Below are 114,932 nucleotides of genomic sequence, written 5' to 3' on the forward strand. Positions count from 1 at the left end.
CCAGGCAAACCGACACAGAATGCTTATGTTGAGCGTTTTAACCGAACAGTGCGTCATGAATGGTTAGATTTAAACATCTTTGACAGCATTGAACAGGCTCAAGAACTTGCTACACAATGGCTTTGGAGTTATAACAACGAACGCCCTCACACTGGCATCGGAGGAGTACCGCCAAGGCAGCTATTACAGGCAGCTTAAATTCTACAGATGAGCACTGTGGAAAATGGGGGATTACATACTTCTATAGACTGCATCCAGTTTTGCATAGATATATCGCAGGTTAGCTATTAATTTAGTGTGTTGTATATCTATAGGTTTAGGTTTTATTCGTTGGTAGTAACGGGGACGACTAATAGCTAGACAACGGCAAACTTGAGCTGTATTAAATCCTGCCTTCTTCAATTTCAGCACCATCATTTGTTTTTGCTCATTTCTTGGGCGAAGAAGGCTGAAGCCTTTTTTAATAATTCATTATCGCTGCGTAATCGTTTATTTTCTGCTTCAAGCTACTGAATTCGCCTGTGCTCTTCTGTAATAGCAGAAGGTTTAGGCGTAATTCCTTGCTGCTCATTCTTATATTGACGTACCCAACGCTGTAAAGTAGATAGTCCAATCTGATAAGGCCTGACTAACCCCGACACTTTTTATGGTAAAAAGATGAACAACCATAAGGGGTTAAACATGAGCAAAGGCTACCGTTATTCAGATGAGTTTAAGCAAGAAGCAGTCAACCAAGTGACCCTCCATGGTTATGCTGTTGTAGACGTTGCTAAGCGCTTAGGCATCAGTGATAAGACACTGTACAACTGGATTAAGATCTTTTCCAAACCGGTTAAAAAACGACTGGAAGATAATGATTTACAGGCTGAGATCGCCCGTTTAAAGCGCGAACTGAAGCGTGTTGAGCAAGAGCGCAACATCTTAAAGGAGGCCGCCGTGTTCTTTGCCAGCGAGTCAAAGAACGGTACGCGTTCATAAAATCTCGTTGCCACCGTTATCCTGTGCGCCTACTTTGCAAGGTGATGCGTGTTCATCACAGCAGCTATTACGCTTGGGGTAAAACGCCAGAGAGCAAGCGTTACAAGGATGATCAACGCTTACTGCCTTTGGTTAAACACTATTGGCTGGCAAGTGGTGGACACTATGGCTATCGCAATATCCATCTTGATCTTGCTGAGGCTGGTGTGGGCGCGATCGAATACTCAGATTAATGCGATTGGCGCAGATTTGTGCGCAACGCGGCTATAAAAGACCTAAAGGCTACTATAGCGGTAAGCCTGATATCACAGCACCAAACACGCTCGACCGTGCTTTTAATGTGTCTGCACCTAACCAGTGATGGGTCAGCGATATCACCTATATTCATACCCAGGAAGGCTTCTTGTTCTTGGCTGTAGTCATGGACTTGTTCGCACGCAGCATTGTTGGCTGGTCGATGTCTGAGCGGATGACTGACACTCTGGTTCAAGATGCTTTAATGGCTGCTTACTGGCGTCGTAAGCCCGGAGGCACTGTGTGGCTGCATTCGGATCAAGGCTCTCAATACAGCAGCCGTGATTTTAGGAAGTTGCTCCGCTCACTTAATATGGAAGCTAGCATGAGCCGCAGAGGCAATTGTTGGGATAATGCAGTTGCTGAAAGTTTCTTTGGCAACCTTAAAAAAGAAACAATACGCCGCCATCAATACAAAACACGGGAAGAAGCAAGGCGGGCTATATTTCATTACATTGAGATGTTTTACAATCCAAAACGCAAGCACACGCACAATCAGCGGGTGTCACCAATGAACTATGAAAAACAGTATTTTATGAATCAAAAAAGTGTCTGAGAAAGTCAGGCCTTATCAGTCAGTACAGTAGTGAAGCATTCCAGTCTTGCCTTCAATATCACTCAATAACAGCCAGTATGAGCCGTAAAGGTAATTGTTTAGATAATGCAGTGGTTGAGCGTTTTTTTAGAAGCTTGAAATCTGAACGAATTAACTATCGAAGATATTTGAATCGACATCAAGCTGTGGCAGATATCATTGATTATATAGAGCCATTTTATAACCAAGTTAGCTCCAGACCAATATGAAGCAAGAACCTTAAAAGCTGCCTAATAATGTGTTCCATTTTAGTGAACCATTACATCCCCTTCAACAACACCGTAGTAGTACACCAGTCTAAGTTGCTGAAGCCCTTTCGAGTTAGGATTACGCTTGTTTACTGATACCTTCATCTCCGCTCCTTTTTGCTCCCATTACTCCAAAATTCTAACCTGGGAGTAAATAGGGATCAATTTTTAGCAAAGCGGAGCAAAAGCATGTGAAATGCAGTAAAACCGCCTCGCAACAAAAAATGAATAATAACCATTAAAAACAATTACTTATTTTGATGTGTTTTGAAGGGTTTTACCACGTTTCTCTGATTGATGAGCTACTTCACTTCCCGATACAAAAACTCGAAAAAATCCGTCCAAGTAAGTCATCAGCACTAAATTCGCCTGTAATTTCGCCTAGAGCTTGCTGTGCCATGCGTAGGTCTTCTGCTAGAAGTTCGCCTGCGCTGGCATTAACTAATTGGTTGTGACCATTATCAAGATGCTTTTGCGCTTGGTGCAGTGCATCTATATGACGGCGGCGAGCGCTGAAGGTGCTTTCGGTAGTTTGTTGAAAGCCCATGCATTGCTTGAGATGTTCACGCAGTAACTCTATGCCTTTAGCTTCGCCTTTTCGTGCGGATAAGGTGATAGTTGCATGGCCATCAGCGCTATGTTCTATACCAATAGTTTCACCTGATAAATCGGCTTTATTGCGAATCAGTGTTACTTTTTCAGGGTTAGGCGCACTGTCTAAAAACTCTGGCCATAAAGCAAAAGGATTGCTGGCTTCTGCTGCGTTACTGTCGACCACTAATAAAATTCGATCGGCATCTGCAATGGCTTTCAGTGCACGTTCTACGCCAATTTGCTCAACTTGATCTTGGGTGTCACGCAAACCTGCAGTATCTGTGATATGCACAGGCATGCCATCAATGTGGATATGTTCGCGCAGCACATCACGGGTTGTGCCTGCAATATCAGTGACAATCGCTGCTTCATAGCCAGCTAAGGTATTTAGCAAGCTAGATTTGCCTGCATTAGGGCGACCTGCAATAACTACATTCATGCCGTCACGTAGTAATGCACCTTGTCCTGCTTCTTTGAGTACATTTACCAGTTCAGTGCGCACGTCGTTTAATAAGCTTAAGATGTGCCCATCGGCTAAGAAATCAATTTCCTCTTCTGGAAAATCAATGGCCGCTTCCACATGAATACGCAAAGCAATAAGTTGTTCTGTAAGTGCATGTACACGTTTAGAAAATACACCTTGTAATGAACGTAAGGCGTTTTGTGCTGCTTGGGTAGAACTGGCTTCAATAAGGTCAGCGATAGCTTCGGCTTGGGCTAGGTCTAGTTTGTCATTTAAAAAAGCACGTTCGCTAAATTCACCAGGTCGAGCTAGGCGTGCACCTAATTCAATGCAACGTTGTAGTAACATATCTAACACAACAGGGCCGCCATGCCCTTGCAGTTCTACAATATCTTCGCCAGTAAATGAATGAGGATTAGGGAAGAATAACGCCAGTCCTTCATCAATGGCTAAATCCGCTTCTGAGAAAAAAGGTCCATAGTGGGCAAAACGTGGTTTTAATTCACGTTGAGTAATTTGTTGGCCAATAGCATAAGCCTTTACCCCTGAAATACGAACAATACCTACACCACCGCGCCCTTGAGCAGTTGCGATAGCAGCAATAGTGTCTTTATGAATAGGCATGGCGTTGCTCCAATATTTCAGATAAATAGAAAAACGCCCCAATAAAGGGGCGTTTTAGTTTAGCGCATCTGTCTACTAATGAGCTTTTTCAGCAGCGGCTTTTTCAATTTTTCGTGTAATAACCCATTGTTGTGCAATAGACAATACGTTATTCACTACCCAGTACAATACTAGACCTGCTGGGAACCACAAGAAGAAGAAGGTAAAGATGATTGGCAGTAGCTTCATCACTTTAGCTTGCATTGGATCTGGTGGTGTTGGGTTTAAGTGCTGCTGTACGAACATACTTAAGCCCATGATGATAGGTAAAATAAAGAATGGATCTTTACTTGAAAGGTCTGTAATCCAGAACATCCAAGGTGCTTGGCGCATTTCCACGCTTTCTAGTAATACCCAATATAAGGCTAGAAATACTGGCATCTGTAGTAAAAGAGGTAAACAACCGCCAAGTGGGTTAATTTTTTCTTTTTTGTACAGTTCCATCATCGCTTGCGACATTTTCTGACGATCATCACCGTACTGTTCTTTCAATGCTTGCATTTTTGGTGCAACTGCACGCATACGTGCCATTGAGCGATAGCTAGCAGCTGATAATGGGAAGAAAATCAGTTTAATTAACACAGTTAAACCAATAATCGACCAACCCCAGTTACCAAAGAGGCTGTGGATAATATTTAACAACCAGAAAATAGGCTGAGCTAAGAACCATAAGAAGCCGTAATCAACAGTTAGCTCTAAACCTGGGGATAACTCTTTTAAGTGGCTCTGAATTTTTGGACCAGAGTATAACGTAGCGCCCATTTCTGCTGTTTGACCTGCAGGAATAGTAACTTGGTTGCTCATTAAGCCAACAATATAATTACCTGCATTGTCTTTGCGTGTGGTAACTGTGTTGTGTTGATCTTTATCGGAAACCCAAGCTGTAACGAAATAATGTTGTAGCCATGCGACCCAACCACCCTGAACTTTCTCAGAGAAGTTTTTATCGTCCATAGTACCCATTTTAATTTTGGTGTAAGGCTCACTTGGTGTCCAAACTGCGGCGCCTAGATAGGTTGCAGTGCTAGCAGCACCTGCACTTGATGGATCACCTGATTTATCGCGTTTAATTTGAGTATAAAAATTACCATTCCATGCTTGGCTTGACGTATTTTGTACGATGAATTTGACATCAACTTCATACGCTTTTTTATTCAAGCAACTGGTTTGTAGTTCAGCTATTTTTTTGGCAGAGCAGCTGCTATCTAAACCACGATAAAAGGTAAAGCGCTTGATATAGTTAACGCCATCTTTACTTAAAGTAAGATCAACCACTAATTGGTCTTGACCATCTACGAGTTGGTAGCTGGATTGCGTTGTACTATAAAGTGGGCGCCCCTTTATCGTTGCATCAGGGCCATTAGTACCTACTAAACCACTTTGTGCGACATATAAACGTGCTGTGTTATTTTCAAGTAGTTTAAACGGGATATCTGGCTGAGATTTATTCATTGCATAAAGCAACAAATCGTTATCAACAATATCACCACCACGTGGATCAATTTTGATCGACATGATGTCAGTTTTTACTGTAATTAAATTATCACTAACAACTGTATTTGCCACCGCTACTGGCGTATCACTGCTATTAATAGCAGTAGGAACATCATCGTTATTACTTGCTGTGTTGCTAGCAGTAGGTATATCTGATGTTGATTGTTGCGTTGCCACAGGGTTCGACTGAACTGCTTGCGGTTTGTCGTAGTCTTCGTTCCATTTTAGAACCATAACGTACGAAACCACAGCCAAGGCGACGATAAGTATCGTTCTTTGGATATCCATGATTATTTAGCCGTAGATGATGAAGATGATGGAGGTACCGGATCATAACCACCGGCATTCCAAGGATGGCAACGCCCTAAACGACGTACAGTGAGCCAACTACCACGTAAAACACCATGTTGTTCAATAGCTTCAACAGCGTAACATGAACAGCTAGGGTAAAAACGACAGTGACTAGCCATCATTGGGCTAATCGCATATTGGTAAAAGCGGATAGGAAGCAAAACCAATTTTTTCATTGGTTATTCACCTTCAACGTTTTTCGATTGCTTTAGCAAACGCTTCCAGATTTTGGCAAATTGCTGCTCTAATTGTGAGTTTTCTAAATCTGCAAGCCCTTTTTTCGCAATTACGACAATATCCCAACCTTGCAGTTGAGCTTGTTGTAAACGAAATGATTGGCGTATCTGGCGTTTTATGCGGTTGCGCTGAACAGCAAGCTTTACGCTTTTTTTACCGATAACCAGCCCAAGACGTGGGTACTCAAGCCGGTTTTCGCGAGCAAGGACCAAAACACTTCGGCCAGGAACCCTGCCATCAGCTGAGTCAAATACAGCTTTAAATTGACCAGCGCTCAGTAGACGCTTATGTCTTTCAAAGCTGAAACTCACTGTATGTTCCGAGTATTAAGCGCTCAGACGTTTACGGCCTTTAGCACGACGACGAGCTAATACTGCACGACCATTTTTAGTAGCCATACGAGCACGGAAGCCGTGGTTACGAGCACGTTTAATTACGCTTGGTTGAAATGTACGTTTCATTTTTTTGTACCTGGTGACTTCTTTGGGCAATGGGTCCCTAAGTGGTCCCCAAACTAAATAGATCGGCGATTCTATTGAAACCTGAGCCTAAGGTCAATTATTACACGCCTTTGACTTGACATTTATCGCATAAAATCGACCAACAGTTTTACAGAAAATAGGCGTAAACAAAAATATAAAAATGAAAATATATTTATCTGTTTAGTTATTTTTATTATGTATTAGCTAAGCTGTTTTCTGTGTATAACATCATAAAATCTATATTTTTCAATTAGTTGTAAGGTATTAAACTCTGTTCTAAAAAGGCCTATTAGTTGTTTGAATGCATTTTTTAAGCTGTGAATAACTCTAGCAGTTATACACAAACTAAGAAAAAGACAAGTTACACACAGAATTAAGCACTTAGCTTAGCTTGAGTTATTCACAGGGTTTATTACCAGCTATATAAAGTGAAAAAAGCCACAACGATGTACCAAAACATAGCGCTACGAACCAGTAGCTGCCAAAGTTGATCAAGAACGTCTATTTGTTGATTGTCATTAATGTCAGCTGCGGCGCGTGAAGACTGACCAATATAAGAAGCAGCACTGATTTCAATGCTTAATATGTTATGCATTATATTTTTACTAACAGCTGAGAAATTACCCATTAGCGCAAAGGTAAGACCTAGTAAGCGTACTGGAATCCAGTCAAGTGAATGTAATAAAAAGCGAGCTTTTTCAGCAAGTTGAGGGTGCCTGCTTTGCTCTGCTGTGAGTACTAATAAGCGGTATGTTAGCGCAACAATTGGGCCAAATAGGCAGTAATAAAAAATAACGCTGAAAAAGCCTTGATAGGCTTTCCATGACATGTACTGCTGAACAGCAATGAATAGGTCTTTGTCGTGCTCAACATAGATTTCTAAATCACGTTGTGCAGATAGCATAGCTCCTGTTTTATCTTGTCTACGCCATGCATCACGAAACGAGCCGAGGTTTTTTTTAATATCTGTTCGACCTATGCTGTAAAGGACTATGACTAAATGCAGAGGTAAGAGCAGCAATCCATAAAAAATAGAGGAAGAAAAGTAAAAAATTATACTTAGCGGAACCAGTGCTACCGCAAGGGATAAAAACAAAGCCAGCCAAGGTGTTTTAGTAAAAAGCACAGTGCAGCGTGTTTGCAAAGCAAACCACCAGCTATCTTTTTGTATTTCACTGCGTATGTGAGAAAGTTTTTCTAAAATGATAGTGAGCATGAGCACTAAAAAACTCATTTATCACTCTCCTTATCAATATTTGTAGTTCTGTATGCCTGTATCATTACTTGGATGTGAGTAACTTGTAAATAACCTGTGATTTAGCTGCGACTAAAATGTGTGCAAGTTATGCATTACGTATTTGAGTAGGCTCGCCAAATTAATGAAAAATTTGGTAACATATTTAATTGTTTAAATTAAGGTGACTGCTGTGCAGTTCAATATTAAGCACTGGAGAGCTTTAGTTCCTGCGTTAGCAGAGCAATTACCCGTTGACCAACGCATAGTAACTGATCCTGCGTTGTGTGCGGATGCGAGCTATCTACCTGCCATGCAACGTCGTCGTTTAAGCCCAATGGCACGTATGGTGTTTGCAGCTGCATGGCATTTATTAGACCTTAAACAAAGTCAGCCATTGGTGTTTGCTTCACAGCATGGCGAAAATCAACGCAATTTAGAGTTGCTAGAGAGTGTGGGGCGGCGGGAAGATTTGTCGCCTATGCAGTTTAGCCTTTCAGTGCACAATGCAATTACAGGTTTGTGGTCAATTCTGCGTGAAGATCCGCAGCCAATGATTGCTATCGCTACGGCAGAAGATGTATTAGAAAGCGCGGTATTAGAAGCTCAATTGTTATTGAATCAAGGCGCTACCAGTGTGCTGGTTGTTATTGCAGAAGATGTGCAGCCTGCGCTCTATCAGCGCTGGGTTAAAGATGCAGAATTTCCCTATGCACTTGCATTGGTTTTAGAGGCAGGTAGTGATTACCAATTAAATTGGAGTGCACCTAGCATACACAAAGGACAAGGGCCTTATTTATTAGCGTTGTTGCAATTTTTATTGGGGCAACAACAACTAACAACATCGACTGAGTTACGGACATGGAATTGGCAAAGGAAGGTGTAGCCCAGCACTATAATCCTCCTTATGTGTGGCGATTATTTGCAACAGCCTTAAGTTTTAGCTTATTTGGTATAGGCGGATTAATTTTACGTATAGTAGTGTTTCCACTGATTCATTTGTGCGTAAAAGACCAACAAAAAAAGCAAGCTTACTGCCGCTTAGCAGTGCATAAAACCTTTAAGTTTTTTGTTGGTTTTATGAATTGTTCTGGTGTGTTGTTTTATGACTTAAAAGGTGCTGAACGTTTAGGTCAGCCGGGGCAAATGATTATTGCTAATCACCCATCATTAATTGATGTGGTACTTATTATTGCGCAAGTAAAAAATGCTAATTGCATTGTAAAACAAAGTATTTGGCATAACCCATTTATGCGAGGACCAGTACGCGCTGCTAATTACATCAGTAATAATGGCAGTATTGAAATGTTTGATGAATCTGTGCAAGTGCTCCAGCAAGGACAAACATTAATTATATTCCCTGAAGGAACACGCACTACACCTGGTAAAGCGCCTGAGTTTCACCGAGGGGCTGCGTCTATTGCATTAAAAGGAGCACGGGTAATTACTCCAGTGTTGATTAATGTGTCACCTACAACACTGACCAAAGCTGAACCTTGGTATAAAATCCCTGCGCGCCGTGTGCATTTTACAATTGAAGTTGGTGAAGATATTAATCCGAATGATTTTTTGCAAAGCAACAACATGCCTAAAGCATCACGCCAATTAAATACCTATTTACATGATTATTTTTTAAAGGAGTTGACCCAGCATGAGTCAATTAGAAATACAGATCAAACAATTGATCATTGATTCGCTAGGTTTAGAAGATATCAGCATTGAAGATATTTCTTCAGAAGAGGCCTTATTCGGTGATGGCTTAGGTCTAGATTCTGTAGATGCTTTGGAATTGGGTTTAGCCATACAAAAACAATTCAATGTAAAAATTGATGCTGAATCAAAAGATGTTCGTAAATACTTTGCGAATGTCACCAGCTTGGCAAACTTTATTCGCCAGCAGCAAAGTATTTAAGGAGCTATAAATGCAAACACGTGAAGAAATTTTTAAAGAATTACAAAGCACCTTAGTTGAACTGTTTGAGCTTCCTGAAGATAAAGTGGCGTTAGAGGCCAATCTATATCAAGATTTAGAAATTGATAGCATTGATGCTATTGATTTAATTGACCACTTAAACCGTAAAGTAGGCAAAAAAATTAAGCCAGAAGAATTTAAAGCTGTGCGTACTGTACAAGATGTAGTTGAAGCAATTTATAAACTTGCTAACAGTGAACACGCTTAAAGGTTTAATTAACCTACTATTAGTAGTAGTAGGGCTAACGTACCCATTTCTGGTTTATTTTGGGATAGAGCACTTTTCAGTGCGTTGGTTTGCCCTACTATTGGCAGGTATTTGGTTAGTTCGTGCGCTTATTCAACCTAACACCAGCAACCAACGCTTTATCGCTTGGGGCGCCTTGTTTTTCTGTGTTGCTTTAGTACTGTTAGATAACCAACAAGCGCTGTATTGGTATCCTGTATTTATTAATAGCCTAATGTGCCTGTTATTTAGTTTAAGTTTATTTTACGGACCACCCATTATTGAGCGCTTAGCACGTTTATCTGAACCGAACTTGCCTGCTTCTGGCGTGCGTTATACGCGCGTTGTTACTAAAGTTTGGATTGGTTTTTTTATTATTAACGGCAGTATTGCCACACTTTTAGCGTTATATGCACCTTTAACATGGTGGACGTTATACAACGGTTTTATTGCATATATCGCTATGGGAATTTTGTTTATCGGGGAATGGACAGCCCGACGTTGGGTTAGAAAACATGCAGTGGATTGATTTAGCCAATTTAGTCAATGTGCCTGAACAGGCCAGCGAACAACAAAAATATCGACAGCAGCAAGCATTAATGATGGCGGCTGGGCTTAGACAAGCAGGCATTAAAAAAGTTGCGCTGTATTTACGTGATGCACAATTATTAGCGATTGCTTTATTGGCAGCATGGCGAGCAGGGGTAAAAGTTTATTTACCCAGTGATGAGCAAGCACAAAGCCAAGCACAATTAAACAATAAGATTGATATGTGGATTAACACTGGTGAGCAGCTACAAAGCCTAATTGTAGAGCCTGCGCTTGCCAGTGTAGCGCTAACGTTAAAACCCAAAAAACTAAATCTTGATGCGCCATTGCTTACTATTTGTACTTCAGGTTCAACAGGCGAGCCTAAATTAATTAACAAATCACTTAATCAATTACAGCAAGAAGTTATTGTTTTAGAAAAAGTTTGGGGCGCTCAGTTAAGTAATGCAGTAGTTTTAGGCAGCGTTATTAGCCAGCATATTTATGGTTTGTTATTTCGTGTAATTTGGCCGATGTGTGCTGGACGCGACTTTTATTCACAGCCATTACCTTTTCCAGAAGATTTGCAACAGCAAACCCAAGCCTTGATTGCGGCAAATCGTCCTGTCGTGTGGGTTACTAGCCCAGCGTTACTGAAAAGAATGAGTGCTAATTTAAATTGGCAATTACTCAAACAAGTCCGCCTTATTTTTTCCTCAGGCGGTCCACTTGTACAAGATTGCGCGACCGCTATTTATCAACAACTAGATTTTTATCCAACGGAAATTTATGGCAGTTCTGAAACAGGTGGTATTGCCTTTAAACAAGGCAATACGAGTTGGGAAGCTTTGCCTAAGGTTAAGTTAAGCCAAGATGAGCGCGGCGCACTCAAAGTGAGTTCGCCTTGGCTGGCGCAAAAGGTTGAACAAACCAATGATGCGGTTGAGTTAAGTGGTAACCAATTTACCTTGCTTGGGCGTTTAGATCGCTTAGTTAAGCTGGAAGAAAAACGAGTTTCTTTGCCTTATTTAGAACAGGCTTTAGCTAAACATCCGTGGATAATCGAAGCCCGTTTAGGTGTGGTGCAAGAGCAACGTGCTTTTTTAGGTGCATTAGTAGCGTTGAATGCACAAGGCATTCACGCTTTACGTAACCAAGGGCGCAAAGCAGTGATTGCGCAATTACGCCAACATTTAACAGATTACTGTGAAGCCTTAGCCTTACCACGGCGCTGGCGTTTATTTGAACATCTACCCAGCAATAGCCAAAGCAAACTGGGCCAAGCACAAATTAATCAACTACTGGCAGCAGAACAAACTAAACAGCCAATGGTATTAACCTGTACTCAAGTTGATGGGCAACAGCAACTCAGTTTAAGTGTGCCGTTAGATCTCGCCTGTTTTACTGGACACTTTGCGCAAGCCCCCGTAGTGCCAGGCGTAGTTCAAATTGCATGGGCACAGCAGCTAGCACAGCAATTGATAAGCGATTTACCACCACTCTTTTTAGGTATGGAAGTTATTAAGTTTCAACAGCTTATGCGTCCTGCCGATGTTGTACAGCTAGATTTACGGTATGACCGAGATAAAGCCAAGCTGTATTTTAGTTACAGTAATAACGACAAAAACTACGCATCTGGTCGTTTGTTGTTAGGGCATGCCAGTGACGTTTAAGTTAACTGTGGTTATTCCTGTGTATAACCATGAAAAGCCATTAGTTAAGGTTGTTGCTGCGCTTGTGGGTAAAAATATTCCTTGCGTTCTAGTGAATGATGGTTCAAACGCGCAATGCACACAGGTTATGCGTAAATTGGCAGAACAACCTTTAATACACTTAACTGAGCTAGCACACAACCAAGGCAAGGGCGGCGCTGTGATGGCTGGGCTGCGTGAAGCGTTACGACTAGGTTACAGCCATGCATTGCAGGTTGATGCTGATGGTCAGCACGATGTGAATGATGTGCAGCGATTTATGACGATAGCCGAACAGCACCAAACTAGCGTTATCTGTGGTTATCCACGCTATGATGAATCTGTGCCAAAGGGTCGCTTATACGCTCGTTATATCACCCATGTTTGGGTATGGATAAATACGCTGTCGCTAAGTATTAAAGATTCTATGTGCGGTTTTCGTGTGTATCCGTTAGCCAGCACTGTAGCTTTGTTAGATAAAGTACAGTTAGGTAAACGCATGGATTTTGATATTGAAATTCTGGTGCGTTTAAGCTGGGATAACCAACCCATGTTATGGCTGCAAACTAAGGTCCATTATCCTGAAGATGGCGTTTCGCATTTTAAAGCAGGTTTAGATAACCTGTTGATTTCTAAAATGCATGCCCGCTTGTTTTTTGGCATGTTATGGCGCAGCCCGCGCTTACTACGGAGAAAAATTAGCCATGGATTCTAAGCACTGGGCAGCTCAACAAGAACGCGGAAGTTTAGTTTTTATGCGATTAACGCTGTGGCTAACTCGAGTTTTTGGCCGCCGTGTTATTAGTCCTGTGCTGTACAGCATAGTGTTGTATTTTTTCCTCACAGGTAAAACCGCTCGCCGTAGCATTACAGAATTTTATCAGAACCTAGCCACTGCCACTGATAACCCCGCATTACAGCCAAGTAAAAAGAAAACTTATAAGCAATTTTTGGCATTTGCAGACTCTATTTTAGATAAGTTCGATGTATGGCATGGACGAATTAACTTATCCACAGTACAGATTGAAGATCAAACCGCCATTCGCCAAGCAACGCGTAATAAACAAGCACGTGGGCAATTATTAGTAGGCTCACATCTAGGCAATTTAGAAATTTGCCGTGCATTAGCTGAAATTAGCCAAGAAGTGCAAATGAATGTGCTAGTACACACCCGTCATGCTGAACACTTTAATAAATTATTAGGTGAAGCAGGTGCGCAACGTATGCGCCTCATTCAGGTCAGCGAATTAGACGCTGCAACTATGCTGCAATTAACCGAACGCCTAGAGCGAGGCGAGTGGTTGGCCATTGCAGGCGATCGTATTCCGCTGAATCAAGGTCGCATGGTTGAGGTTGATTTCTTAGGTAAAAAAGCTGCACTACCGCAAGGTCCTTGGCTATTAGCAGGCATTTTAAAATGCCCAGTGAGCTTAGTGTTTTGTTTGAAAAAACAAGGTCGCTACCACGTCATTATGGAACCTTTTTTAGAACAGCTAAGTTGGACGCGTAAAACCCGAGAACAGTCTATTACTCAAGCTGCACAAGCTTTTGCTGATCGGCTTGCGGTGCATTGTGAACAAGCGCCCGATCAGTGGTTTAACTTTTATCCTTTTTGGAAACGCCATGAATCCGTCAATCAATGAAGTTGTGTTTGGTCGTCAACCATTGACGATTGAACAAGTCATCGCCTTATCAACCAAAAAAACTACTGTACGCTTACAAAATGATGCGTCATATATTGCCTTTATTCGTCAAGGTGCCGCGTATTTAGACAGTTTGTTAGACCATGAAGGCGTGGTGTATGGCGTTACTACAGGTTATGGCGACTCTTGCGTAGTGCCTGTTCCATTAGAGCAAGTAGAAGCGTTGCCTAAGCATCTTTATACCTTCCACGGTTGCGGTATGGGACAAATACTCAGTGCAGAAGAAACGCGTGCCGTTTTAGCGGTACGTTTACAGTCATTGTGTTTTGGTATGTCTGGCGTGCGTTGGGAGTTGTTAGAGCGGTTAACGGCTTTTTTACAGCAGGATATTTTACCGCTAATTCCTGAAGAAGGTTCAGTGGGGGCAAGTGGCGACCTTACGCCTTTATCTTATGTGGCAGCCGCCTTATCAGGCGAGCGTGATGTGTTATATCAAGGAAAGGTTTGCAAAAGTGCAGATGTACATCGTGATTTAGGTTGGCAGCCACTTAAGCTACGTCCAAAAGAAGCGTTAGCCATAATGAATGGCACTGCGGTAATGACGGGGATTGCCTGCCATGTATTTTCCCGTGGTGAGTACTTATTAAAACTGGCAACGCGCATTACGGCGATGAACGCTGTGGCATTGCAAAGCAATAGCGACCATTTTAGTGAAGCATTATTTAATGCCAAACCACATTTAGGGCAGATGCAAGTGGCAGCGTGGATTCGCGAAGACTTGGCTGCTCCAGAATTGAATGTGCAAGACAATGGCTTAGGTCATCTCCATCGTTTGCAAGATCGTTATTCTATTCGCTGCGCCCCGCATGTTCTGGGTGTATTGGCAGATAGTTTAGATTGGCTGCGACGCTTTATTGAAACAGAGCTCAATAGCGCCAATGACAACCCAATTATAGATGCACAACAGCAACGTATTTTGCATGGTGGTCACTTTTATGGCGGGCATATTGCATTTGCAATGGACAGTATGAAAAACCTTATAGGTAATCTGAGTGATCTATTAGATCGACAACTCGCTTTGTTGGTTGACCAGCGCTATAACCATGGTTTGCCAAGCAACTTATCGGGTGCACCTCAAGCGGTTGCTATGTTAAATCATGGTTTTAAAGCGGTGCAGATTGCAGTCAGCGCATGGACTGCTGAAGCCCTGAAAAATACCTTGCCTGCTAGTGTCTTTTCACGCTCTACCGAATGCCATAACCAAGATAAAGTCAGCATGGGCACTATTGCCGCACGCGATGCACGCCGTAGCTTAGAATTAGCCGAACAAGTTGTAGCTGCTACTTTACTGGCTGCTAAGCAAGCTATTTGGCTGCGTAGTCAGCAAGCTCAGTGCCAACTGTCACCAGCGCTACAAAGTATGTATCAACAATTGAATGATGATTTTGCAGTGCTAGAACATGACCGCGTTTTAGAACCAGAGCTACGATTATGCGTGGCTTTAATTCGTCAGCAGAAATGGAGTCTTTATGCGTAAGAAAGGCGTGTTGCAAGCAGAAGTGAGCCTTGAAGTAGCATTCTTTGATGTGGACTCAATGGATGTAGTTTGGCACGGCAATTACGTCAAATATTTCGAAGTCGCCCGTTGTGCGCTATTAAATAAAATTGGCCATAACTACACACAAATGCGCGACTCAGGCTATGCGTGGCCTGTGGTTGACTTGCAAGTGCGCTATGTGCACTGGGCTGTTTTTGGGCAGAAAATTAAAATTATTGCAGACTTAATTGAGTGGGAAAATCGTTTAGTCATCAACTATTTAGTGGTTGATGAAGCCACAGGAACGCGGCTTACGCGTGGTTCATCAACACAGGTTGCAGTGCATATGGAGTCACGCGAAATGCAATTTCAATGCCCTGCTATTTTTGTGCAAGCAGTGGAGCAAGCCCTCACATGAGATATTGGATAGCACTGCTGAGTTTAAGTATTTTTAGCCAGTTAAGTTGTGCATTTAGTTTAGATGAATTAGAAACGCAACTAAGCCAAGCACAAGTGATACGTGGCGATTTTGCTCAAGAAAAATACCTACGCGATTTGCCAATGCCACTTAAAAGCCAAGGCAATTATGTGCTATCTAAACAACAAGGCTTGCTGTGGTTTTTAAGCAAACCTATTAGCAAGCAATACCGTATTAATGGCAAAGGTGTTGCCTTAAATACACCTGATGGCTGGCAAATACAGAATAAACAAGAAACAGTTGCCCGCCAAAGCCGTATTTTTTTAGCAGTGCTGCAAGGTGACCGTAGTGGTTTGCAACAAGATTTTGATTTAACCCTAACAGGCACTACAGATAACTGGAGATTACTCCTTACGCCCCGCTCAGTATTTTTAAAACAGATTTTTCAGCAGATTGAAATTGAAGGTGGGCAACTGGTTTCCAGCATTAAATTACATGAAGTTCAGGGCGATAAAACTGTACTGCGTTTTATCAACAGTCAACCAGATCAACAGTTACTAAGCAATGAACAGCATGACTTCGGCGTGTAAGAAGCGCTTATTGATTGGCTTTATGGTATTTGTTACCACATTGCTTGGGCTAACGGCTTGGCAGTGGCGCAATGGCGCACCTATTAGCGCCAGCTTATTAGATATTTTACCCAAAGGAACACTTGATCCTGTGCAGTTGCAAGCACAGCAACAGATGCAAGCCCCCTTAGATAAAGAACTTATACTCCTTATTCAACAGCCCGATGCTGCTGATGCAACACAGCTTGATTGGGTTAAACAACAATTGGAGCACAGTGGTTTATTTGCCCATGTACAAAGCACAGTAACGCAAAATCTTGATCAATTGCGCCAAGAGTTGCTAACAGACCGTGCAGCGTTATTGCCACTGACAGATCGTCAATTATTAGCCAATAATCCTGAGTTATTTGCTCAGCAACGTATTGAGCAGTTGTTTGATCCTATTCAAGGTTTTAGCTTGGTGCGTCCAGAACAAGATTGGCTTGGCATTAGTTTACGTATTCAGCAGCACTTACAACCTGATTCTAAAGTACAGGTTGATTTGCAAGGGCATTTATACGCATTAGATGAACAAGGCGTTCGTTGGGCGCTGATTCGTGCGAGTACTAAAGATACGGCGTTTAATGGCAATTTATCATTAGCCGTAGCGCAGCAAGTTGAGTTGATTCGTCAACAACTAGCCAGCCAAAATCTCACCTTATTAGCCAGCAGTGGATTACTCTTTGCTGCTTCAGGACAAGCCCAGGCATCTACCGAGATGCAATGGATAGGTGGTATTTCAACCATAGGCGCTTTGTTGTTAATAGTGCTGTTATTTCGCAGTATACGCAGTTTATTAGCCTTTTTACCTGCTATTTTAGGTATGTGGGTGGGTGTTACCTTGTGCGTTTTGCTGTTTGGAAAAATTCATGTAATGACCTTGGTCTTGGGCGCTAGCTTAATTGGTGTCACTATTGATTTTCCGCTGCATTATTTATCTAAAGCATGGCGCGATAATCAGTGGGATAGTTGGGGTGTGCTTCAAGCAACACTGTCAGGTTTAACCTTAGGTGTGATTACCAACGCTATCGGCTATTTAGCTTTAGCCTTTACGCCATTTCCTGCGTTAACCCAAGTGGCAGTGTTTTCTGTGGCAGGTTTATTGGCAGCCTACTTAACTACCGTGTGTTTGTTGCCTTGGTTATTCCAAGCACACCAAATGCACTTGTCTTCTACACCTGTGAAAATAATGCAATGGCTATTAGATATTCGCGCTCATTTACTAAGTAAAGTGAGCAATGTAACGCTGGCGCTGGCATTAATTATTTTTACTTTGGGTGGTTTGTGGCATTTGCAGGTGAAAGATGATTTGCGTGCTTGGGTCAATCCTGAAGCAAATTTATTAACGCAGGCGCAGCAAATCGGACAAATTACAGGTTACCAGCCAACCAGCCAGTTCTTTTTGGTCAGAGCCGACAGCGAAGCTTTGCTGTTTAGTCGGTTACAACAAATCACTGATCAACTAGATCACGCTATTCAACAACAGTATCTAACTAGTTATATGGCACCTAACCAATTACTAGCCGGAAAAGTTGGATCACCTAGCTTGCAACAGGTAACTGCCAATTTGTCAGCTGAGCAATTTGCAGGATTAGTAGATGTAGGGATTGCACCTGAATTATTAACTTATGAATTGCAGCAACTAAGTCAATTGCCTGAACGTGATAGCCAAGCGGTATTACAAAATAGCTTTGCTGAGCCGTGGCGTAATTTATGGCTACAACAAGACGACGGCAGCTTTGCCAGCATGGTTAGCTTGCAAGGTGTTAAGCAATTAGATGACCTTGCCGCTCTTGCTACGGGTATTGATGGTGTTACTTGGGTTGATCGCCCTGCTGAATTGAACCAATTATTTAAGCAAGCACAAACTACTGCCATTGAACTAAAAATCATCTCAAGCGTATTGATACTTATTGTTCTGAGCTTTGCCTTAGGTGTCCGTGGTGCTTTGGTCACTGTGGGTGTTTCTTTATGCGCCGCAGTAGTAGCCGCCGCTTGTTTAGGTTGGATGGGACAAACCCTAACCTTATTTAGTTTGTTTGGTTTATTGCTGGTCACCGCCATTGGGGTGGATTACGCCATCATTATGTATGAAGGCGTTGGCGGTGCTGCTGTGAGCTTATTAGGTACTTTTTTGGCAGCCGTTACAACATGGTTGTCTTTTGGTTTATTAGGTGTTTCATCAACACCTGTGGTGAGTAGTTTTGGTATTGCTGTCACCCTTGGTTTGTTGTTTTGCTTTTTATTTTCCCCTTGGGCTTATAGAGGCAAACCCGTGGCAGCGGTGTAAGTCATTAGCAATGAGTGTTCATTGTTAATTATAAATAACCTGCTGCATTGGCAGCAAAAGCGACTAATGTTCATAAAACATTAAGGAAATAATGTGGAACTAACTCTAGAGCAACGTAAAGTTGTTGTGATTGGTGCAGGTCCTTCAGGATCTATTGCGGCGGCTATTTTAAAACGTAAAGGTTATGACGTTTTAGTAATAGAAAAGCAGCAATTCCCACGTTTTTGTATTGGTGAAAGTTTGCTATCTCATTGCCTTGATTTTATTGAAGAAGCGGGCATGTTAGAGGCTGTGCAACAAGCAGGTTACCAAGTAAAACACGGCGCGGCGTTTGGCTGGGGTGATGATCGTTATGTAGAAATTGATTTTCGTGATCAATTTACGCAAGGTAAAACCTCAACTTTCCAAGTTAAGCGCGGTGAATTTGATAAGTTATTAGCTGACGAAGCAGAAAAACAAGGCGTAGAAATTCGCTACCAAGAAGAAATTATGGATGGCGATTTTAACCAGCAACGCCCAGTATTAACGGTTAAAAAACACAATGGCGAACTGTACCAAGTACAGTCTGATTTTGTGTTAGATGCCAGTGGTTATGGTCGTGTATTACCACGTTTGTTGGATTTAGAAACACCATCATCATTAGCCGTGCGTAAAGCAGTATTCACCCATGTGGTAGATCGTATTGATGATCCACAATTTAACCGCGAGAAAATTCTAATTACTACTCATCCAACGTATCGTGATGTGTGGTTTTGGAGCATTCCATTTAGTGACGGCGTTACTTCCTTAGGCGTGGTTGGCGAGTTAGATCGTTTTAAAAATTACCCTGAAGCTTTAGAAGCTTGCCTAAAACAATTTGTTAATGAAGCGCCTAATTTGCGCCGTATCTTTAAAAATGCGCAGTGGAGTAATCCATTTAGAACCTTGGTAGGTTACTCAGCGAATGTGAAAAAACTCTATGGCAAAAATTTTGCTTTGTTGGGTAATGCTGCTGAGTTTTTAGATCCAGTGTTTTCTTCAGGTGTTACCATTGGTATGCGCTCCTCCAGCATGGCAGCGAATTTGTTAGATCAGCAGTTCAAAGGCCAAGCCGTCAATTGGGAACAAGACTTCTCAGAACAGTTAAAATTGGGCGTAGAAACCTTTAGAACCTATGTTGAAGGTTGGTACGACGGTCGTTTCCAAGATGTGATTTATTACAAAAACACCCAATTTGAAATCCGTCGTATGATTTGTTCGATTCTGGCAGGTTATGCATGGGATACAAAAAATCCTTATGTAGCTGAACACAAACGTCGGTTAAACGTGTTGGCTGAAATTTGTCGTGCAGATTCATGAGTTCATTATTAAAGGCATGCTATTTAGGGCTGATCTGCTTAGTGCTTAGTGCGTGTGCTAAGCAGTTACCCGTATTACAGCAAGCACCGAATCCAGTGTTATCCACAGCGGCAACTAGCTTGCAATTAACATGGGAAAAAGCAGGACAAATAGATGAACAGTACTTGTTGGTGATTCAGCAGCAACAAGATACCAGCCGCTGGTCGCTGTTTGATCCTATTGGTATTCCTGTGTTGCGCCAGCAATTAGTAGGCAAGCAATGGCAGGCTGAAGGCTTATTGCCGCCGAATGCGCAGGCAATGAGTTGGTTACATGCAGTCTTGTTCGCCTTACTCGACACCACAAAGGCCACAAAAGTATACGCTGATCTGTATTTGAACCCGATGCAACGTACCTTAGAGAATTTTTGGTTGGTCAGTTATTTAGAGAAAGGCGCATTCATGATTGAGTTTTCTGATGCCAGTGTATTAACCGTAAGACCAATGGATATGCAATGAGCGCGTATTTATCAGCATTAGGACTTAACTGTGCATTAGGTGCAGACAAGGCTACGGTTGCGCAGGGTTTATGGCAAGGCGCACAGCATGGCATGTTACCTGTAGAAAACTGGGTGCCTGAAAAATGCTTGATCGTAGGGCAAGTGCTCGCCGAGCTGCCTAGCTTAGAGCATTTGCCTCTATTTAATACACGCAATAATCGTTTGTTATTACAAGCGTTGTTGCAAATTGACAGTCAAATACAGCACGCCATTAGTCTTTGGGGGGCCCAACGTATTGCGGTTGTTATGGGCACGAGTACCAGCGGCATCCATGAAGCTGGGTTGCACATTGCAAGCTATCAGCAACAAGGACAACTACCTAAAACCTATGATTACCACCAGCAAATGCTGGTAGATCCTGCGCGTTTTATTAGTCATCACTATGCTTTGCATGGTCCAAGTTTTAGTGTATCGACTGCCTGCACTTCAGGTGCTCGTGCTTTGATTAGCGCAAAAAGTTTATTAGCTGCAGATTTATGTGATGCGGTGATTTGTGGTGGTGTCGATAGCTTATGTCGCTTAACCTTAAATGGCTTTTACAGTTTAGAAGCACTAAGCACTACAGGGATTTGTAATCCATTTTCGGCTAACCGTAATGGTATTAATATTGGTGAAGGTGCGGCTGTATTTTTAATGACTAAAACACCAGTGACAGAGTCTTCTATTAGTTTGCTGGGTGCTGGCGCTAGTTCTGATGCATACCATATTTCCGCACCAGAACCTAATGGCAAAGGTGCAGCTTTAGCGATGCAACATGCCTTGCAGGATGCTCAATTAACGGCGCCAGAGATTTCCTATATTAATTTACATGGGACTGCGACTACACATAACGATGCTATGGAAAGTCGGGCGCTACAGCAGGTATTTGCGCAGCCTATGCTGTGTTCATCCACAAAAGCCTTAACAGGACACACATTAGGTGCGGCGGGTGCATTAGAAGCAGCTTTTTGTTGGCTGAGTTTGGCTGAAAAGTATAATCCGAACCGTGCGTTACCTATGCATAAATGGGACGGGCAAGCCGATAGCAGTATGCCACCAATAGCATTAATAGAAGAGCAAAATAGTTATCAATTGGATTGTTTAATGAGCAACTCTTTTGCCTTTGGCGGAAATAACACCAGCTTAATTTTAGGAGTACGTCCATGAGCGAAGCTATTGCAGCGCTAGTACCACACAGCGGCAATATGATGTTGCTGGATAAAATTATTAGCTGGGATGAAGAGCAAGTCACCACGCAAGTGATAGTTAAAAATAATGGTTTATTTAACCAAGAAGATGGCAGCTACCCTGCGTATTTAGGCATTGAATTGATGGCACAAAGCATTGCCGCTTATGCAGGCATGCGTGCTAAGCAAGCAGGTTTACCAGTGGAGTTAGGCTTTTTATTAGGCACGCGTCGGTTTGAAACCAATGTAGATCGTTTTCCTTTAAATAGCATATTAACCATTACTGCTAAGCGCTCATTAGAAGACGAGAGCGGTATGGGCGTATTTGAATGCTGGCTAACTGCTCAAGCAATTAGCCAAACAGCACGCCTTAACGTATATCGCCCAACTAATGTGCAGCAGTATTTTGCTGAGGAACAACCATGAATAATCGAATATTAGTCACAGGCTCTAGCCGTGGCATTGGTCGCGCTATTGCATTGCGTTTAGCACAAGCAGGATTTGATATCAGCTTACATTGCCGTAGCGGTATGGCTGAAGCGCAAACTGTAGCGCAAGAGATTAGTGCATTAGGCCGTGCGGTGAATATTTTGCAGTTTGATGTGGCTAATCGCGAACAAACACGCACTGTAGTAGAACAAGCAATTGAACAGCATGGTGCGTGGTATGGCGTAGTATGCAATGCAGGATTGACCCGTGATGGTGCTTTTCCTGCATTAACAGATGAAGATTGGGACAGTGTGCTGCGCACTAATCTTGATGGTTTTTATAATGTCTTGCATCCGCTGATGATGCCGATGATTCGCCGCCGTAGCGCAGGGCGTATTGTCTGTATTACGTCGGTATCAGGGCTGATAGGCAATCGTGGTCAAGTCAATTACAGCGCTTCCAAGGCAGGCGTTATTGGTGCTGCCAAAGCCTTAGCTATTGAGCTAGCAAAACGTAAAATAACTGTCAATTGTGTTGCGCCAGGGTTAATTGATACCGCGATGCTAGATGAAAATGTACCTGTGGATGAAATTCTTAAACTGATTCCAGCACAGCGTATGGGAACTCCAGAAGAAGTTGCGGCAGCGGTTAACTTTTTAATGTCCGCTGAAGCTTCGTATATAACACGCCAAGTACTTGCGGTGAATGGTGGGCTTTGCTAATGAATGGATTGAAACGAGTCGTAGTAACAGGCATGGGGGGTGTTTGCTCACTAGGTGATAGCTGGCAAACCATTAGTGAAAACATGTTGGCAGGACGCAGTGGCATTCGCTACATGCATGAGTGGGATCAGTACACTGAACTTAATACACGCTTAGGTGGGCCTATTGATGATTTTGTCGTCCCAAGCCATTGGACGCGTAAGCAGCTGCGCAGCATGGGACCTGTGTCACGTATGTCAGTGTATGCTGCAGAGCGTGCATTAAAAGATGCAGGTATGCAGACCTCTACAGATATCACAACTGGTATAATGGGTGTTGCTTGCGGCTCATCTACAGGTAGTACGCAAGATGTGAAAGCGTTTGGTAGCATGTTAATTAACAATGCTTCTGAGGGATTAAACGCAAATACCTATGTGCGCATGATGCCGCATACCACCGCGGCTAATATCAGTATTTTCTTTGGCTTAAAAGGCCGTTTAATTCCAACGTCTAGTGCCTGTACTAGTGGTAGCCAAGGTATCGGTTATGCTTACGAAGCCATTAAGTTTGGGCGTATTCCTATGATGTTAGCTGGCGGTGCTGAAGAACTTTGTCCAACCGAAGCTATGGTGTTTGACGCGCTTTACGCCACTAGCTTGCGTAATGATGAACCACAAACCAATCCTCGTCCTTATGACGTATCGCGTGATGGTTTAGTGATTGGTGAAGGTGCAGGTATTTTAGTTCTTGAAGAACTTGAACATGCACTAGCCCGCGGTGCACACATTTATGCTGAAATTGTCGGTTTTGGCTGTAATGCTGACGGCGCGCATGTGACCAAACCTGAGCAAGCTACCATGGCAATTGCAATGCAGCTGGCGCTACAGGATGCAGGCCTTGAACCATCTGCCATTGGTTATGTTAATGGGCATGGTACTGCCACTGAACAAGGTGATATTGCTGAAACCTGTGCCACTGAGGCTGTGTTTGGTAGCGGCATGCCAATTAGTTCGCAAAAAAGTTATCTAGGTCACACGTTAGGTGCCTGTGGTGCTTTAGAGTCATGGTTTAGCATTGAAATGATGAATCATGATGTGTACATACCTACGTTGAACTTGAATGAAGTCGATAGCCGTTGTGGCAATTTAGACTATTTTACAAGTGCTAAACGGTTAACCAATCAATACGTCATGAATAATAACTTTGCCTTTGGCGGGGTTAATACGTCCCTTATTTTTAAGCGGTGGTCAGCATGATTAAGAACGTCTTTTTAGTAATCGCTTTAATTACGTTAACAGCTTGTAAGGTTATGGCACCTGTAACCACACCACATGCGCAAATTCCTGCAAGTTATCAACTGACTTCTACACAAGTGAAGAACACTTTATTAGAAGTATTGTCTGAACGACGTTGGGATGTGCAACGTATAACGGATACTCAAATTTTTGCTAAGCACAATAAACAAGATAGGCATGATGCTTCTATTGTTATTGATTACTCAAGCCATGATTTCACTATTCGTTATCAAGATAGTCATAACATGAAGTATGGAAATGGCATGATTCACCGTAACTACAATCGTTGGGTAGAGACTATTCGCATCGACTTTAATCGTAAATTGAACATTAACTAAAGGGTTCAATTTAACCTGTGACGTTCTCGCCGAGGAGGCGACTCTTATGAAAAAAGCTCTTGTTTTAGCACTTAGCGCAGCACTTTTGATTCCTGTAGCCGCGCAGGCACGTGACACTACACATTACCTCACGATTAAAGATGTAATTGCAGAAGCCACAGCCGCAGGTAAATTAGATGGTTCTGTGAAATTTTATTTTGGCACTAAACCTGCAGGCGCAAAAATTGTTCAAGTTGGTGCTTCAACCAGTAAAAAAACCAATGCTTTTGGTAAGTCTGATGAAAAGGCGTGTAGCTGGGCATTACAGTCAGCTTTAATTTATATGCAAAATGCTGCTAAAGCAGCAGGTGCCAATGCGGTGGTGAACTTAAACAGTAACTACAAAAATGTGGTTTACAAAAGCACTAGTAAATATGAATGCCACGCTGGCGCAGTTATGGCAGGAGTAGCGTTGAAAGGTGACTTTGCGCGGGTACGTTAAGTGTTAAGCAAAAATAAAGCCGCTATTGCGGCTTTATTTTTATCTGAATTTTATGCGTGGTATTTAGCAGACAGTTCATGCACCGCATTAATAAAGGCGCCTGCATGCGCTGGGTCTACCTGTGGAGTAATACCATGACCAAGGTTGAATATATGTCCTGTTCCGTGGCCGTAGCTTGCTAGAATACGCGCTACTTCTTCACGAATGGAAGCTGGGCTTGCATAAAGTACGGTTGGATCCATATTGCCTTGAAGGGCTACTTTATCGCCAACGCGAGCGCGCGCTTTGCCAATATTGCATGTCCAGTCTAAGCCAAGTGCTTCTACACCGGTTTCAGCCATGTCTTCTAGCCATAAACCGCCACCTTTGGTGAATAAAATCACTGGAACACGTCGACCTTCATGTTCACGAATCAGGCCTTTTACAATTTTTTGCATGTAGGCTAGTGAGAAATGTTTATAAGCATCATCAGATAAACTTCCGCCCCAGCTATCAAAAATCTGTACTGCTTGCGCCCCAGCAAGAATTTGCGCATTTAGGTAGCTGGTGACTGATTGAGCTAGTTTGTCTAACAACATATGCATAGCTTTTGGGTCGTTATACATTAATGCTTTGCATTTGCGAAAGTCTTTTGAGGAACCGCCTTCCACCATATAGGTTGCCAGTGTCCAAGGGCTACCTGAAAATCCAATTAAGGGAACACGGCCATTTAATTCCCGACGAATTGTACGGACAGCATCCATAACATAGCCTAAATCTTTGTCAGGGTCTGGAATAGGTAAGGCTTCAATGGCTTGTGCTGTATCTGTTACTTTGCGAAATTTAGGGCCTTCGCCTGTTTCAAAATACAGACCTAAACCCATTGCGTCAGGTATAGTTAAGATGTCTGAAAATAAGATGGCAGCATCTAAAGGATAACGCTCTAGTGGTTGTATAGTAACTTCACAAGCCATTTCTGGATTCATGCATAAATTCATGAAATTACCAGCACGTTCACGAGTAGCGCGGTATTCTGGAAGGTAACGTCCAGCTTGACGCATCATCCAAACAGGAGTTACGTCTACTGGTTGTTTCAGTAGGGCGCGAAGAAATCTATCATTTTTCAGAGCAGTCATAACAGCGTCCATTAAATAAAGTAATTTATTGTCGCAAAGCTTAAGCAAAAACGCACGAGTAACCTTAAGTTCTTCCTTGGTCTCTTAACTAATGTTTTTCTCGGTAGGTAATACTATGTCAAATACTCAGTTTAGTGAGCTGCATTTACCCACTTCAGAGCAAGCTTTGCTTGGGCGGAAAGAGCCTATCATACCAAGTTCTCCACATGTTGCGACTGGGCGCAATTTAGTGCCTCCTTTTCCTGAGCAAATGCAGCTTATTTATTTTGGATTGGGTTGTTTTTGGGGAGCTGAGCGATTGTTTTGGCAGCTACCAGGTGTTTGGGTAACGGCTGTGGGGTATGCGGGAGGTTTAACGCCAAATCCTGTCTATGAAGAAGTGTGTTCTGGAGGCACAGGCCATACTGAAGTAGTCATGGTGGTATTTGATCCTGAAGTAATAGAGGTGTATCAGCTATTGGCGTGTTTCTGGCAGTCACATAACCCAACACAGGGCATGCGACAGGGAAATGATGTTGGCACTCAGTATCGTTCGACTATTTATTGTGCTAATACAGAGCAGTTGGCTCTGGCTAAATCAACAGCTAACCAATTTGCTCAAACCTTAGTCAAAATGGGGTATGGAGAGATTACTACTGAAATTACTATGGCACCTAAGTTTTACTATGCGGAAGATTATCATCAGCAATACTTAGCTAAGAATCCAAATGGTTATTGTGGGCTTAAGGGGACTGGGTGTCATTTATAATTATGTATTAAAGTTTAGTCTATCGATAAACTAAATAGATCTATCAGATATTGTGATTATATATAGGATAAAGTTGAAATAAATTCCTAACTCATTGTTAGATATAGATTTTTTATGCTTAATATTATAGATTATTATTTTAATATTGATATTAAAGTGTAGTTTAAGAAAATTGACTTACATCATTTTGTTTATAGATGTCAATCAATTTAGTTTTATTCTGATACATCTATTAAGTTGAAATATTTATGTTTTTTCGATTTAATATAGCTATTGTAAACTTCCGAACAAGAAGGTTGGTAGACTGCTTCCTTACTTGTCCTAAGCCGCCTCAATCTGAGGCGGCTTTTTTTATGCCTACAGATAACTAGACTCAGGATGACTACTGTTATTTTAGGTCTGTGAAGGAGTGTTTTTTATTTTCTAGCCTAAAATAAGAAAACCCCACCGAAGTGGGGTTGGTAGACTGTATCCTTACTTCCTTGTGATCCGTCATCCTGACGTAGCTTGCTTATCCTTGCAAGCTTTGGCTCCTGCCTGATCCTTATTCCTTGTAACATCCTTGCGATTGGTCATCCTGACTAGCTTACTTATCCTTGCAAGCTTCGGCATCCTGCCTCAATCCTTATTCCTTGTAACATCCTTGCGATTAGTCATCCTGACTAGCTTGCTTATCCTTGCAAGCTTCGGCATCCTGCCTCAATCCTTATTCCTTGTAACATCCTTGCGATTGGTCATCCTGACTAGCTTGCTTATCCTTGCAAGCTTCGGCTTCCTGCCTCAATCCCTATGGCTGCCATATTACTAATACGATCTATGTTTCGGTAGTGGCTAATCCCGATACATTTTGTAAGCTAAGACTTACAAAAAACTTTAAAAGTCTTCTTCAGCCAATAAATATAAGGTTTCACTGCCTGCTTTAATGGTTAAAGTGAGTGAATAAATTCTCGGTAATAGTCGGTTAAAATAGAAGCGAGCTGTATTTATCTTGTTTTGGTAGAAGCTGTCCTGCTCTTTGCCTTGTGCCGCTTTTACCATACGCGCCCACATGTAAGCATAGGCGGTATAACCAAATACATGTAGATACTCAACAGAGGCTGCTCCTATTTCGTTAGGGTTTTGTTTTGCTTGAGCTAATAACCATTGTGTTAAATCGGTTAGATTATCCACCGCAGCCTGTAGGGGTTGTGTAAACTCTGCAAGATGGGGCTGGTGGGCTTGAATAAACGATAAGATTCTTTCAATAAAGCTTTGGTAGAAAGTACCTCCATTTGCAACAATTTTTCGTCCAACTAAGTCCAGCGCTTGAATGCCGTTTGTGCCTTCATATATCTGAGTAATACGGCAGTCGCGAACAAGCTGCTCTTGACCCCATTCACGAATAAAACCATGGCCACCGAATATTTGTTGCCCATGAACAGTGGTTTCTAAGCCCATATCAGTTAAAAATGCTTTTGCTACAGGAGTAAGTAGTGCCACCATTTGTTCGGCTTGTTGGCGAGCTGTTTCATCAGGGCTGTATTTGGCAATATCAAGTTGCATTGCAACATAGCTAGAAAAAGCGCGTCCACCTTCGTTTAATGCTTTCATAGTAAGCAGCATGCGACGGACATCTGGGTGAACAATAATCGGATCAGCAGCCTTATCTTTAGCAACTGGGCCTGTAGGTGCTCGGCTTTGAATACGTTCGCGGGCATATTCAATCGCACTTTGATAAGAGCGCTCTCCCACAGCTAATCCCTGGATGCCTACACCTAAACGCTCATAGTTCATCATAGTGAACATGGCGGCCAAGCCTTTATTAGGCGCATCAATTATATAGCCTGTAGCATTATCAAAGTTCATTACACAGGTGGCTGAGGCTTGAATACCCATTTTGTGCTCAAGCGAACCGCAACTAACCTTATTAGCTTCGCCTAGTGAACCGTCACTGTTGACTAGTTTTTTGGGTACTAAAAATAGAGAAATACCTTTGGACCCGGCTGGAGCATCAGGCAGTTTAGCGAGGACAAGGTGGATAATATTTTCGGTTAGATCGTGATCACCACCTGTAATGAAAATTTTAGTTCCTGTAATTTTGTAGCTACCGTCTGCTTGAGGTTCAGCTTTGGTGCGAATTAAACCAAGGTCTGTTCCAGCATGAGGTTCGGTTAAGCACATAGAGCCTGCCCATTGGCCGCTGTACATATTCGGCAGATAACGATTTTTTAATTCTTCGCTGGCATGGGCGTGAATTGCAAGGCAAGCACCCGATGTGAGCATTGGGTAAAGACCGAAAGATAAGCTGGCAGAGTTCATCATTTCTTCAACTTGGGCGCTGATTATTTTAGGCATGCCCATACCACCAAATTGGGGATCGCCGCCTATACCTACCCAACCGCCTTCAGCGTAGGTTTTAAATGCTTGGGGAAAACCTTTTGGTGTAAATACTTGTTGCTCTGTCCAGCGACAGCCTTCTTCATCTCCTGAACGATTTAAAGGTGCAATAGTTCCAGCTGTTACTTTGCCTGCTTCTTCTAAAATAGCACTTGCAGTTTGTGCATCAACGACATCAGCTAATGCAGGAAGCTGTTGCCATAGTTTTGCAATGTCAAAAACTTCATGTAAAAGGAAGTTCATATCTTTTAATGGGGCAATGTAGTCAGCCATATTGTTGTCCTTCTTATCGGTAATGGGGCTTAAAATTTAGAACTAAAACTATACTATAAATCTTTTTTATGACTATTTTTATGACTTTAGTTTTAAATAAAAAGAAACCCGCTAGATAGCGGGTTTCTTTATGTAACGACTTATTAGTAACTTAATGCAAAGTTGTCTACGTCCATTTCCATCAGGTTGTCTGAACCTGAGGTAATGGCCGCTAAATGTGCACGTGTACGAGGTAGAATACGATCGTAATAGAAGCGTGCAGTTTGTAGCTTAGCTTTATAGAAGCTTTCTTCATTGGTGCCAGCAGCGAGTTTTTCTGCAGCAACACGTGCGATATCAGCCCAGAAGTAAGCAAGGCATACATAGCCTGAGTACATTAAGTAGTCAACAGCAGCGGCACCGACTTCATCACGGTTTTTCATTGCGCCCATACCAATTTTCATGGTGGTATCAGCCCATTCTTTGTTCAGCTTAACAAGCTCGTCAACGTAGCCTTTGATAGCATCGTTTTCTTCGTTTGCCTTACAGAATTTATGAATAACCTTAGTGAATGCTTTTAACGATTCGCCTTGAGTCATAAGAATTTTACGACCTAGCAAATCTAAGGCTTGGATACCAGTAGTGCCTTCATATAAGCATGAGATACGGCTGTCGCGCACGTTTTGCTCCATGCCATGCTCAGCAATATAACCATGACCACCAAATACTTGAACACCATGGTTAGCTGCTTCAAAGCCAGTTTCAGTCATAAAGGCTTTAGCAATAGGTGTTAACAGGCCTAGCATTACATCAGCCGCTGCACGCTCTTCTTCGGTTTTACCCGCAATCATGATGTCAGCTTGTTGTGATGCGTAGTAAAGCAGTGCACGGTTGCCTTCTGTAAAGGCTTTGATAGTTAATAGCATGCGGCGTACATCAGGATGCACGATAATTGGGTCTGCTGGTTTTTCTGGTTCTTTAGGTCCTGTTAGCGCACGCATTTGTAAGCGTTCTTTGGCATAAGCAATAGCGCCTTGGAAAGCTACTTCTGAGTGAGCTAAACCTTGTAATGCTGTGCCTAAGCGTGCGGTGTTCATAAATACGAACATGGCATTTAGCCCTTTGTTCGGCTCACCAATTAAATAGCCTGTGGCGCCGTCAAAGTTCATTACGCAGGTTGCGTTGCCATGGATGCCCATTTTATGTTCCAGCGAGCCGCAGTTAACGCCATTGCGCTCACCAACACTGCCATCAGCATTAGGTAAGAATTTAGGAACGATAAAGAGTGAAATACCTTTAGTGCCTTTGGGGGCATCAGGTAGACGGGCTAATACGATATGTACAATGTTACCTGCCATATCGTGCTCGCCTGCTGAAATAAAGATTTTAGTGCCAGTAACTTTATAAGAACCATCTGCTTGTGGTTCAGCTTTGGTACGTAATAAACCTAAGTCTGTACCACAGTGCGGCTCAGTTAAGCACATAGTGCCTGTCCACTCACCTGAGATCAGCTTAGTGAGATAGGTTTGTTTTTGCTGCTCATCACCATGCACATAGATAGTATTCATAGCACCGTGTGATAGACCAGGATACATGCCCCATGACCAGTTAGCTTGGCCAACCATTTCACTAATAGACATACCCAATGAGGAAGGTAGACCCTGACCACCGTATTGTGGTTCGTGAGTCATGCTTGGCCAGCCGCCTTCTACATATTGGTTATAGGCTTCTTTAAAGCCTGTTGGTGTTGTAACACCTTCAGCTGACCACTTACAGCCTTCCATATCGCCAACACGGTTTAGCGGAGCAATGACTTGTTCGCAAAACTTTGCGCCTTCTTCAAGAATGGCATCAACCATATCGGGAGTGGCTTCTTCGTAGCCAAGTTGCTCGTAATGGGCTTGAAAACCTAATAATTCTTCACGAACGAAACGAATATCGCGCAAGGGCGCCTTGTAATCAGGCATAGTAGTAATCCTCTACAGAATGTCTCTAATTGGTGGCGACCTAGAAAGCGCGGCCGCATGCGTTAATGATTTTTAAATTCAAACAAACTTATGAAACGATCGTTTGAAAAGTTACGATCAGTCCTGCGCCTTGTCAAGAGTAATCGCTTTACAGCAGGCTAAAGGATAGTGTGAGTTGCTGTTTTAGTTTTTATTGTCAATGCTTTGCCTTAACCATATTGCGAACTGTATCGATCTTTCATCTTTTGTTTGAGTAGGAGTGAGCAGAACTAGACTATTATCAGTTTTTTGAAAGCCCCAAGGTGCTTGTAGACGACCCCTAGAAATATCGTCGTTGACCAGTAGTTTAGGGGCGATGGCGATACCTAAACCAGCCACAGCAGCCTCTAATAAATAGTATAAATGGGCAAACCCTTGACTGAACTTAAGTTGCTGAAAATCAATACCTGTTACTGCTGCCCATTGCGGCCAAGCCTGTAATCTAGAGTCTGTATAAAGCAGCTTTTCTTCGACTAATTGATAAGGGTTTTGCAGCAAAAAAGGTTGTTTTGCAATATAGCTAGGGCTCACTACTGGCCCTATTTCTTCTGAGCAGATTTCAAAGGCTTGCATTGTTTTAGGATAGTTTTTAGGGCTAAAAACCAAATAAGCATCAATGGCTTGATGGCTGTTATAGAAAGAGTCATCTCCTTCATGTGTCACTAATTGCAATTGTAGGCTAGGCATATCCTTTTGCAGTTGCCCTAAACGTGGGATTAACCAGCGTGCTAGTAAGCTACCTGGGCAGGCGAGCACAAAAGGTGCTTGTTGCTGTTGGTGCTGTAAGTCTTGGCAAGTTTTTGAAATATCAGCAAAAGCACTATGACAGCTGGTGAATAAGCGCTGCCCTTCTTCTGTGAGTTTTATACCACGGCCTAGCTTACGAAATAATTGGATAGATAAGCTTTCTTCTAACTGTTTAATCTGTCGACTAACAGCGCCATGCGTTACATTTAATTCATAAGCTGCAAGGCTTACGCTCTCTAATCTGGCGGCTACTTCAAAAGCTTTTAGAGCATTTAATGGGGGGAGCTGATAAGGATTTTTCATGTGAGTTTTCCTAACATATTTATGCAATCTTATCGCTTTTTTTTATTGCGTAAATGACTTAAGTTGGTTAGCAATCAGTTTTAGCTTTTTAATAGGTAATTTTATGCGCTCCTTTAGTAATGGACCCGATACACGTGGTTTATTTGGTAAGTTCGGTGGCCAGTATGTGGCTGAAACACTTATGCCATTAATTTTAGATTTAGGTCGTGAATACGAAAAAGCTAAAAATGATCCGCAGTTTATTGCTGAGCTGGCTTATTTTCAGCGTGATTATGTTGGCCGCCCAAGCCCTCTTTATTATGCGCAGCGCTTAACTGAGTTTTGCGGTGGGGCAAAAATTTACTTAAAACGTGAGGAGTTAAACCATACAGGCGCGCATAAAATTAATAACTGCATTGGGCAGATATTATTAGCAAAACGCATGGGTAAAAAACGTATTATTGCCGAAACAGGTGCAGGTATGCATGGTGTAGCTACAGCTACAGTGGCCGCTCGTTTTGGCTTGCAATGCGTTATTTATATGGGTAGTACAGATATTGATCGTCAGCAAGCTAACGTTTTTCGTATGAAATTATTGGGTGCTGAGGTTATTCCAGTTACTGCTGGAACAGGTACTTTAAAAGATGCGATGAATGAAGCGCTACGTGATTGGGTAACTAATGTAGATAGCACGTTTTATTTGATTGGCACAGTAGCAGGCCCTCATCCTTACCCGGCTATGGTTCGTGACTTTCAGGCTGTTATTGGTAAGGAAGTGCGTGCTCAATTAGCAGAACAAGAAGGTCGTTTGCCCGATAGTTTAGTTGCCTGTATTGGTGGTGGTTCAAACGCTATGGGCTTATTCCATCCTTTTTTAGACGATCAAGGTGTAAAAATTATTGGCGTTGAAGCAGCTGGTTTAGGTATAGAAACAGGTAAGCATGCAGCTAGTTTAAAAGGTGGAAAACCAGGTGTTTTGCATGGTAATAGAACCTATTTATTGCAAAATGAAGATGGACAAATTATTGACGCACATTCTGTATCTGCTGGGTTAGATTATCCTGGTATTGGACCAGAACATTCATGGTTAAATGACATTGGGCGGGTTGAGTATTGCGCAATTAAAGATGATGAAGCCTTAGCTGCCTTTCATCAATGTTGCCGTTTAGAAGGTATTATTCCAGCACTAGAGTCATCTCATGCGTTGGCTGAAATGTTTAAGCGCGCTCCTCAGTTACCTAAAGACCATATCATGGTGGTTAACTTATCAGGACGTGGTGATAAGGATATGCAAACAGTAATGCATTATGTTGCACAACAGGAGGCGCAAGCATGAGTCGTTTACAAAGCTGTTTTTCAGCACTTAAAGAAACCAATCGTGCAGCCTTGGTGACCTTTGTTACAGCGGGTGATCCTGATTATTCGAGTTCATTAGCTATTTTAAAAGGCTTAGCCAAGTCAGGAGCAGACGTTATTGAGCTAGGTATGCCTTTTACTGACCCTATGGCAGATGGTGCTGCGATTCAGTTGGCTAATATTAGGGCATTAAATAATGGTCAAACCCTGGCTAAGACTTTGCAAATGGTGGCTGAATTTCGTCAAGAAAATCAGCATACCCCAGTTGTTTTAATGGGCTACTTTAATCCCATCGAGTGTTATGGCACCGCTCGTTTTATTCAAGATGCTTTACAGGCTGGTGTAGATGGCATGATTGTGGTGGATCTACCGCCTGAGCATAATGATGACTTCTGCGATCCAGCTCAACAAGCAGGCTTAGATTTTATTCGTTTAACGACGCCGACAACAGATGACAAGCGCTTACCTGTAGTACTTAATAACAGTTCAGGTTTTGTCTATTACGTATCTGTAGCTGGTGTAACAGGCGCTGGCTCGGCGACTATGGCGCAAGTTGAAGAAGCGGTTACGCGCTTACGTCGGCATACAGAGTTACCAGTATGCATAGGTTTTGGTATTCGAACGCCTGAGCATGCAGCAGAAGTTGCAAAACGAGCTGATGGTGTGGTGGTAGGTTCAGCGCTTGTTAATAAGATTGGGCAAGCCGAGTCCAGTAAGCAGGCTGTAACAGAGGTGTTGCAGTTGTGCCAAGAGCTGGCAGATGCGGTACATCAAGCGCGTTAAGCGCTTGATGTAGAGCTTAGAGAGAAATTACTTTTTAGGTAACTCACCAAACATTTGCACGAGCATTTCTGGATTAGGCATACCAGGTTGCATTTGCAACATGCCCGTTGAATCCTTGTAGAAAATGGCTGGGGTGCCATTGGCGCCCATTTTTTGCATCATGTTCATATTCGTTTGCAGTAGCTGTTTCATTTCATCCGTTAACGCTGTTTCTTTAGCTGGCTGTTTACCACTTTCGTTGCCAGTTAAAGCTTGTGTTTTATCTTTTGCAGTTAAAATATAGCCTGCTTTTTTCTGGCTGCTTTCGCTTAAAATACCAACGACAACATGGCGAAGCTGTACTTTTCCAGCAGTAACCCATGGTTGAGCGCTATTCCAGAAGCGTTTGCAATAGGGGCAGTTAGGATCTGTAAAGACATAAACAATTTTGTCTGCTTTGTCAGAGCCTTCTTTAATCCAGTTTGTGGTTTCTAATTCTTTCCAGAAGGCTTCGCCTTGCGGGCGAGATACTTTTTCTTGAAGAATAGGGCCTGTCAAATCTTCTGCTTTGTCATTCAGTAAGCTACCAATTAATGCGTGCTTGCCATCAGAAGTAACATAGAGCGCTAAAGGACGGCCTTGATAAATACCAGTGTAGCCTTTTAGGCCACTTGGCGCATCAAAGGTATCTAGAATTTCAACACCGCGTTCTTGCATAGCTTTAATCGGCGCTGGGTGATCTTTTGTGTTAGCAAAACTTGGAAGTGCTAGCGCCATGGCTAGAGCAGAGACAAGTAATTGGTGTTTCATTGAATGTCCTCATGTTTTAAAGATGGTTGTATAAAGGATAATGCGTGAGCCAAACTACCAGCCGATAATTCTCCTAAATGGCTGTGCTTAAGCTGTCCATCCTTTGAATAAAATAGTGTTGTAGGTAATGATCTAGAGCCAACATGTTGCCCAGCGCGAGCATTACCATCGAAAAAAATATTTTCTAATGTTAAGCCTTGTTGTTGCAAAAATAACTGTACTTCCTGTTGCCCTTCACCTTGATTTAAATAAACAAAGGTAATGTCTCGGTGCATTTTTTGTGCTTTCTCTAACACTGGCATTTCTCGTCGACAAGGGGGACACCAAGTAGCCCACAAATTAACAACTAAAGGTTTACCTTTTAGGTCTTGCAAGTTTAGCGGTTTACCTTGCAAATCCCTAAGGGCGATATCGGGTAACTGCTGGCTGTTTTCAAAGGCATTTACAAGAGCCATACCACCCGCCCAGATAGCTATCCCCACTGTAAGGGCAATAGACAGTGGGCGGCGGATATTAGTTTTGTGCCAAAGATAATAAGCTGTGACCAACAATCCAGTTATGATACCGAAAGGCAGAGAAAAGCCGCCATCACGGATATCAATGACTTTCCAAATATCTACGTTGTAATGTTCAAAGTACTCTACAACAAAAGCCACACGTGCGCCTAAAGCACCTAAGATGAGAATGTTAAATAGCGCAGGTTCTGGATTCTTTTTTTCTTTGTAGCCTAACCAGCAGCCCACTAACCAAGCGCAAAAGAAACCTAAATACAGCAGCGCCAAGTTAACAGGTAATGCAATGGGACCCAGATTAATAGTTAGCACTGCCTAGCCCTATTGTTGAATTTGTTTTAGGTGGGTTAAAAACTGTTGCGCATTGACTTCGCCAGTAATCCGCCCTGCTCGCTTCTCATTACCGTCTGGGGCGAAAAACAAGATAGATGGAGGTGCGAATACGCCCACTTCTTTCATATAGGCATTTTGCTCATCTGTGCCATCGGTTACATCAAAGGTTATGATAACAACATCTTGTAGTGCGTTGATTACTTGTGGATTGCCAAATACATCGCGCTCCATAATTTTGCATGATACGCACCAGTCAGCGTAGAAGTCGATTAATGCCCATTGCTTGTTATTACGTGCTTGTTCTAGCTGGCGTTTAAGCTCACTTACAGACGTAATTTTATGATCTTTATTCAAGGTGCTGGTGGTGCTTGATGGAGAGCTGCTAGCCGTCTGCCATTGTGCTAAAGGTTTGAGAGGATCGACACCACCTGCCGCAAAGCCGAGTAACATAATGGCACTCCACATACCCAATAATACGCCTAGGTATTGAAAGAGAGTTTTTTTACGGCCTGAGAGGTTATTTTTAGCAAAAAATACAGCAACACCTAACAACCAGACAGCCCATAAGCCCAGTACGATATTCTCATCAAGAATGGCACGCAGAACAAAAATAGCTGCAGCAAGCAGTGCAAAACCAAATACATGGTTAACAGTTTCCATCCAGTCGCCAGGTTTAGGCAGCCAGCGAGTACCAAAGCTAATGGCCAATAATAACGGCGTGCCTATGCCAATGCCCAGCGCAAAGAGCGCTAGAGCGCCTGTTGTGGCATTACCTGTTTGTGCAATATAGAGTAGAACGCCGGCTAATGGCGCTGTCATACAAGGGCCAACTAAAACGGCAGATAATGCCCCCATCACCATAGCGCCAATATATTTGCCGCCCGTTTGTTTGCTGTCTAAGGCGGATAATCGGTCACGAATAAAGGCCGGTAACTCCAAGCGAAAAATGCCAAATTGAGCAATAGCTAGAATAATAAAGAGCGTAGCGAAAGGAACCAGAAGCCAAGTTTGTTGCAACATGGCTTGTAAGCTTTTACCGAGTGATGCTGCTAGAACACCTAAGCCAGCATAGATAATAGCCATAGGTAAAACAAAAGCTAAGCCATAACGCGCCCCGCTCCAGCCTCCAAGCTTATTGCCACCAATAACGCTGGTGAGGATAGGAATCATTGGCAAGGTGCAAGGGGTAAAGGCCAGTAATAAGCCCATGCCAAACAAGAATAGGACATTTACAAATAAGCTGGAGTTAGCTAAACGCTCAGCGATAGATTGATCTTCTGCTAAATTATTCGCGGATGATGTAGTGCTATCGACATCAAACGCTTGTGGCGGGTAACACAGTCCTTTTTCTGAGCAGCCTTGCCAAACAATAGTGTAGTTTTCAGGCAGTTGTTCAGGTAAGTTTAGATTGAGGTTATAGCGATAAATAGTGCTATCACCAAAAAATTCATCGCTATAAGGGATCCCTTCAGGCATATTTAAGGGAATAAGGTTACCTTGCTCATCGCGAATACCCGTGCGATGGCTATATAAATAGTAACCAGGCGCAATATCCCACTTTATTTGCTGTGCGTTTTTAGGGTCAAATTCAAACTTAAATGCTTCTTCCACAGGCAAGAAATCATGTTGTTCAAGCATTGGCAAAGAAGCTTGCGCGCTATAAACCCACAGTAGTAAGAATGCAAGAAAAAACCGAGGCATTGTGCACCTATAAAAATTCAACGTTTTTGCATGATCACCATGGGAAGTTAACGGTTTATTAAGATAACCTGTTAGTGATCAAAGTAGTCATTTAATCAGCAGTTAACAGTCTACAATCATAATCGACAGAATTACGCAAATGAGGCTTTGTCTATGCATGTGCTACTGATAGAGGATGATTCATTAATTGCTGACGGCATTATGACAGGACTGTCAGTTCAAGGCTTTACTGTAGATCACGTAAAAACCGCAGCGGCAGGTGCGCAAGCACTTTCTGTAGCTAGCTTTGATGCCATGATCTTAGATTTAGGGCTGCCTGATGAAGATGGCTTAAGCCTGTTAAATCGTTTACGCCAGCAAGGTGAAAGCTTACCTGTACTGATTTTAAGCGCGCGCGATTCAGTAAATCAGCGTGTTTCTGGTTTACAAGCAGGAGCGGATGATTACCTGTTAAAACCTTTTGATTTACGCGAGTTGGCTGCTCGTTTGCATACTTTACAACGACGCATGAGCGGTCGCGCTGTAAATATAATGGAGTATGGTGCTTTAACCTATGATCCTGCCAGTTGTGAAGTAAAATTGCAGGGCGAAACAGTCAAGCTTTCACGGCGTGAGCAAGCGTTATTGGTGTCGCTCATGCAAAATCCAGGGCATATTTTAAGCGCTGAGCAGTTACAGGACTCGTTATACGGTTTCAGTGATGGTGTGGAAAGTAACGCTGTAAACGTACATATTCACAATCTGCGCAGAAAATTAGGAAACAGCATTATTGAAACTGTACGTGGCTTAGGATTTAGATTGGGTAATAAACCATGAGTTTACGCCGCCGTTTGTTGCTGATTCTTGGTGGAACTTTCATTGCCTTATGGAGTTTGTCGGCGCTTTGGTTGCAGGGTGATTTACGTCGTGAAATATCCTCAGCCTTAGATGATCGATTAGAATCCTCAGCACAAATGGTGGCTGGTTTAGTATCTCAGTTACCGCCTACATTATTTAATAATCAAAGCTTTCCTTTTCCCTCTGAAAATCTTGGTGTACCCATTGGCTTAGCGTGTCAGGTGCGCTCTGTGCGTGGTGAAGTGATAGTACAAACTTCGCGCTCACCCAATGATGCACTCAATACTAATCAGTTATTAGGCTTTCATGAAGTTAGCTTGCCTGATGGCCGCTGGCGTACCTTTTCAGTACAACAAGGCTCGTTAATTATCACCACAGCAGATGAGATGACGGAACGGGAAACCTTAGAAAATGCGATTGTATTTGCTGGGGCATTTCCCGTTCTGTTAGCCCTTATTGGCAGTTTGGTGCTTATTTGGTTGGGAATTGGGCAAGGTTTGTATCCATTACGTCGCTTAGGGCAAATGCTGACAAACCGAAAAGCCGATGATATGTCAGAAATTAAAGTACGTTCTGTGCCAGCCGAGCTACGCCCTTTTGTTGTTTCCTTAAACCATTTGTTGACACGTATTGGAGTGGTGCTTGATCGTGAGCGGCGTTTTACTGATGATGCAGCACATGAGTTACGCACGCCATTAACTGCCATAAAAACACACCTGCAAATTGCTCAAATGACCCAAGGCGAAACTGCGAATACGGCATTGGAAAAAGCGGAGCAAGGTGTTGAACGGATGCAGCGCATGATCGAGCAATTATTGCTGCTAGCGCGGGTAGAAAATCGTCAAGATTATTTAGCCGAAGTAGAAAACAGTACGCCAGAGCAAATTGTTCGGCAAGCTATGGCGGCTTTAGTCGGTACTCAAGGATATGCTCGAATTAGTATTGATAATCAAATAGAGCGGCCCGTTAACATTCAAATACCAGAAACATTAGCTGTCATTGCTTTACGAAACTTACTAGAAAATGCGCTACGCTATAGCCAAGAAAATACCAAGGTACTGCTTTCACTTGAACAACAGGAAAACTCTGTGGTGTTCTCTGTGGCTGATATAGGTAAAGGTATTGATGATTCTACTATTGAACAAATGCAACAGCGTTTTTGGCGCAACAGCCAAGAACAACAAGGCTGTGGTTTAGGATTAGCTATTGTGCGTGCTATTTGCGAACATCATGATGCGCAATTAGCTTTAGAAAGAAATAAACAACAAGGCTTAACAGCGCATTTAATTATTAAAATAAGTTAAGCCGAGTATTAGCTCGAGGGCCGTGGAAATCTTGCTTTAGGTTAAATAGAGTCCAAATTTAGTAAAAATAATTTGAGTTTTTACAAAGTTAAGGCACAGTGAGCATGCTTATTTACTTAAGGATGTAAACACATGCACGCGATGGATTATGTAGTACAGCTTATATTGAGCGTCATTTTGATTGTAGGGGTTTATCAATTTTACTTTTTTACCCAACGCCACCCGATAAAAGAAGTAAAAAAATACCATTCAAAGTTGGATGAAAAAATCCCTTTCTGGTCCTCATGGGCTTGGATTTATAGTTTTCTTTATTATCCTGCGATTTTGTATCTCAACTGGGTTGTAACTGATGCTCGCCAATTTTTGATGATTGCCTTTACCTTTATTTGTTTATTGGTAATGCAGATGACCTGTTTCTTTTTGTATCCAGTTGCTGCGCCTGATCATTGGCGTACTCAGGTTACGGGAAAAAATCTCTCAGAACGGTTTTTACTTTTTGTTCAAAAATTTGATGCGCCATCAAATTGTTTTCCATCGATGCACGTTTCTGTAGCTACGTTGACAGCACTTTTTGCCTTCCCTACTCTCGGTTATGGCGTTATTTTATTCCCTGTTTTGATTGCCTTATCTTGTATCTTTACTAAGCAGCATTATTTGATTGACCTTCCATTTGGTGCATTGCTTGGCTGGTTAGCCTTCCAGATTTACGGATTCATTATTTAAAGTATTGTTTCGCGTGTTGCCTTCATAAGGTTTCACGTGAAACATTTCCTGCTAAGTTGCTAGCGTTTTATTGGTAAATTACAACCTTGGTTGACTATATAACCTAGTCTTTAACTAGATACGCTTAGGCTTTACCTTTGCCTGAGATAGTTATGAACCCGCACAATTTGATGCCGCAGCTACAAAGTGCAACCCCAGCTCAAGTTAGAGCCGCTTGTAGAGAGGGCTATCTTGGCCCTACATCAGGCATGGCGCAAGGCTGGATTCAAGCCAATTTAATCATTGTACCTAAAGAAGACGCGTGGAAAGTTCTGCTTTTTGCAACGCGTAATCCTATTGCCTGTCCGCTTCTTGATGTATTTGATACGGGAGCAACTAGCAGTGCATTGTTTCAAGGTGATATCCGCACTGACCTGCCAGCCTATCGTATTTATCAAGATGGAAAGTTAACTCAAGATTTAGTAGCAGATGTTAGCCGTTATTGGCGAGAAGATTTAGTAAGTTTTCTCTTCGGCTGTTCATTTAGTTTTGAAACTGCTTTGCAGCAACAGGGTATTGCTATTCGCCATATTGATGCTCAGCGTAATGTGCCTATGTATATCTCCAATATTGATTGCGCAGAAGCTGAGGGTATGCGAGGTAAAATGGTGGTATCAATGCGCTCCATTCCTGCGCATCAAGTAGCTGATGCTGTCAGAATTACAGCGCGCTATAGCAAAACGCATGGCAGTCCTGTACATATAGGTAATCCTGAATTTCTTGGCATAAACCATATTGAGCAGCCGGACTTTGGTGACGCGCCAGTTATCCAAGAGGGTGATCTACCTGTTTTTTGGGCGTGTGGCGTAACACCACAAGTGGCGGTATTAACGAGTAAACTGCCATTTTGTATCAGCCATTGCCCAGGAATGATGGCTATTATGGATCTTGAAGATAAAGATATTATTGATTTATAAGCAGTGTTTCACGTGAAACAAAAGGCGCTTTTTACAGCGCCTTTTGAATTTATAAAATGCCAACTGCAATAACAGGAAATAAGTACACCAAAATTAAGGCCAGTAGCATTACAAAAAAGAACGGAATAACGCCTTTAGAGACTTCTGCTAAAGAGCCTTTACCTACGGCTTGAATGACAAACAGATTCATGCCAACAGGCGGGGTAATTAAAGCAAACTCAATTAAGATGGCGAATAAAATGCCAAACCAAATGCGGTCAATTCCCATGGCATTTAAAGCGGGTAACAGAATGGGGATCATCAACATGAGTAGAGAAACAGACTCTAAGAACAATCCCATAATTAAAACAATGATGCCTACGACAATTAAGAAACCTGTTGGGCTAGAGAATACCTCAACAATAGTTGCTGTAATTTCTTGAGGAATATCATAAAGCGCCACCGCATGGCTAAATAGCTTTGCTCCTACAATAATCAAAAACAGCGTAACTGTAGTGCGTAAGCTATCCATGCAGGCCAGTTTGAAATCTGCCCAGCTTAAACGTTTCATGCACAGCACTATAATTAATGCTGCAATGGTTCCTACGCCCGCCGCTTCTGTTGGGGTGAATGCACCTGTATAAATACCGCTAATAATTAATAGCGCCAAGAGCACAGAGGGTAACGCACGAAAGCTACTTACTAGGCGTTCTTGACGGCTGGCTTTCTTAAGGCTTACTGCATTTTTGTCAAATAATGCATGAATAAAACAGTAAGCAATAAATAACCCTGTTAATAATAAACCAGGTATTAAGCCCGCTAAGAAAAGATCGACAATGGAGTCTTCAGTAATGGAGCTATAAATAATTAATGGAATGGAGGGTGGAATTAATATGCCTAAGGTTCCGCCTGCTGCCAATAAGCCAAAAACAAAACGACGCTGATAACCACGAGAAGTCATTTCACCAATAGCTACATTGCCAATGGTTGCGGAAGTTGCCACAGAGGAACCGCAAATAGCAGAAAAGAGTGCGCAGGATAAAATAGTGGCAATGCCTAAACCGCCTTTCCAGTGCCCTACCCAGCTTTGCATTGCAGAAAATAAATCTTTCCCGACACCACCGCGCAATAGAATATTCGACATTAATAAGAATAAGGGAACAGAGAGCAAAATAAAGCTATCAACCCCACTAATAAGGTTAATTGGCACAGCCGCTAATGGGATGCCTAATTGCCATAGCATGACAATAGCAACCAGTACAAAACAAAATGCAATAGGAACGCCGATTAACAGCAAAATCCACAAGCACAGTAAAATAATTAATGCAGTCGTCATGCTTGCTGATCCTTAATACCTTGCGTAGCTAAAATGTAAATTTCAACTAAAGACTGTAAAAATAATAATGAGAAACCAACAGGTAGCGATAGCTCAACTACCCAGCTTGGCAGAACCAATAAACTGGCAGATGCGCGGCTATGAGTTAAACTTTCCAATAAAGACTCAATGCTTAAAATAACCACAATGGCACTGACTAAAGCGATAACGAGTAACCCAGTCCAAGCACTAATAAGTTTCCCAAAGTAGCCAAACCGTTCAGCTACGAGTTCAATTTTTAATAACGCACCTTCTTTAAGAACGAAGGATGCGCCCAAATAGGTCGCCCATACTTGTGCAAGTAAGGAAAGCTCTTCTACCCAAATAGAGGGTGAGCCTAGTAGATAACGAGAGATAACTTCGTAGACAATAGCGAAAGCAACTAACACAAATAAAGTTGCGCCAATACCGCCTGCAAACTGACTGATGTTATTCATGCTGTTGTTGGGTTGTTTATTAGTTTGCATCTTGTTGTTCCCTAATTTGTTGATTGACTTTATCAACAGCGGTGAGTAGTTGCTCTCCTAGCTTGCCTGTGCGTTGCAGAAATTGTTGACGTACGGGAGCTGATGCAACCCGCCAGCTATCACGTTCTTCTTTGCTCAACTCAATAACTGTTGTATTGGGCTGAGCTGCAACAAATTCCTCGGCTTCGCGTTCTAATCGTGGAATATCATGGCGAAGTTGGTTTTCTGCGATACGCGCGGCTTGGGTTAGGATACTTTGTTGTTCCGTGCTTAAGTCATTCCAGCGCTGCTCATTAATCAATGAGACAAACTCAACGTCAGCATGGCGAGTTAAGGTAATGGATGGCATTAGTTGATAAAGCTTACGTGATTTAATAGCTAAAATGCCGCTTAAGCCTGCGTCAACAGTGCCTCTTTGATAGGCAAGGTATTGCTCTGCACCAGACAATAAAGTCGGCCCTGCCCCAACGGCAGTAATAAACTCACCAACTGTTTTACCAAAAACGCGCACCTTTTTACCCGCTAAGTCTTTTGGTGTACGAATAGCTGTGTGCGACATAATTACAGTACTGCCATAGGGTTGCCACCACATAACGCGGGTGCCTGTTTTACGCATAGCTTCATCTAAAGGTATGCGCACTGGGCTTTGAGGAGCAATAGCTGCGAGTACGGCATCTTGGTTATCAAACAGAAAGGGTAGATAAAAAAGATCAACGGCAGGAATGGTCCCTGCAAATTGTGTTAGCGAAATAATCCCCATATCTACAGCTCCAACGGCAATGGCCTTAGGCATTTCTTTATCGCTATAAAGCTGCGAAGCCGGGTAAATTTTTATTTTCATTTGCCCATGACTAAGGCGCTCTACTTCGTTAGCAAAGAGATGTAAGTTTTCACCTAGAGCATGTTTATCAGGTAATTGAGAAGCTAGGCGAAATTCAGTAATTGCAGCAAAACAAGATCCTGAAAAGACAATTAAACTAGCAATTAACAATGACTTTATTGAAGACATTGCGGTACCTTTGTATTGTTTTATTAATGATTGCTCAATTTTCCTACTTATTAGATTAAACCTTCAAGATATAAATTAAATACGCAATAAGAGGTGATTCCATAAAGAATTGTGCACGCAATCTCCTGTCTTTTACTTATTTTTAACTAAATATTGCACAGACTTTGCTATAATTAGTCTGGTTTATAGGACTTATTAACAGAATAGGAAATTTAGTTGATGTCAGAAAATATTATAATTATTGCTGGCTTTGTTATTGTTTCTTGCCTAGTGATGGCCGCTTATTATTTCTTTAATAAAGGAAAGCTAAAAAAATATGCTGAAGAAATGAAAGAACACAAAGCTGAGTTCGAAAAACTAGTGCGTGATCCTAATACTGTGCGTGTAGCTATGTGGATTAATATTGATGATCTAGAAAGCGAAGCCCACGGCTATTGGCATGAATATGAAACCAATCTTAGTAATGGTATAGGACGAAAAGTAAAAGTAGCCCTGTTTAATCCTGGTAGTTACCACTTTGTTGTTAGTAGCAACAGCAATAGATCAGTGCAAGGTGTGGCTATGGATGTAGAGCTTGAAGCGGGTGTAACCTATCAACTAGGTTGTAACAGTGAAGACGGCGCTTATTTTGTCGTAGATCCTGATCCAGACCGTTATGCCTACAAAGGCTAAAACTATTGTTAAAAACAGTACTGATAGCGGTACTGTTTTTGTTATTAGCTTAATTATTGGTTGTGCCTTATCAGGTATTTTATATTGGGTTAAACAGCAATATAGCTTTGAACAAATATCCGCTGTTGCCTATATCGCCTTTCTAGCTCAGATTTTATTGTATGCATGGCTAGGCCTTTTTCTTTTTTACAAATACACAATTAACTACTATGTGTTTTCTGCTGTTATTGGCTGCGAATTATTATTTAAAGCGCTTTACTCATTTGGCTGGTTAACACCGATGCTCAGTAGCTTACTGTTTACTAGTGTATTAGCGGGCGCGAGTTGGCTATTCAATAAAAAGCAAAAAACATCACTGGCCATTGTGCTGTCTATTATTTTTCAGTTGCTATTAGTACGAGATTGTATTTTCAGCTATGCCAGTCATCCATCTTGGTTGTTTTTAATGGAAAGTATTATATTAAGTAGCGTGCTGATTTGGCGATTAAAAGTACCTATTGAATCAGGTGATAACATACGCGCGGTCTAAATGCTCAAATTTGCAAATCAAACAACCAGGCTGCAAATCGATATTTTGCGTTATGCCTATTCATCTATTGAATATTAGGACGCTAATTGGTTGTTGATTACTATTAAGATAATTGAGCAGAACAGCTTAGTGTTTGATAAAAATGAAATATGCCTGCAAACAGCTGAACTAAAGGCACTTCAAGATGGGTTGTTAAGGCTGCAGAAAAATCCAGATTTAGAAAGTCAAATTGAATTTATTGAGCCGTGCCTTGGCTTTAGTAACAGTAATGGTTATCTTCAAATCCAACTGACCTATGGATTACAACCTTATCATTTGTCAGTTAGTGAAGAGCCATGTTGTTTTCAATTTCATATACAGCTAAAACTATTGCTCAATGGTTAGTACAACGGACTAATTTAATAACAGCATTTCCTGCTATTGAGATATAGCGCGAATAAAGTGGATAGATTAAGGCTTGGCATTACAGATTAAAAAGTTTATTGTTATGGCTGCCTTTAAACAAGGCAGCCAATACCTCTAAAAGCAGTGTTAAGCACTGATTCAAAATGAATAAATTAACTGTTGAATTACTAAAAACCGCTCACTACGACTCAGTAGATAACCGCGATATTTTACGTAATAGTGAATACTGTGGTTGTTTTAGCTGTTTAGATCAGTTTGACTACAAAAATATTGAAGAATGGTTAGATGATGGCGATACAGCACTTTGCCCATCATGCTGTGTAGACGCTGTTCTTGGTTCTGATTCAGATATTGCCCTAACTGAAGAATTCCTCCAGCTAATGCAAGACTACTGGTTTACACAAGGCAATAGAGCCAAGCTCGCTGAAGCATCATTAGATTAATGTTTCACGTGAAACACTTAAATTGAAATAAAAAAGGGAAGCTAAGCTTCCCTTTTTAATGTGCAGGCAACTTAGAAGTCTAAGTTCATAGCTGCCAGTGCGTTGCTTTCGATAAACTCACGACGTGGCTCTACGTTGTCGCCCATTAATGTATTGAAGATTTGATCTGCTGCGATGGCATCTTCAATAGTGACTTGTAGCATGCGACGGCTGTTTGGGTCCATGGTGGTTTCCCATAACTGCTCTGGGTTCATTTCCCCCAGACCTTTATAGCGTTGAATCGAGTAACGACGTTTTGTTTCGTTAATCAACCAATCAAATGCTTGCTTGAAGGTGGTAACTTCTTTGCGGCGTTCGCCTTTAGCAATATAAGCACCCTCTTCTAGCAGGTTAGCAATTTCATTGCCGAGTTCCACTATGCTTCGATAGTCATTGCTATTAAAGAAGTCATGGGCAAACATGGAGAATGTCGACAGGCCATGGGCCTTAACTTCTACTTCTGGCAACCATAATCCGCGTTCAGTATCTTCACGCACCGCAGCTGTGTATTCCTCACCAGAACGAGCACAGTCAGCAAAGCGTTGATTTAATGATGCAGCCCATACGTCAACCTTTGCTTTATCTTTAAGCTGTTCAACAGTGAGTTGTGGCAAATAGATAAAGTGCTCCGTAATTTCTTTTGGATACAGTCGGGATAAGCGATCCAAAGTTTTCATTACCGCACGATACTGGTTTATTAGGGTTTCTAAAGCTAAACCAGAAATAGCGGGTGCACTTTCATTAATATAAAGATTGGCTTCTTCAAGAGCTGACTGGGTCATGAATTCTTCCATGGCGTCGTCATCTTTGATGTATTGCTCTTGTTTACCGCGTTTTACTTTATATAGCGGTGGTTGTGCAATATAGATGTAGCCTTTTTCAACTAATTCAGGATATTGGCGAAAGAAGAAAGTAAGTAGCAAGGTGCGAATATGCGAGCCGTCAACGTCAGCATCCGTCATGATGATGATGTGGTGGTAGCGCAGCTTAGCTAGATTGTATTCTTCACGGCCGATACCGCAGCCTAATGCCGTAATTAGTGTGCCAACTTCTTGAGATGAAATCATCTTGTCAAAGCGTGCTTTCTCAACGTTTAGGATTTTACCTTTTAGTGGAAGAATAGCTTGGGTTTTACGATCTCGGCCTTGTTTGGCGCTACCGCCTGCCGAGTCCCCTTCCACTAAGTAAAGTTCAGATAAAGCCGGATCTTTTTCTTGGCAGTCTGCTAATTTTCCTGGCAATCCTGCAATGTCGAGAGCGCCTTTACGGCGAGTCATTTCACGGGCTTTACGCGCAGCTTCACGAGCGCGAGCTGCATCAATCATTTTGCCAACAATAGATTTAGCTTCGTTAGGGTTTTCAAGCAAATAATCGGCAAAGAATTTACCCATTTCTTGTTCAACCGCGCCACGTACTTCTGAGGAAACCAGTTTATCCTTTGTTTGTGAGCTGAATTTCGGATCCGGTACTTTGACTGAAATAATGGCGGTTAAACCTTCACGGGCATCATCGCCTGTAGTGGCAATTTTTTCTTTTTTGCCTAAGCCTTCAGACTCAATATAGCTATTTAGCGAGCGTGTGAGTGCCGCGCGGAAGCCTTGTAAGTGTGTACCACCATCCCGTTGAGGGATATTATTGGTAAAGCACTGTAGGTTTTCATTGAAGCCATCGTTCCATTGCATGGCCACCTCAACACCTACACCGTCATCTTCGCGTTGTACGTTAAAGTGGAAAACTGGGTTAACAATGGTTTTATTAGTGTTTAAATAATCAACAAATGCTTTTAAACCGCCTTCGTAGTGAAACTGCTCTTCTTTGCCAGAACGTTCATCTTTTAAGCGGATGGCTACTCCTGAGTTAAGGAATGATAATTCACGCAAACGCTTAGCTAAAATATCCCAGCTGAAATGAATATTACGGAAGGTTTCTTCAGAAGGCTTAAAGTGGATACGTGTGCCTGACTCAGAGGTTTCTCCAATAGGTGCCATTGGTGCTAAAGGTACACCATGGGCATAGTTTTGCTCCCAGACTTTACCTTGGCGGCGAATTGTCATGATCAGTTCTTTTGACAAAGCGTTTACCACTGAAACGCCCACGCCGTGTAAGCCACCAGAGACTTTATAGCTGTTATCATCAAACTTACCGCCAGCATGCAGCACTGTCATAATTACCTGTGCAGCTGATACGCCTTCCTCAGGATGAATATCAACTGGAATGCCACGGCCGTTGTCTTGTACGGTAATTGATTCATCGGTGTGGATGGTGATGCTTATGTCATCGCAATATCCAGCGAGGGCTTCGTCAATAGAGTTATCTACTACCTCGAAGACCATGTGATGTAAACCCGTACCGTCATCGGTATCGCCGATATACATGCCAGGGCGTTTGCGTACAGCATCCAGACCTTTTAGTACTTTAATACTGCTGGAGTCGTACGATTTATCTTCGCTCATGCGGTCACTCCCGATGGTGTAATCTGACCTTGTTTCACGTGAAACAATGTGATTGGTGTTTCCTTGCCCCAACCCTCGGTCATTAATAAATGATCAACGCAGGTGATAAACACCTGACAATTCAAATCTTCAAGCAAGCGACATAGTGCTTGCCGATGCGCTTGGTCTAGCTCTGAAGGCAAATCGTCAACCAGATAGATGCATTGTTGACGCTGCGCTTTGGCCAATAAGTAGCCTTGAGCTATACGTAAAGCACACACCACCAGCTTTTGCTGGCCTCTTGATAAGATATCCACTGCGTTATTTTTGCTGATACGTAAACGTAAATCGGCGCGCTGTGGTCCTGCTTGGGTGTAGCCCAGTGCAGAGTCTCTTTCTAAAGAGAGAGTGAGTACTTCTTGTAAATCTTTTTCTTTGTCCCAGCCTCGAAAGTAGCTTAGCGTTAGGCTAGGTACGTCAATTAGCTGAGCTAATACCTTCTCAAATACAGGTTTTAGTTGCTGTATATAGAGGCGTCTATAACTATCAAGTTCATTGCTGGCTAGGCAAAGTTCATGCTCCCAGCTATGTAGCAATAAAGGGTCTATTGTAGCATGACGGAGCAAAGAGTTTCTTTGCTTCAAACCAGTTTGCAGGCGTCGCCATGCGTCAAGAAATTTAGGCTCCATATGAAAAACCCCCCAATCCAAAAACTGCCGGCGTATTTTGGGTGAGCCTTCTAACAAACGAAAGCTATCAGGATTTATCAATTGGATTGGAAGTGTTTGAGCCAGTTGCGCAGCACTACGCACATTCTGTCCATTAATTTTAATTTGCAGCTCAGATTGTCGGTTGCGGCTAATACCTACATTAAACTCAGAGCCGTCACTATGTTGAATATTGCCAAATACAGTGCAAGCATTTTCTTCATGTTGAATAATAGGTTGCAAGCGTGAACTACGAAATGAGCGTGCCAATGCCAGTAGGTAAACCGCTTCTAATACGCTGGTTTTTCCGCTGCCATTAACGCCATGCAAAATATTAATGCGTGGTGAAAGATCAAGCGTCACCGGCTGCAAATTTCGCACGCCGGTGATAGATAAACGGCTTACTGCCATGAATACGACTTGCCTTATAGGCGCATTGGCATTACAACATAAGCAGAGGCGTCGTTATCTGATTCTTGTAACAGCGCACTGCTGTTGGAGTCAGACAAAATCATACGGACTTGCTCGGTAGACATAACGGTAAGCACATCTAACAAATAGCTCACATTGAAGCCAATATCAAGCTGTTCTCCAGCGTAATCAACAGAAACCTCTTCTTTGGCTTCTTCTTGCTCTGGGTTATTGGCTTGAATATTGAGTAAACCAGATTGCAGGTGCAACCGAATACCGCGGTATTTTTCATTTGATAAAATAGCAGTGCGGCTAAAGGCTTCTTTTAAGCCTTGACGATCAGCCAGTATAACTTTATCACCACCGCGCGGTAATACACGTTCATAATCAGGGAATTTACCATCTACCAATTTAGAGGTGAATGTAAATTCGCTGGTTGTGGCGCGGATATGGTTGTTGCCTAATACAATATTGGCGTGTTCTGCGTCGTTATTCATCAAACGAGCGAGCTCTAAAATACCTTTGCGCGGTACAATAACTTGGTGTACATCGGCCTTTTCAATACCTGTAGGTACGGAACACATGGCTAAGCGGTGCCCATCAGTAGCTACGGCACGTAACAAACCTGAGCGTAATTCTAGCAGCAAGCCATTTAGGTAATAACGAACATCTTGTTGTGCCATGGCAAAGCTTGTGCGCTCAATAAGATGGCGTAGTTTGCTTTGTTCGATATTAAGTGTGAGCGAACCTGGGCCATCCTCAACAGATGGAAAGTCATCTGCTGGTAACGTGGTTAGGGTGAAACGGCTGCGCCCAGATTTAATGGTGAGTTTTTGCTCTTCTAAACGAATATCTAACACGGCATCATTGGGTAAACTTTTACAGATATCCATAAGCTTACGTGCAGGCACTGTAATTTCACCGGCTTGTGCGGGTTCTTCTAAAGTAACACGCCCTACTAGCTCTACTTCAGTGTCTGTGCCTGTCATTGATAGGGTTTGTCCTTCAATAACCAAAAGTACGTTAGATAACACAGGCATAGTTTGGCGGCGCTCAACAACACCAGCAACCAATTGCAGTGGTTTTAACAGGGCTTCGCGCTGAATAGAAAATTGCATAATGTAATCCTTGCGTTAACTGGTTGCTGTTTAAGATGACAGAGTGCGATGAAGGTTTTTAAAGTCTTCACGAATGTCGGCATCGGTTTCGCGTAGTTCGGCAATTTTACGACAAGCATGCAGTACCGTGGTGTGATCACGCCCGCCAAAGGCTTCACCAATTTCCGGTAAGCTATGGTTAGTGAGTGTTTTTGCTAAAGCCATAGCAACCTGACGAGGGCGTGCAACTGAACGAGTGCGGCGCTTGGAAAGTAAGTCAGCTACTTTAATTTTGTAATACTCTGCCGTAGTACGCTGAATATTATCAATACTGATTAACTTTTCTTGTAAGGCTAGTAAATCTTTAAGTGATTCGCGAATGAGCTCAACAGTGATAGGCTCATTTGTGAAGTGTGAGTGTGCAATGCAGCGTTTTAATGCGCCTTCTAGCTCACGCACGTTAGAGCGAATACGTTGAGCGATAAAAAAAGCGGCATCATGTGAAAGCTCGACACGACTTTGCTCTGCTTTTTTCATCAAAATAGCAACGCGGGTTTCTAACTCTGGCGGTTCGACGGCTACGGTTAAGCCCCAGCCAAAGCGTGACTTTAAGCGTTCTTCTAAACCATCAATTTCTTTTGGATAGCGATCACTGGTGAGAATAACCTGTTGGTTGCCTTCTAGTAACGCATTAAAGGTATGGAAAAATTCTTCTTGCGAGCGTTCTTTATTGGCAAAAAACTGAATGTCGTCAATTAATAACGCATCAACAGAACGATAATAGCGTTTAAACTCATTAATTGCGTTTAACTGTAATGCTTTTACCATGTCTGCCACGAAACGCTCAGAATGCAAGTAAACAACCTTAGCATTTGGGTTTTTTTGCAGTAAATGGTTGCCTACAGCTTGCATTAAGTGCGTTTTACCTAAACCCACACCGCCATATAAGAATAATGGGTTGTAGCCATGTTTAGGATTATCAGCCACTTGCCAAGCAGCAGCGCGTGCTAATTGGTTTGATTTACCTTCCACAAAATTATCGAAAGTAAAGGTACGGTTTAACGTATTTTCGTGTTTGAGAGCGCCCTTTACTTCCTCAGTCCGTTCATCGCTTTGGATAGGCTCTGGAGCATTATTGGTTTCTAACAGGGGCTCATAGCTAACGCGAGTATTACTGCGACGAGTAGTTTTCTTTGGTGCTACAGGTTCTGGTGTTGGCTCAGGTTCAGTGTAACTAGTAGGCTCAGTGTAATTTGGCGTAACAGCTTGGCTAATTGTTGAGGCTTGAGGTTCATCAATAATGCGTACTTTTGCTGTGCGCATAGGTTTTACCGCAGGGCGTGATGGCGGCATGCGCGTACGGCTGCCAATCAACAATGCAATTGCAGGTGTTTCACCGTAGTTACGTTCAGCCATTAACTCTAAAATACGATCGAGGTACTTCTCATTGACCCACTCCAACACAAAGCGGTTTGGCGCATAGACATGCAGCTCCTCACCTTGGGCTTCAACTTGTAATGGTCGTATCCACGTATTAAAAAGTTGTGCGGGCAGCTCATCGCGTAAAACGTCGACACACTGTAGCCAAAGTTCGACAGACACAGAGACCCCTTAAGAAAAATAGAAATTAAACAATCTGATATTGTAGCGAGCACGGGTGGAGTTATCCACATAAAAAAACAGTTAATTTTAACTGTGCATAAAATATCTTGCTATCAGTTAAATACCTATAATAGTTTTTGTGTATAAGTATTTTTTTTTGCTTAGTTTTAAGTAGTTATCGAGCTAAATCAGGGATGTGAATAACTAGCCGCTTTACGGATGAAGAGTAAATCTATTGGGCAGCATGAATGAAGCTCATAGTAAAATTAAGCCCTTTAAGTTATGCACAGGTATAAAAGGTTAAGCACTTAGCTACTATGTCTTGTAAAGCAGAGCATTGAGCACCATTATTGATTAAGCTGTACCTTGTTGCATACTTTCATTAGGTTTGCCAAGAGACTAGAATTTTATGAGTTTATTAGCATTAACTGGCTGGTTATTAGCAGCATTTTTCGGCGCATGGATTTGGCACGGTCATGGTATTCGTGAGCGAGCATTAGCCTATGCGCAACAGCGCTGTACTCAACAAAAAGTTCAGCTACTTGACGGCAATGTGGCGTTTAAAGGTTGGGGGGTACGTAAAGACAGTAAAGGCTATAAACGCATTGCTCGCTTATATCAGTTTGAATTTACAGTCACTGCAGAGGAGCGCTTACTCGGGCAGGTTGAAATGTTTGGTAAGCGTTTAAACAAAATTAATTTTGCTCCCCATCCTTTATTGGATAGCCAGCCTCAACACACTGATATTGAGGCGACTAAGGTTGTACAAGAAGCGAAGGTTATTGAAATTTCAGCGTATTTTAAAGACCGTTAATAGGCATTCAATGAATAACCAATGCGTGCTAGCCATTGTGATTCTTTTACAAAGTCAGCTGCAGTAAGTGAGTTTTCTTCTAACCAACCATCAGGAAAGGTCACGTTGATGGCCTCTTTCTCTACATTGATTTGTGGGGTTGGAATTTCTACTGCGCCACGAATATGACGAAGCACCAAGGCAACACGCAGAATAATACAAAGACGAATCAACTCTTCCCCATCTTTACCGAAGGCTTTAAAGCGATCCACTGGAATATTGCGTCTATGCCCGCGAACAATTAAAGCCAGCATTTGTTGTTCTTTACGTGAAAAGCCGTCTAAATCAGAATGTTCAACTAGATAGGCACCATGTTTATGGTAGTGATAATGAGCAATGTCTAAGCCCACCTCGTGAACGCGCGCTGCCCAACGCAACATTTCAATATGCCATTCTTCTTCTAGTTGCCATGGTTGTTTAACTTGTTCATAGACTTCAACTGCCATCGCCTCTACTCGTTCAGCTTGTTGCATATCAACGTGGCTACGCTCCATCAAGCCTAACAATGAACGCTCACGTACATCCTCATGTTGATAACGCCCTAGTAAGTCATAGAGTACGCCTTCACGTAAGGCACCATCTGAAATGCCCATGGCTTCTACTGAAAGTGCATCAAAAATAGCGTCAAGAATTGCTAAGCCTGCTGGTAAAATAGCTGCTCGATCTGCTTTAACGCCAGCGATATTAACGTCATTGACATGGTCAAGCTTTAATACCTTACGTTTAAGCCAAGCAATCCCTTCTTTGCTTACCCCGCCTTCTGTTAACCCAGCGGCACCTAATGCATGCCCAATAGAACGAATAGTGCCTGATGAACCTACAGCCTCTTGCCAGCCCATACGAGCAACGCTGGCTTCTAAATCCATTAACTCTAAACGTGCAGCGGTATAGGCTTTTTTATAGGCATCAGCGGTGATTTTGCCATCAGCGAAAAATTTTTTAGTGTATGCTACACAGCCCATTTGCAGGCTGCCACGCAACTGTGATTCAAAATGCTGACCAATAATGAACTCAGTGCTGCCACCGCCAATATCAACCACAAGACGTTTGCCTGGTGTATTGGGCAGGGTATGGGATACACCTAAGTAAATAAGTCGAGCTTCTTCTCGACCAGCAATAACTTCCACTTCATGGCCAATTAAGGCTTGCGCCCGTTCAATAAAGTCTTGACGGTTATGTGCAACTCGCAATGAGCTAGTGCCTACTATACGAACAGCTCCTTGTGGTAGTTCTTGAATAAGCTGGGCAAATCGGCCTAAACAATCAAGCCCGCGCTGCATGGCGTCTTCGTGTAGTTGCAAGTTGTCATCAATACCTGCTGCAAGTTGTACTTTCTCACCAATACGCTCAAGGATGCGAAACCCTTGTTGATCGGTTTTAGCAAGAACCATGTGAAAGCTATTGGAGCCTAAATCAATGGCAGCAATTAAGGGAAAACTCTTAGGTGCGGTAACTGGCATGCCCAACATTCCAAGTCGATAACTATGCACAGTCTGCCATGCTAGGGCTTGAACGCCAATGTTAAAAGTTTGGGAAATTGATCATAATCGACAAATGACATTTTTTTCTGACTTTCGATCTAGAGCAAGTCGAGCTATGATGGCAAACAAATTTGAATCTAACTCCCGCCAAATCGGAGAATTTCATGAGTGATTTGATTAAAAACATCAGTGATGCCAGCTTTGAGCAAGATGTTTTAAACGCAGAAGGTCCAGTGCTGGTAGATTACTGGGCAGAATGGTGCAGCCCTTGTAAACGAATTGCGCCTATTCTTGAAGAAATTGCGGAAGAATACGCTGGTAAAGTAACTATTTGTAAATTAAACATTGATGATAACCGTGATACCCCAGTTAAATTTGGTGTACGTGGTATCCCTACGCTAATGCTGTTCAAAGGCGGCAACATTGAAGGCACTAAAGTAGGTGCGTTATCTAAGTCGCAACTAGCTACTTTCCTAGATGATAATCTATAATTTTTAGATTAAAATTGTAAAAGATTGTGCGTCCGTTGGTGAATTTTTTGTTTTCACACTGGACGTACGATCACGCAAGTGCTAGATTTCGACTGTAGCGCGCAAGTCGCTACATATTCCGCATGCCGTTGCCGTCCCGTCTAAATCAGGATCAGAAACTTCAAAGTTTTCACCTCACGGCACGCTTTATCAAGCTTAACGCTTGCTTACTTTAATAATTATTCTACTTCCATCATCCCTCTATGAATCTAACTGAATTAAAGCAAAAGCCAATTACTGAACTGTTACAAATGGCAGAGGACATGGGCCTTGAGAATATGGCTCGTTCTCGTAAACAAGACATCATCTTCTCGATCTTAAAGCGCCACGCAAAAAGCGGCGAAGAGATTTCTGGCGATGGCGTACTGGAAATTTTGCAAGATGGTTTTGGTTTCTTGCGTTCAGCCGATTCTTCGTACTTGGCAGGTCCAGACGATATCTATGTATCGCCTAGCCAGATCCGCCGTTTTAACTTACGTACGGGCGATACTATTCACGGCAAAATTCGCCCACCAAAAGATGGCGAGCGTTATTTTGCGTTACTAAAAGTTGATACTATCAACTTTGACCGTCCAGAAAATGCCCGCAGTAAAATCCTATTTGAAAACTTAACGCCGCTATTCCCTAACCAACGTTTATTAATGGAAATGGGTAATGGTTCGCGTGAGGATTTAACGGGCCGGGTAATTGACTTGGCTGCGCCTATTGGTAAAGGTCAGCGTGGCCTGATTGTGGCGCCACCCAAAGCAGGTAAAACCTTAATGCTGCAAAATATTGCAGCCAACATTACACGTAACAATCCTGAATGCCACTTAATTGTATTATTAATTGATGAGCGCCCAGAAGAAGTAACAGAAATGCAGCGTACAGTACGCGGTGAAGTAGTTGCTTCTACCTTTGATGAGCCGCCAATGCGCCATGTACAAGTGGCAGAAATGGTGATTGAGAAAGCCAAGCGTTTAGTTGAGCATAAAAAAGACGTTGTTATTCTGCTTGATTCTATTACGCGTTTAGCGCGTGCCTATAACACTGTTATTCCAAGTTCTGGCAAAGTCTTAACAGGTGGTGTTGATGCACATGCATTAGAAAAACCAAAACGCTTCTTTGGTGCAGCACGTAATATCGAAGAAGGCGGATCACTTACCATTATCGCAACAGCGCTGGTTGAAACTGGCTCGAAAATGGATGAAGTGATTTACGAAGAATTCAAAGGCACAGGCAACATGGAGTTGCAATTGGATCGTCGTATTGCGGAAAAACGTGTATTCCCAGCGATTAACATTAATCGTTCAGGCACACGCCGCGAAGAGCTACTCACTTCTGAAGAAGAGCTACAACGTATGTGGATTCTGCGTAAGCTGCTGCATCCTATGGATGAAATTGCAGCCGTTGAGTTCTTACTGGATAAGCTCAAAGATACCAAAACCAACGATGAGTTCTTCTTGGCGATGAAACGCGGTAAATAAGCGTTACACATCTTCAGTCGGTTGGTGGCAAGGCGCTGTGATCCAGTAGCTTACAGCGCCAGCTCCCACCGCAAGGTTTGGGAGCCTTTATGCAATATACCGATTTACGCGACTTTATGGCTGCCCTTGAGCAGCGTGGCGATTTAAAGCGCGTTCTCTACCCTGTATCCCCTGTTTTAGAAATGACCGAAATTTGCGATCGCACATTGCGCAAAGGTGGTCCTGCATTGCTATTTGAAAAGCCTAAAGGCTTTGATATGCCTGTGCTTGGTAATTTGTTCGGTACGCCTGAACGTGTTGCTTTAGGCATGGGCGCTGATAGTGTTAGTGCTTTGCGTGAAATTGGTCATGTGCTGGCTCAATTAAAAGAACCAGAGCCGCCTAAAGGGCTAAAAGATGCTTGGAATAAGCTGCCATTGTTCAAAAAAGTGCTATCAATGGCACCTAAAGTGCGTAAAGACGCTGTCTGTCAAGAAGTCATTCTTGAGGGCGACGATGTTGATCTTGCCAGCTTGCCTATCCAAACCTGTTGGCCAGGTGATGCAGCACCTTTGATTACGTGGGGCCTAACGGTCACTAAAGGGCCGAATAAAGATCGACAAAATCTGGGCATTTATCGTCAGCAAGTGATTGCGCGTAACAAGGTCATTATGCGTTGGTTAAGCCATCGCGGTGGCGCCTTAGATTACCGTGAGTGGTGCCAAAAATTTCCTGATCAGCCGTATCCTGTTGCCGTTGCTTTAGGCGCTGATCCAGCGACTATTTTAGGCGCTGTAACACCTGTGCCAGACACCTTGTCTGAATACGCCTTTGCTGGCTTACTGCGCGGCAGTCGCACAGAGTTAGTTAAAGCCATTGGTAGTGATTTACAGGTGCCTGCCAGTGCTGAAATCATCTTAGAAGGGCATATTTACCCAAATGAAATGGCCGATGAAGGGCCTTATGGAGATCATACAGGCTACTATAACGAAATCGACCGTTTTCCCGTATTTACAGTAGAACGTATTACAAAGCGTCGCGATGCTATCTATCACAGCACTTATACAGGGCGTCCACCCGATGAGCCTGCGGTGTTAGGTGTGGCATTAAATGAAGTATTTGTGCCTATCCTACAAAAGCAGTTTCCAGAAATTACTGATTTTTATTTACCGCCCGAAGGTTGTTCATACCGTATGGCAGTAGTCACTATGAAAAAGCAATATCCTGGGCATGCTAAGCGAGTGATGATGGGTGTCTGGAGCTTTTTGCGGCAGTTTATGTACACCAAGTTTGTCATTGTTACAGATGACGATATTAATGCCCGTGATTGGAATGATGTAATTTGGGCGATTACGACACGTATGGATCCCAAACGCGATACTGTAATGATAGACAACACTCCTATTGACTATCTAGATTTTGCTTCGCCTATATCAGGCTTGGGCAGCAAAATGGGATTAGATGCTACCCACAAGTGGCCTGGTGAAACCAGTCGTGAATGGGGGCGAGCAATAGAACAAGACCCTGCAATTAAGCAGCATATTGATGCTATTTGGCATGAGTTGGGAATAGATTGACTTGGTTTAGATAGAGCATGTAATTGTAATACAGCTCTATCTATCAATATTGTTCTTATAATTAATACTATTTATATAAACTAATAACGCTTTACCTCAAGTTAACTTGAGGGTTTACTCTGTGCAGGTTAGCTTTCTTAACCCAATTTAAATGACAGAAAATTGCACAGAGCTACCTTGCGAGGATTTTGTTTTGACCTTTGATTCTGCTTCCTTAGCACAGCTAGAGCCGCGTAATTTATTTTGTGCTTTGCTGGATGTGCGTGATTTAGGCGGTGATGTTTATGCTGTACAACTAGCCTTGCCCGAATGCGAGCGACCACTCTTTTATGCGGGACAATATGCCCTTTTATCGCGTCTTGATGGCGAGCAGTCAGCCTTTTCTATTGCTAATCCACCAGAGGAACTGAGTGGTTTAGAGTTTCATATATTGGCACGTGAAGAATCTCCTATTCAGCTGTTACAGGATATTCGTCAGCAACAGGGTGTTTGCGTTGCTTTGCCTTTTGGTGATGTTCACACCCAGAGCATCCAAAAGGATAAACCGCTATTATTGATTGCAGCTAGCACAGGCATGTCGCAAATACATAGTTTGGTTGAATCCTTAACGCAGCACCATTTTATGCAGCCGATCCATATTTATTGGGGCGCTCGGTTTGCAAGTGATCTGTATAAGCTTCCCGCTTTTCCACGCTGGAAGCAGTACGATAATGTACATATGCACACCATTATTAGCCATGATGAAAACTGGATGGGGCGTAGTGGATTATTGTATGAAGCTATTTGTGCAGATATATCACAACTTGAGCAATATCAGGTCATTGCCAGTGGGTCCCCTGCTATGGTGTATGCAACATTTGATGCATTATGCGCAGCTGGTATGCAGCCAGAACAAATGCAAGCCGATGTTTTTGCGTATGCTCCACGTGACTAATTGAAGGAAGAAATGATGTCTGCTTCTGAGCCAACTATTGAGCGCTATGCTAAAGCCAGCCCTGTTACAAAATATTGGGTATTAACGCGCCCTGGCTTTTTGGTGGCAGCCGCCGTTCCAGTTCTATTGGGTTTATCCTGTGCTTATTATTTAGGCGTTCAACTTAATTTATTGACCGCGTTTCTGAGCTTGTTAGGCATGTTACTTATGCAAGCTAGCTCTAATGTCCTCAATGATTATTATGATGCGCTCAATGGCACTGATGCGGTTAATACGGAGCGTATTTTTCCTTTCACTGGCGGCAGTCGTTTTATTCAAAATGGTGTAATGACTGAGCGAGAAGTAGCAGTCTATGGTTTTTCCCTACTTTTTGCTGTAGGCGTTATTGGTTTGCTTTTAATGTATTTTGTAGGCTTGCAATTACTATGGATTGGCTTAGTTGGCGGCTTACTCGGTTGGGCTTATTCAGCTCCGCCACTCTCACTCAATAGCCGTGGCTTGGGTGAAATAAGCGTAGCTATCGCTTTTGGGATTCTTATTCCTTTAGGCGCTGCCTTAGTGCAACAAGGTGATCTGACTTGGTTTCCAATTCTGGCTGGTATTCCTTTAGCTGCTTTGGTGGCGAATCTTTTATATATCAATCAGTTCCCTGACTATAAAGCGGATAAACAGGCAGGCAAACATCATTTGGTTGTGCGCTTAGGCCCACAACGTGCACGCTGGGGTTACCTAATCATTACGGCCTTTGGCTATTGTGTGTTAGCACTACTTATTGGTATTAACTACTTGCCTTATTGGGCAGGTTTAGGGTTTCTTGCATTACCTTTTTCGCTAATGGCAGGCATTCAATTACTAAAGTTTGCAGAGCAACCACAGCATCTACTTAAAGGCATTCAGTGTACTATTGTTGGTTTAATGGCGCATGGTGTGTTGTTGTCTGTTGGTTTGTGTATTGCTGCATTAACGGCTTAAACATCAACACACACGCTCAGTGCATCGTGGCGCCATAATTCATAATCACAGTCAATTAGCCGTCCATGTTGATCTTGGTTGCTACGTACTATCTGTAACGCTGGGCTGCCTTCGGACATTTTTAATACGTTAGCGACTGATTGGCTTAGTGCTGTTGACTGCATATCAAAACGCACTTTGCCGTAGGTTAAACCATAGTGTTGCTGATAAATTTCAGATAACGACTGCGTAAAATCAAATTGTAAAATATGAGGAAAATAAGCAGGGTTTAGATAATGCTCAGCATAAAGCACTAAGCGGTTATCAATACGCCGTGCGCGGCGAATTTGAATTACCGGCTGGCCTTCGGTAATAGCTAACCAACGGCTGACTTGTGCGTTGGCAGGAATAATATCGCTGGATAGCACTTGAGTTGAAGGCGTTCTCCCTTGGCTACTTACCATGCGATTAAAATTAAAGTTGAGCAGTGGATTGTAGTGAATTCGTGAAGGCGAAACGAACCAACCGCGACGGTTCTCCCTATAGATCAAACCTTGGTGCTCAAGTTGCATAAGCGCATCACGTAAGGTAATGCGAGTTGTATTAAATAGCTCGCTCAGGCGCCGCTCAGCAGGCAATTGATGTGTTAGCCGGCCACTGCGTATTTGTTCAGATAATGTATGGTAAATAAAGCTCGCATTATTGATCGACATGGGTTTCCTGCCCTTTGCTGAGTAGGCAAAAATAACCTGCTTTTATTACATTTCTATGACATCAAACTGTCATCCAAACACAGTAATCTGGTGTTTATTTTGCTTGGATTGACAGGGTATGCAGTTAGCTATTTATGATCTAGACCATACATTGATTGCAGGCGATAGTGCTAGCTTGTGGTTGAGTTACATGGTTGAAATAGGCTGGGCAAGTGCTGATCTATTAAAGCAAGAGCAGCGCCTGATGAATGACTATGTGCTAGGTAAAATGGCAATTGATGAGTATATGCAGCTTTGCCTAAAGCCGATGATTGGGCGCCATCAAGCAGAGGTTGCGCAACAGGTACAGGACTTTATACAACAAAAAATTAGTCTTTTGTTATACACAGATGCAGTTTATGAATTGGTACGTACGGAACGTGCAGTCTGTGAGCGTTTAATTATTTCTGCCACTGCTGATTTTTTAGTCAAACCTATTGCTCAGTATTTGGATGTTCGGCATGTGTTGGCTATTAATACTGAGCTAAAAGAGGGTTGTTATACCGGAAGAACAGTAGGCACTGCGACCTATCAAAACGGTAAAGTTGAACGCCTGCGTGAACGCCTGCGTGAATGGCTGGCGGCTGGCCGAGAATTTCAATCTATGCGTTTTTACTCCGATTCATGTAATGACTTACCACTTTTACTACAGGTGGAAGCACCTTACCCTGTAAATCCTGACGAAAAGCTCTTAGCTTACGCTAGGGAGCGAAACTGGCCTGTTCTGGCATGGAGCTAGCTGTCATTTAATTGTCATTAATTACTCTTAAGCTTTAGTTATCAACAAACCAAGCTGCGGAGCAGTGATATGAAAAAACAACTAATCACCTTAACTTTTAGTGCGCTAACCTTAGCATTAGCTGCAGCATCTGCTCAGGCAGATCCTAAGCAAGCACAAGCACTGTTGATGGATCGCGGTGCTAAAGGTGATATTACTCAATTTGCTGGCGCTCAACGTCGTGCAGGCGATGTGACAGAGGCACTAAAAGCGTCCTTAAGCAACACCAAAGCAAAGAACGTTATCTTGCTAATTGGCGATGGCATGGGTGACTCTGAAATTACTATTGCACGTAACTATGCAGAAGGTGCAGGTGGCTACTTCAAAGGTATTGATAGTTTGCCTATCACTGGCCAATACACGCATTATGCATTGAATAAAGAGACGAAAAAGCCAGATTATGTAACAGATTCTGCAGCCTCAGCTACAGCTTGGGCCTCAGGCGTGAAAACTTACAATGGTGCGCTAGGTGTTGATGTGCACGGTAAACCGCATAAAACTATTCTTGAGCTAGCCAAAAGTGCGGGCAAAGCAACAGGTAATGTAACCACGGCAGAAATTCAAGATGCAACGCCAGCCGCCTTGGCTTCTCATATTAATTACCGTAAGTGCTATGGCCCTACTGTTACAACTGATCGCTGTGCTGATTTTGCATTAGAAAATGGTGGTTTAGGTTCTATTACCGAGCAGTTTATTAACACCCGAGCAGACATCACATTAGGCGGTGGAGCTAAGACCTTTAGTGAAAAAGCTAAGGCAGGTCAGTGGAAAGATAAGACACTCATGGAACAAGCTAAGGAAAGAGGCTATCAAGTAGTTACTGACACTAAACAGCTGCACAATTTAACGTTAGCAAACCAAAAACAACCTGTTATTGGGCTTTTTGCCGAGGGCAACATGCCTATTCGCTGGTTAGGTCCGCAGGCTAAGTACAAAGGCAGTACTGAAAAAGCTATCACTTGTAAAGTGAATGACAAACGTACAGCAGATATTCCAACGCTGGCTCAGATGACAGAAAAAGCCATTGAACTGTTAGCTGTGAACCCTAATGGGTTTTTCTTACAAGTAGAAGGCGCTTCTATTGATAAGCAAAACCATGCGGCTAATCCGTGTGGACAAATTGGCGAGACAGTTGATCTTGATGAAGCGGTGCAAGTAGCCATGGATTTTGCGAAAAAACATGGTGATACCCTAGTCATAGTAACAGCTGACCATGCACATTCTAGCCAAATCCTAGAACCTAATGCACAAGCGCCTGGTTTAACACAGATGTTGATTACCAAAGATGGTGCGCCCATGCTAATCAGCTATGGTAACTCAGAAACGGAAGACCAAGGTCACACAGGTACTCAACTACGTATCGCCGCCTATGGTCCTTGGGCAGGCAACGTAACAGGTTTAACAGACCAAACTGATCTGTTTTTCTTAATGCGTGATGCAATGGGCTTAAAGTAATTTAAGCTTTTATACAAAGCGTATTAAACTAAGCTGCTCTAGCTGATGCTGAGCAGCTTTTTTTATGGGCGTTAATTAATGACAGAAAACGAAATAATAGGCTTAGTTGTACTTATTCCAGCGCTTTATTTAGCTATTCGTAGTTATCGAGGAATGGCCGCTAATGATAAAAACGAGAAAGGTTTTCGGCAAAAATTTGCACGAGATTATCAGGCCCTAGTTGCAGCTTTAGCTTGCTTTAAGCAACAAGGACTAACAGAGTCTGTACAAAATCAAATTATTGATGCATGCATGGCCTTAGAAACTAGCCTTGAGCGTGAGTTTGGCGTTCAGCCTCATCCAGATGCTTGGATAAAACGTATTCCAGCATAGTTACGTAAAGATAATCTAAGCTTTGAATTACAGCGCCAACTAGAAGAAGCCTATACCTATCTTCATGATGTGCCTGAGTACATGCTCAGCCGTAAGTTACGTCGTTTATTTGAATAATCAATTTCCTTTTACCTATTAAGGCAACTACAACCTTAGGCTAAAAATTTGCCAAGCAACTATTTCGCATACAAAATAAAAATTATTTCGTATGGGAATTAAGAATGCAACCTATCACTATTAGTTGTGCTGATGGCTTAACACTAAGAGCACATTTATTTAAAACACAACAGCAAAAACTAAAAGGCGTTGTGCAATTGAACCCTGCCACAGGCGTTCCTGAAAGGCTTTATTATGATTTTGCTCAAGCTTTGTCAGAGCAAGGTTATGATGTGCTGACCTATAATTACCGTGGAGTAAGCAGCCACAAGCAAGACAGTAAAAAGGTGCGAGCGGGCTTTACTACTTGGGCTGATCTGGATGTGGAGGCTGTCACTGAATATCTTGCTCAACACTATCCTCACCTACCCCACTTTGCTGTTGGTCATAGTTTTGGCGGACATGCGATAGGACTGTGCAAGAGTACGCGGTATCTTACAGCGGCTATTCTTATTAGCTCACATACAGGCTGTATTCGTTTCATTCGGCCGTTGTCTGAATGGTTAAAAGCAGCATTGATGTTAAAACTGATAGGACCTGTGAGCAGCTGGCTATGTGGGTATTTTCCAGGTAAAGCGTTGAAGTTTGGAGAAAATATGCCAGCACAGGTTATGTATGAATGGTATAGATGGACTAGTATGCCAAACTACTTTTTTGATGATGCTTCAGTGCAGGCTGTATCGCGCTTTGCGCAACAGCAGTTACCTATTCTATCTATAGGCTTTGCAGATGACCCTTGGGCGCCAAGTGAGGCTATTGATTTATTAGCCAAGTACTTTGTAAATAGCCCAGTAGAGCGGCGCCAGTTTCAGCCTAGTGATAGCAATTATCAAGCTATTGGGCACATTAATTTTTTCCGAAAACGCCATGAACACAGCTTATGGCCATTTATTTACCGTTGGCTGGAGCAGCAAAACGCAAAATGAGTTTTGATAAACGATATATATTTTTATTATCTAATGCGCATAAATCATTACAGCGGTATTTAGATCGGCAGATAGAAGCTAGTCAACTAAGTGCAGTTCAAGCTGGCGTGTTATTTGTTCTGGAAAAACAACAGGGGTTGTTAATTGGTGAGTTAGCACAGCGTTTAAATTTGGCGCCCTCAGCCATGACAGGTTTGGCAGATAGAATGATTAAACTCAAGCTGATCAGCCGCCAAGTGGACGCGCAAGATAAACGTAGCCAGCGTGTTTACTTAACAGATCAAGGGCTACAGGCGAGTAAACAGGCACAACAGCTACTGGTGCCAATCAACCAGCAGCTGACAAAGGGTTTTAGTGCAGAAGAAATGCAAGTTGTGAGTCGTTGGCTACAGCATATACAACGAAATTTTTAATCTAAGCCTGATAGCAAAGTAAGCATGGCTTGCTCTGCTTGGGCTAAAGCTGTTTTAGTTTGCTTAGACTGTGCAACCCATAGTGCCCCTTGCTCTAAAGCACCTAAGAGCATTTGCGCTAGAGCTGGGGTGGGAGTGGCTTGAATAAGTTTGGCCTCGATTAATTCTTCTAATAGATGCTGCATAGTTAATACGCATTGACTGTCAGCTAAATGGCTGTGCCCCAGCACCGTTCGGGCATCTAATAACACTATACGTTGCACTTGAGGCTGTTGTACTAGTTTGAGGTAAACTAGACAACGTTGTACGAAGGCTTCCCACTTATCTGCAGTATTTTGGCTGATAGCAGCTAACTGCGTATCTATTTCTTGATCAATCTGGCGCACTACCGCTGCGAGCAGCCCTTTTTTATCACCAAAATGATGGTAGAGCGCGCCACGTGTTAAACCAACATTAGCAGTAAGCTCATCCATGGCAGTATTGGCAAAGCCTTTCTCAGTAAAGGCTTGGCGTGCAGCATGTAGCAGTTTGCTGCGGGTTTCCTCGCTCATTTGATTATGTGTTTGCTTAGTCATAGTTGCTTTTTAATTGACATACGGAGTGTATTTAAATATATTGCATACGCTTCGTATGTATTCTATGGATATGTTATAAAAATGCTAGGTTTATGAGTAAAAAATATGATGAGTGCTTATCAAGCCTTATTTGCGGCTAAAGGTAGCTTAGCTTTTAGTGTTACTGCTTTTATTGGGCGATTACCTATTGCCATGACGGCCATTGGAATTATTACTATGCTGGCGCTACTTTACGATGACTATGCATTAGCAGGAGCGGTAGCCGCGAGCTTTACCTTGAGCAATGCACTGTTAAGCCCACAGATCGCGCGTCAAGTCGATCGTTTAGGGCAGTCTAAAGTATTGCCTGTAGCAGCTATTGTTAGTGTTTCAGGGCTGGCGATACTCTTAACGGCTAGTTATCTTAATGCGAGTTATTATTGGTTGTTTGTGGGTGCTGTAGTAGCAGGCTGTATGCCAAGTCTTTCAGCTATGGTTAGGGCAAGATGGACGGCACTTTATCGAGGCCAGGAACAGTTAAGTACGGCCTTTGCTTTTGAGTCAGTAATAGATGAAGTGACTTTTATTGCAGGCCCACCCATTTCTGTAGGCTTCTGTGTGATGCTCTTTCCTTTAGCTGGGCCTCTATTAGCAGGTATTTTCTTATTAGTCGGGGTGTTTTTGTTTGTTGCGCAAAAGTCAACAGAACCTGTTCCTATACAGGTAGCTACAACACAACAACGCAGTGTAATTTGGCAATCCAATATTCAAGTGCTAGCACTTTTATTGCTATGTATGGGCGTTATTGTAGGTACTATTGATGTGGCCAGTGTCGCCTTTGCTAAGACCCAAGATCAGGCAGGATATGCCAGTCTGGTGTTATCAACTTATGCAGTTAGTTCATGTGTAGCAGGTTTAGTCTTTGGTACCTTACACTTGCAAACACCTTTAGCTAAGCTGCTTGTGTATGCTGGCATAGCAACAGCCGTAAGCTGTATACCACTTTTGTTTGTCAGTAGTGTTTTAGGCTTGATTTTGTGCGTGTTATGGGCGGGTTGTTTTTTTGCACCTAGCATGATTATTGCCATGTCCTTAGTGGAGCAGCGTGTTGCCTCTGAGCGTTTAACTGAAGCGCTGACATGGCTGTTATCAGGTTTGAGTATTGGCGTAGCGGCAGGTGCAGCGGGTGCTGGGCAAGTTATAGACAGCTACGGCGTAGCCAATGCATTCTGGGTTGCTATCGCCGCCGCAAGCGTTATTTTGCTGGTGGTAACCTTAGGTTATCGCAGCGTGCGGTAAATTATTTTTCAACCAAACGCTGGTCGTTGCTCGGTTGATAAAAGCTCAGTTGGTAATCTAGCAAATCTAAATCAGGCTCATCACCATTGAAGAAAACATCAAACTCTCTGTCAGGAAACGCCAGTTGCAAATGTGCTTGATAGCAACGTTGTAAGGCTTTTCCTAAATGAGCAATTTGCAGGTAAGTTATGTTTTCTTGAATATCATCTCGGGGAAATAAATCGAGAATATGCACATGATTGATTACAGCTTCAATTTGCGAATAGTAGGTCACACTGCTAGCAGTCTTCCAGCTATTAAAGTTCTCTATGTTTAACTGCTGTTGATGTAACACACAGCCTTCATGTTCTATAAACGTGGGGCAAAAAAGCTCAGCATAAGCAATAGCCAGCGACATTGAACCAACGCCGCCTAACCAATCAGCAATGGAAAACTCAGGGCCGTTTAACGCTTGCCATTGAGCAATTTCAGGTACAAGCAGTTTGTTATCCATAGTCGCACCAATAAAAAAAAGCTGAAGCAGGAACTTCAGCCTTAGAGTTAAATGAGGTTATATAAAAACACAACTAAAATACCCAGCGGAGTAAGGTAACGCAGTACAAACATAAAAATCTTAAAGGGTAGGTTAAATAAACCCAAGTCTTCAGGTAAGCCTTTGCGGGGTAAATACCAGCCAGCAAAAATAGCAATGGCTAAGCCGCCTAAAGGCATCATTAAGTTAGAGACAAAAAAGTCGACTAAATCGAAAAAGGTTTTCTTTTCGAAAATACTGATAAAACTGAGTGGATAGGCTTGTGACCAGAGGTTGAATGAGAGTACAGAACCTAAACCAATAAACCAAATAACCACACCGCCCAGTAAGGTGCTTTTGGCGCGGCTTAAACCTTTACTTTCTTCTAGCCATTCAGAAACAGGCTCTATCATTGACATGGCTGAAGTGAGTGCAGCAATAAAGAGCAGAGCAAAAAAAGCGGTGCCAAAGAGTAAGCCCCCCGTCATATTGCCGAAGGCTAACGGCAAGGTTACAAAAATCAATCCAGGACCTGCACTTGGCTCAAGGTTATTAGCAAAAACTAATGGAAAAATAGCTAAACCAGCGAGTAATGCCATGGATGTATCCAAAATCGCAATGCTAAATGCTGTGCGGGCAATGCTGATATTTTTCGGTAGATAAGAGCCATAGGCCATAATGACGCCAATACCAATGCTCAGTGTAAAAGCCGCGTGCCCTAATGCCGCCAGAAAACCCTCGGTAGTGATTTTACTAAAGTCAGGATAAAACAGAAATTTAACGCCCTCGGTAAACTTACCCGTTGTCATGGCATAACCGACCATGACGAGCAAGAGTACAAAGAGCATCGGCATAAGCAGTTTCACAGCTTTTTCTACACCTGCATGAATGCCTCTAGCTACAATAAAGATAACCAGCAACATAAAGATGCTATGCCACAGTAAAATGTCGCCCGTACTCGCTAGAAAATTGTTAAATTGAGAACTTGTAACCTCTGGTGTAGAGCTGGTAAATACACCGGATGCCATTTTAATAATATAGGCCATTGACCAGCCGCCAATCACGGCATAAAACGACAAAACCAAACAGGATGCTGCAATACCATTCCAACCCACTAGCCGCCAAGCTTTGCTTAAACCCTGTTGTTCAGTGAGTTCTTGCATAGTCGCTACAGGGTTTTTTCCACCACGACGGCCAACTACAATTTCTGCAATTAAGACAGGTACGCCAACAATGGCAATACAAAGTAAATAAATTAAAACAAAGGCCCCACCACCGTTTTCACCAGTAATGTAGGGAAATTTCCAGATATTGCCTAGGCCAACAGCCGAGCCTGTGGCAGCAAGAATAAAAGCTAATCTGGAGCTCCAGAGCTTAGGGTGAATAGGTGCTTGACTCATGAATACATATCTCCTTTTCTCTATTGTCGTGAAAAATGGAAGATAGTTAAAGTAAAAGCGCGTTAATTCACAGAAATAGCCTAATAAAGAGTTTCTTTGACTAACTATTGGCATAGTAGACGAGGGTGAAACCTTAATAAAAAGCCTATTGGGTGAGTCGTTTTTCATTAAGGTTGCATTTGCATAAAATAACTCTGTATGAAGATTAAAAAAGACTAAGACTAATGGCGATTTTTAGTGTACAAAAAGCTTGGATACTATCAAGTCACAAAAACCTGACGCTAATGTCGCTGATCTTAACCAGCATGGAAGAAATGCAATGACTAAACTAAAAACTACATTTTCACTGAGCGCTGTGTGCTTATCATTAGTGTTGGTAGGATGCTCTAACGAAGATAATGCGCCAGCTAGCAGCGCGCCAAAAGCAAGCGCTAATAGTGCTAGCGCTCCTGCTGCACCAGCGGCAGACAACAAGTTACAAACCCGCTTTGTCACTATTGCAACAGGGGGTGCTTCTGGTCCCTATAATATTATTGCTACTACCATGGGTGAAATTTATAACAAAACCTATGGTGTTAACTCTAAAACTCAAACCACGGGCGCATCTGTTGAAAATATCAACTTGATGAATCAAAAGAAAGTGGAAATGGCCTTTGTGATGAGTGATGTGCTCAGCGATGCATTAAATGGTACTAACAGTTTTAAAAATAAAATTGAAAACGTACAACAGGTTGCAGCGCTATACCCTAACTATGTGCAGGTGGTGACTTCTAAACGCTCAGGCATTAAAACCTTAGCTGACCTTCGTGGTAAACGCGTAGCAGTAGGCGCACAAAACTCAGGTGTAGAAGTTAATGCGCGCAACCTATTACAAGGCCATGGCATTAGTTACAAAGATATCAAAGTTGATTACTTAGGCTATGCAGAAGCCGCTGACGCTTTAAAAGGCGGCAAGTTAGATGCAGCCTTCCTCACCAGTGGTTTACCAAACGCTTCGTTAATGGAGTTAGAACAAGGCTTTGACTTGCAGCTCGTGTCTATTTTGCCTGAGAACATTGCTCAAATCGCGAAAGATCAAAGCTACTTTATCTCCATGGAAATTCCAGCAAATACCTATGGCAATGCAGAAGCTGTGCCTACCGCAGCTATCATGAACGCTTTAGTAATTCGCTCTGATTTAAGCGAAGCCGATGGTTATAAACTCACTAAAACGTTCTTTGATAACTTGCAATCGCTACGTACTTCGCATCAAGCAATGAATGATGTATCGCTTGAACACGCACAAAAAGGTTTAGTTGCGCCTTTGCATCCAGGTGCGCAGAAGTTCTATGCCGAGCAAGCCGGTAAATAGGTATTTTTTGCTAGGGCTAAGTGCACTTATTGTGCTTAGCCTTAGTTATGCATTATCTACACAATCTGTGTTCGAATTTCGTTCTGTTTCAAGCCTCTGTTATTTGTCACAACAAGACTTTACCTTGCAATGGATACATTCAGTGGAAAAAGAAGCATGGCGAGAGCACTATCAGCAGCAAAACAACCAACTTGTATTGACGGATACAGCTTTCAAAACCTTTGGTGCAGGTACGCCTAGTATGGGGACTGTTTTACCAAGCCAGGATGGCTGGATACATTATCAAGTAATGCGTAAATTGCCGCAGCTAAATTGGATTGTTTCGAATAATGTGCAATCAAGCGTACTGAGTAATAAAGGAATATGGCCGCTTTATCAGCAGCTAACTGACTACTCAGAAGTGAATATTAAGGTAGTGAAACTACCTCGTTGGCAATACTTTACGCAGGAATCCTGTGATGACTACTTCAAATAGCCTTGAAACACCTATTGATGGTGCCAAACAAGAGCAAATTCTTGAGAAATACGATAAAGCTTCTGTACTGCGTAGTTTCTCTGATGTGCGTTTGCGTTATTTTGTGTTCGCCTTGGCGGTGGCCTATTCATTATTCCACCTCTATATTACCTATTGGCCAATGCCTGAGTTATTGCAGCGCAGTGCTCACGTTAGTATTGGTTTATGCTTAATCTTCTTGCTCTATCCTGCTCGTGGGAAATCAAATCGTGGCCGAGCCTCATGGCTAGATTGGTTATTGTTTGCAGGAAGTGCCGCCTCTGGTATTTATTTATTTGTTGAATACCAAGACATTATGACCACCCGTGGCGGCATTCCAAATACCATGGATATTGCTTTTTCAATACTCACGGTAGTGCTCGTATTTGAATCAGCGCGGCGTATTATGGGTTGGGGCTTACCTTGTTTAGCCTTAATATTCTTGGCGTATCCATTTATCAGTAGTTTTGATTTTATGCCTGATCGTTTGCTAACGCGCCCTTTTGATTTGGGTGATATTTTTGGGCAAATGTATTTGAAAACAGAGGGCATTTTCTCTACTGCTATTGGTGCATCGGTTACTTTTATTTTTCTCTTTATCCTATTTGGCGCGTTTCTCGCTAAATCAGGAATGGGGCAGCTATTTAATGACTTAGCACTGGCTTTGGCGGGGCATAAACAAGGTGGCCCAGCTAAAGTAGCGGTTATTTCTAGTGGTTTTATGGGGAGCATTAATGGTACGGCGGTAGCCAACGTGGTGGGTACAGGTGCATTTACCATTCCACTAATGAAAAAAATTGGCTATGACAAAAATTTTGCTGGTGCTGTAGAGGCCAGTGCTTCTGTGGGTGGGCAAATATTGCCTCCTATTATGGGCGCAAGCGCTTTTATTATGGCGGAAACCACAGGCGTAAGTTATGGCACTATTGCCTTGGCAGCCTTATTACCAGCCTTGCTTTATTACCTTGGTGTTATTGCTCAGGTTCACTTCCGAGCTGGTCGTGATAATTTAAAAGGTATTCCAAAAGCGGACTTGCCACGCGTAAAAGAAGTACTACGTGAACGTGGGCATCTGTTAATTCCCATTATTGGTTTAGTCGTCTTATTGTTTAATAATGTACCCGTTAGTTACTCTGCTTTTTACACCATTATTATTACTATTATTATCAGTAGCTTGCGTAAATCAACACGGATGTCGATTAAAGATATTTTTGATGCGTTAGCAGATGGAGCGCGTCAATCGCTATCTGTGATGTCTGCTTGTGCTGTAGTAGGCATTATTATTGGTGTGGTCAGTTTAACTAGCTTTGGTAGTGTAATGACCTCATCCATTATGAGTATTGGCGCGGGTTCATTGTTCTTAACGCTGTTCTTTACCATGTTGGCGTCTATGCTGCTAGGTATGGGATTGCCATCAATTCCAGCGTATATCATCACGGCAACCATGGCTGCCCCAGCTTTAGCCAACTTCGATATTCCAATTTTAGTAGCACATATGTTTGTGTTCTATTTTGGTTTGTTTGCCAACATTACACCGCCAGTAGCCTTGGCATCATTTGCCGGAGCAGGTATTGCAGGTGGTGACCCAATGAAAACAGGCTTCTACTCATTAAAGCTGGCGTTAGCAGGTTTTATTGTACCTTTCATGTTTGTCTACAACCCTGCCATGTTAATGATAGATACAACGGGCTTAGTGATGACGGCTAAAGAGTTTCCATTGCCAAGCTTATGGGTAATAGCTTCTGTAACCATTACGGCTATTATCGGTATTATTGCCTTGGGTTCAGCCGTAGAGGGTTATTTCAAGAGCAGCTTAAATTGGATACAGCGCCTGATTTTAGCCGCTGGCGCCTTTATGCTAATTGTTCCTGAAACAATAACGGACATTGCAGGTATCTGTATTGTGGCAGTAATTGTGGTATGGAATTGGAAACAAAAACCCAATGATCTAATAGCAAAAGGCGCTTAACGCGCCTTAGCTTAGCTATTATTGGTTTGACTGCGTTGTTTTAATAGCAACGCAGTTGCTCTGGTATTTGCATCTAGTTTTTGTAGTAATTCAGCTTGGGTAGCCAGCAAGAGTGCTGTTTTACGGTACTCTGCAATAAGTGTTAATAATACCACTAATAAAAACATCACTAGGCTGCCAAAAAATAAGGCTAAGCTATATTGTCCAAGGCTCGTCATTAAATCTTTTGTAGGCGCATTGTCTTGAGCGTAGTTATATTTTTCTTGCTGAGTAAACCAGACAATATAGGTGCCAATATCTTTAGTATCCACATTAGGTAGATTGGCTTGAATTTTTTCAATTAATTCAATTTTTTTCTCTACTGGTAAGCCATCTAGGCTTGAGTTTAGTAGCTTTGCCAGATCTTCTTGGGTTAAGTTTAGATCATAAAAAGTTTCATTATTTTTCTCAAGGTTGTCGTATAGCTTGTGAAAGGCATCCATTAATTGCTGTTGCTTAGCACCACTGCTAGCGACTTTATCTTTAAAAGTAGCAATATCTGAGTCTTTATAGTCTTTAGGTGCACCTTGAAATAAACCAATGCTGCTAAAAATACTTATACCAAGTAAGCAGGTCGCGATACATCCTAGTACCCACTGTAAAGCTTTAAGCATGAAGAGATCCTTATTCTTTGAATTTTTTAAGTAGTTTAAAAGCCATTTGTTGTGCAGTTAAAGCTGAATTTTTTTGCTGCAGCAAACTTGACTGAGTAATAGCACCTAATAGTAATAGAGTTAATGACTCAGTAAGTTGATCTTGTTTGCTTTCTTTCACCTTAGCCAGATCAAGCTGTTGCTTTATCAAATAACTCAAGCGTGCAAAATGCTGCTGGCAGGCACTCTGAGTGAAATGGGTAGGATCCGTAAACTCAGTTGCGATTTTTACAATATAGCAACCATGAAAAGCAGGTAGTTCAGGTTCTTGATTATTTATCCATCGATCTAGTGCATTAAATGTTTCAAAAATAGCGCGTTTACCAGGCAGGGCGCTGGATAAGTGTGCATTAAACCAATCAAGAAAATGGGCGCTGTAATCGTTAATGGTGGCTAAAACCAGATCATCTTTACTGGGAAAGTAGCTATACAGGGTTTTTTTAGCAATACCACAGGATTTTAGTATGAGATTAATACCTACCGCATTAACGCTGTTTTGGTAAAAAAGCTTGAAAGCGCTATCGATAAGCTGTTGGCGTTTATTCATAGCCTTAGGCGTAACCTATAAATGAATTATGCCTACTAGCTTATACCAGTATTTTTTATAAGGTTAAAATAGGTATAACTAAAGTTAGGTATAAATTATACAAATAGGTAATCTATCACATAAAAAACCGTCAGGAGGCTGACGGTTTTGACTGAACTATAATCCATCTTCTTTATAAATATGGGTACGATCTTCAGATTTGCGCTTTAAAAAATCACTATAAGTTTCGTCAAAAGCTGCTTTGGCTTGTGCGGCATGTTGCGCTGCCCAAGCTTTGCCTTCTGCAGATACAGTTACAGCATTGGTTTCTTGCATCCATAGTTGTGCTTGTGCTTTCTTTTTCGGATCAATCACAGTGTAAGGCTTAAAGTCAAAATTAACTTTTAAAGCACCTAATGTAGGTTTGACATGCACAAAATAAACTTTATTGGCTTCTAAGCTGGCCGTCATTACATCAGGGGTTCCACCTGTCACCATAAATACATGACGGCCTGGCGTAGTGGCGTAAGTAAAATGCTCGCCTTTATTTAGGGAGACTAGATAGTTTTCACGGTTGTAGATAGCTGCTGTTTTATTAGAGAAATCATTGGCACGAATAAAATGCACTAAAACTTGCCCCTGAGCTGGCCTTTCTAGTGTTTTTGTTGAAGTATTTAACTGCGTTTGTTGGCTGGCGCAACCTGCAAGTAACCATCCAATGAGTAGTATTGATGTAAGCTGTTTTAGCATGGTGAATTCCATTTGTGATTGATTGCAAAATGCTATCAATAAATTACGTGGAATACCTGTATGAAGAAATAGCAAGAAACAAGATTTAGCTAAATTTAGCGCTACATTTGTCACAAAGTTTAATAATTGCTACCTGAGTCAGCCCTAGCTTTAGCTCTTATACACCTTTGCTTGCGTGTTGATAAAGCCATTATAAAGCGTAGTTTTTAGCCTAGATGCAACATAAATAGGTTATACACACCCTCTATATTATGAGCTAGTATGTATAGTGCTGCTTAGTGGTAAGCTTAGACTAAGCAGCATCATAAGGCTGTTAAAGTTGCTTTAGCATCCATACATCGCATTTGCCGTGCGGTGTACCTTCTAAAGGTGCAGATAGGTGCTCAAACCCCAGCTTTTCATAGAGCTTAATAGCGGCTATCATGTTCGACAGCGTATCTAAATAACAGCGTTGGTAACCCTGCTCTCTAGCAAATGTTAAACAGGCTTCGGTTAGGGTTTTGCCTAAACCAAGCCCACGGCTTTCTTCGAGTAAAAAAAGCTTACGTAATTCGCAGGTAGTAGTGCTATTGTTAAAGGCGGCTAGACCGCAACCTCCTACGATTTTATTACCTATTTTAGCCACCAAATAGAGGCTTTTAGTGTTTGCCGTATAATGTTGGCTCATGTGCGATACTTCAGCGTCACCAGGGCCGAAACCTTCCCCTACGGCACCGTACTCTTCGCCAACGCGTTTAATAATTTGGCAAATCTCGGCATCATATTCAGGGCGAATAACTTCAAGTTGATATGACAAAATTTACCTCCACAGGTTTTAATACAGGTTTGTCTTCATCTAAATAGACGACCTGCTTTTATAAAGTGAAAAAATGCAAGGAGCAAGTTTTCCCATGACAGAACAAAAAAATTATTACTTTTGGCTATTTATTGAACAAGAATTGAGGGATTTACAGCCTGCCTTTGCTAAATATTTCCCTGAACACCATCTCGAGTGGGATTGTGAAAATTATTGGGAATGGCTAACAGATGATCAAGGAACACCTGAGATTCCTTGGTTGAACATTAATCGTCCGCATCAGTTTGTAGAAGGTGATGGCGGCTGCTATGAAGAGCCGCTGGTGGTTAATTTTACCAGCCCAACAATGGATACCGCAGCGGTTTTAGCCTTAGCGCAAAGGGTAAGCAATGGTTTGAACACAACAGTATTTGTTGGCACGCAAACATATCTGCAAGGTGATGAACGTAGCTATCATATTGATTATGAGCTTGAGCCAGAGAAGTAAGATGAGCAAGAAAACTTTTACAATTGACAATCCAATGCCGCCGTTGTGGCTACGTTTACCAGGACTATCCCGTTTCTCTATCGGCTGGCGCATGGGGTACGGTGAAGATTACCGCTATCAGTGGGGTGATTGGTACATGTCTCTTAGCAAAGAGGATCAACAACAGTATCAAATAGTGTTCCCTGAACCAGCTATGTGGGCGGGTTATTATGCTGAGGATGAAAAAGCTGAAGATGAAGAATGGGTTGATCCAGATAATGTGCATGGCTACCTGACTTGGCAAAAAGGTGGAGTGCTTAAATACAACCGTTCGCAATTGATTAAACAAGGCAAGGTCTTTACCGAAGAAGATTTGATCTGTTTTTGGAAACCAGAACCTTATGTGGTGAATAAAGCTTGTCTAGGTCAGTGGCAGCCTTCTGTTTTCTCAGTTGATGCGGATCAGTATTCCTGTGCTGAACAGTACATGATGGCTGAAAAAGCACGTTTATTTGACGATGAAACAATGCGTCAAAAAATCATGCAAGCCACTGCGCCTAAAGCCATGAAGGCCTTTGGGCAAAAAGTACAAAATTTTGATCAAACGGTGTGGGATGAAACAAAGGCAACACTGATTTTAGAAGGCAATTACCACAAGTTTTCACAAAACCCACAGATGATGGCGTTTCTACTGGCAACAGGCGACAAAATATTGGTTGAAGCTAGCCTACTTGATCGTATTTGGGGTGTTGGTTTAGCACAGGATAATGAAAAAATACTCAATCCTAGAACATGGCAAGGAGATAACTTATTAGGTTTTGCTTTAATGGAAGTACGTGATGAGCTACGCCGTGTGTATGCTAATTATGACAAAATTGATTGGTCAAAATTTACATGAGTGCTACATCGGCCCAATGGCGCGATAATGTGCGCTCACGCATTGCCTTGCAAGGTTTTGCTGATCGACATTTAGCGGGCTGGGATATTCTTGATGTGCATTGCATTCCTGAGCATTTTCAAGAAGGCACAGAGATCGATTTTTATTGCTGCAATGAACACTTAGGTTGCCTGCTACGTTTGCGCTCAGCGGCAGTCGCTAAGTGCTCATTAATTGAAGAGCCGCAAATGCTTTGGGTGGTAGTAGAGCAACCTTTTCATGAGTTTACTGAACAATTACTAATAGATGCTTTACAGAAAGTGACTATTAAGTAAAAAATGCTTTGATCAGCTCGGCGGTGGTTAGCTCAGTGAAAATAGATACATTAAAATAGATGAATACCATTTAATATCATTATTTATTTGATAAATAATCAGTCTGTTAGTTTATAAGTATACAGGTTTTACAAGAGATTTTAGGTGACGTACAAGGTATATATGGCTAATTAGAAATGAATTGAGGGAGAGTGCTGCTAATTTGGTCGGTATGATAGTAAGTTTTTAATTGTTTTTAATAGATATCTGGGTATGAAGGTTACCAAGAGAGTGAGAAGATGCTTACATCCCTCACTGATGCTAGTGATAAACTGAAAAAATATAATTATTATAAATATATAGCGACCCATGTACAGTTTCTTAGATAAATACTCACATAAGGTAAAAAATAGTTTCACATAATGCAGTTATAGCTACCCAAATTAATGTGCTGGCTAAAGTGAGATTTAAAGTAATTTTGATTCTATTTTGAGTGCGTTGTAGCTTTTTTAAATAACTAAAAAAAGAAGCTATCAGAATACAGAATAAGAAAGCCGGAGGAATAATTACGTATTGAAAAATTAATGATACATCATTGCTTTCTTGGGTGAAATACAGCCACATAGTAGAAAAATAAGCACGTAATAAGAAAATAATTGGATAAATTGCCAGCGCTATGAGCACTATGTCCGTAGATAAGCGGTACTTATTTTTAGACGGGATATTTAAGTTAAAAGCATTAATTAGCGATGTGTTTATTAGCACAAAAAAGAGGCCGCCTAGCACTAACAATACGGCGAAATACACTACAAATTGGCTGAAAGACACGTAAGGCAAGAACAGCATAACGAATATTCCCCTGATGAATAAACCTGTTGAACGCTTTGAACCGCGTGCTAAAAGTACAGAATAATGGGAGGGAAACTATAGTGATGCAGCATGCACTAGGCTAGAAAGATGCCAGCATGGTTAAGCTCAGATACAGCCAAAATAAAAAAACTAGCGAGCTGTACATGATTAATTCAGCTTTTCAAATTTAGTAAAATATTTACACTTTAAGGCTTTACCTCAAGTTAACTTTAGGTTGTAGCATAGCGCCATCATGAATTATTGAGAGCGCTGCTATGGCAAATTTATCGATTTCTTCAGGCGTTACTCCAACGAAAGGACGTAAGGTTCTAATACTTATTGGAACTATTGCAGTACTTGCCGTTGTGGCAACGGTTTTAATTGTATGGCGTCAAGTTAAGCAAGGAGATGCAGCAGGCTGGGGTAGTGCTCCCGTACAGGTAGCGGCAACTCAGGTGCAAAAGCACAGTTTAGGGCAAAGTTTACAAGCAATTGGTTCGCTCACAGCTGTACAGCAAGTGCAGCTAGCACCTGAAGTGGAAGGACGTATTGTACAGTTGGCATTTGAGTCTGGCGCACAGGTACAGCAAGGTGATTTGTTAGTGCAGTTATTTGATGCGCCGGAGCAAGCTGATTTGGCGCAAGCCAATGCCGCACTGAATCTAGCACAAGCCCATCTTAAACGCGGGCGTGAGCTAGCACCTATTGGTGCTTTGGCTAAAGAAACACTTGATCAGCGCAGTGCCGAAGTGACCCAGGCAAAGGCGCGTGTACAGCAAGCACAGGCCCGTTTATTACAAAAGCAAATTCGTGCACCTTTCAGTGGTGTATTAGGTGTTCGTCAAGCCAACTTGGGGGAATACCTAACGCCGGGGCAAGAAGTTATTAGCCTTACAGATTTATCTAGGCTGTATGTCAATTTCTCGTTACCACAGCAAGCGCTGCAGCAAGCAAAAATTGGTGCATCAGTAGCGCTCAAAAGTGATGCATATCCAGACCAAACCTTTTATGCCACCGTCAGCGCCGTTGAGCCTTGGGTTGATGCTTCAACACGTAATCTAAAAGTGCAAGCTGTGCTTGAGAACAAGGCATTAATGTTAAGGCCAGGCATCTTTGTCGAGGTTGCCTTAGCTATGCCAGATCAACAAGATGTGCTGCTCATTCCTGCTACAGCTGTACAGCTGTCTGCATTTGGCGACAGCGTTTTAGTTATTCGAGGTGAGCAAGCGATACAACAAGGCACTGCTGAGTCTGTGCAGGTGACAGTAGGTCGTCGCATGGGCGATAAAGTCGTCATTGAAAAAGGACTGCAAGCAGGTGATGTCGTTATTACTAAAGGGCAATTACGCGTGCAACCTGGGGCTGTTGTTGAAGTAACAGAACATGTAGCCGTTACTGCGGAGTAATACTTATGCATTTTACTGACTTATTTATCCGCAGGCCTGTGTTGTCTGTGGTGGTTAGCGTGCTGATTTTAATGATAGGCAGCGTCGCCTTAAATGCGTTGCAGTTGCGTGAATATCCAAAAATGGAAAGCGCCACTATCGTTATCAACACCTCATTTCCTGGTGCAACCCAAGATGTTATGCAAGGCTTTGTGACAACGCCAATTGCGCAGTCTATTGCTACTGCTGCAGGCATTGAATACATCAGCTCAACTTCTACCCAAGGGCAAAGCACAATTAAGGCAAAACTGGTATTAAACGCCGATGCCGACCGTGCGATGACTGAAGTTTTAGCCAAGGTGCAAGAAGTAAAATATAAGCTGCCAACAGGGGTGTATGATCCTGTTATTAGTAAAATTACTGATGGATCTTCAGCCATTCAGTACGTTGCCTTTGTGAGTGATGATTTAGGCTCACATCAATTAACGGATTTTATCAGCCGTGTAGCTCAACCTTTGGTAACTTCTATTCCTGGTGTTGCCTCTGTTGATACCTATGGTGGACAGAATTTAGCATTGCGTATTTGGGTTAACCCAGAACAGATGAGTGCACGTGGGTTAACCGCAGAGGATATTTCAAACGCTCTGCGCAATAACAACGTGCAAGCAGCGCCTGGTAAAGTTAAGGGCCAAGAGATCAGTGTTAGCTTAACAGCCAATACCGATTTACGCAGTTTGCAAGATTTTCGCCGAGTGGTGATTCGTCAAGATGACAGCGGTTTAGTACGCTTAGAAGACATTGCAACCGTTGAAATTGGCAGCCAAAACTATAACTCCAGTGCTACAACGGATGATAAGCAATCTGTCATTATTGGTATTTCACCTACGCCTGATGGGAACCCATTAGAAATTGTTGATGCTGTTACCAAGCTTATTCCTGATCTACAACGCCTTGCACCTGCAGGTGTGACTGTTGTTGATCAGTTCAATGTAGCGCACTTTGTGAATGCCGCTATTGATGAGGTAAGCGCTACCCTAATTGAAGCCGTTATTATTGTTGTTGTCGTTATTTTCTTATTTTTAGGCTCATTTCGTGCCGTTATTATTCCTATAGTTACCATTCCACTTTCACTGATAGGAGCAGCCGCATTAATGTGGCTGATGGGCTTTTCTCTTAACTTACTCACCTTATTGGCTATGGTCTTGGCCATTGGTTTGGTAGTGGATGATGCCATTGTGGTGGTTGAGAATATTCATCGCCATATAGAGGAAGGCTTATCGCCAGTAAAGGCGTCTATTGTAGGTGCCAGAGAGATTGTTGGCCCTGTTATTGCAATGACTATTACGCTTGCTGCAGTCTATGCACCTATTGGCATGATGGGCGGGTTAACAGGGGCATTATTCAAAGAGTTTGCCTTTGCGCTAGCCTGTTCTGTGGTGGTTTCTGGAGTAGTTGCCCTTACCTTGTCACCGATGATGAGTTCTTTGTTGCTAAATGACAAAGTCGGTGAAGGACGCTTATCACACTATGTTGAGTTGCTGATGAGCAAGATCAATAATGGCTATGTGCAGGTGTTATCAGGTATTTTGCACAACCCGTTGATTATAGTGGTGCTCGGTATTGCTGTTTTAGGCGCTATTGTTTTGTTCTTTAATGGTGCCAAGCGTGAATTGGCACCTACAGAGGATCGCGGCTATGTGTTTGTGATGGTAAAGGCACCACAATATGCCAACCTCGATTACACCGCCAGAGATACTGCACAGGTCACTGAGTTCTTCCAAGCACAGCCAGAATTTAGAACCAGCTGGTTTACCAATGGCACCGACGGTACCAACAATGCATTTGGCGGCATCTTATTAAAAGATTGGAAAGAACGTGAGCGCTCAGCTGGGCAAGTTATGAGTGAGCTTAATGCAAGAGGCGCCAGCATTACAGGCTCCTATGCTACTGCATTTGAAGCAGCTCCGTTACCTGCAGGCAGCGGCGGTTTCCCAGTACAAATGGTGCTGCGTTCTTCAGATGATTTTTCAACCTTGTATGAAGCAATGGAGAAAATTAAAGGTGCGGCATGGGGGAGTGGTTTATTTGTATTCGTAGATACTAACCTTGCATTCGATAACCCCTCAGCGCGTATTGTGATTGATAAAGACAAAGCGGGTGATCTTGGCATTAGCATGCAAAGTATTGCGCGGACTTTGGAAGTCCTAGTCGGAGAGAATTACATCAATCGTTTTAACTGGTATGACCGTGCTTATGATGTGATTACGCAAGTACCCCAAAATAAACGTCTCACGGCTGAAAGTTTGGGACAATTCCATATTCGTTCGGCATCGGGTGAGTTATTGCCATTGTCTACTGTAGTGAGCTTTGAGGAAACACCACAGGCCAACCAGTTACCACAATTTAACCAAATGAACGCAGTTACGCTCTCTGGCGTATTAGCACCAGGCGTTACCATGGGGCAGGCAGTGGATTTTCTGAAAGCCCAAGAAATACCTTTGGGCGCCAGTATTGATTGGCAGTCAGATAGCCGACAATATGTACATGAAGGTAATCGTTTAACGGTATCCTTCATGTTTGCGCTGGCAGTCATTTTCCTTGTATTAGCTGCGCAGTATGAGTCATTCCGTGATCCATTGGTGATTTTAGTCACAGTGCCTTTAGCGTTAAGTGGTGCATTGATACCGCTGTATTTGGGCTATACCACGCTCAATATCTACACTCAGATTGGCTTGGTTACGCTGATTGGTTTGATCTCTAAACACGGTATTCTCATGGTAGCTTTTGCTAATGAAATACAGCAAAACGAGAACCTTGCACCGCGGGATGCTATTTTAAAATCAGCAATGGTGCGTATGCGTCCCATTCTGATGACCACCGCAGCTATGGTGGCAGGTCTGGTGCCACTGCTCTTTTCAACAGGTGCTGGCGCGGCAAGTCGCTTTGCTATTGGTATAGTCGTGGTAATGGGCTTGTTAATTGGCACCCTATTTACTTTATTTGTATTGCCAAGCATTTATACCTTGATTGCACGTGATCACCGTCCTACTCATCGTAGTCAACGTGAAAAAGACTTAGAGGATTTAGGATTAGCCACGCATTAATCAAGAATAAATTTGTAAGACCCGCTGTGTTTCGACCCGTATTCATCGTTTGGGTTGCGCAGCGGGCAACTATCAAGGGAAAGGCAGCCGCAGCCAATACATTGATCTAACTCGTCGCGTAAAATCATAAGATCATGAATCCGATTATTTAAGGCTTGTTTCCAGCGTGCAGATAAGGCGCGCCAATCTTCTGCGGTAATATGTTCAAGATTAGGCAGGCTTTGTAAAGCTTCTTTAATATCCTCTAAAGCAATACCTGTACGCTGCGCTACTTTAATAATGGCAATTAAGCGCAGCACATCACGTGAGTAACGCCGCTGATTACCCGAAGTACGCCAGCTTTTAATCAAACCTACAGACTCGTAATAGTGCAAAGTAGATACAGCTACTCCGCTGCGCTTAGCAACTTGCCCAACAGTAAGATTTTTCGGTAATGGTTTTTGTGCGCTCATTGGTTTAATCACGTAACGGTTTGCGTCATAAGGCTAGTCTGCTGTGTCAACCATAGCAACCTTTAGTGTTTTACTACTTGATAAAAAGGTTGGCTTTCGTGCAAAAAATAATGGCCTATGCCTTGGCTGGAATTGATCTGCACAATATCTAGCGGTGGTTCGGGAATTTCAACTTGATCTAATACAGAAGCAATATTCTCAAGCACCTTATCTAAGCCTTCAACACTTTCCAGCGCCAGTAACGTGTGCGGTGGTAATTCATCTTTTGGATTATAAAAATGCGCTATCCAAGCACGGCTAATTTGCGGGTAGTCTTTTAAATAATGCTTAAGCGCATCGACTAGAGCGTGCGGATAATTTTCAGCGACGCCTAATAAAATTTCGCTACTTTCGCTGGTCGTTGTTGAGCTAAGTGAGGAAAATATAGAGCCATCTAAAATAGCAGCCACTTCGATATTTGAGAATGGCTTAGCATAAGGGGTGGCATAATCTAAAAATAAAAATGCCCCTTGGGTTAAACGCATAAATTCCATTGCATTCATTGCCATATAGCTTGCTGGCTCTGTAAGCGCCTGCTGCAAATGAGTTAATGAGCTAAAAATTGGTAGATAGGTTTGCCCTTCTAAGCTAAAGCTGCGAATACTTACTTTTGAATTAGCTTCAAGTATTTGTGCACTAGTATGTTCAGATTTCTCGGCGTTATTTTGGATAAAGTAAATGGTTGATTCGCAGAACACTCGATAGAAATGCGCTCGGCTATCAGGATCTTGCAGCGCTTGCATGAGTGCCAAAGAAAGAGGGTTTTTCTCAGTCATAGCCAACCTATTCATAAAGAGTCAAGAGATACCCTATTTAAAATACAGTACAAAAGCGCCTTAATGCTATGTTTGTTAGCATTGAGCTTAAAATAACCTTGTACAAATATCGAAATTCTTTTGTTCTAGGTATGGGCGGTTGGCCGGCTAGAAAGCAGTCAGTATAGAAAAGGGCTAGCCTAGAACAGAAGTATTCTAGGCTAAATTATTTAAACAGCTTGCTGCTTTAGTTGATGCCATTTAAACATGCTAAATACACCATAAGCACAAAGCGCAAGAACTACACCGTCTAGAACAAAGCTGACCACACCATTATTCATATAGATGTTATAAGCCAAGTGCCCTGCAATGGCGATAAATAACAAAATTGAGGCAACACGACTCTTTAATGCCGTACCGATAACACAGCCTAAAGTCAGCAACATAAAGGTAATGATATACAGCAGTAGCCAGACATATTCACTGGAATTTGCCGAGGGATTATTAGGATTTACAGTATTACTAAATTCGATCAAGCTTGAGGTAATTGAGTAAATAATCAATAAAATAGCAGCAACACAGGCGAGTACAGTGCCTAGGTTATATTTTTTTTGTTGCGCTATTGCTGACGTAGAAGCAGACTGCATGTGACAAGGCCCTCACAAAAAGTTGATGAGGCACATTATCATGCAGAACGCAAAAAAAAGCATTGATACAAACGCGACTTTTGCGCGCAGGAAATAATTTTCAAAAAAATAGAATGTCACTGCAAAAGGATGCTAAACCCGTAAAAGGCATAAAGGATTATGAAAGGTATAGACTTAAATTTTTTGTAAAGATGACTGTATTATCTCTTGTATTTGTAATTGGGTTTTAATTATTGAAATAATAAATAAACTTATAGTTGAAAAATTAAGGTTAGATGATATTTTAAGTAATGATAAATTCATTAAAAATAAATTAGCTATGCCGTTAAATGCCGCAGTTGTATCATTGGTACAATAGTTTTTAATTTTCTACGCATGCTGATTCAATGTGCATAGAACAATGTCATCTATGGAATTCTTTCCTTCATTTGTTGTTGATTACCTTTAACATATTAGGGGCTTACCCGCTAATAGGCCTGTGTGTAGTGATCTTAATAGTATATTGGTTGCTAGCAAAACTATTTTGCGGGCAGCCAATGGCTAAAAATCGCCCCACAGCTGCTGAGCCACAGTAATAGCGACAACAGGTGCGGTTTCAGTACGCAGTACGCGAGGACCTAGGCGGGCAGATTGAAACTGATTAACTTGTGCTTGAGCTATTTCGTTATCAGTCAGTCCACCTTCTGGGCCTATAACAAAAGCTAGGCGTTGTGGCTTGTTATGGCTGGTTAGGGGTTCAGCGACTGGATGTAAAATAAGCTTTAAATCAGCTTGAGTCTGTTGCAGCCAGTCATTGAGTAATTGTGGTGGGTGAATCTTTGGAATACTGGAGCGCCCACACTGCTCACAAGCACTAATAGCCACTTGTTGCCAGTGTGCTAGGCGTTTTTCAGCACGCTCATCGTTGAGGCGTACTTCACAGCGTTCAGTAAATAATGGCGTGATTTCATTAACACCTAACTCTGTAGCCTTTTGGATAGCCCAATCCATACGCTCACCGCGCGATAGCCCTTGACCTAGGTGAATATGTAAAGGGGAGTCAGGCTGCCCTGCGTCTTCGTTTGTAATCTCTACCACAACCATTTTTTTGCTGATTTCAGTGAGTGTCGCCATAAATTCACGGCCACTACCATCAAAGAGTTGTATCTGTTCGCCAACAGCCATTCTTAGCACGCGCCCTAAGTAATGAGCTTGTGCTTCTGGAAGTTGGTGCGAGCCAAGTGATAATGGTGTGTCTACAAAAAAACGAGATAAGCGCATAAAAGTTGCCAACCACAAGAAAAAACCACGCTAATGGTGCGTGGTTTTGTGTTTTACGTCTAGTGTTAATCACGGACAGCGTAATCAATGCCTTCACTGGCTATTTGGCTCAGCCAGTTAATTTGTTCTGGCGTAATAATGTAAGGGGGAAGGAAGTAAACCACATTGCCTAATGGGCGTAGTAAAGCGCCTTTCTCCATTGCGTATTGATATACCTTCATGCCACGGCGCTCTTGCCAAGCAAAAGGCGTTTTGTTGGCTTTATTTTTGACCATCTCTATGGCCAGCACCATGCCTGTTTGGCGTACCTCAGCGACATGCGGATGATCTGCCAAATGTGCAGTGGCTTGTTGCATATGCGCGGCTAAGACTTGGTTTTTTTCAATAATATTGTCGTGCTGAAAAATATCTAAAGTCGCTAAAGCCGCAGCGCAGGCTAAAGGGTTGCCGGTGTAGGTGTGTGAATGCCAAAACGCTTTTAGCTGATCGTATTCAGCATAAAATGCCTGATAAATAGCATTGGTTGTGAGCACCGCTGCCATTGGTAAATAGCCGCCTGTTAAGGCTTTAGATAGCACTAAAAAATCTGGGCTAATCTTGGCTTGTTCACAGGCAAACATGGTACCCGTTCGGCCAAAGCCCATGGCAATCTCGTCAACAATTAAGTGCACGCCATAATGGTCACAGGCTTCGCGTAATAAGCGCAGATAAATTGGATGATACATACGCATACCGCCAGCGCCTTGCACCAAGGGTTCCAGAATAACAGCCGCTAATTCATGCTGATGTTGCTCCAATGTACTGCACATGTGTTCAAACATCAGGCGTGAGTGCTCTTCCCAACTAACACCCCGTTCACGGTGATAGCAATCTGGGCTAGGTACTTTTATGCAATCAAATAGCATGGCTTTGTAGGTTTCAGTAAAAACGGCCACATCACCTACTGACATGGTAGCGACAGTTTCTCCGTGATAACCATTAGTAATAGTTGCAAAGCGTTTTTTCTCAGGCCGACCACTGTTGAGCCAGTAGTGAAAGCTCATTTTTAGAGCAACTTCAATGCTAGAAGAGCCATTATCGGCATAGAACACACGCTCTAAACCTTCAGGTGCAATACTGACTAAGCGTTCTGATAATTCAATAACAGGTTGGTGAGTAAAACCTGCGAGCATAAGGTGCTCTAACTGATCGACTTGATCTTTAATGCGCTGGTTAATGCGTGGGTTGCAGTGCCCAAAAATATTCGTCCACCACGAGCTAACCCCGTCTAAATAGCGTTTGCCATCAAAATCTTCCAGCCAAATACCTTGAGCTTTTTTAATAGGAATAACTGGAATGTGCTCATGATCTTTCATTTGCGTACAAGGATGCCATAGCACATTGACATCACGCTCCATCCAGTCTTGATTACGGCTCACAGGCTAGCTCCAGTTATTCAACAGAAAATAATATCTGTAAGCCTAGATAAAAACCCTTAACTAGTAAACTTAAAAAATATTATAAGTTTACTAGTTGTGGTTTTATATTAGTATTCAACGCCACCTAAGGCTGCACAGTTAACGGTTTGCGGATTTTCCCATTTTACCGCTAGCCCCCATGCTACTGGACGCACAACACGCCACGGCCAAAAACCAAAACGTTGCCCTGATTGGTAGTTGATAACCGCATCGGCACCTAGTTTGCGTGCTCGTTTAGCTAATGCAGGTAATGCTTGGTCATTAGCGCCATAAGTGCCTTTACCTGCTTTAACTTTACGTACTGGTTTATATTTTATGTCCACTGGTGGCGTGGACTTTAAAAAACAAATAGGTTTTTCAGGCGCAGCTATTGTGTTTGATGGAATAAAAATACAGGCACTAATAATTAGGCTTAATGTGGCAGATTTAAACATTATTCATCCTTGCTAGATTTTTTTATTAAAAAATTTAGTATTTCGACGTACGTAATTTAAACAAATAGAGAATAAACTCAATGTTAAAGATCAAAATAATTACAATTATTAGTGTTTTAATGCTAACAGGATGCAATATTAAACAATCCGTAAACTCAGTTGATGCGGCAGGTTATGACAGTATTTGTTTTGTTGAGGACTCAAGTGTGCGCCAAGAGTTTGGCAATGCTTATAAAAGAGCACTCAGCGAAAAAGGTTTTTATGTACAAGTGGTACCCAGTGGTACTCGTTATTCAAGCTGCCCATTGCTAACTACCTATTATGCGCGCTGGAGTTGGGACGTAGCACTATATTTATCGTTTGCAGAATTGAAAGTTTACCGTAATGGTACTTTGATTGGTGATGCAACTTATGACTCTCGTCGTGGTGCAGGACGTTTAGATAAATTTGTTGATGCAGAAAATAAACTACGCGAATTAGTTAACCAACTTTTTGTTAATGTGCATGTTGCTGCACCTATGGCAATTAAATCTGTACCTGTAGCAAATCAACCAGCCGATATAAATCAGCATAAACCTAGTAAAGAGCAGCGTTTAGAAGAGTTATCTAATAGAAAAGATCTTCCATATGATGAATACCAAAGATTACGCAAACAAATTTCGCAAGAACCTTAAATAAACAGAGGAGCTTTAGCTTCTCTGTTTATATTGATAAATATTTTTATTTATACACAGGCTTCACGGTTTAATAACATAATCTTTCCTGTCGCTTTGGCGACCATCTCGCCTTTTTGATTGCAGCACTGACCCACTAATACGGCAATTCCGCCATTAATTTTGGCTTTAGCCAGTAGTTTTGAAATAGTCCATGTAACGCTTAAGGTGTCATTGGCAAAAACAGGAGCTAAAAATTCGCAGTTATGTTCTAAGTAGGCAATTGCAGTGCCATAAAAGAACATGCCAATAGAGGCAGACATGTAAGCACTTGTCATTGGTCCATGTAAAATAGGTTGGCCAAAACGGCTTTTGGCACAAAACTGAGCATCACTGTGCAGTGGGTTAAAGTCGCCAAACATGCCACAAGCTTGACTGATGTGTGCTTGGTTAATGGTGAGGCTTTGGCCAAAGGTTTGTCCTGTGCTGAGCTCATCAAAGGCTTTACCAACAAAATTCATACTGTCATTCCCATTGCTTTTTGTTCTTCAAGAGCGCGTAAGGCGCCACGAATAATTTTGCCAGTGGTAGTCATTGGCATTTCTTGGATAAACTCAATTTCCCGTGGATATTCATGGGCGGCAAGTTGTTTACGCACATGGTTTTGCAGTTCGCTGACGGTGTTACTGCAAGCAGAGAAGCCTTCATGTAAAACGATGTAGGCTTTTACAACCTCAGTACGAATAGGATCTTTCTTACCAATGGCAGCAGCGAGTTTTACTGCTGGATGTTTGAGCAAACAGTCTTCAATAGGTGTTGGCCCAATACGATAGCCTGCACTGGTAATAACATCATCATTGCGGCCAAGAAAGTAGACATAGCCGTCTTCATCCATACTGGCTTTATCACCGGTTAATAACCAGTTTCCAATATATTTTTCTGCTGTTGCTTGAGGGTTATCCCAATAATGTAGCATTTGGCTTAAATTTGGCGTAGCAACGGCTAAATGCCCAGCCTCTCCGTTAGCTACAGGCTGTCCAGTATCATCAATAATGGCGATATTAAAACCAGCCACCGCCTTGCCAATAGCGCTAGGTTTAAACACACCACGCCGGCTCCATGAAGACAAAACTAGGTTGCATTCTGTTTGCCCATAAAACTCATTTATGCGCACGCCCAATGCCGCATCGCCCCAAGCTAACAGCTCAACACCTAAAGACTCACCGCCACTGGCTACAGTACGCAAGTTCAACTGCCAGCGATTTTGTGGATTTTCCACTGAACGTAAAAGTTTGAGTGCTGTAGGAGGGAAGAAGATATTGCGAATACCTAAGTCTTCAATCAGTTGAAATACATCTTCAGCAGTAAATTTTTCCGCGCGGTAGGCTACCACAGGAATACCATGGTAGAGCGAAGGTAAAAAGACGTCCAATAACCCGCCAATCCATGCCCAATCGGCAGGTGTCCACATACAATCGCCTGTTTGTGGAAAACCATCATGTGAGGCTTCTACACCAGGCAAATGGCCTAATAATACGCGCTGTGCGTGCAGTGCGCCTTTAGGATGACCTGTAGTTCCAGATGTATAAATAATTAATGCTGGGTCTTCGGCTTTGGTTGGGTGGTTTACAAACTCAGCGCTTTGCTGTTCCAGTGCTTGGTTGAAGTCAACTACTCGAGGATCTTGGCTAGTATTGTTAATGACATAACACAGGCGTAAAGCAGGCAGTTCTTGCCACATGCTATTGATTTTGGCGAAGCCTTCTTGATCAGTAATGACTAAGCTCATTGCACAGTTTTTAGCGCGATGAGCAATAGCATCAATGCCAAAAAGTTTAAACAAAGGAACAGCGATAGCGCCTATTTTGTAGATGGCCATATGGGTAATAGCCGTTTCTATACCCTGCCCAAGCATAATACCAATACGATCACCTATTTGCGCACCTTGAGCTGTTAGGCTATTGGCAAGCTGATTAGCACGCTGTTGTAAATAAGCAAAAGTAAAACGCTGTACGCTACCATCGGCATTTTTTTGGATGATAGCAACTTTGTTTTTATCTTTAGCCCAGCGGTCGCAGCAAGCCTGTGCGATATTAAAAAACTCTGGGACATCTTCAACGTCTGTAATCAAGTGGGTGCTAAACATAGCTTTTGCCTTTGTTATTGTTGTTAAAAGCTACCAAACACACTACCCAGCACCAGTACAATAAGCAGTGCGGTAAGTGGCACGACGGTAGTCATTAAGAATATCTGCGGATAAGACTGGCGGTGAGTTAAGCCGCAAATCGCGAGTAGGGTAATTACTGCGCCTGAATGTGGTAGCGTATCTAGACCGCCAGCAGCAATGGTGGAGATACGATGGAGCAACTCAGGACTAATACCAACAGCCTCAACCATTTTTAAGTAATCCGCACCTAGTGTGCGATAGGCAATACTTAAACCACCTGAAGAGGAGCCTGTGATAGCTGCCAATACGTTCATGCTGATGGTGGCAGAAATTAATGGGTTCTCTGGAAACAGGTTAAGGATCATATCTTTAATCACCATAAAGCCTGCCATACCAGCAATAATGGCACCGTAAGCCACTTCGGAGGCGGTATTAAAAATAGGCAAGAAAGAGCTAAAGCAGCCTTTATTGATGGTGCGTTTTAAATCAGTCCATTTATTCCAGTTCAGCACTATGGTGAACATGATGGAGATGATTAAGGCCAGCAGTACAGACCACATGCCAATAACACTGGCTGGTGTAACATTGCCAAAGCGCTCTTGACTAACAACGCTTAAATCCATGTTGGGTAAAATCACATAAGAGAACAGCGCGTTTAATGCGATCACCATAACTATGGGTAAAAAAGCCACTAACGTACTTGGACGAGGCAGCTCGTCGCTAGGCAGTTGCTCATTAAGGTGCTCACCATAGCCTTCACCTTTGGCCATAGCTTTATTGGCAAAATGATTCAGTATCCATACGCCTAATGCGAGCATAATCAAGGCCGCAATAATGCCTAGTCCTGGCGCGGCAAAGGTAGTGGTGCCTAAGTAAGAAGTAGGAATCGCATTTTGGATAGACGGCGCGCCAGGTAGTGCGGTCATGGTGAAGGTAAAAGAACCTAATGCAATAGCCGCAGGGATGTAGCGTTTTGGTGTGTTGGTTTTACGAAATAGCACAGCGCCAATGGGGTAAACCGCAAAGGCAACTACAAAGAGTGATACACCTCCATAGGTAAGCAAAGCACAGGCAAGTACTACAGTAAGAATCACATGCTTAGTGCCAAGCCATTTCATAATGGCGTCTGCAATGCTGTGTGCAGCACCTGAGTCAGCCATCAGCTTGCCAAATAGTGCACCCAACATAAAGAGTGGAAAAAACTTCACAACATACATGCCCAACTCTTGCATAAAGTTCTGGGTGTACGTTGGCATGATGTAACTGGCTTCTCCGCTAAGTAATACAGCCAGTCCCGCCATCAATGGCGCAAGAATTAACACTGTGATTCCGCGATAGGCGAAAAACATCAGCAACAGCAATGACACAAGAATTGCAAAAGTGCTCATACCAGCCTCTTTTTATATTTATTAGGCAAATGAAATAGTTTGTGTGTAGCAAGACGTTGCTTAATAGTGCAGATGCTAGGCTTACCTCCTCGTCTTATTTTTATTGAGGAAAAATCAGGTTAACCAGCGCTGTTGGTTAACCTTTACGTAAACCTAAGGGGGAAATAAATATAGCGCAAGTGCGCTAAAAGTCTAATCCAAAACCTTAATTTTTAGTTGCATCTGATGCGAGGCGTTTGGCTCAAGCCATAGCGCGTCATCTAAAACATTGGCAGTTTCAACACAGAGAAAATTACGCCACACATTATTTTCCAAACCAATCCGATTTTGGCTTTTTATGTGTGAAGGATTCCACAAGATAACGGAGTTAGCATTGTTACTCTGTAACTGAATGCAGCGCGCCCAAGCCTTATCTTGAATAACTAAGCGATTGGGTGTGGATTGGTAAATTCGATCAAGTTCGCCTTGTATTCTAAGAGCACCTTGCTGCTGGCGTTGTTCCCAGCCAGCAAGGGTTTCAATATAACCACAGCCATCTAGCTCAGCGATACTTACCTGCTCAACATCGCCAACAGCATAATAGCTATGCAGTGCTTGGCTAATCATGAGTGGATAAGTGCCTAGGTTATGGTTGGTGAGGCTAAGCTCAAGCTGATCGCTTAGGGTCACTTTCAATGTTAATCGAGCTTTGTGTGGCCAGTGAGTGAGTCCTAAAGCTGTATCTAAAACAAGGGTAAGGCTGACAAAATTACTACTGAGGTGCTGCTCTTGTAACTGCCAGTTCAAGGTTCTGGCTAAGCCATGAAAAATGGCTTCACCCTTCACACAATCCTGCACTGATTGTGGGTTACGTTGAATATCGCCAAACCACGGCCAACAGATCGGAATACCACCACGGACACTTGTGCCTCTGCGGTAAGGATCTGTTGGACTGCGCCAAAGTACAGGTGGCTTCGCTGGATGTGGTTGGTAACCCAAAATCTGCGCGCCCTGAGCACATATATCGACCACAGCTTGATTAAAGTGTAAACGCCAGCCAGGCAAACCAGAAAAATAGAAAGGCTCAATGCGGTGAGACATATATGTTCCTAGGCTAATCAGAATAAATAATGCTCAGTTTAAAGTACTTTATGAAATGCCTGAATAAGTAGGATTACAGACTAAAGTAACTAATCCCCTATATTCGGGCATTAGCCTGTGGGTAACATGGGCGAAAGTGGCTACAGGCTTTGCAAATCAAGCGATGTAGTAAGGTGGTTATTTTTTAATCAATGCTGTAGGGCTATGCACAACAGTGGTTAATGAGCATGTGGATAATACCTGCATAAACGAAGCTAAGCTAGAAGCTATAAGGCGTAGATAAAACTGTATATTTTTTGAGCAGAATACAGCTATAAAATACCTAATGTGTTGGTTGCTTTAGGTAAGCTCTGCCAAGCTAGAGTGAGCAAAGTTATGCGATAAAAAAGTGCATGCTCATGTTCAATCACTGTGTATAACATGGGAATTAACGGCTACAGCCCAGTATTCTCAATACCTGTAAAAATATGGTTAAAAAACAACCAGTAAGAATAAATAATACCCAAGGATAGCCTATGTTCCTGTGTATAACCTGGGTGTATATACGTGCATGCTAGATATAATAAGGCTTTGTAATATATGGTTAAAAAGTAATCAGTTTTTATCAGTTATTTATCCACATAACAATAACCTAGATTGTATCTGTGTAACTTTGTGTGTGGCCTGTGTATAAAAAATGGATAACTTGAGCAAAGCAGTATGAATACTGATGTTATAGGTGTTGATTAAATATTTAACACTGTGACTTGCATCTTATTTTGTTGTGTATAAGTAAAGGGTATAAATAAAGCAAAGGCCTAGCAAATAGGCTATATACTTACTTTTTGTATGGTTAATAGAATGTAAAAAAGGCGCTTTAAGCGCCTTTTTAAAATACTTATTTAGGTCTAAATCGGATGACTCTGATAAGGTCTAAGGTATAAATAAATAAAGCTATCCAAATACATGAAAAAGCTAGCATAGAGGTCATGCTAAATTGCTCATGATAAATAAAAATAGCCTGTAACAACACTAAGGTTGGCGCTATATATTGCATAAAAGCTAAAGACGATAAAGGAATGCTACGCGCCGCCAGATTAAAGAAAATTAACGGCACTAAGGTGACAGGCCCAGCTGCCATTAGCCACCAAGCTTCACTGGTTGACCAAAAGTGGGTTTGATGCATGCTGTTTGGTACAAAGGCAAGCCAGATAAGCACTACTGGCAGAAGCAGCCATGTTTCAATAGCAAGGCCAGGTAGTGCATCTATAGGTGCTTGTTTGCGAATGAGCCCATAAAAGCCGAAACTAAAGGCTAATGCCAAAGAAATCCAAGGCAGCTCTCCCAATTGATAAACCTGGATAGCAACCCCTAACGCGGCAAAACCTATAGCTAGCCATTGCATGCGGCGTAGTTTTTCACGTAGAAAAATTAAACTCAATAGAATGCTAATGAGAGGATTAGTGTAATAACCTAAACTGGCTGCAATGAGTTGGTCATGATTAACCGCCCAAACATAAATTAACCAGTTACTGGCAATCAAAACACCAGATAGCGCCAAAATCGCAAAACGTTTTGGGTGCTGGTATAACTCTTTCCACCAACCAGGATGTTTCCACACCAGCAACAAAATAGCAGCACCAACACCTGACCAGAGTAAGCGATGCGCAATGACCTCAATGGCAGGTACTGCCTCAAGGTTTTTAAAGAAAAAAGGGAAAAGTCCCCACAAAATAAAGGCGCCAAAGCCATAGGCATAGCCCATTTTAGGATTAATCGTTTGCATAGTCGTTATTGCTTTAAGTTGTGCCCCATTCCATTATTATTAAATAAGATTTGCTAAGCGCAGAGCAGGCTCTTCCAAAGTCTTTATCTGTGTTCGCAGTGCCAATAATTGATCGTACCAATACTGTTCAGAGGTAAACCAAGGAAAGTATTTGGGGAAAGCGGGATCACTCCAGCGCAGAGCAAGCCAAGCGCTATAACTTAACATGCGCAGCGCTCGTAGGCTTTCAATTAAATGCAATTGTGCGTAATCAAAATCACAAAATTCTTGGTAGCCCTCAATTAGCTCACTAATTTGCTGACAACGCTCCTCATAGCTACCTTCTAACAACATCCAAAAATCTTGCACGGCAGGCCCTGTTTTACTGTCATCTAAATCCACGATAAAAAAAGCCTCATCGCGATATAGTAAATTGCCAGGGTGACAGTCACCATGAATACGAATTGCCTGATATGGACGCTGGCGCATGATATGCGACACTTTTTCAACCAACTGAGCACTGGCCTTTTCCCAGTCCGCCTGTAACTTTTTTGGAATAAAATGGCTATCAAGCAACGTTTGGCGGGCTTTTATGCCGTACGTTTGCACATTAAGACTATGTCTATGCTTAAACTTGTGGCTAGCACCTACGGCATGCATGCGACCTAGCAATTGCCCGAGCCGATAGAGCTGCTCAAGATTGCCAGGTTCTGGAGCATAACCCCCTTGGCGCGGGAATAAGGCAAAACGATAGCCTTCAAATTCAAATAAACTTTGCTGATCAAATATTAAAGGTTGAACAACAGGTACATCACAGTCAGCTAGCTGGGCAGTAAATGCATGTTCTTCCAGAATTTGCGCATTAGTCCAACGCTCTGGACGATAGAACTTAGCAATGACAGGCGCTTGTTCCTCGATACCCACTTGATACACGCGGTTCTCATAACTATTAAGTGGCATAATGCGTGCATCAGAAAGCAGCCCTAAGCTTTCAACAGCATTTAACACAAGGTCAGGCGACAATGCTGCAAAAGGATGTTCAGACATATTGCCCTCGACATTTAGGCGGCTAAATGCTGTTAGCATTGTCCTTTATCTAAGCAGATGCAAGTGCTTCACTTCAGAAAACACTAATTTTTTATCATCTTCTCTAGCGCTTTGAATTTAAACAAATTATATGAAAGATTTACTTTATCAAAATATGGCGTTAGCACAGTTTGATAATGCCGCCACTAGTCGCTCAGATGCAGGGTAGTATATCTAGACAGAGCGTGATTGTAGCAGCGGGTGTTTAGCACAGCAGAACAGATTATGCGTCTTAAGTTAAGGCTAATGCGCAAAATAAGTAGGCGTTGGCTGCAAGCTGATGCGTTCTCAATCTAGAGCTTTCACTTAACTGCCTAAACGGGTCATGTATTTTAGGTATTTTGAACAACACAGGATTGTTAGCTAGCCTTAGTGTAAGCCTAAGTTGAGAGTTAAATCGAAAATACATTTTACAGCTTTAATATTAGACATTGCTCTGGCAACGGGGAACAGGGACAGTGCGCAGCGCAGAACTATCCTTAGAGCAAAATAGCAAAGCGAGCTTAGTGCTTACCAAGGGTTTGGCAAATGCTCTTTCCAGTCATAAGGTAAAAGCTGTGCAAGGCTAACCACCACGCCATTTTGCACTTCTACTAGGGCATTACGATTGTGCTTATTTAACTGACTAATTAGCTCTCGACAGCGGCCACATGGGGGCAGTGCATTACCTTGGCTGTCTACAGCAACAAAGGCTTTTACGCGGCACTCTCCATGTTTAAGCATTTCTGCCACAGCAGCATGCTCAGCACAAAAGCCCAAAGAACACGCAGTATCAATACTGACCCCGGTGTACACATTTCCAGCATCAGTTTGAATGGCAGCGCCAACGTGGCCATAACCAATATAACCATTAAGTTGTTTAGGCGTTGCCACCTTAAGTGCAATTTTTTTTAGATCAAGATTAATATTCATATAAGACCCTACATGAAGTTTAAGATTGTTAATTAGCTAGTGATGCGGCTATGAAAAAGCAGTGGTGTAGGCTGGTTTTTTAGTAAGAATACCGACAGATAGGTTAAAAACTACTCGATAGTTATTATTAGATCGACTACTCTATCTATTATTATAAAAGGTCTAATAAATCGTCAATACAAATATGTATGCGCCTATGAATGAGCACTTGTATTGCTCAAAAACTCAGTCTATTTTGCAGGTTGCTGAGCTAGAGGAGGCTGATATGAAATTAGCCGCTAGACTTGTATTTACAGCATTCTCGAGCAAGTTTAGTTCTATTCAGTCCTTATCTGAAGTTCAGCAGCTAGCCCTATTTGAACAGCTGTGGCTGTTGCACAGTGCAAATCAGTATGAGGCTCAATTTGTTATAAAAAACCAAGGTCAAGTTATTGCTACTTTCGCTATTATTAGCAACATGCCCCGCGTTGAGCCGCGTAAAAAACCACAGCTTAGGTATGTAAGCCTAATCAAAAACTATGGCTTGTTTAGTGTGTGTAGAATGTGGCTAGTCTGTAGTTTATTTGATTACAAGCCCAATAAAAAAGAAGCCTATATTGCGTATATTGCTGTTGCAGAGAATCAGCAAAAACGAGGGGTAGGATCAGTCATTTTGGACTACGCCCAACACTACGCACGTAATTTACTTAAAAAATCGCATCTTTCACTCTATGTGGCCCAAAACAATTTGGCGGCTGCTGCGCTATATAAGCGGCATGGCTTTGTGGAAAGACGCAAGCAAAAGTCATGGTTAACTGCAGGTTTAACGCGAGTAACGAGCTGGTCTTATCAGGTAAAAGAGCTATAGTCTTAAAAACATATTTGATAATAATTATCATTCAATGTATGGTTGGTAGTTTTTAAAGGTACCCGCCTTGGACAGCACTGCATCCTTGCTAGCTATCTATTATGTGCAAAGAGAACGATTACTAAAGTATGTAATACGGTTATTAGGTGACGGTGAGCAAGCTCAAGATATTATCCAAGATATGTGGTTAAAACTTGCCCAATCGCAAAAATCTAAGATAGCAAGTCCTTCTAGCTATTTGTTTCGCATGGCACATAACCTTGTTATTGATCATCTACGCACGCATAAATTATCCATTAATAAGCTAGAGGAGTTTTATTTGCTGAGCATACAGCAAAGTACGCTGACATCTGATTCACTCACTTTAGATGAACGCCAGCAGATATTGCACAAGATGCTTGATAGCCAACCTAAACGTTTACAGCAAATTTTTTGTTTGTACTACAAACAGGGCTATACCATGGTGCAAGTTGCTGATGTAGCAGGGATTTCTTTAGGACAGGTGCACAGGTTATTGAATCTATTTGAACAAAATTGCCGCTGTTTTCTTAGCCAAAATAATAAAAAGTAAAAAAGTTTGAAATTTTCTCAAGTAGATACGTCTTTAAAAGTTATTGATTATCATTATCTTTTAAAGGTGCTCAGGTGTTACACAAATCCGCTCAATACTGGTTTTGCAGCTGCCTATTGGCTGCGTCTTCAGCCTTCAATATTGCGTATGCTCAGATTGATCTAACCGCTACTTATCCATTTTCTTTACAAGCCCACAGCTTATCTGATGCCTTGCAACAACTGTCTAAACAGGCACACATCACTGTGCAGTTGGAAAAAGATATTCCACAAATTCACAAAAATATACATTTCAATAGGTCAGCAACACTTCCAGCAGTACTTAATGAGATGTTAGATGGCACAGGTTTTTCTTGGAAGCTAGATGCAAACGATCAGATTCTTATTTCTACAGTTAATAAAGGCGCGCCAATTAAAACACCTGATATGTTAATTACGGCGCAAATAGATGAATATCAAAGCAGTATGACGATTAATCGAGAGTTGATTGAGCGTATGCCGTCAGGCAATGGAGATATTACTAGCATGCTTAAGCTTAATCCTCATGTGCAGTTTGATGATAAGCAGCTAAGTAGCTTTACTCCTGGTGAAATTAATCCCGCTAACATCAGTATTAACGGCGCTAAGTTTTATCAAAATGCTTTTGTTGTTGATGGCTTCAACATGAATAATGACTTAGATCCAGGGCGTTCTCAGCACCATCTTTTAGATGCAGTACCAGGCCAAAGCCAAGGGATGGCACTAGATATTGACTTGTTAGAAGAAATTACCGTGCATGACAGTAATGTGTCTGCAGCCTATGGCCATTTTAATGGTGGGGTGGTAGAAACCAAAACACGTAAACCCAAAGCTGATGGCTTACATGGCAAGTTTTCCATGCAAACCACAATGGATGCATGGACGCAATATCATGTTCATAAGAGCCAAGAGGACGCATTTGAAAACTCAGGTAGCGATTCTATGCAGCCTAAGTTTACTAAGTTGACTATAAGAGGCACTTTGGAAGGTTATTTAACAGATAACTTTGGCATGATCGGAAGTTTTGACCGCAAACTATCAACTATTCCTTTAAGTTTATATTCTGCCAATAATGTCGATACTATGGGGTACTACGAGGAAAAGCAGCATAGAAAAATTGATAATTATTTTCTTAAAAGCATGTGGCAAGCATCGGACCATTTAAGTATTGATAGCACTATTACGTATGCGCCAAGTACGAGTTCATATTTTAGAGCAAACTCAGTTAATTCAGGCTATGACATTAAAAATGGAGGCATGCAACTAGGTACCACATGGCGCTGGGACGGTGATTGGGCAATTTATGAACATGGTGTCTTGTATGGCGCTTTAGAACAAAGCCGCCGCTCAGAGAGTGACGATTGGTTTACTTGGCAAAAAAGTGAGACTAAGCCTTGGGGAATAGGAAACAAGCCTAGCACTATGAGCCTTGAAGGTGGCTATGGCAATGTTGATCAAAAGCAAAAAAGCTGGCAGTACAAATTCGACATGAAACTGCATCCTATAGCCTTCGCTAATACTACGCACCGTATTCGTGCTGGGTTAGATTTCAGCTGGAAAAAGTATAACTATGAGCGTGTCACTGAAAGTAATACCTATGTAATGGCGAAATCAACCAATACTTGTATCCGAAGCGATGGAACCCTAGATAATGCCTGTTCTATGGGCACCACTATAAAAGGTTTTCCAGGCCAGTATCTTTCACAACGAACCAGTTTTAAACAAGGTGAGTTTTCGTTTAGTACGCGAGAACTAGGCGCTTATATTGAAGATGATATGAGTTTTGGCCGTTTTAGTGTGCGTCCTGGCTTGCGTATAGACAATGACAGCTTTATGCAAAAAACAACAGTTGCCCCACGGTTAAGCATGCAATTTGATGTGTTTGATGACAGTAGTTCCGTAATTACTGCAGGTGTAAACCGCTATTATGGGCGAAGTATAGCAGCTTGGGGCTTAGAGGATGGGCGTAATCGTTTACGTTTTACTGAGCGCCGCACAGATATCAACAGTCCTTGGCAAGCTACTGCTCATGCACCTAATAATAGTTTATTTCAAAAGCTTGATGTGCCTTATGACGACGAGTTAATGCTTGGTTTTAAGCAAAGCATGGGATGGGCTGATATTGGTATTAAAGTGGTGCAGCGCGAGGGTAAAAAACAAGTGATTGAAGTTACAGGTAAGCGCGCAGGAGTAGAGCCAACAGACCCTAACTTGGCTAAGAACTTTAAAGTTTATACGAATAATGGGCAAAGTAAGGATCGTATCCTATCTATCACCGCACAGAATAATCAACTGCTTGATTTTGCGGGTATGCAGCATAATGTTTTGGTCGCCTTGGACTTTAGGCAAAGTAAGCGTTCAGCGCCTAGTTATCGTGAGGAAGGTTTGTCTGATTATGACAGCGAGCGTTATCAAGACAACCCTTATATTAGCTATAAAGGGAGTGTTATTCGTTATCGAGATAGACCCGCTGCAAACTATAACCGCCCATGGACATTGCGTGCTAATTTGATTAGCTATATAGAGCCGCTGGATTTAACAGTGACTAATTTTTTCCGCTTACGTGATGGTTATACACAAATTGTGAAAACCAGTGAGAAGATGGAGTACCAAGGCACGCCTATTGATGTCTATGAAGAAAAGCATTACTCCAAGGCCTTCACTTGGGATATGCGTTTAGGCTGGGAGAAATACTTAGCGCAAGATCAATCTGTATTTATTAATGTGGATATCAACAATCTATTAAATGCACGTAGTGTGATGGGTAATACGTCTGGGTTGAATTCAGTAGAAACCTATGAGATAGGTCGTCAATTTTGGTTAGAAGTTGGGTATAAGTTTTAATGCGCTTTGCCTATTTTCTTTTGATTATATTTAGCTTTAGCCTTTACAACTTAGCTAAAGCAGAAACTCAGCCAAAGTGCGTTATTGAGCATGCCGCTGGCGTAGACTTTACCTGTTTACGCCAATGGTATAGCCAAGCCCCTGCACTCTGGCCAGCGCCCTTTATTGAGGAAAATATAACGTGGACAGAATTAGCAGCCTTACCTGAGCAAGCGCTATCGCCTGAATCAAATCCTTTTACTGAAGCTAAGCGCGCCTTGGGTGAAAAGTTATTTTTTGATCCTCTTTTATCAGGTTCAAAGCAAGTATCTTGTGCCAGTTGTCATGAACCACGGTTAGCCTTTGCGGATGCGCGGCGTGTATCTATTGGGCATGCACAGCAAGAAGGGAGACGGAATGCGCCTTCTGTAGTTGCCAGTAGTTTGTTTGAGCTGTTATTTTGGGATGGGCGCAAAGCAAGCTTAGAAGAACAGGCGCTTGCCCCTATTATTGACCCAGTGGAAATGGCGTTTAGCATTCAAGAATTAGAGCACAGATTACAAGCTGATAGCACCTATATTGCGTACTTTGAGCAGGTATTCCACGATAAACCAAAGGCTATTTATGTTGGGCAGGCTCTAGCAACCTATCAACGCAGTTTGCTACCTAAAGACACAGACTTTGAGCGTTTTATGCAGGGGCAGAATACAGCGTTAAGCGACCAAGCACTATATGGTTTGCATTTATTTCGAACAAAAGGGCGCTGTTTAAATTGTCATCAAGGTGCTGCTTTATCTGATCAGCAGTTTCATAATTTAGGGCTGACCTATTATGGTCGCAAGTATGAGGACTTAGGGCGCTATGAGGTAACAGCTAAAGCAGAAGATGTGGGGGCTTTTCGCACACCATCATTGCGTTTAGTGAGCCGAACAGGACCTTGGATGCATAATGGACTATTCCCTAATCTTGAGGGTATTTTAAATATGTATAATGCTGGCATGCCCACAATTACACCTAATGCTGAGCAAATAAAGGATCCCTTATTTCCGAAAAAGTCACCGCTACTACAGCCTTTACAGCTCAATTCAGATGAGTTGTTTGCATTAAAAGCATTCCTACAAAGCTTATAAACAAAAAATACTGAATAAGCTGCCCCTAAAAAGCTGCACATCTTTTTAGGGGCAGCAGCTCAGGCTAGGTGGTTTTTTTAGAACACTAAACTAACCAAAAATTAGCCATAAAATTCCGAGAATAATGGCCCATTTAACCGTGTAGTAGAGCGTTTTATTGTATTTTTTAAGACGCTTACCTTGTTCACGTATTTTATATAAATATTTAAAGACGCGATTTATCCCGCCTGTACGGTCGTTTTCATCATTGGGCGCAGCCGCCGCGCTGAGAAGATAACGACCTAAAAAATAATTTATCTTTTGTGCCCAGTGATATTTCATTGGCCGCTCAATATCACAAAAGAAAATTAAACGATCTTGTCCGCTTTTATTTTCTGCATAGTGAATAAAGGTTTCATCGAAAATAACATCTTGGCCATCACGCCAGCTGTAAGAAATGCCATCAACATTAATAAAACAACGGTCGTCATTAGGCGTGGCAATACCTAAATGGTAGCGCAAGGAGCCTGCATAAGGGTCACGATGACGAGGCAGGCGGCTATCATCAGGTAATAGCGTAAACATGGCTGCCTTAATACTAGGAATATTACGCACCAACTCCGTGGTTTTAGGGCATAACTCAATAGCAGAGGGATGATTGTCTTCATACCATTTAAGGTAAAACCGCTTCCAGCCAGTTTTGAAAAAGGAGTTAAAGCCAGCATCGTCACGTTTGTCTGAGGCGGCAATACGTTGCATTTCTTGCAGACGTAAACCTTCTTCACGGATCATTTGCCAGTTATCACGTAAAATCTGCAATTCTGGAAAGGTGGCAGTAGGCAGGTAAGGTTTATTAGGTACTTTTGAAAATAAGTACATAAAAGCGTTGATAGGCGCCATAAATGTTGAATGATCGGCGAATTGGCGAAAAAACTTATAGCGTACTCGCCCACGATACTGAACATAAAACACGCTCAATATAAAAATAGCCAGAACTATATATTTCATGGTCAGCGACCTAAGACACCAAACGAGGAAGGTAAAAATGAAGCTAGCCAATGTAGCAAAAAAAATAGTTTTATTAAATATTCTGAAATAAATAGATATAAATAAATAAGTTATTTTAAGCATATATTATGTAGCGTCTTAATGTCGCAAGGGTTTGTAATTAGCGCCATTAAGTCTGATTATGAGCTATATGCTTAGCATGACTAAGGTGAGTCAGCCATGTTTTCAATATTAAATCGCCGCCCTATTATATTCAGTTTGCTTGCTATCTTGACTGCCGTTGTTGTGGGAGTGCTAGTAGGTCAAGTGGCATTAGAAAATAAAGATCATTCTGCTCAGCTCAATGAAGCTGGCATTATACTATTACCCGAAGCTCGTGACATTCCAGCCGTAACCTTATCTGGCAGTGATGGCAAAGAACAGCTGATGAGTGATTTAACAGGCCAATGGACGCTGGTATTTTTCGGCTATACCTTTTGCCCTGATATTTGCCCTACAACCTTGTCTGAACTGCGCCAAATTAAACAAAAGTTGCCCAAGGTTACCAAAGATAAATTACGTATCGTTATGATCAGTGTTGACCCTGATCGCGACACACCTGAGCAACTTAAAGAATATATGAAGTTTTTTGATCCTGAGTTTATTGGTTATGCAGGGAAAATGAGTGATATTCAAGTATTGAGTAGCCGCATGAGCATTCCTTTTGTGCCTGGGGATAAGTCTAAGGAGTATTACACTGTTGATCACAGTGGTAATCTTGCCTTGCTTGATCCTACTGGGGTTCAGCGGGGTTTTATTCGCGCGCCTTTAGATATTGAAAAGCTTGTGCGCGCCTTGCCTCAACTGATTAAGTGATCTTCAAATAAGGTTTTTATGCATTAAATTCCATATTTGTAAATTGTTTATTCCTTTTTCTTATAAATAAATGCGTAATATTTATTGGTAATTAAAACAGCATCTACCTACTCTGCAAGCCATTAAAAACACTAAAAAGCTTGATAGAGACAGTCGCATGAGCAGCCAATTAGTCATTCCCAGCACGTGGTTAAGTACTTTGCCAGTAGGTGAGGTGGCGTTAATTGGCGCAGGACCAGGTGATCCCAGCCTATTAACACTTAGAGCTTGGAGTTTATTAGGACAGGCTGACGTGGTTGTTTATGATCGCCTGGTAAATCCTGAAATTCTGCAGAGTTTACCTTCTCATTGTGAGCAATATTATGTTGGTAAAACAGCAGGTAACCATAGTTTGCCACAAGAACAAATTAACCAATTACTGGTTGATTTAGCTAAGCAGCGTAAACGAGTCGTGCGCTTAAAAGGTGGTGATCCTTTTATTTTTGGGCGTGGTGGTGAAGAGCTAGAACATTTATTAAAGTATCAAGTAGCTTGCCAAGTAGTACCTGGGATTACAGCCGCTTCTGCTTGTACAACCTATGCAGGTATTCCGTTAACTCATCGCGGAGTGGCGCAATCTTGCCAGTTTATTACTGGGCATTTGCAGCAAGATGGCGAGTTAGCTCTAGATTGGCAGCGTTTAGCTGCACCAGGCCAAACCCTAGTGTTTTATATGGGGCTCAGTGCCTTGGCAACTATTAGCCAACAATTACAAGCAGCTGGCTTAGCCGCAACTACGCCTGCTGCGTTAATTGGCAATGGGACTTACGCCAAGCAGCAAGTACTACGTGCCAACTTAGCAGATTTACCAGCGCTAGCAGAATTACAGCAAGCTAAGCCGCCTAGTTTGATTGTGATTGGGCAAGTAGTAGGGTTATTTGACCCTGCTAGTTTGAATTTTCCATCCTATTTTAGTACAGATAAATCCACATGCTGAGCAACAGAATCTGCATTAGCTGGCGTTAGAAAAGGAACTACGCCAAGACAAGGAGCCGGCATCAGCTGTGTTAACGTAGCCAAGTTTTCTGGTAGACGAGAGGTGTTAGGGTCAATAATATTAGCGACCCAGCCTGCCAATTTAAGCCCATCAGCTTTAATGGCTTCTGCAGTGAGTAACGCATGGCTAATGCAACCTAAGCGCACGCCTACTACTAAAATAACAGGTAACTTAATAGCTTTTGCCAAATCAGATAAAAATTCAGTAGCCGATAACGGCACTCGCCAGCCACCTGCGCCTTCTACTACAACAAAATCCGCCTGTTGCGCGAGCACATGATCAATAGCTGGTTGTAGAGCGTGTACGCTTAATTCGGTATTAGACTCTTGAGCAGCAATATGTGGCGCAATTGCGGGAGCAAAGGCGAAAGGGTTGATGTGCTCATAATTCAGCTTAAGGCTAGATTCGGCCATTAATGCTAACGCATCGCTGTTACGTAGCCCGTCAGCGGTTTGTTGGCAACCAGAAGCCACAGGCTTGATTGCCAGTGTGGCGTAACCTAGTTGTTGCGCGCGGCAGAGTAGTCCTGCGGCTATACTGGTTTTACCTACATCAGTGTCTGTTCCTGCAATAAAGTACGCCTGCATGTTTAACCTTCTTTTCGTAATACGCCATACACAATTTGCCAGGTAGCAGGTAGCCCCTGAGGCTGGCGAAACTTCTCATAAGCTTGAGTGAGCGCAAGTAAATCCTGACGGCTACTGAGCCCTGTTTTGCGTCCTCGATTGAGATTGTTCGCACCTAAGTATTTGAGTTCGTGGGTAAGTCCACGTAGTTGTGGGTAGTGCAACACATGGGCTCTTTGTTCTAACTGAACAATACTCAAACAACTGTTTTGGCAAAGGTGCTGATAATCTGAAAACTGTCGAAACTGGTTAACATGCACGGCATTGTCAACCTGCTGCCAACTATGCTTTAGCTCATGCAGTGTGCCTGTACATAGGCTGCTAAATGCAAAAATGCCATTAGGTTTGAGTACTTTGGCCGCTTCACTGAGTACTTTAGAAAAGTCGCTGCACCACTGTAAGGCTAAGCTACTAAACAGCAGATCAGTACTATTAACGGCTAGCGGGAGGTTCTCTGCATCGCCCGCAATATAATAGTGTGCGCTTCGTCGTGCTTTGGCCTGTTGCAGCATGCCAAAGGCTAGGTCTAGACAAGTACCTGTTGCTTGGGGGAACTGCTGTTGTAATTGGCGACTAAAAAAACCTGTGCCTGCACCTAAATCAACCCATTGTGTAATGGGCTGCTGAATCACAAGTTGTGCTAATAATTGTTCGCCCACAAGGCGTTGTAAGTGTGCAACGCTATCATAGGTGCTGGCGGCTTTAGAGAATGACTGGGCAACTAACTGTTTGTCGGGTAGGCAATAGTTCATGGGTGTGCCTGCATCAATTCGCTGATTTTTTCTGCACAAAAGGTTGCTTGCTCCAGCACAAACGCATGGCCGCCTTGCAGGCTTATGCAATGTGTTATTTGGCTCATTGGTTTTATGGCACTAGCAGGTACAAGGGCGTCATCAGTAGCTAGCAGATGTAACTGTGGAATAGAGCAGTGCAATACAGGCTGATTATTAAGTTGAGCAAGAATTTCTAAGCCAAAGGTTGCTTGCTCAGCAGATAAATCTTGGATTGTTTGCAGTTGTTTGCGCACTGCTTTGATATCTTTTGAACCTTGAGCGCAAAGCATGACAAAACGCTTTAAGGTGCTGCTCAGTTGCTCTTTACAACCAGTTAAAAAAGCCTCAAATACTGTACTTGGCATTGCATATGGCCAAGTGTCTTGGGCGATAAAGCTGGCGTTGCTCGCAAGGCTAATAATGCCTTTATAGCGTTTTGCTTGGCGGGCAGCGAGTTGCATCGCGAGCATACCGCCTAAGGACCAACCAACAAGCCAACTATCTTCTGCTAGAGTTTGCTCTGTTAACGTGAGCGCTTCTTCAAGCTGATTGGATCTCCATAAAGGCAGCGTATGCACATTAATATTGGCGTCTGGCAAGAGGCTCTGTAGTGCCTGTTGTAGAGGTGCTAGTGCACTAGCATCAATGCCCCAGCCAGGTAATAGCTCAACTTTCACGTAGTATCTCCTGCCATGTACAAATTAAGGCAGTTGTTAGCTGCTCAACATGCGCTGTTGTGTGGGCTGCTGTTAAGGTAATACGTAGTCGAGCGCTACCCTGTGCAACTGTAGGCGGGCGAATGGCGCTTACAATTAAACCCTGTTCGCGTAATTTTGCGGCAAGTTGCATCGCTTTGCTGCTATCACCAACAATAATGGGCTGAATTGGAGTTGGGCTGTCTAATAAAGGAATATCCGCTGCCAAGATGGCTTCACGAAACTGCTTTACCAGCGCCTTTAAATGCTCGCGCCGCCATGGCTCAGCTTGGCTGATTTTTAAGCTTTCTAAGGTAGCACAGGCAATAGCAGGGGATTGACTAGTGGTGTAAATATAGGGGCGGGCAAATTGAATCATGTATTCAATCAGTTCTTCACTGCCAGCAATAAAAGCACCAGAACTGCCAAAGGCTTTCCCTAAGGTGCCAACCAGTACCGGCACATCGGCAAGGCCTAGGCCAAAATGCTCTACGCAGCCGCCGCCTTGTGCGCCTAATACACCTAAACCGTGGGCATCATCTACCATGCACCAAGCGCCATGCGCTTTGCTGAGCTTGGTTATTTCAGGCAGATTGGCCAGATCTCCATCCATGCTGAAGACACCATCAGTTACAACCAAGGTGTTGCCTTGCGCTTTGCTAAGCCGCTGCGCAAGGCTTTGCATGTCGTTATGTAAATAACGTGAGAAACGAACGCCTGCTAAAATTCCCGCATCAAGCAAGGATGCATGGTTGAGGCGATCATGTAACAGACTATCTGTTTTGCCAACAAGCGCAGTAATAGCCGCTAAGTTAGCCATATAGCCTGTGCTAAAAAGTAAAGCGCGTGGGCGCTGTGTTAGTTGGGCTAAGGCTTCTTCCAATTGATGATGCGCTTGGCTATGTCCAATCACAAGATGCGAAGCGCCACCGCCCACACCATAACGACGTGCGCCTGCATGCAAGGCGCTAACCAGTTGTGGATGATTGGCCAAACCCAGATAATCGTTAGAACAAAAGGCAATATAGGTTTTACCGTCAACTATCACCTGTGCGCCTTGTGGGCTTTCTAGTAAGGGGCGTTGGCGATATAAGTGCTGTGCTTGTTGTTGTGCTAAGCGAGCAGAAAGATCAAAACTCATGGTATTCACATAATGCCACTCTTAACGAGTAGCATTGTTGTTAGGCATTGCTAGCGTTATAGAACATAGAAGCATCGCGTTGCTCTTGCAAGGCATGCTCAATGGCGGCTTGGTGCACTTCATCGGCATATTCTTCGCGCTCTTCAGGCTTGATACCTAGGCGTTCAAATAGCAATAGATCTTTATCTGCTTGTGGGTTGCCAGTGGTTAGCAGTTTTTCGCCGTAGAAGATGGAGTTCGCTCCTGCAAAAAAGGCTAAAGCTTGCATTTGATCATTCATTTGCTCGCGCCCAGCCGATAAACGAACATGCGATTTTGGCATCATGATGCGTGCTACAGCTAGCATGCGAATAAAGTCAAAAGGATCTACATCTTTTTCGTTTTCTAATGGTGTACCTTCGACTTTAACCAGCATGTTAATAGGTACGCTTTCTGGGTGTTCTGGCAGGTTTGCCAATTGTATTAGCAGGCCAATACGATCATCTAAGCTTTCACCTAAGCCCAAAATTCCGCCTGAACAGATTTTCATACCTGCTTCGCGGACATAGTTAAGGGTTTGTAAACGATCACCATAAGTGCGTGTGGTAATAATATTGCCGTAAAATTCAGGCGATGTATCTAGATTGTGGTTGTAATAGTCTAAACCTGCTTGCGCTAGCGCTTGGGTTTGCTCCTGATCTAGGCGGCCCAAGGTCATACAGGTTTCCATGCCAAGCGCTTTTACGCCTTTGACCATTTCTAGCACATAAGGCATATCTTTAGCGCTTGGATGTTTCCAAGCGGCGCCCATGCAAAAACGTGTAGAGCCGAGTTCTTTGGCACGTTGGGCTTCTTCAAGTACCTTTTGTACTTCCATTAACTTTTCTTTTTCTAAGCCCGTATTGTAGTGGCCTGATTGCGGGCAATACTTACAGTCTTCTGGACAAGCCCCCGTTTTAATCGAAAGCAAAGTAGAAACCTGCACACGATTAGCATTGAAATGTTGGCGATGAACGCCTTGTGCTTGAAACAGTAAATCATTGAAAGGTTGAGTGAATAACGCTTTTACTTCAGCGCGAGACCAATCATGGCGTACAACGGTATTTGAGCTGCTCATGGGCATTCCTTATTGTTTACCGCTAGGCTAAGAAATCTAGCAGGATGTAATTAATAATCAGGAAGACGATATGAGAAGTCAACTTAGTCACTTATTTAAAGTTTACAATAGGATTAAGGTACAACAAAATTGTGCACTGTGCTTGCTTTCATCTGATCAAGATATTGCCTTATGCAGCGACTGTGAGGCGGATTTACCTTGGCAGCTATATACATGCCCTTGCTGTGCACTGGCTCAAGATAACAGTCAACTCTGTGATGAGTGTAAATTTGACCCACCGAGTTTTTCGCAGGTTATTGCACCTTGGCGCTTTGACTTTCCGATCAATAGTTTGATCAATCGTTTTAAACACCACCATGATTGGGTGCTAGGACGCCTGCTGGGCGGTTTATTAGCGCGCGACTTACAACAGAAATTTAGTGAAGGCACACCAGTAGCTGATGCTTTGTTAGCTATGCCACTTAGCTTAGAGCGTCAACGTGAGCGTGGGTTTAATCAAGCACAGATGCTGGCGCAATGGCTGGCTAAACCATTGCAACTACCGATTCTGAACAATGCTGCACAACGCTTGCCTAGGCAAGCGCAGCAGCAACTGAGTGCGGCACAACGTAAAGAGAATCTACAGGGTGTTTTTCAATTGAACCGCAGTATTAATTGGCAAGGGCTGCATATAGCCATAGTCGATGACGTTGTGACTACTGGTGCCACTTGCCGCGAATTAGCTAAGGTGCTGTTACAAGCAGGCGTACAGCAAGTGGATGTGTATTGCTTAGCGCGTACCCCTAAGTCGGATTATCAGCCAAAGTCTTCTTCAGCATCTGGACGGCGCGCATAGTGTTGCGCTAATACTGCACACACCATCAGTTGAATTTGATGGAAAATCATTAATGGCAAAATGGCCGGCCCAACAGCACCGCCAGCAAAAATCACCTGCGCCATAGGCACACCTGTTGCCATAGATTTCTTTGAACCGCAGAACACAATGGTAATTTCATCGGGCTTATTAAATTTCAGGAGGCGGGCGACCCAAGTTGTGGCGAAGAGCACTATGGCAAGCACCACACAGCACACAATGGATAAATAAATAAGCGATTGTACGGGCACAGCATTCCACAAGCCAGCAATGACAGCGGAGCTAAAGGCGGTATACACCACTAATAAAATGGAGCCTTGATCAATATTTTTGAGCCAGCTTTTATTACGATCAACCCAATCACCAATCCAGCGGCGCATAAAGTGGCCAAACAGAAAAGGAAAGAGTAGTTGTAGGCTGATTTTAATAATGGCATCCAACATGCCAGTGGTGCCAGCATCGGCATCTAGTAGAATTTTAACTAATAAAGGCGTGACCAAAATGCCGATCAGGCTAGAAGCAGAGGCATTGCATACTGCGGCTGGGATGTTCCCTCGTGCCATGGAAGTGAAAGCAATAGCCGATTGTACTGTGCCTGGCAAGGCCGACAAGTAAAGCATTCCAACCCATAAATCATGCCCTAAAATAGGCTTTAGCACAGGTTGTAATGCCAGCATTAACAGCGGGAATATGATAAACGTGCAGCCAAATACAATAAGATGTAAGCGCCAGTGCATAGCGCCTGCAATAATGGCGGTGCGTGAAAGCTTTGCCCCATGCATAAAAAATAATAAGGCAATGGCGATATTTGTTAACCAATCAAAAAATATAGCGGCATTGTTTTGAGCCGGAAATACAGAGGCAGTGATCACTACCGCAATCAAAATCAAAGTGAAATTATCAAAAATAATCCGTAGTTTTTTCAACATAGCTGCAAACTTCATAATTAAATTTGCAGCTACCTTACCCTGATGCTATTTTTCCGACTAACGCTAATCGGTAACAGAATAACGACTAACGGACATGTACGACTTATTGTTTAAACAACTCGACCAAATGAGTGCCTTGCCACGCCCTATTTATGGACACGTAAAGTCTTTGCCTAATATGGTATTGGAGTATTGTCATGAACATCCATGGATCCAGTTTTCCTATGCCACACATGGCGTGCTAGATGTAGAAACAGCTACAGGGCGCTTTGTTGCGCCACCACAGTTAGGTGTATGGATTCCGCAAGGTGTGATTCACCAAGTACATGCCAATGAGCGTACAGTAATTCGTAGCCTTTATGTCGCACCTGAGCTGGCACAAGAACAAAGCAATAAGTGCAAAGTATTAATGGTGAATAACCTATTAAAAGAGCTAATTACACGCTTTAGTCAATTTCCAGCATTGTATGATGAAGCTGGCACCCAAGGGCGTATTGCTCAAGTATTATTAGACGAGCTGTTAAGTGCGCCTGAAGCCAGCACAGGTTTGGCGCTGCCCAGCGATCCACGTTTACAAAAAATAGTGGAAGAATTGCAGCTTAAACCTTACTCCAACTTAACATTAGCCGATTGGGCACAGCGCTTGGCAGTATCCGAAAAAACCTTAAGCCGCTTATTTAAACAACAGACAGGACTGACATTTCGTGCTTGGCGTAGGCAATTACGGTTATTAAAAGCACTGACTTTGTTAGAACAACAAACCAGTGTCACTGATGTGGCTATGCTTTCAGGTTATGATTCGGTGTCTGCTTTTATTGCTGCCTTTAGCCAGCAATTTGGCATTACACCACGCTTATTTTTTAAACATAGATAAGGGCTAGAGTAGATGCCTAGTGCAGTGAGTAATTTTGATTTTGACCAATTAAGCATACAAATAGAAACTGCGGCGCGCTTAGCATTTACAGAACAGTTGGCAGCTTCAGCAGGTGAAACTCTGTATTGTTTTGCGCTTTATAGCGATGAAGGGGCCATGACGCTCTGCCCATCTAGTAATACCTTAGAGTTTGTGCAACAGAATGCGCCGAAAACTGATTTAACTTACTACACTTTAGAGCCTTTTGAGTGGAAGTATGAAATGCAAGGGGCAGACGAACAATTTGACCTGATTTCTCAACAACTGTACGCCTACTGCGAACAAATTGAGGATGACGAGCAATTGTTTAAGATATTTCAGCAAAAGCTCTATACAACAGCTTTTGAAGTGTTATTAAAGTTAGTACAGGAAGACTTTTTTGCTAGAACCGCAGGGCGCGAGATTTTTGTTATTTTTAGCGTTTCAGAATATGAGTTTGAACAGCAGAAACTGGCTGACATGGTGACGCAACTCAACCCAAACAATAGCTATAAAGACATGTATTTAAACTGGATGAAAAGCTGGCGCTAATGCTCAAATCTAAAAAGAGAGCAAAATTGCTCTCTTATAAGTTGACGCTTGTTCTAGCCATATTTTTTGCGAAGCCTTCATCACTCATTACAAGTAACAGAATGAACTCAGTGAAGGCAATAACACCTGGAATTAAAGTCCAGCAGAATACAAGGTATAAAATGCCTAAATCAACTTGGCCTAAATAGAACTTGTGAACACCAAAGCCTCCGAGAAAGAAGGCTAATAGTGCAGCAGCTATGCGGCTTTTTCCATTAGCAGGAGTGGCTACTGATGCTTGTTGGTGTACGCCACATTTCGGGCAAATTTCAGCTTTAACGTGAATAACAGCACCGCAATCTTTACAGAATTTATCCTCTGCAGATTAAGTGCTGAATAATAACAAAGTGCGCAATAAAAAACTGGCATCCTTATCAATAATTAATGAGTAAACAGCGATAAGAGCGCTAATTTCTTATCGCTAATATACTGATAGTTTTAATAGTGATGAATATAATTTTTAGGATTAAATTTTAATGTTATAAACATTAACAACACCATTAGCGCACAAATAAACCACCAAGCCAGTGAAAAGCTGTTCAGTTGATCGCGAATGAAACCAGCAGCTAAGGGTGACAAGCTAGCAATAAAGTAACCAACGCCTTGTACAAAGCCGGCTAAGTTGCCTGCTCGATCAGGATCTTTAATATGGTCCATGGTGATAATTAACGTCATTGGAAATAGCCCGCCAATACCTAAGCCTAGTAAGGTTGTCCACATTAAAGTAAGCGTAGTTGGCAATAAGTTAATGCCGATGAAGCCAATAACAGCAAGCACTAAAACAATAAAGAGTACTTTGCGACGATCTTGGCTGAAGTTGGCTAACGCAGGAAAAACTAGTCCAGCAACTACTTCTGTTACCGTTAAATAAGCGAGTAAAAAACCAGATTGCTGAGGGGTATAGCCCATTTCCTCATAATAGGGTGAGAACCAAGCCAGTACACAGGTATAGGCCGCTGTACCTAAACCAAAAAAGATGGCTAATAACCAAGAACGTGAATTGCTCGAGTGTTTATCAACAGAGGCGAGTATTTGGTTAGGAAGATGGTTGATTACATGGCGTTGGCTAAACCAACAAAGTAAAGCTGCCACACCTAACCCCGCCCAAATAGCTAAACCCAATTGCCAGCTAAAGTGCTTGGCGATAGTAGGTGCAGTACTGGTGGCTAAGGTCGCGCCACCCATAATGCCAGTCACATAAAAGCCCATATATAGGGCTGTGTTACGTGTAAAGCGAGCTTTAATAATAGACGGCATTATGGCTTGAATAAAAGCAATCCCACAGCCAGATAATACAGCGGTCAGAATAAGGCTAATACTGCTATCTACCCATAAACGGGCAAGGCTGGCTAAGCTGATGAGGAGTAAAGATAAGCTAATAGTGTTGTGTTTACCCAGCTTACTACCCAGCTTTAAGCCGACAAACATAGCTAGCCCCATTGCCATCACGGGTAACATGGTTAGCAAGGAAGCAAAGGTAAAGTTTAAAGGGATATCTTTTTGAATTGAGGACAGTAAAGGTCCAATAGCTGCCATCGAGGGGCGAAGGTTGAAGGAGATTAAGATGACAGTTAGCAGCAGAAGAAGGAGTTGTTTTTGGTTTGTTTCAAATCTCATGTGAATAGCTCAGATTTATTACACCCTGAAACCACGCAAGTTAGGGTTACTTGCCTATGCTAAAACATGAATTTAAAAAAGGGGAGCTTTGCAACAGTTTATTGGCTACTGACTAGCCTAGTTGGCTATCTTTACTCATCCGTCGATAATAACCTGAAAAATATTGTTGCTTATCCTGAGATTCTTGGCAGTGGATACACAAGCGTACGCCTTAGATAGCTTTACGTCGTGTTTGAGGGATAGGCTCAGCACATTCTGCACAATGATTTAGCCCTGCACCTGTAGGGATTTGGCTAGGTGCTTTTGCTACAGCATCCTTAATGGTGCCATCAGTTTGCTCTTGTGCTGCGCCATCCTGAGCCCAACCAGTGGCCATGATAAACTCCTGTAATTAGTTACTCCCCTCTTCATTTGCGGCTTGCTGAGCTTCTTGCCATTCACGTAGCTCATCGTAATAGGCATCCCAAACGCAAGGTGTACAGCCACTGTCACAGCATTCCCAGTCTTCAGGGGGCGTTGGTTTTTCACTCATAACAACATACTCAGTAAAAAATTTGTCGTTAAGCATAACGCTGTTTATAGGTCTATCCAAGGTTGCGTT

115 protein-coding genes and 2 pseudogenes are annotated in these 114,932 nt (G+C 42.4%); 64 read left to right on the top strand and 53 right to left on the bottom strand.

Features of this window, described 5'->3' with window-relative positions:
• The 3 genes and pseudogenes from VQ643_RS02330 to VQ643_RS02340 all read left to right on the top strand — a co-directional run.
• Nucleotides 1–198 (top strand): integrase core domain-containing protein (locus VQ643_RS02330; protein ID WP_414197659.1); only part of this gene is annotated, 198 nt, incomplete at its 5' end.
• 483 nt (nt 199–681) lie between these two features.
• Nucleotides 682–1,828, top strand: a pseudogene (locus VQ643_RS02335) (IS3 family transposase).
• Between the two features lie 77 nt (nt 1,829–1,905).
• Nucleotides 1,906–2,076, top strand: coding sequence for an IS3 family transposase (locus VQ643_RS02340; protein WP_414197660.1), 171 nt, complete (start codon nt 1,906–1,908; stop codon nt 2,074–2,076).
• A gap of 346 nt (nt 2,077–2,422) precedes the next feature.
• Here VQ643_RS02340 and mnmE read toward each other — a convergent pair whose 3' ends face one another.
• The 6 genes from mnmE to ampE form a co-directional block, all read right to left on the bottom strand.
• Nucleotides 2,423–3,796: a tRNA uridine-5-carboxymethylaminomethyl(34) synthesis GTPase MnmE gene (mnmE, locus tag VQ643_RS02345; RefSeq protein WP_414197661.1), complete on the bottom strand. Its 1,374-nt coding sequence runs from the start codon at nt 3,794–3,796 to the stop codon at nt 2,423–2,425.
• Between the two features lie 75 nt (nt 3,797–3,871).
• Entirely contained in the window at nt 3,872–5,617 is a 1,746-nt protein-coding gene (gene yidC, locus VQ643_RS02350; RefSeq protein ID WP_414197662.1) for a membrane protein insertase YidC, read from the bottom strand.
• A 2-nt stretch (nt 5,618–5,619) separates the two neighbouring features.
• Entirely contained in the window at nt 5,620–5,856 is a 237-nt protein-coding gene (gene yidD / locus VQ643_RS02355; RefSeq protein ID WP_414197663.1) for a membrane protein insertion efficiency factor YidD, read from the bottom strand.
• Between the two features lie 3 nt (nt 5,857–5,859).
• A complete protein-coding gene (rnpA, locus tag VQ643_RS02360; RefSeq protein ID WP_414197664.1) occupies nt 5,860–6,228 on the bottom strand; it encodes a ribonuclease P protein component in 369 nt (122 codons plus the stop codon).
• A 15-nt stretch (nt 6,229–6,243) separates the two neighbouring features.
• The gene (rpmH, locus tag VQ643_RS02365; RefSeq protein ID WP_414197665.1) at nt 6,244–6,378 is read right to left on the bottom strand and encodes a 50S ribosomal protein L34; all 135 of its coding nucleotides are present in this window, start codon (nt 6,376–6,378) and stop codon (nt 6,244–6,246) included.
• A gap of 433 nt (nt 6,379–6,811) precedes the next feature.
• Nucleotides 6,812–7,633 (bottom strand): regulatory signaling modulator protein AmpE, encoded by an 822-nt coding sequence (gene ampE, locus VQ643_RS02370; RefSeq protein WP_414197666.1) that lies wholly within the window; start codon nt 7,631–7,633, stop codon nt 6,812–6,814.
• A gap of 193 nt (nt 7,634–7,826) precedes the next feature.
• On the opposite strand from ampE, the gene VQ643_RS02375 reads away from it, so the two are divergent.
• The 20 genes from VQ643_RS02375 (at nt 7,827) to VQ643_RS02470 (ending at nt 24,832) form a co-directional block, all read left to right on the top strand.
• The gene (locus VQ643_RS02375; protein ID WP_414197667.1) at nt 7,827–8,519 is read left to right on the top strand and encodes a beta-ketoacyl synthase chain length factor; all 693 of its coding nucleotides are present in this window, start codon (nt 7,827–7,829) and stop codon (nt 8,517–8,519) included.
• A complete protein-coding gene (locus VQ643_RS02380) occupies nt 8,495–9,325 on the top strand; it encodes a lysophospholipid acyltransferase family protein (RefSeq protein WP_414197668.1) in 831 nt (276 codons plus the stop codon). The genes VQ643_RS02375 and VQ643_RS02380 overlap by 25 nt, the downstream gene beginning before the upstream one ends.
• The gene (locus VQ643_RS02385; protein ID WP_414197669.1) at nt 9,285–9,545 is read left to right on the top strand and encodes a phosphopantetheine-binding protein; all 261 of its coding nucleotides are present in this window, start codon (nt 9,285–9,287) and stop codon (nt 9,543–9,545) included. The genes VQ643_RS02380 and VQ643_RS02385 overlap by 41 nt, the downstream gene beginning before the upstream one ends.
• Before the next feature lie 10 nt (nt 9,546–9,555).
• Complete coding sequence (locus VQ643_RS02390) at nt 9,556–9,813, top strand: acyl carrier protein (protein WP_414197670.1); 258 nt, start codon at nt 9,556–9,558, stop codon at nt 9,811–9,813.
• Nucleotides 9,800–10,360, top strand: coding sequence for a hypothetical protein (locus VQ643_RS02395; RefSeq protein WP_414197671.1), 561 nt, complete (start codon nt 9,800–9,802; stop codon nt 10,358–10,360). Before VQ643_RS02390 ends, VQ643_RS02395 begins: the two co-directional genes overlap by 14 nt.
• Complete coding sequence (locus VQ643_RS02400) at nt 10,347–12,032, top strand: AMP-binding protein (RefSeq protein WP_414197672.1); 1,686 nt, start codon at nt 10,347–10,349, stop codon at nt 12,030–12,032. The genes VQ643_RS02395 and VQ643_RS02400 overlap by 14 nt, the downstream gene beginning before the upstream one ends.
• Nucleotides 12,022–12,765, top strand: a complete 744-nt coding sequence (locus tag VQ643_RS02405; protein ID WP_414197673.1) for a glycosyltransferase family 2 protein — start codon at nt 12,022–12,024, stop codon at nt 12,763–12,765. Before VQ643_RS02400 ends, VQ643_RS02405 begins: the two co-directional genes overlap by 11 nt.
• Nucleotides 12,755–13,693 (top strand): glycosyl transferase, encoded by a 939-nt coding sequence (locus tag VQ643_RS02410; RefSeq protein WP_414197674.1) that lies wholly within the window; start codon nt 12,755–12,757, stop codon nt 13,691–13,693. Before VQ643_RS02405 ends, VQ643_RS02410 begins: the two co-directional genes overlap by 11 nt.
• Nucleotides 13,674–15,230, top strand: coding sequence for an HAL/PAL/TAL family ammonia-lyase (locus VQ643_RS02415; RefSeq protein ID WP_414197675.1), 1,557 nt, complete (start codon nt 13,674–13,676; stop codon nt 15,228–15,230). The genes VQ643_RS02410 and VQ643_RS02415 overlap by 20 nt, the downstream gene beginning before the upstream one ends.
• Entirely contained in the window at nt 15,223–15,648 is a 426-nt protein-coding gene (locus VQ643_RS02420; protein ID WP_414197676.1) for an acyl-CoA thioesterase, read from the top strand. The genes VQ643_RS02415 and VQ643_RS02420 overlap by 8 nt, the downstream gene beginning before the upstream one ends.
• Complete coding sequence (locus tag VQ643_RS02425; RefSeq protein ID WP_414197677.1) at nt 15,645–16,238, top strand: LolA family protein; 594 nt, start codon at nt 15,645–15,647, stop codon at nt 16,236–16,238. The genes VQ643_RS02420 and VQ643_RS02425 overlap by 4 nt, the downstream gene beginning before the upstream one ends.
• Entirely contained in the window at nt 16,213–18,546 is a 2,334-nt protein-coding gene (locus tag VQ643_RS02430) for an MMPL family transporter (protein WP_414197678.1), read from the top strand. Before VQ643_RS02425 ends, VQ643_RS02430 begins: the two co-directional genes overlap by 26 nt.
• A 93-nt stretch (nt 18,547–18,639) precedes the next feature.
• Nucleotides 18,640–19,884 carry an NAD(P)/FAD-dependent oxidoreductase gene (locus VQ643_RS02435; RefSeq protein ID WP_414197679.1) on the top strand — a complete coding sequence of 415 codons (1,245 nt, stop codon included), beginning with the start codon at nt 18,640–18,642 and terminating at the stop codon, nt 19,882–19,884.
• A complete protein-coding gene (locus VQ643_RS02440; protein WP_414197680.1) occupies nt 19,881–20,381 on the top strand; it encodes a hypothetical protein in 501 nt (166 codons plus the stop codon). Before VQ643_RS02435 ends, VQ643_RS02440 begins: the two co-directional genes overlap by 4 nt.
• Complete coding sequence (locus VQ643_RS02445) at nt 20,378–21,568, top strand: beta-ketoacyl-ACP synthase (protein ID WP_414197681.1); 1,191 nt, start codon at nt 20,378–20,380, stop codon at nt 21,566–21,568. Before VQ643_RS02440 ends, VQ643_RS02445 begins: the two co-directional genes overlap by 4 nt.
• Nucleotides 21,565–22,014 (top strand): hotdog family protein, encoded by a 450-nt coding sequence (locus VQ643_RS02450; protein WP_414197682.1) that lies wholly within the window; start codon nt 21,565–21,567, stop codon nt 22,012–22,014. The genes VQ643_RS02445 and VQ643_RS02450 overlap by 4 nt, the downstream gene beginning before the upstream one ends.
• Entirely contained in the window at nt 22,011–22,739 is a 729-nt protein-coding gene (gene fabG / locus VQ643_RS02455) for a 3-oxoacyl-ACP reductase FabG (protein WP_414197683.1), read from the top strand. The genes VQ643_RS02450 and fabG overlap by 4 nt, the downstream gene beginning before the upstream one ends.
• A gap of 8 nt (nt 22,740–22,747) precedes the next feature.
• Complete coding sequence (locus VQ643_RS02460; protein ID WP_414197849.1) at nt 22,748–23,974, top strand: beta-ketoacyl-ACP synthase; 1,227 nt, start codon at nt 22,748–22,750, stop codon at nt 23,972–23,974.
• Nucleotides 23,971–24,351 (top strand): hypothetical protein, encoded by a 381-nt coding sequence (locus VQ643_RS02465; protein WP_414197684.1) that lies wholly within the window; start codon nt 23,971–23,973, stop codon nt 24,349–24,351. Before VQ643_RS02460 ends, VQ643_RS02465 begins: the two co-directional genes overlap by 4 nt.
• 46 nt (nt 24,352–24,397) lie before the next feature.
• Nucleotides 24,398–24,832 (top strand): excinuclease, encoded by a 435-nt coding sequence (locus tag VQ643_RS02470; RefSeq protein WP_414197685.1) that lies wholly within the window; start codon nt 24,398–24,400, stop codon nt 24,830–24,832.
• Between the two features lie 50 nt (nt 24,833–24,882).
• Here VQ643_RS02470 and hemE read toward each other — a convergent pair whose 3' ends face one another.
• On the bottom strand, nt 24,883–25,947 hold the full coding sequence (gene hemE, locus VQ643_RS02475) for a uroporphyrinogen decarboxylase (RefSeq protein WP_414197686.1): 1,065 nt from the start codon (nt 25,945–25,947) through the stop codon (nt 24,883–24,885).
• A gap of 115 nt (nt 25,948–26,062) precedes the next feature.
• On the opposite strand from hemE, the gene msrA reads away from it, so the two are divergent.
• Nucleotides 26,063–26,695 carry a peptide-methionine (S)-S-oxide reductase MsrA gene (gene msrA, locus VQ643_RS02480; RefSeq protein ID WP_414197687.1) on the top strand — a complete coding sequence of 211 codons (633 nt, stop codon included), beginning with the start codon at nt 26,063–26,065 and terminating at the stop codon, nt 26,693–26,695.
• A gap of 873 nt (nt 26,696–27,568) precedes the next feature.
• On the opposite strand, the gene VQ643_RS02485 is transcribed toward msrA, so the two are convergent.
• The 3 genes from VQ643_RS02485 to VQ643_RS02495 form a co-directional block, all read right to left on the bottom strand.
• Nucleotides 27,569–29,344 carry an acyl-CoA dehydrogenase C-terminal domain-containing protein gene (locus VQ643_RS02485; RefSeq protein WP_414197688.1) on the bottom strand — a complete coding sequence of 592 codons (1,776 nt, stop codon included), beginning with the start codon at nt 29,342–29,344 and terminating at the stop codon, nt 27,569–27,571.
• 143 nt (nt 29,345–29,487) lie between these two features.
• On the bottom strand, nt 29,488–31,290 hold the full coding sequence (locus VQ643_RS02490) for an acyl-CoA dehydrogenase C-terminal domain-containing protein (protein WP_414197689.1): 1,803 nt from the start codon (nt 31,288–31,290) through the stop codon (nt 29,488–29,490).
• Between the two features lie 183 nt (nt 31,291–31,473).
• Nucleotides 31,474–32,379 (bottom strand): LysR family transcriptional regulator, encoded by a 906-nt coding sequence (locus VQ643_RS02495; RefSeq protein ID WP_414197690.1) that lies wholly within the window; start codon nt 32,377–32,379, stop codon nt 31,474–31,476.
• A 103-nt stretch (nt 32,380–32,482) separates the two neighbouring features.
• Here VQ643_RS02495 and trpB point away from each other — a divergent pair, with 103 nt between their 5' ends.
• Nucleotides 32,483–33,694 (top strand): tryptophan synthase subunit beta, encoded by a 1,212-nt coding sequence (trpB, locus tag VQ643_RS02500; RefSeq protein ID WP_414197691.1) that lies wholly within the window; start codon nt 32,483–32,485, stop codon nt 33,692–33,694.
• A complete protein-coding gene (gene trpA, locus VQ643_RS02505) occupies nt 33,691–34,497 on the top strand; it encodes a tryptophan synthase subunit alpha (protein WP_414197692.1) in 807 nt (268 codons plus the stop codon). Before trpB ends, trpA begins: the two co-directional genes overlap by 4 nt.
• Nucleotides 34,498–34,524: 27 nt before the next feature.
• Here the strand turns inward: trpA and dsbG are convergent, their stop codons facing one another.
• From dsbG to dsbD, 3 genes are read right to left on the bottom strand one after another with little or no spacing between them, the layout of a single operon-like run.
• Nucleotides 34,525–35,286: a thiol:disulfide interchange protein DsbG gene (gene dsbG, locus VQ643_RS02510; protein WP_414197693.1), complete on the bottom strand. Its 762-nt coding sequence runs from the start codon at nt 35,284–35,286 to the stop codon at nt 34,525–34,527.
• Nucleotides 35,283–36,110 (bottom strand): prolipoprotein diacylglyceryl transferase family protein, encoded by an 828-nt coding sequence (locus VQ643_RS02515; RefSeq protein WP_414197694.1) that lies wholly within the window; start codon nt 36,108–36,110, stop codon nt 35,283–35,285. Before VQ643_RS02515 ends, dsbG begins: the two co-directional genes overlap by 4 nt.
• A gap of 9 nt (nt 36,111–36,119) precedes the next feature.
• On the bottom strand, nt 36,120–37,832 hold the full coding sequence (gene dsbD, locus VQ643_RS02520; RefSeq protein ID WP_414197695.1) for a protein-disulfide reductase DsbD: 1,713 nt from the start codon (nt 37,830–37,832) through the stop codon (nt 36,120–36,122).
• Between the two features lie 153 nt (nt 37,833–37,985).
• Here dsbD and VQ643_RS02525 point away from each other — a divergent pair, with 153 nt between their 5' ends.
• From VQ643_RS02525 to VQ643_RS02540, 4 genes are all read left to right on the top strand, one after another.
• Nucleotides 37,986–38,648 carry a response regulator gene (locus tag VQ643_RS02525; protein ID WP_414197696.1) on the top strand — a complete coding sequence of 221 codons (663 nt, stop codon included), beginning with the start codon at nt 37,986–37,988 and terminating at the stop codon, nt 38,646–38,648.
• Nucleotides 38,645–39,973: an ATP-binding protein gene (locus VQ643_RS02530; protein ID WP_414197697.1), complete on the top strand. Its 1,329-nt coding sequence runs from the start codon at nt 38,645–38,647 to the stop codon at nt 39,971–39,973. The genes VQ643_RS02525 and VQ643_RS02530 overlap by 4 nt, the downstream gene beginning before the upstream one ends.
• Before the next feature lie 132 nt (nt 39,974–40,105).
• A complete protein-coding gene (locus VQ643_RS02535) occupies nt 40,106–40,696 on the top strand; it encodes a phosphatase PAP2 family protein (RefSeq protein ID WP_414197698.1) in 591 nt (196 codons plus the stop codon).
• A 152-nt stretch (nt 40,697–40,848) separates the two neighbouring features.
• Nucleotides 40,849–41,652, top strand: a complete 804-nt coding sequence (locus VQ643_RS02540; RefSeq protein ID WP_414197699.1) for a putative hydro-lyase — start codon at nt 40,849–40,851, stop codon at nt 41,650–41,652.
• Between the two features lie 49 nt (nt 41,653–41,701).
• Here the strand turns inward: VQ643_RS02540 and VQ643_RS02545 are convergent, their stop codons facing one another.
• Genes VQ643_RS02545 through dctP form a run of 3 tightly spaced genes read right to left on the bottom strand, consistent with a single transcriptional unit; the run spans nt 41,702 to nt 44,482 of the window.
• Nucleotides 41,702–42,967 (bottom strand): TRAP transporter large permease, encoded by a 1,266-nt coding sequence (locus tag VQ643_RS02545; protein ID WP_414197700.1) that lies wholly within the window; start codon nt 42,965–42,967, stop codon nt 41,702–41,704.
• Complete coding sequence (locus VQ643_RS02550; RefSeq protein WP_414197701.1) at nt 42,964–43,473, bottom strand: TRAP transporter small permease; 510 nt, start codon at nt 43,471–43,473, stop codon at nt 42,964–42,966. Before VQ643_RS02550 ends, VQ643_RS02545 begins: the two co-directional genes overlap by 4 nt.
• Nucleotides 43,463–44,482, bottom strand: a complete 1,020-nt coding sequence (gene dctP / locus VQ643_RS02555; protein WP_414197702.1) for a TRAP transporter substrate-binding protein DctP — start codon at nt 44,480–44,482, stop codon at nt 43,463–43,465. Before dctP ends, VQ643_RS02550 begins: the two co-directional genes overlap by 11 nt.
• 219 nt (nt 44,483–44,701) lie before the next feature.
• On the opposite strand from dctP, the gene VQ643_RS02560 reads away from it, so the two are divergent.
• The 4 genes from VQ643_RS02560 to VQ643_RS02575 all read left to right on the top strand — a co-directional run bounded on the left by VQ643_RS02560 (nt 44,702) and on the right by VQ643_RS02575 (nt 46,531).
• The gene (locus VQ643_RS02560) at nt 44,702–45,154 is read left to right on the top strand and encodes a hypothetical protein (RefSeq protein ID WP_414197703.1); all 453 of its coding nucleotides are present in this window, start codon (nt 44,702–44,704) and stop codon (nt 45,152–45,154) included.
• Complete coding sequence (locus tag VQ643_RS02565; protein WP_414197704.1) at nt 45,138–45,683, top strand: hypothetical protein; 546 nt, start codon at nt 45,138–45,140, stop codon at nt 45,681–45,683. Before VQ643_RS02560 ends, VQ643_RS02565 begins: the two co-directional genes overlap by 17 nt.
• A gap of 129 nt (nt 45,684–45,812) precedes the next feature.
• Nucleotides 45,813–46,067, top strand: a complete 255-nt coding sequence (locus tag VQ643_RS02570) for a hypothetical protein (protein ID WP_414197705.1) — start codon at nt 45,813–45,815, stop codon at nt 46,065–46,067.
• 164 nt (nt 46,068–46,231) lie between these two features.
• Nucleotides 46,232–46,531, top strand: coding sequence for a cytoplasmic protein (locus VQ643_RS02575; protein WP_414197706.1), 300 nt, complete (start codon nt 46,232–46,234; stop codon nt 46,529–46,531).
• Between the two features lie 71 nt (nt 46,532–46,602).
• Here the strand turns inward: VQ643_RS02575 and gyrB are convergent, their stop codons facing one another.
• The 4 genes from gyrB to dnaA are packed head-to-tail and all read right to left on the bottom strand — an operon-like array spanning nt 46,603 to nt 52,819.
• Nucleotides 46,603–49,023: a DNA topoisomerase (ATP-hydrolyzing) subunit B gene (gyrB, locus tag VQ643_RS02580; RefSeq protein WP_414197707.1), complete on the bottom strand. Its 2,421-nt coding sequence runs from the start codon at nt 49,021–49,023 to the stop codon at nt 46,603–46,605.
• On the bottom strand, nt 49,020–50,120 hold the full coding sequence (recF, locus tag VQ643_RS02585; RefSeq protein WP_414197708.1) for a DNA replication/repair protein RecF: 1,101 nt from the start codon (nt 50,118–50,120) through the stop codon (nt 49,020–49,022). The genes gyrB and recF overlap by 4 nt, the downstream gene beginning before the upstream one ends.
• Before the next feature lie 14 nt (nt 50,121–50,134).
• Nucleotides 50,135–51,238, bottom strand: a complete 1,104-nt coding sequence (dnaN, locus tag VQ643_RS02590; RefSeq protein WP_414197709.1) for a DNA polymerase III subunit beta — start codon at nt 51,236–51,238, stop codon at nt 50,135–50,137.
• A gap of 30 nt (nt 51,239–51,268) precedes the next feature.
• On the bottom strand, nt 51,269–52,819 hold the full coding sequence (gene dnaA / locus VQ643_RS02595; RefSeq protein ID WP_414197710.1) for a chromosomal replication initiator protein DnaA: 1,551 nt from the start codon (nt 52,817–52,819) through the stop codon (nt 51,269–51,271).
• A gap of 409 nt (nt 52,820–53,228) precedes the next feature.
• On the opposite strand from dnaA, the gene VQ643_RS02600 reads away from it, so the two are divergent.
• Nucleotides 53,229–53,633, top strand: a complete 405-nt coding sequence (locus VQ643_RS02600; protein ID WP_414197711.1) for a DUF3301 domain-containing protein — start codon at nt 53,229–53,231, stop codon at nt 53,631–53,633.
• Here the strand turns inward: VQ643_RS02600 and ppx are convergent.
• A complete protein-coding gene (gene ppx, locus VQ643_RS02605) occupies nt 53,630–55,132 on the bottom strand; it encodes an exopolyphosphatase (protein ID WP_414197712.1) in 1,503 nt (500 codons plus the stop codon). The genes VQ643_RS02600 and ppx overlap by 4 nt on opposite strands.
• A 185-nt stretch (nt 55,133–55,317) precedes the next feature.
• Between ppx and trxA the strand changes: the two genes are divergently transcribed.
• The 5 genes from trxA to VQ643_RS02630 all read left to right on the top strand — a co-directional run bounded on the left by trxA (nt 55,318) and on the right by VQ643_RS02630 (nt 60,611).
• Entirely contained in the window at nt 55,318–55,644 is a 327-nt protein-coding gene (trxA, locus tag VQ643_RS02610; protein ID WP_414197713.1) for a thioredoxin TrxA, read from the top strand.
• Between the two features lie 242 nt (nt 55,645–55,886).
• Nucleotides 55,887–57,149: a transcription termination factor Rho gene (rho, locus tag VQ643_RS02615; RefSeq protein WP_414197714.1), complete on the top strand. Its 1,263-nt coding sequence runs from the start codon at nt 55,887–55,889 to the stop codon at nt 57,147–57,149.
• Between the two features lie 89 nt (nt 57,150–57,238).
• Nucleotides 57,239–58,705 (top strand): 4-hydroxy-3-polyprenylbenzoate decarboxylase, encoded by a 1,467-nt coding sequence (ubiD, locus tag VQ643_RS02620; protein WP_414197715.1) that lies wholly within the window; start codon nt 57,239–57,241, stop codon nt 58,703–58,705.
• Between the two features lie 193 nt (nt 58,706–58,898).
• Nucleotides 58,899–59,639 carry a CDP-6-deoxy-delta-3,4-glucoseen reductase gene (locus VQ643_RS02625; protein WP_414197716.1) on the top strand — a complete coding sequence of 247 codons (741 nt, stop codon included), beginning with the start codon at nt 58,899–58,901 and terminating at the stop codon, nt 59,637–59,639.
• A 15-nt stretch (nt 59,640–59,654) separates the two neighbouring features.
• Complete coding sequence (locus VQ643_RS02630; RefSeq protein WP_414197717.1) at nt 59,655–60,611, top strand: prenyltransferase; 957 nt, start codon at nt 59,655–59,657, stop codon at nt 60,609–60,611.
• Here VQ643_RS02630 and VQ643_RS02635 read toward each other — a convergent pair.
• Complete coding sequence (locus tag VQ643_RS02635) at nt 60,608–61,303, bottom strand: UTRA domain-containing protein (RefSeq protein ID WP_414197718.1); 696 nt, start codon at nt 61,301–61,303, stop codon at nt 60,608–60,610. The genes VQ643_RS02630 and VQ643_RS02635 overlap by 4 nt on opposite strands.
• Nucleotides 61,304–61,421: 118 nt before the next feature.
• Between VQ643_RS02635 and VQ643_RS02640 the strand changes: the two genes are divergently transcribed.
• The 5 genes from VQ643_RS02640 (at nt 61,422) to VQ643_RS02660 (ending at nt 65,442) form a co-directional block, all read left to right on the top strand.
• Nucleotides 61,422–62,081, top strand: a complete 660-nt coding sequence (locus tag VQ643_RS02640) for an HAD family hydrolase (protein ID WP_414197719.1) — start codon at nt 61,422–61,424, stop codon at nt 62,079–62,081.
• Between the two features lie 69 nt (nt 62,082–62,150).
• Nucleotides 62,151–63,575 (top strand): alkaline phosphatase, encoded by a 1,425-nt coding sequence (gene phoA / locus VQ643_RS02645; protein ID WP_414197720.1) that lies wholly within the window; start codon nt 62,151–62,153, stop codon nt 63,573–63,575.
• Between the two features lie 78 nt (nt 63,576–63,653).
• Complete coding sequence (locus VQ643_RS02650; RefSeq protein WP_414197721.1) at nt 63,654–63,947, top strand: hypothetical protein; 294 nt, start codon at nt 63,654–63,656, stop codon at nt 63,945–63,947.
• Nucleotides 63,948–64,168: 221 nt separating this feature from the next.
• Complete coding sequence (locus VQ643_RS02655; RefSeq protein WP_414197722.1) at nt 64,169–65,029, top strand: alpha/beta fold hydrolase; 861 nt, start codon at nt 64,169–64,171, stop codon at nt 65,027–65,029.
• The gene (locus VQ643_RS02660) at nt 65,026–65,442 is read left to right on the top strand and encodes a MarR family winged helix-turn-helix transcriptional regulator (protein ID WP_414197723.1); all 417 of its coding nucleotides are present in this window, start codon (nt 65,026–65,028) and stop codon (nt 65,440–65,442) included. Before VQ643_RS02655 ends, VQ643_RS02660 begins: the two co-directional genes overlap by 4 nt.
• On the opposite strand, the gene VQ643_RS02665 is transcribed toward VQ643_RS02660, so the two are convergent.
• Nucleotides 65,439–66,017, bottom strand: a complete 579-nt coding sequence (locus tag VQ643_RS02665; RefSeq protein WP_414197724.1) for a TetR/AcrR family transcriptional regulator — start codon at nt 66,015–66,017, stop codon at nt 65,439–65,441. The two genes, VQ643_RS02660 and VQ643_RS02665, sit on opposite strands and share 4 nt — an antisense overlap.
• Nucleotides 66,018–66,122: 105 nt before the next feature.
• Between VQ643_RS02665 and VQ643_RS02670 the strand changes: the two genes are divergently transcribed.
• Nucleotides 66,123–67,295 (top strand): MFS transporter, encoded by a 1,173-nt coding sequence (locus VQ643_RS02670; RefSeq protein WP_414197725.1) that lies wholly within the window; start codon nt 66,123–66,125, stop codon nt 67,293–67,295.
• 1 nt (nt 67,296) lies between these two features.
• Here VQ643_RS02670 and VQ643_RS02675 read toward each other — a convergent pair whose 3' ends face one another.
• Both VQ643_RS02675 and VQ643_RS02680 read right to left on the bottom strand, forming a co-directional pair.
• Complete coding sequence (locus VQ643_RS02675; protein WP_414197726.1) at nt 67,297–67,788, bottom strand: hypothetical protein; 492 nt, start codon at nt 67,786–67,788, stop codon at nt 67,297–67,299.
• 47 nt (nt 67,789–67,835) lie between these two features.
• Nucleotides 67,836–69,206, bottom strand: a complete 1,371-nt coding sequence (locus VQ643_RS02680; RefSeq protein ID WP_414197727.1) for a sodium-dependent transporter — start codon at nt 69,204–69,206, stop codon at nt 67,836–67,838.
• 319 nt (nt 69,207–69,525) lie between these two features.
• Here VQ643_RS02680 and VQ643_RS02685 point away from each other — a divergent pair, with 319 nt between their 5' ends.
• From VQ643_RS02685 to VQ643_RS02695, 3 genes are read left to right on the top strand one after another with little or no spacing between them, the layout of a single operon-like run.
• On the top strand, nt 69,526–70,557 hold the full coding sequence (locus tag VQ643_RS02685; protein ID WP_414197728.1) for a TAXI family TRAP transporter solute-binding subunit: 1,032 nt from the start codon (nt 69,526–69,528) through the stop codon (nt 70,555–70,557).
• On the top strand, nt 70,535–71,032 hold the full coding sequence (locus VQ643_RS02690; RefSeq protein ID WP_414197729.1) for a DUF1850 domain-containing protein: 498 nt from the start codon (nt 70,535–70,537) through the stop codon (nt 71,030–71,032). Before VQ643_RS02685 ends, VQ643_RS02690 begins: the two co-directional genes overlap by 23 nt.
• Nucleotides 71,016–73,019 (top strand): TRAP transporter permease, encoded by a 2,004-nt coding sequence (locus tag VQ643_RS02695; protein ID WP_414197730.1) that lies wholly within the window; start codon nt 71,016–71,018, stop codon nt 73,017–73,019. The genes VQ643_RS02690 and VQ643_RS02695 overlap by 17 nt, the downstream gene beginning before the upstream one ends.
• Before the next feature lie 11 nt (nt 73,020–73,030).
• Here the strand turns inward: VQ643_RS02695 and VQ643_RS02700 are convergent, their stop codons facing one another.
• From VQ643_RS02700 to VQ643_RS02715, 4 genes are all read right to left on the bottom strand, one after another.
• On the bottom strand, nt 73,031–73,672 hold the full coding sequence (locus VQ643_RS02700; RefSeq protein WP_414197731.1) for a hypothetical protein: 642 nt from the start codon (nt 73,670–73,672) through the stop codon (nt 73,031–73,033).
• A 10-nt stretch (nt 73,673–73,682) separates the two neighbouring features.
• Nucleotides 73,683–74,258 carry a TetR/AcrR family transcriptional regulator gene (locus VQ643_RS02705; protein ID WP_414197732.1) on the bottom strand — a complete coding sequence of 192 codons (576 nt, stop codon included), beginning with the start codon at nt 74,256–74,258 and terminating at the stop codon, nt 73,683–73,685.
• 156 nt (nt 74,259–74,414) lie between these two features.
• On the bottom strand, nt 74,415–74,987 hold the full coding sequence (locus VQ643_RS02710; RefSeq protein ID WP_414197733.1) for a hypothetical protein: 573 nt from the start codon (nt 74,985–74,987) through the stop codon (nt 74,415–74,417).
• Between the two features lie 313 nt (nt 74,988–75,300).
• Nucleotides 75,301–75,783: a GNAT family N-acetyltransferase gene (locus VQ643_RS02715; protein ID WP_414197734.1), complete on the bottom strand. Its 483-nt coding sequence runs from the start codon at nt 75,781–75,783 to the stop codon at nt 75,301–75,303.
• Nucleotides 75,784–75,877: 94 nt separating this feature from the next.
• On the opposite strand from VQ643_RS02715, the gene VQ643_RS02720 reads away from it, so the two are divergent.
• The 5 genes from VQ643_RS02720 to VQ643_RS02740 all read left to right on the top strand — a co-directional run bounded on the left by VQ643_RS02720 (nt 75,878) and on the right by VQ643_RS02740 (nt 82,778).
• Nucleotides 75,878–76,270, top strand: coding sequence for a hypothetical protein (locus tag VQ643_RS02720; RefSeq protein WP_414197735.1), 393 nt, complete (start codon nt 75,878–75,880; stop codon nt 76,268–76,270).
• Between the two features lies 1 nt (nt 76,271).
• Entirely contained in the window at nt 76,272–77,147 is an 876-nt protein-coding gene (locus tag VQ643_RS02725) for an NADAR family protein (RefSeq protein WP_414197736.1), read from the top strand.
• Nucleotides 77,144–77,461: a hypothetical protein gene (locus VQ643_RS02730; protein ID WP_414197737.1), complete on the top strand. Its 318-nt coding sequence runs from the start codon at nt 77,144–77,146 to the stop codon at nt 77,459–77,461. The genes VQ643_RS02725 and VQ643_RS02730 overlap by 4 nt, the downstream gene beginning before the upstream one ends.
• A gap of 1,103 nt (nt 77,462–78,564) precedes the next feature.
• The gene (locus VQ643_RS02735; RefSeq protein WP_414197738.1) at nt 78,565–79,695 is read left to right on the top strand and encodes an efflux RND transporter periplasmic adaptor subunit; all 1,131 of its coding nucleotides are present in this window, start codon (nt 78,565–78,567) and stop codon (nt 79,693–79,695) included.
• A 5-nt stretch (nt 79,696–79,700) separates the two neighbouring features.
• On the top strand, nt 79,701–82,778 hold the full coding sequence (locus VQ643_RS02740) for an efflux RND transporter permease subunit (RefSeq protein WP_414197739.1): 3,078 nt from the start codon (nt 79,701–79,703) through the stop codon (nt 82,776–82,778).
• Here the strand turns inward: VQ643_RS02740 and soxR are convergent.
• From soxR to VQ643_RS02770, 6 genes are all read right to left on the bottom strand, one after another.
• Nucleotides 82,775–83,230 (bottom strand): redox-sensitive transcriptional activator SoxR, encoded by a 456-nt coding sequence (soxR, locus tag VQ643_RS02745; protein WP_414197740.1) that lies wholly within the window; start codon nt 83,228–83,230, stop codon nt 82,775–82,777. The genes VQ643_RS02740 and soxR overlap by 4 nt on opposite strands.
• A 62-nt stretch (nt 83,231–83,292) precedes the next feature.
• A complete protein-coding gene (locus tag VQ643_RS02750) occupies nt 83,293–84,045 on the bottom strand; it encodes an enhanced serine sensitivity protein SseB C-terminal domain-containing protein (RefSeq protein WP_414197741.1) in 753 nt (250 codons plus the stop codon).
• A gap of 209 nt (nt 84,046–84,254) precedes the next feature.
• Nucleotides 84,255–84,671 (bottom strand): hypothetical protein, encoded by a 417-nt coding sequence (locus VQ643_RS02755; RefSeq protein ID WP_414197742.1) that lies wholly within the window; start codon nt 84,669–84,671, stop codon nt 84,255–84,257.
• Nucleotides 84,672–85,211: 540 nt separating this feature from the next.
• Nucleotides 85,212–85,931 (bottom strand): 16S rRNA (uracil(1498)-N(3))-methyltransferase, encoded by a 720-nt coding sequence (locus VQ643_RS02760; protein ID WP_414197743.1) that lies wholly within the window; start codon nt 85,929–85,931, stop codon nt 85,212–85,214.
• A gap of 65 nt (nt 85,932–85,996) precedes the next feature.
• The gene (locus VQ643_RS02765) at nt 85,997–87,349 is read right to left on the bottom strand and encodes an adenosylmethionine--8-amino-7-oxononanoate transaminase (protein ID WP_414197744.1); all 1,353 of its coding nucleotides are present in this window, start codon (nt 87,347–87,349) and stop codon (nt 85,997–85,999) included.
• A gap of 107 nt (nt 87,350–87,456) precedes the next feature.
• Nucleotides 87,457–87,822, bottom strand: coding sequence for a hypothetical protein (locus VQ643_RS02770; protein WP_414197745.1), 366 nt, complete (start codon nt 87,820–87,822; stop codon nt 87,457–87,459).
• Between the two features lie 80 nt (nt 87,823–87,902).
• Here VQ643_RS02770 and VQ643_RS02775 point away from each other — a divergent pair, with 80 nt between their 5' ends.
• On the top strand, nt 87,903–88,496 hold the full coding sequence (locus VQ643_RS02775) for an Sbal_3080 family lipoprotein (protein ID WP_414197746.1): 594 nt from the start codon (nt 87,903–87,905) through the stop codon (nt 88,494–88,496).
• A gap of 50 nt (nt 88,497–88,546) precedes the next feature.
• Here the strand turns inward: VQ643_RS02775 and VQ643_RS02780 are convergent, their stop codons facing one another.
• The 7 genes from VQ643_RS02780 to VQ643_RS02810 form a co-directional block, all read right to left on the bottom strand.
• Nucleotides 88,547–88,996 (bottom strand): MaoC family dehydratase, encoded by a 450-nt coding sequence (locus tag VQ643_RS02780; protein ID WP_414197747.1) that lies wholly within the window; start codon nt 88,994–88,996, stop codon nt 88,547–88,549.
• On the bottom strand, nt 88,993–90,621 hold the full coding sequence (locus tag VQ643_RS02785) for an AMP-binding protein (protein ID WP_414197748.1): 1,629 nt from the start codon (nt 90,619–90,621) through the stop codon (nt 88,993–88,995). The genes VQ643_RS02780 and VQ643_RS02785 overlap by 4 nt, the downstream gene beginning before the upstream one ends.
• 23 nt (nt 90,622–90,644) lie before the next feature.
• Nucleotides 90,645–92,030 (bottom strand): GntP family permease, encoded by a 1,386-nt coding sequence (locus VQ643_RS02790; protein ID WP_414197749.1) that lies wholly within the window; start codon nt 92,028–92,030, stop codon nt 90,645–90,647.
• Between the two features lie 192 nt (nt 92,031–92,222).
• Nucleotides 92,223–93,110 carry a D-hexose-6-phosphate mutarotase gene (locus tag VQ643_RS02795; protein WP_414197750.1) on the bottom strand — a complete coding sequence of 296 codons (888 nt, stop codon included), beginning with the start codon at nt 93,108–93,110 and terminating at the stop codon, nt 92,223–92,225.
• 877 nt (nt 93,111–93,987) lie between these two features.
• Nucleotides 93,988–94,875: an EamA family transporter RarD gene (gene rarD / locus VQ643_RS02800; RefSeq protein ID WP_414197751.1), complete on the bottom strand. Its 888-nt coding sequence runs from the start codon at nt 94,873–94,875 to the stop codon at nt 93,988–93,990.
• A gap of 39 nt (nt 94,876–94,914) precedes the next feature.
• Nucleotides 94,915–95,901 carry a serine/threonine protein kinase gene (locus VQ643_RS02805; RefSeq protein ID WP_414197752.1) on the bottom strand — a complete coding sequence of 329 codons (987 nt, stop codon included), beginning with the start codon at nt 95,899–95,901 and terminating at the stop codon, nt 94,915–94,917.
• 549 nt (nt 95,902–96,450) lie between these two features.
• Entirely contained in the window at nt 96,451–96,852 is a 402-nt protein-coding gene (locus VQ643_RS02810) for a cytidine deaminase (protein WP_414197753.1), read from the bottom strand.
• Between the two features lie 265 nt (nt 96,853–97,117).
• Here VQ643_RS02810 and VQ643_RS02815 point away from each other — a divergent pair, with 265 nt between their 5' ends.
• From VQ643_RS02815 to VQ643_RS02830, 4 genes are all read left to right on the top strand, one after another.
• On the top strand, nt 97,118–97,699 hold the full coding sequence (locus VQ643_RS02815; protein ID WP_414197754.1) for a GNAT family N-acetyltransferase: 582 nt from the start codon (nt 97,118–97,120) through the stop codon (nt 97,697–97,699).
• 67 nt (nt 97,700–97,766) lie between these two features.
• On the top strand, nt 97,767–98,270 hold the full coding sequence (locus VQ643_RS02820; RefSeq protein ID WP_414197755.1) for an RNA polymerase sigma factor: 504 nt from the start codon (nt 97,767–97,769) through the stop codon (nt 98,268–98,270).
• A 74-nt stretch (nt 98,271–98,344) separates the two neighbouring features.
• Nucleotides 98,345–101,131 (top strand): TonB-dependent receptor plug domain-containing protein, encoded by a 2,787-nt coding sequence (locus VQ643_RS02825; protein ID WP_414197756.1) that lies wholly within the window; start codon nt 98,345–98,347, stop codon nt 101,129–101,131.
• Nucleotides 101,131–102,240, top strand: coding sequence for a cytochrome-c peroxidase (locus VQ643_RS02830; protein ID WP_414197757.1), 1,110 nt, complete (start codon nt 101,131–101,133; stop codon nt 102,238–102,240). Before VQ643_RS02825 ends, VQ643_RS02830 begins: the two co-directional genes overlap by 1 nt.
• 90 nt (nt 102,241–102,330) lie before the next feature.
• On the opposite strand, the gene lpxO is transcribed toward VQ643_RS02830, so the two are convergent.
• Complete coding sequence (lpxO, locus tag VQ643_RS02835; protein ID WP_414197758.1) at nt 102,331–103,227, bottom strand: lipid A hydroxylase LpxO; 897 nt, start codon at nt 103,225–103,227, stop codon at nt 102,331–102,333.
• Between the two features lie 219 nt (nt 103,228–103,446).
• On the opposite strand from lpxO, the gene VQ643_RS02840 reads away from it, so the two are divergent.
• On the top strand, nt 103,447–104,082 hold the full coding sequence (locus VQ643_RS02840) for an SCO family protein (RefSeq protein WP_414197759.1): 636 nt from the start codon (nt 103,447–103,449) through the stop codon (nt 104,080–104,082).
• Between the two features lie 157 nt (nt 104,083–104,239).
• Nucleotides 104,240–105,058 carry a uroporphyrinogen-III C-methyltransferase gene (gene cobA / locus VQ643_RS02845; protein WP_414197760.1) on the top strand — a complete coding sequence of 273 codons (819 nt, stop codon included), beginning with the start codon at nt 104,240–104,242 and terminating at the stop codon, nt 105,056–105,058.
• Here the strand turns inward: cobA and bioD are convergent.
• Genes bioD through bioB form a run of 5 tightly spaced genes read right to left on the bottom strand, consistent with a single transcriptional unit; the run spans nt 105,028 to nt 109,449 of the window.
• Entirely contained in the window at nt 105,028–105,705 is a 678-nt protein-coding gene (gene bioD, locus VQ643_RS02850) for a dethiobiotin synthase (RefSeq protein ID WP_414197761.1), read from the bottom strand. The two genes, cobA and bioD, sit on opposite strands and share 31 nt — an antisense overlap.
• Nucleotides 105,706–105,707: 2 nt before the next feature.
• Entirely contained in the window at nt 105,708–106,496 is a 789-nt protein-coding gene (gene bioC, locus VQ643_RS02855) for a malonyl-ACP O-methyltransferase BioC (RefSeq protein WP_414197762.1), read from the bottom strand.
• On the bottom strand, nt 106,493–107,194 hold the full coding sequence (locus VQ643_RS02860; RefSeq protein ID WP_414197763.1) for an alpha/beta fold hydrolase: 702 nt from the start codon (nt 107,192–107,194) through the stop codon (nt 106,493–106,495). Before VQ643_RS02860 ends, bioC begins: the two co-directional genes overlap by 4 nt.
• Nucleotides 107,184–108,353: an 8-amino-7-oxononanoate synthase gene (gene bioF, locus VQ643_RS02865; RefSeq protein ID WP_414197764.1), complete on the bottom strand. Its 1,170-nt coding sequence runs from the start codon at nt 108,351–108,353 to the stop codon at nt 107,184–107,186. Before bioF ends, VQ643_RS02860 begins: the two co-directional genes overlap by 11 nt.
• Nucleotides 108,354–108,393: 40 nt before the next feature.
• On the bottom strand, nt 108,394–109,449 hold the full coding sequence (gene bioB / locus VQ643_RS02870; RefSeq protein WP_414197765.1) for a biotin synthase BioB: 1,056 nt from the start codon (nt 109,447–109,449) through the stop codon (nt 108,394–108,396).
• A gap of 70 nt (nt 109,450–109,519) precedes the next feature.
• On the opposite strand from bioB, the gene VQ643_RS02875 reads away from it, so the two are divergent.
• Entirely contained in the window at nt 109,520–110,284 is a 765-nt protein-coding gene (locus tag VQ643_RS02875; RefSeq protein WP_414197766.1) for a ComF family protein, read from the top strand.
• Here VQ643_RS02875 and VQ643_RS02880 read toward each other — a convergent pair.
• Nucleotides 110,245–111,231, bottom strand: a complete 987-nt coding sequence (locus VQ643_RS02880; protein WP_414197767.1) for a bile acid:sodium symporter family protein — start codon at nt 111,229–111,231, stop codon at nt 110,245–110,247. The genes VQ643_RS02875 and VQ643_RS02880 overlap by 40 nt on opposite strands.
• A 94-nt stretch (nt 111,232–111,325) precedes the next feature.
• Here VQ643_RS02880 and VQ643_RS02885 point away from each other — a divergent pair, with 94 nt between their 5' ends.
• On the top strand, nt 111,326–112,105 hold the full coding sequence (locus tag VQ643_RS02885; protein WP_414197768.1) for an AraC family transcriptional regulator: 780 nt from the start codon (nt 111,326–111,328) through the stop codon (nt 112,103–112,105).
• A 12-nt stretch (nt 112,106–112,117) separates the two neighbouring features.
• Nucleotides 112,118–112,675 (top strand): DUF4303 domain-containing protein, encoded by a 558-nt coding sequence (locus tag VQ643_RS02890; RefSeq protein WP_414197769.1) that lies wholly within the window; start codon nt 112,118–112,120, stop codon nt 112,673–112,675.
• 34 nt (nt 112,676–112,709) lie between these two features.
• Here VQ643_RS02890 and VQ643_RS02895 read toward each other — a convergent pair whose 3' ends face one another.
• The 4 genes and pseudogenes from VQ643_RS02895 to VQ643_RS02910 all read right to left on the bottom strand — a co-directional run bounded on the left by VQ643_RS02895 (nt 112,710) and on the right by VQ643_RS02910 (nt 114,863).
• Nucleotides 112,710–113,000 carry a TM2 domain-containing protein gene (locus VQ643_RS02895; RefSeq protein WP_414197850.1) on the bottom strand — a complete coding sequence of 97 codons (291 nt, stop codon included), beginning with the start codon at nt 112,998–113,000 and terminating at the stop codon, nt 112,710–112,712.
• A 152-nt stretch (nt 113,001–113,152) separates the two neighbouring features.
• Nucleotides 113,153–114,331, bottom strand: coding sequence for a cyanate transporter (locus VQ643_RS02900; RefSeq protein ID WP_414197770.1), 1,179 nt, complete (start codon nt 114,329–114,331; stop codon nt 113,153–113,155).
• Between the two features lie 112 nt (nt 114,332–114,443).
• A pseudogene (locus VQ643_RS02905) lies at nt 114,444–114,707 on the bottom strand (DksA/TraR family C4-type zinc finger protein).
• Nucleotides 114,708–114,722: 15 nt separating this feature from the next.
• The gene (locus VQ643_RS02910) at nt 114,723–114,863 is read right to left on the bottom strand and encodes an oxidoreductase-like domain-containing protein (protein WP_414197771.1); all 141 of its coding nucleotides are present in this window, start codon (nt 114,861–114,863) and stop codon (nt 114,723–114,725) included.
• Nucleotides 114,864–114,932 lie beyond the last annotated feature (69 nt).

This window comes from Pseudomonas sp. F1_0610, assembly GCF_047470865.1.
Taxonomy (GTDB): Bacteria; Pseudomonadota; Gammaproteobacteria; order Pseudomonadales; family Pseudomonadaceae; genus JAZDRH01.

Coding starts and splice junctions, on each gene's coding strand:
- VQ643_RS02340 (WP_414197660.1), top strand. CDS start 1,906: ATGAGCCGTAAAGGTAATTGTTTAGATAATGCAGTGGTTGAGCGTTTT.
- mnmE (WP_414197661.1), bottom strand. CDS start 3,796: ATGCCTATTCATAAAGACACTATTGCTGCTATCGCAACTGCTCAAGGG.
- yidC (WP_414197662.1), bottom strand. CDS start 5,617: ATGGATATCCAAAGAACGATACTTATCGTCGCCTTGGCTGTGGTTTCG.
- yidD (WP_414197663.1), bottom strand. CDS start 5,856: ATGAAAAAATTGGTTTTGCTTCCTATCCGCTTTTACCAATATGCGATT.
- rpmH (WP_414197665.1), bottom strand. CDS start 6,378: ATGAAACGTACATTTCAACCAAGCGTAATTAAACGTGCTCGTAACCAC.
- ampE (WP_414197666.1), bottom strand. CDS start 7,633: ATGAGTTTTTTAGTGCTCATGCTCACTATCATTTTAGAAAAACTTTCT.
- VQ643_RS02380 (WP_414197668.1), top strand. CDS start 8,495: ATGGAATTGGCAAAGGAAGGTGTAGCCCAGCACTATAATCCTCCTTAT.
- VQ643_RS02385 (WP_414197669.1), top strand. CDS start 9,285: ATGAGTCAATTAGAAATACAGATCAAACAATTGATCATTGATTCGCTA.
- VQ643_RS02390 (WP_414197670.1), top strand. CDS start 9,556: ATGCAAACACGTGAAGAAATTTTTAAAGAATTACAAAGCACCTTAGTT.
- VQ643_RS02400 (WP_414197672.1), top strand. CDS start 10,347: ATGCAGTGGATTGATTTAGCCAATTTAGTCAATGTGCCTGAACAGGCC.
- VQ643_RS02410 (WP_414197674.1), top strand. CDS start 12,755: ATGGATTCTAAGCACTGGGCAGCTCAACAAGAACGCGGAAGTTTAGTT.
- VQ643_RS02415 (WP_414197675.1), top strand. CDS start 13,674: ATGAATCCGTCAATCAATGAAGTTGTGTTTGGTCGTCAACCATTGACG.
- VQ643_RS02420 (WP_414197676.1), top strand. CDS start 15,223: ATGCGTAAGAAAGGCGTGTTGCAAGCAGAAGTGAGCCTTGAAGTAGCA.
- VQ643_RS02425 (WP_414197677.1), top strand. CDS start 15,645: ATGAGATATTGGATAGCACTGCTGAGTTTAAGTATTTTTAGCCAGTTA.
- VQ643_RS02430 (WP_414197678.1), top strand. CDS start 16,213: ATGAACAGCATGACTTCGGCGTGTAAGAAGCGCTTATTGATTGGCTTT.
- VQ643_RS02440 (WP_414197680.1), top strand. CDS start 19,881: ATGAGTTCATTATTAAAGGCATGCTATTTAGGGCTGATCTGCTTAGTG.
- VQ643_RS02445 (WP_414197681.1), top strand. CDS start 20,378: ATGAGCGCGTATTTATCAGCATTAGGACTTAACTGTGCATTAGGTGCA.
- VQ643_RS02450 (WP_414197682.1), top strand. CDS start 21,565: ATGAGCGAAGCTATTGCAGCGCTAGTACCACACAGCGGCAATATGATG.
- fabG (WP_414197683.1), top strand. CDS start 22,011: ATGAATAATCGAATATTAGTCACAGGCTCTAGCCGTGGCATTGGTCGC.
- VQ643_RS02465 (WP_414197684.1), top strand. CDS start 23,971: ATGATTAAGAACGTCTTTTTAGTAATCGCTTTAATTACGTTAACAGCT.
- VQ643_RS02470 (WP_414197685.1), top strand. CDS start 24,398: ATGAAAAAAGCTCTTGTTTTAGCACTTAGCGCAGCACTTTTGATTCCT.
- hemE (WP_414197686.1), bottom strand. CDS start 25,947: ATGACTGCTCTGAAAAATGATAGATTTCTTCGCGCCCTACTGAAACAA.
- msrA (WP_414197687.1), top strand. CDS start 26,063: ATGTCAAATACTCAGTTTAGTGAGCTGCATTTACCCACTTCAGAGCAA.
- VQ643_RS02485 (WP_414197688.1), bottom strand. CDS start 29,344: ATGGCTGACTACATTGCCCCATTAAAAGATATGAACTTCCTTTTACAT.
- VQ643_RS02490 (WP_414197689.1), bottom strand. CDS start 31,290: ATGCCTGATTACAAGGCGCCCTTGCGCGATATTCGTTTCGTTCGTGAA.
- VQ643_RS02495 (WP_414197690.1), bottom strand. CDS start 32,379: ATGAAAAATCCTTATCAGCTCCCCCCATTAAATGCTCTAAAAGCTTTT.
- trpB (WP_414197691.1), top strand. CDS start 32,483: ATGCGCTCCTTTAGTAATGGACCCGATACACGTGGTTTATTTGGTAAG.
- trpA (WP_414197692.1), top strand. CDS start 33,691: ATGAGTCGTTTACAAAGCTGTTTTTCAGCACTTAAAGAAACCAATCGT.
- dsbG (WP_414197693.1), bottom strand. CDS start 35,286: ATGAAACACCAATTACTTGTCTCTGCTCTAGCCATGGCGCTAGCACTT.
- dsbD (WP_414197695.1), bottom strand. CDS start 37,832: ATGCCTCGGTTTTTTCTTGCATTCTTACTACTGTGGGTTTATAGCGCG.
- VQ643_RS02525 (WP_414197696.1), top strand. CDS start 37,986: ATGCATGTGCTACTGATAGAGGATGATTCATTAATTGCTGACGGCATT.
- VQ643_RS02530 (WP_414197697.1), top strand. CDS start 38,645: ATGAGTTTACGCCGCCGTTTGTTGCTGATTCTTGGTGGAACTTTCATT.
- VQ643_RS02535 (WP_414197698.1), top strand. CDS start 40,106: ATGCACGCGATGGATTATGTAGTACAGCTTATATTGAGCGTCATTTTG.
- VQ643_RS02540 (WP_414197699.1), top strand. CDS start 40,849: ATGAACCCGCACAATTTGATGCCGCAGCTACAAAGTGCAACCCCAGCT.
- VQ643_RS02545 (WP_414197700.1), bottom strand. CDS start 42,967: ATGACGACTGCATTAATTATTTTACTGTGCTTGTGGATTTTGCTGTTA.
- VQ643_RS02550 (WP_414197701.1), bottom strand. CDS start 43,473: ATGCAAACTAATAAACAACCCAACAACAGCATGAATAACATCAGTCAG.
- dctP (WP_414197702.1), bottom strand. CDS start 44,482: ATGTCTTCAATAAAGTCATTGTTAATTGCTAGTTTAATTGTCTTTTCA.
- VQ643_RS02560 (WP_414197703.1), top strand. CDS start 44,702: ATGTCAGAAAATATTATAATTATTGCTGGCTTTGTTATTGTTTCTTGC.
- VQ643_RS02565 (WP_414197704.1), top strand. CDS start 45,138: ATGCCTACAAAGGCTAAAACTATTGTTAAAAACAGTACTGATAGCGGT.
- VQ643_RS02575 (WP_414197706.1), top strand. CDS start 46,232: ATGAATAAATTAACTGTTGAATTACTAAAAACCGCTCACTACGACTCA.
- gyrB (WP_414197707.1), bottom strand. CDS start 49,023: ATGAGCGAAGATAAATCGTACGACTCCAGCAGTATTAAAGTACTAAAA.
- recF (WP_414197708.1), bottom strand. CDS start 50,120: ATGGCAGTAAGCCGTTTATCTATCACCGGCGTGCGAAATTTGCAGCCG.
- dnaN (WP_414197709.1), bottom strand. CDS start 51,238: ATGCAATTTTCTATTCAGCGCGAAGCCCTGTTAAAACCACTGCAATTG.
- VQ643_RS02600 (WP_414197711.1), top strand. CDS start 53,229: ATGAGTTTATTAGCATTAACTGGCTGGTTATTAGCAGCATTTTTCGGC.
- ppx (WP_414197712.1), bottom strand. CDS start 55,132: ATGCCAGTTACCGCACCTAAGAGTTTTCCCTTAATTGCTGCCATTGAT.
- trxA (WP_414197713.1), top strand. CDS start 55,318: ATGAGTGATTTGATTAAAAACATCAGTGATGCCAGCTTTGAGCAAGAT.
- rho (WP_414197714.1), top strand. CDS start 55,887: ATGAATCTAACTGAATTAAAGCAAAAGCCAATTACTGAACTGTTACAA.
- ubiD (WP_414197715.1), top strand. CDS start 57,239: ATGCAATATACCGATTTACGCGACTTTATGGCTGCCCTTGAGCAGCGT.
- VQ643_RS02630 (WP_414197717.1), top strand. CDS start 59,655: ATGTCTGCTTCTGAGCCAACTATTGAGCGCTATGCTAAAGCCAGCCCT.
- VQ643_RS02635 (WP_414197718.1), bottom strand. CDS start 61,303: ATGTCGATCAATAATGCGAGCTTTATTTACCATACATTATCTGAACAA.
- VQ643_RS02640 (WP_414197719.1), top strand. CDS start 61,422: ATGCAGTTAGCTATTTATGATCTAGACCATACATTGATTGCAGGCGAT.
- phoA (WP_414197720.1), top strand. CDS start 62,151: ATGAAAAAACAACTAATCACCTTAACTTTTAGTGCGCTAACCTTAGCA.
- VQ643_RS02650 (WP_414197721.1), top strand. CDS start 63,654: ATGACAGAAAACGAAATAATAGGCTTAGTTGTACTTATTCCAGCGCTT.
- VQ643_RS02655 (WP_414197722.1), top strand. CDS start 64,169: ATGCAACCTATCACTATTAGTTGTGCTGATGGCTTAACACTAAGAGCA.
- VQ643_RS02660 (WP_414197723.1), top strand. CDS start 65,026: ATGAGTTTTGATAAACGATATATATTTTTATTATCTAATGCGCATAAA.
- VQ643_RS02665 (WP_414197724.1), bottom strand. CDS start 66,017: ATGACTAAGCAAACACATAATCAAATGAGCGAGGAAACCCGCAGCAAA.
- VQ643_RS02670 (WP_414197725.1), top strand. CDS start 66,123: ATGATGAGTGCTTATCAAGCCTTATTTGCGGCTAAAGGTAGCTTAGCT.
- VQ643_RS02675 (WP_414197726.1), bottom strand. CDS start 67,788: ATGGATAACAAACTGCTTGTACCTGAAATTGCTCAATGGCAAGCGTTA.
- VQ643_RS02680 (WP_414197727.1), bottom strand. CDS start 69,206: ATGAGTCAAGCACCTATTCACCCTAAGCTCTGGAGCTCCAGATTAGCT.
- VQ643_RS02685 (WP_414197728.1), top strand. CDS start 69,526: ATGACTAAACTAAAAACTACATTTTCACTGAGCGCTGTGTGCTTATCA.
- VQ643_RS02690 (WP_414197729.1), top strand. CDS start 70,535: ATGCCGAGCAAGCCGGTAAATAGGTATTTTTTGCTAGGGCTAAGTGCA.
- VQ643_RS02695 (WP_414197730.1), top strand. CDS start 71,016: ATGACTACTTCAAATAGCCTTGAAACACCTATTGATGGTGCCAAACAA.
- VQ643_RS02700 (WP_414197731.1), bottom strand. CDS start 73,672: ATGCTTAAAGCTTTACAGTGGGTACTAGGATGTATCGCGACCTGCTTA.
- VQ643_RS02705 (WP_414197732.1), bottom strand. CDS start 74,258: ATGAATAAACGCCAACAGCTTATCGATAGCGCTTTCAAGCTTTTTTAC.
- VQ643_RS02710 (WP_414197733.1), bottom strand. CDS start 74,987: ATGCTAAAACAGCTTACATCAATACTACTCATTGGATGGTTACTTGCA.
- VQ643_RS02720 (WP_414197735.1), top strand. CDS start 75,878: ATGACAGAACAAAAAAATTATTACTTTTGGCTATTTATTGAACAAGAA.
- VQ643_RS02725 (WP_414197736.1), top strand. CDS start 76,272: ATGAGCAAGAAAACTTTTACAATTGACAATCCAATGCCGCCGTTGTGG.
- VQ643_RS02730 (WP_414197737.1), top strand. CDS start 77,144: ATGAGTGCTACATCGGCCCAATGGCGCGATAATGTGCGCTCACGCATT.
- VQ643_RS02735 (WP_414197738.1), top strand. CDS start 78,565: ATGGCAAATTTATCGATTTCTTCAGGCGTTACTCCAACGAAAGGACGT.
- VQ643_RS02740 (WP_414197739.1), top strand. CDS start 79,701: ATGCATTTTACTGACTTATTTATCCGCAGGCCTGTGTTGTCTGTGGTG.
- soxR (WP_414197740.1), bottom strand. CDS start 83,230: ATGAGCGCACAAAAACCATTACCGAAAAATCTTACTGTTGGGCAAGTT.
- VQ643_RS02750 (WP_414197741.1), bottom strand. CDS start 84,045: ATGACTGAGAAAAACCCTCTTTCTTTGGCACTCATGCAAGCGCTGCAA.
- VQ643_RS02755 (WP_414197742.1), bottom strand. CDS start 84,671: ATGCAGTCTGCTTCTACGTCAGCAATAGCGCAACAAAAAAAATATAAC.
- VQ643_RS02760 (WP_414197743.1), bottom strand. CDS start 85,931: ATGCGCTTATCTCGTTTTTTTGTAGACACACCATTATCACTTGGCTCG.
- VQ643_RS02770 (WP_414197745.1), bottom strand. CDS start 87,822: ATGTTTAAATCTGCCACATTAAGCCTAATTATTAGTGCCTGTATTTTT.
- VQ643_RS02775 (WP_414197746.1), top strand. CDS start 87,903: ATGTTAAAGATCAAAATAATTACAATTATTAGTGTTTTAATGCTAACA.
- VQ643_RS02780 (WP_414197747.1), bottom strand. CDS start 88,996: ATGAATTTTGTTGGTAAAGCCTTTGATGAGCTCAGCACAGGACAAACC.
- VQ643_RS02785 (WP_414197748.1), bottom strand. CDS start 90,621: ATGTTTAGCACCCACTTGATTACAGACGTTGAAGATGTCCCAGAGTTT.
- VQ643_RS02790 (WP_414197749.1), bottom strand. CDS start 92,030: ATGAGCACTTTTGCAATTCTTGTGTCATTGCTGTTGCTGATGTTTTTC.
- VQ643_RS02795 (WP_414197750.1), bottom strand. CDS start 93,110: ATGTCTCACCGCATTGAGCCTTTCTATTTTTCTGGTTTGCCTGGCTGG.
- rarD (WP_414197751.1), bottom strand. CDS start 94,875: ATGCAAACGATTAATCCTAAAATGGGCTATGCCTATGGCTTTGGCGCC.
- VQ643_RS02805 (WP_414197752.1), bottom strand. CDS start 95,901: ATGTCTGAACATCCTTTTGCAGCATTGTCGCCTGACCTTGTGTTAAAT.
- VQ643_RS02810 (WP_414197753.1), bottom strand. CDS start 96,852: ATGAATATTAATCTTGATCTAAAAAAAATTGCACTTAAGGTGGCAACG.
- VQ643_RS02815 (WP_414197754.1), top strand. CDS start 97,118: ATGAAATTAGCCGCTAGACTTGTATTTACAGCATTCTCGAGCAAGTTT.
- VQ643_RS02830 (WP_414197757.1), top strand. CDS start 101,131: ATGCGCTTTGCCTATTTTCTTTTGATTATATTTAGCTTTAGCCTTTAC.
- lpxO (WP_414197758.1), bottom strand. CDS start 103,227: ATGAAATATATAGTTCTGGCTATTTTTATATTGAGCGTGTTTTATGTT.
- VQ643_RS02840 (WP_414197759.1), top strand. CDS start 103,447: ATGTTTTCAATATTAAATCGCCGCCCTATTATATTCAGTTTGCTTGCT.
- cobA (WP_414197760.1), top strand. CDS start 104,240: ATGAGCAGCCAATTAGTCATTCCCAGCACGTGGTTAAGTACTTTGCCA.
- bioD (WP_414197761.1), bottom strand. CDS start 105,705: ATGCAGGCGTACTTTATTGCAGGAACAGACACTGATGTAGGTAAAACC.
- bioC (WP_414197762.1), bottom strand. CDS start 106,496: ATGAACTATTGCCTACCCGACAAACAGTTAGTTGCCCAGTCATTCTCT.
- bioF (WP_414197764.1), bottom strand. CDS start 108,353: ATGAGTTTTGATCTTTCTGCTCGCTTAGCACAACAACAAGCACAGCAC.
- bioB (WP_414197765.1), bottom strand. CDS start 109,449: ATGAGCAGCTCAAATACCGTTGTACGCCATGATTGGTCTCGCGCTGAA.
- VQ643_RS02875 (WP_414197766.1), top strand. CDS start 109,520: ATGAGAAGTCAACTTAGTCACTTATTTAAAGTTTACAATAGGATTAAG.
- VQ643_RS02880 (WP_414197767.1), bottom strand. CDS start 111,231: ATGTTGAAAAAACTACGGATTATTTTTGATAATTTCACTTTGATTTTG.
- VQ643_RS02885 (WP_414197768.1), top strand. CDS start 111,326: ATGTACGACTTATTGTTTAAACAACTCGACCAAATGAGTGCCTTGCCA.
- VQ643_RS02890 (WP_414197769.1), top strand. CDS start 112,118: ATGCCTAGTGCAGTGAGTAATTTTGATTTTGACCAATTAAGCATACAA.
- VQ643_RS02900 (WP_414197770.1), bottom strand. CDS start 114,331: ATGAGATTTGAAACAAACCAAAAACAACTCCTTCTTCTGCTGCTAACT.
- VQ643_RS02910 (WP_414197771.1), bottom strand. CDS start 114,863: ATGAGTGAAAAACCAACGCCCCCTGAAGACTGGGAATGCTGTGACAGT.